Origin of the sequence: Pectobacterium aroidearum, from assembly GCF_015689195.1 — a bacterium.
In the GTDB taxonomy this organism is placed as follows: Bacteria; Pseudomonadota; Gammaproteobacteria; order Enterobacterales; family Enterobacteriaceae; genus Pectobacterium; species Pectobacterium aroidearum.
In genome coordinates, this window is sequence record NZ_CP065044.1 from 1,785,362 (window position 1) to 1,899,514 (window position 114,153).

General features: G+C 45.2%; 113 protein-coding genes, 2 tRNA genes and 4 pseudogenes (1 of these 119 running past the window's edge). 59 read left to right on the plus strand and 60 right to left on the minus strand.

Features of this window, described 5'->3' with window-relative positions; genetic code table 11:
• Both I2D83_RS07950 and I2D83_RS07955 read left to right on the plus strand, forming a co-directional pair.
• Window positions 1-73: pseudogene (locus I2D83_RS07950) on the plus strand (efflux RND transporter permease subunit) (its annotated part extends 560 nt beyond the left edge of the window); the annotation flags it as partial.
• 206 nt (window positions 74-279) lie between these two features.
• Window positions 280-741: pseudogene (locus I2D83_RS07955) on the plus strand (MFS transporter); the annotation flags it as partial.
• Between the two features lie 124 nt (window positions 742-865).
• On the opposite strand, the gene I2D83_RS07960 reads toward I2D83_RS07955, so the two are convergent.
• Window positions 866-2,038, minus strand: coding sequence for a dienelactone hydrolase family protein (locus tag I2D83_RS07960; protein ID WP_181828958.1), 1,173 nt, complete (start codon window positions 2,036-2,038; stop codon window positions 866-868).
• A 350-nt stretch (window positions 2,039-2,388) separates the two neighbouring features.
• Between I2D83_RS07960 and I2D83_RS07965 the strand changes: the two genes are divergently transcribed.
• The 3 genes from I2D83_RS07965 to I2D83_RS07975 all read left to right on the plus strand — a co-directional run bounded on the left by I2D83_RS07965 (window position 2,389) and on the right by I2D83_RS07975 (window position 4,668).
• Window positions 2,389-3,500, plus strand: a protein-coding gene (locus I2D83_RS07965; protein ID WP_205946711.1) for an IS3 family transposase whose coding sequence is annotated in 2 segments (ribosomal slippage) — window positions 2,389-2,650 and window positions 2,650-3,500 — 1,113 coding nt in all. Because the reading frame shifts where the segments join, the coding sequence is not laid out codon by codon here.
• Between the two features lie 632 nt (window positions 3,501-4,132).
• Complete coding sequence (locus I2D83_RS07970) at window positions 4,133-4,387, plus strand: hypothetical protein (protein WP_205947849.1); 255 nt, start codon at window positions 4,133-4,135, stop codon at window positions 4,385-4,387.
• Window positions 4,384-4,668 carry a conjugal transfer protein TraD gene (locus tag I2D83_RS07975; protein ID WP_205947850.1) on the plus strand — a complete coding sequence of 95 codons (285 nt, stop codon included), beginning with the start codon at window positions 4,384-4,386 and terminating at the stop codon, window positions 4,666-4,668. The genes I2D83_RS07970 and I2D83_RS07975 overlap by 4 nt, the downstream gene beginning before the upstream one ends.
• Before the next feature lie 88 nt (window positions 4,669-4,756).
• Here the strand turns inward: I2D83_RS07975 and I2D83_RS07980 are convergent, their stop codons facing one another.
• Together I2D83_RS07980 and I2D83_RS07985 are read right to left on the minus strand one after the other, a co-directional pair.
• Window positions 4,757-5,197 carry an acetyltransferase gene (locus I2D83_RS07980; RefSeq protein WP_180789680.1) on the minus strand — a complete coding sequence of 147 codons (441 nt, stop codon included), beginning with the start codon at window positions 5,195-5,197 and terminating at the stop codon, window positions 4,757-4,759.
• Between the two features lie 70 nt (window positions 5,198-5,267).
• Window positions 5,268-5,669 (minus strand): H-NS family histone-like protein, encoded by a 402-nt coding sequence (locus tag I2D83_RS07985; protein ID WP_107169393.1) that lies wholly within the window; start codon window positions 5,667-5,669, stop codon window positions 5,268-5,270.
• Window positions 5,670-5,770: 101 nt separating this feature from the next.
• Here I2D83_RS07985 and I2D83_RS07990 point away from each other — a divergent pair, with 101 nt between their 5' ends.
• The 5 genes and pseudogenes from I2D83_RS07990 to I2D83_RS08010 all read left to right on the plus strand — a co-directional run bounded on the left by I2D83_RS07990 (window position 5,771) and on the right by I2D83_RS08010 (window position 10,821).
• Entirely contained in the window at window positions 5,771-6,007 is a 237-nt protein-coding gene (locus I2D83_RS07990) for a hypothetical protein (protein WP_104209892.1), read from the plus strand.
• 81 nt (window positions 6,008-6,088) lie between these two features.
• Entirely contained in the window at window positions 6,089-6,640 is a 552-nt protein-coding gene (locus I2D83_RS07995) for a type 4 pilus major pilin (RefSeq protein ID WP_205947851.1), read from the plus strand.
• Window positions 6,641-6,761: 121 nt separating this feature from the next.
• Entirely contained in the window at window positions 6,762-8,354 is a 1,593-nt protein-coding gene (pilV, locus tag I2D83_RS08000) for a shufflon system plasmid conjugative transfer pilus tip adhesin PilV (RefSeq protein WP_205947852.1), read from the plus strand.
• A 188-nt stretch (window positions 8,355-8,542) separates the two neighbouring features.
• Window positions 8,543-9,952 (plus strand): annotated as a pseudogene (locus I2D83_RS08005) (S-type pyocin domain-containing protein); the annotation flags it as partial.
• Window positions 9,953-10,353: 401 nt separating this feature from the next.
• Complete coding sequence (locus I2D83_RS08010; RefSeq protein WP_182099952.1) at window positions 10,354-10,821, plus strand: DUF6392 family protein; 468 nt, start codon at window positions 10,354-10,356, stop codon at window positions 10,819-10,821.
• Window positions 10,822-10,891: 70 nt separating this feature from the next.
• Here the strand turns inward: I2D83_RS08010 and I2D83_RS08015 are convergent, their stop codons facing one another.
• A complete protein-coding gene (locus tag I2D83_RS08015; protein ID WP_205947854.1) occupies window positions 10,892-11,077 on the minus strand; it encodes a hypothetical protein in 186 nt (61 codons plus the stop codon).
• Between the two features lie 481 nt (window positions 11,078-11,558).
• On the opposite strand from I2D83_RS08015, the gene I2D83_RS08020 reads away from it, so the two are divergent.
• Both I2D83_RS08020 and I2D83_RS08025 read left to right on the plus strand, forming a co-directional pair.
• A complete protein-coding gene (locus I2D83_RS08020) occupies window positions 11,559-12,302 on the plus strand; it encodes an FRG domain-containing protein (RefSeq protein WP_182099954.1) in 744 nt (247 codons plus the stop codon).
• A gap of 31 nt (window positions 12,303-12,333) precedes the next feature.
• Window positions 12,334-13,254 (plus strand): DUF2971 domain-containing protein, encoded by a 921-nt coding sequence (locus I2D83_RS08025; protein WP_182099955.1) that lies wholly within the window; start codon window positions 12,334-12,336, stop codon window positions 13,252-13,254.
• Window positions 13,255-13,527: 273 nt separating this feature from the next.
• Here I2D83_RS08025 and I2D83_RS08030 read toward each other — a convergent pair whose 3' ends face one another.
• Window positions 13,528-14,799, minus strand: a complete 1,272-nt coding sequence (locus tag I2D83_RS08030) for a tyrosine-type recombinase/integrase (protein WP_205948159.1) — start codon at window positions 14,797-14,799, stop codon at window positions 13,528-13,530.
• Window positions 14,800-15,384: 585 nt separating this feature from the next.
• Between I2D83_RS08030 and I2D83_RS22565 the strand changes: the two are divergent.
• Together I2D83_RS22565 and I2D83_RS08035 are read left to right on the plus strand one after the other, a co-directional pair.
• Window positions 15,385-15,578: pseudogene (locus I2D83_RS22565) on the plus strand (IS630 family transposase); the annotation flags it as partial.
• 171 nt (window positions 15,579-15,749) lie between these two features.
• Window positions 15,750-16,769 (plus strand): DUF4917 family protein, encoded by a 1,020-nt coding sequence (locus I2D83_RS08035; RefSeq protein ID WP_205947855.1) that lies wholly within the window; start codon window positions 15,750-15,752, stop codon window positions 16,767-16,769.
• A gap of 346 nt (window positions 16,770-17,115) precedes the next feature.
• Here the strand turns inward: I2D83_RS08035 and I2D83_RS08040 are convergent, their stop codons facing one another.
• The 5 genes from I2D83_RS08040 to I2D83_RS08060 form a co-directional block, all read right to left on the minus strand.
• On the minus strand, window positions 17,116-19,020 hold the full coding sequence (locus I2D83_RS08040) for an ATP-binding protein (RefSeq protein WP_205947856.1): 1,905 nt from the start codon (window positions 19,018-19,020) through the stop codon (window positions 17,116-17,118).
• Window positions 19,017-19,511 carry an ABC-three component system middle component 2 gene (locus I2D83_RS08045; protein ID WP_205947857.1) on the minus strand — a complete coding sequence of 165 codons (495 nt, stop codon included), beginning with the start codon at window positions 19,509-19,511 and terminating at the stop codon, window positions 19,017-19,019. Before I2D83_RS08045 ends, I2D83_RS08040 begins: the two co-directional genes overlap by 4 nt.
• Window positions 19,508-20,596 (minus strand): ABC-three component system protein, encoded by a 1,089-nt coding sequence (locus tag I2D83_RS08050; RefSeq protein WP_205947858.1) that lies wholly within the window; start codon window positions 20,594-20,596, stop codon window positions 19,508-19,510. The genes I2D83_RS08045 and I2D83_RS08050 overlap by 4 nt, the downstream gene beginning before the upstream one ends.
• Window positions 20,593-21,588 (minus strand): restriction endonuclease, encoded by a 996-nt coding sequence (locus I2D83_RS08055; RefSeq protein ID WP_205947859.1) that lies wholly within the window; start codon window positions 21,586-21,588, stop codon window positions 20,593-20,595. The genes I2D83_RS08050 and I2D83_RS08055 overlap by 4 nt, the downstream gene beginning before the upstream one ends.
• A gap of 477 nt (window positions 21,589-22,065) precedes the next feature.
• Window positions 22,066-22,383: a JAB domain-containing protein gene (locus I2D83_RS08060; RefSeq protein ID WP_338091671.1), complete on the minus strand. Its 318-nt coding sequence runs from the start codon at window positions 22,381-22,383 to the stop codon at window positions 22,066-22,068.
• A 220-nt stretch (window positions 22,384-22,603) separates the two neighbouring features.
• Here I2D83_RS08060 and I2D83_RS08065 point away from each other — a divergent pair, with 220 nt between their 5' ends.
• The 5 genes from I2D83_RS08065 to I2D83_RS08085 all read left to right on the plus strand — a co-directional run bounded on the left by I2D83_RS08065 (window position 22,604) and on the right by I2D83_RS08085 (window position 29,260).
• Window positions 22,604-23,551, plus strand: coding sequence for an ArdC family protein (locus I2D83_RS08065; RefSeq protein WP_205947860.1), 948 nt, complete (start codon window positions 22,604-22,606; stop codon window positions 23,549-23,551).
• 318 nt (window positions 23,552-23,869) lie between these two features.
• Window positions 23,870-24,106, plus strand: coding sequence for a type II toxin-antitoxin system CcdA family antitoxin (locus tag I2D83_RS08070; protein ID WP_205947861.1), 237 nt, complete (start codon window positions 23,870-23,872; stop codon window positions 24,104-24,106).
• 2 nt (window positions 24,107-24,108) lie between these two features.
• Entirely contained in the window at window positions 24,109-24,423 is a 315-nt protein-coding gene (locus I2D83_RS08075; RefSeq protein WP_205947862.1) for a CcdB family protein, read from the plus strand.
• Between the two features lie 692 nt (window positions 24,424-25,115).
• Window positions 25,116-28,817 (plus strand): RNA-directed DNA polymerase, encoded by a 3,702-nt coding sequence (locus tag I2D83_RS08080; RefSeq protein WP_205947863.1) that lies wholly within the window; start codon window positions 25,116-25,118, stop codon window positions 28,815-28,817.
• 8 nt (window positions 28,818-28,825) lie between these two features.
• Window positions 28,826-29,260, plus strand: coding sequence for a restriction endonuclease (locus I2D83_RS08085; RefSeq protein WP_205947864.1), 435 nt, complete (start codon window positions 28,826-28,828; stop codon window positions 29,258-29,260).
• 225 nt (window positions 29,261-29,485) lie between these two features.
• On the opposite strand, the gene I2D83_RS08090 is transcribed toward I2D83_RS08085, so the two are convergent.
• Both I2D83_RS08090 and I2D83_RS08095 read right to left on the minus strand, forming a co-directional pair.
• Window positions 29,486-30,016, minus strand: a complete 531-nt coding sequence (locus I2D83_RS08090) for a hypothetical protein (protein ID WP_205947865.1) — start codon at window positions 30,014-30,016, stop codon at window positions 29,486-29,488.
• Between the two features lie 74 nt (window positions 30,017-30,090).
• Window positions 30,091-30,828, minus strand: a complete 738-nt coding sequence (locus I2D83_RS08095) for a Rab family GTPase (RefSeq protein WP_205947866.1) — start codon at window positions 30,826-30,828, stop codon at window positions 30,091-30,093.
• Window positions 30,829-31,074: 246 nt separating this feature from the next.
• On the opposite strand from I2D83_RS08095, the gene I2D83_RS08100 reads away from it, so the two are divergent.
• Window positions 31,075-32,235, plus strand: coding sequence for an IS30 family transposase (locus I2D83_RS08100; protein ID WP_205947867.1), 1,161 nt, complete (start codon window positions 31,075-31,077; stop codon window positions 32,233-32,235).
• Window positions 32,236-32,577: 342 nt separating this feature from the next.
• Here I2D83_RS08100 and I2D83_RS08105 read toward each other — a convergent pair whose 3' ends face one another.
• From I2D83_RS08105 to I2D83_RS08180, 16 genes are all read right to left on the minus strand, one after another.
• Window positions 32,578-33,498: an AbiTii domain-containing protein gene (locus I2D83_RS08105; RefSeq protein ID WP_205947868.1), complete on the minus strand. Its 921-nt coding sequence runs from the start codon at window positions 33,496-33,498 to the stop codon at window positions 32,578-32,580.
• A 261-nt stretch (window positions 33,499-33,759) separates the two neighbouring features.
• Window positions 33,760-34,506: a MobC family replication-relaxation protein gene (mobC, locus tag I2D83_RS08110; protein ID WP_205947869.1), complete on the minus strand. Its 747-nt coding sequence runs from the start codon at window positions 34,504-34,506 to the stop codon at window positions 33,760-33,762.
• An 8-nt stretch (window positions 34,507-34,514) separates the two neighbouring features.
• A complete protein-coding gene (locus tag I2D83_RS08115; protein ID WP_205947870.1) occupies window positions 34,515-36,377 on the minus strand; it encodes a type IV secretory system conjugative DNA transfer family protein in 1,863 nt (620 codons plus the stop codon).
• Window positions 36,378-37,101: 724 nt separating this feature from the next.
• The gene (locus tag I2D83_RS08120; protein WP_205947871.1) at window positions 37,102-37,404 is read right to left on the minus strand and encodes a TrbM/KikA/MpfK family conjugal transfer protein; all 303 of its coding nucleotides are present in this window, start codon (window positions 37,402-37,404) and stop codon (window positions 37,102-37,104) included.
• Between the two features lie 37 nt (window positions 37,405-37,441).
• Window positions 37,442-38,458: a P-type DNA transfer ATPase VirB11 gene (gene virB11 / locus I2D83_RS08125; protein WP_205947872.1), complete on the minus strand. Its 1,017-nt coding sequence runs from the start codon at window positions 38,456-38,458 to the stop codon at window positions 37,442-37,444.
• Window positions 38,448-39,671, minus strand: a complete 1,224-nt coding sequence (locus I2D83_RS08130) for a TrbI/VirB10 family protein (RefSeq protein WP_205947873.1) — start codon at window positions 39,669-39,671, stop codon at window positions 38,448-38,450. The genes virB11 and I2D83_RS08130 overlap by 11 nt, the downstream gene beginning before the upstream one ends.
• A complete protein-coding gene (gene virB9, locus I2D83_RS08135) occupies window positions 39,668-40,561 on the minus strand; it encodes a P-type conjugative transfer protein VirB9 (protein WP_205947874.1) in 894 nt (297 codons plus the stop codon). Before virB9 ends, I2D83_RS08130 begins: the two co-directional genes overlap by 4 nt.
• Window positions 40,558-41,241, minus strand: coding sequence for a VirB8 family type IV secretion system protein (locus I2D83_RS08140; protein ID WP_025918850.1), 684 nt, complete (start codon window positions 41,239-41,241; stop codon window positions 40,558-40,560). The genes virB9 and I2D83_RS08140 overlap by 4 nt, the downstream gene beginning before the upstream one ends.
• The gene (locus I2D83_RS08145) at window positions 41,234-41,374 is read right to left on the minus strand and encodes a hypothetical protein (RefSeq protein WP_025918851.1); all 141 of its coding nucleotides are present in this window, start codon (window positions 41,372-41,374) and stop codon (window positions 41,234-41,236) included. Before I2D83_RS08145 ends, I2D83_RS08140 begins: the two co-directional genes overlap by 8 nt.
• Before the next feature lie 88 nt (window positions 41,375-41,462).
• Window positions 41,463-42,503, minus strand: a complete 1,041-nt coding sequence (locus I2D83_RS08150; RefSeq protein WP_205947875.1) for a TrbL/VirB6 family protein — start codon at window positions 42,501-42,503, stop codon at window positions 41,463-41,465.
• Between the two features lie 11 nt (window positions 42,504-42,514).
• Window positions 42,515-42,739, minus strand: a complete 225-nt coding sequence (locus I2D83_RS08155) for an EexN family lipoprotein (RefSeq protein WP_205947876.1) — start codon at window positions 42,737-42,739, stop codon at window positions 42,515-42,517.
• 10 nt (window positions 42,740-42,749) lie between these two features.
• On the minus strand, window positions 42,750-43,466 hold the full coding sequence (locus I2D83_RS08160; protein ID WP_205947877.1) for a TrbJ/VirB5 family protein: 717 nt from the start codon (window positions 43,464-43,466) through the stop codon (window positions 42,750-42,752).
• A gap of 23 nt (window positions 43,467-43,489) precedes the next feature.
• The gene (locus I2D83_RS08165) at window positions 43,490-46,237 is read right to left on the minus strand and encodes a VirB4 family type IV secretion/conjugal transfer ATPase (RefSeq protein ID WP_205947878.1); all 2,748 of its coding nucleotides are present in this window, start codon (window positions 46,235-46,237) and stop codon (window positions 43,490-43,492) included.
• Window positions 46,238-46,246: 9 nt separating this feature from the next.
• Window positions 46,247-46,528, minus strand: coding sequence for a TrbC/VirB2 family protein (locus I2D83_RS08170; RefSeq protein WP_100017238.1), 282 nt, complete (start codon window positions 46,526-46,528; stop codon window positions 46,247-46,249).
• Entirely contained in the window at window positions 46,525-47,190 is a 666-nt protein-coding gene (locus I2D83_RS08175; protein ID WP_205947879.1) for a lytic transglycosylase domain-containing protein, read from the minus strand. Before I2D83_RS08175 ends, I2D83_RS08170 begins: the two co-directional genes overlap by 4 nt.
• Before the next feature lie 78 nt (window positions 47,191-47,268).
• The gene (locus I2D83_RS08180) at window positions 47,269-47,490 is read right to left on the minus strand and encodes a hypothetical protein (RefSeq protein WP_205947880.1); all 222 of its coding nucleotides are present in this window, start codon (window positions 47,488-47,490) and stop codon (window positions 47,269-47,271) included.
• A gap of 521 nt (window positions 47,491-48,011) precedes the next feature.
• On the opposite strand from I2D83_RS08180, the gene I2D83_RS08185 reads away from it, so the two are divergent.
• The 3 genes from I2D83_RS08185 to I2D83_RS08195 all read left to right on the plus strand — a co-directional run bounded on the left by I2D83_RS08185 (window position 48,012) and on the right by I2D83_RS08195 (window position 51,012).
• Window positions 48,012-49,553, plus strand: coding sequence for a hypothetical protein (locus tag I2D83_RS08185; protein ID WP_205947881.1), 1,542 nt, complete (start codon window positions 48,012-48,014; stop codon window positions 49,551-49,553).
• 364 nt (window positions 49,554-49,917) lie between these two features.
• Entirely contained in the window at window positions 49,918-50,121 is a 204-nt protein-coding gene (locus tag I2D83_RS08190; RefSeq protein WP_205947882.1) for an AbiH family protein, read from the plus strand.
• A 111-nt stretch (window positions 50,122-50,232) separates the two neighbouring features.
• Window positions 50,233-51,012: a hypothetical protein gene (locus I2D83_RS08195; RefSeq protein WP_205947883.1), complete on the plus strand. Its 780-nt coding sequence runs from the start codon at window positions 50,233-50,235 to the stop codon at window positions 51,010-51,012.
• A gap of 277 nt (window positions 51,013-51,289) precedes the next feature.
• Here the strand turns inward: I2D83_RS08195 and I2D83_RS08200 are convergent, their stop codons facing one another.
• From I2D83_RS08200 to I2D83_RS08220, 5 genes are all read right to left on the minus strand, one after another.
• Complete coding sequence (locus tag I2D83_RS08200; protein WP_161528575.1) at window positions 51,290-51,499, minus strand: TraR/DksA family transcriptional regulator; 210 nt, start codon at window positions 51,497-51,499, stop codon at window positions 51,290-51,292.
• Window positions 51,489-52,073 carry a DUF2857 domain-containing protein gene (locus I2D83_RS08205; protein WP_205947884.1) on the minus strand — a complete coding sequence of 195 codons (585 nt, stop codon included), beginning with the start codon at window positions 52,071-52,073 and terminating at the stop codon, window positions 51,489-51,491. The genes I2D83_RS08200 and I2D83_RS08205 overlap by 11 nt, the downstream gene beginning before the upstream one ends.
• Window positions 52,074-52,089: 16 nt before the next feature.
• The gene (locus I2D83_RS08210; protein WP_205592586.1) at window positions 52,090-52,284 is read right to left on the minus strand and encodes an AlpA family transcriptional regulator; all 195 of its coding nucleotides are present in this window, start codon (window positions 52,282-52,284) and stop codon (window positions 52,090-52,092) included.
• A gap of 154 nt (window positions 52,285-52,438) precedes the next feature.
• Complete coding sequence (locus I2D83_RS08215) at window positions 52,439-53,353, minus strand: hypothetical protein (RefSeq protein WP_205947885.1); 915 nt, start codon at window positions 53,351-53,353, stop codon at window positions 52,439-52,441.
• Window positions 53,354-53,767: 414 nt separating this feature from the next.
• A complete protein-coding gene (locus I2D83_RS08220) occupies window positions 53,768-54,040 on the minus strand; it encodes a helix-turn-helix domain-containing protein (RefSeq protein ID WP_039468625.1) in 273 nt (90 codons plus the stop codon).
• Window positions 54,041-54,186: 146 nt separating this feature from the next.
• Here I2D83_RS08220 and I2D83_RS08225 point away from each other — a divergent pair, with 146 nt between their 5' ends.
• Complete coding sequence (locus I2D83_RS08225) at window positions 54,187-54,501, plus strand: helix-turn-helix domain-containing protein (protein ID WP_025918866.1); 315 nt, start codon at window positions 54,187-54,189, stop codon at window positions 54,499-54,501.
• 185 nt (window positions 54,502-54,686) lie between these two features.
• Complete coding sequence (locus I2D83_RS08230; RefSeq protein WP_025918867.1) at window positions 54,687-55,001, plus strand: helix-turn-helix domain-containing protein; 315 nt, start codon at window positions 54,687-54,689, stop codon at window positions 54,999-55,001.
• Window positions 55,002-55,135: 134 nt separating this feature from the next.
• Here the strand turns inward: I2D83_RS08230 and I2D83_RS08235 are convergent, their stop codons facing one another.
• The gene (locus I2D83_RS08235) at window positions 55,136-56,407 is read right to left on the minus strand and encodes a tyrosine-type recombinase/integrase (RefSeq protein ID WP_205947886.1); all 1,272 of its coding nucleotides are present in this window, start codon (window positions 56,405-56,407) and stop codon (window positions 55,136-55,138) included.
• 411 nt (window positions 56,408-56,818) lie between these two features.
• On the opposite strand from I2D83_RS08235, the gene I2D83_RS08240 reads away from it, so the two are divergent.
• The 8 genes from I2D83_RS08240 (at window position 56,819) to I2D83_RS08275 (ending at window position 64,606) form a co-directional block, all read left to right on the plus strand.
• Window positions 56,819-57,685: a DUF6387 family protein gene (locus I2D83_RS08240; RefSeq protein ID WP_205538324.1), complete on the plus strand. Its 867-nt coding sequence runs from the start codon at window positions 56,819-56,821 to the stop codon at window positions 57,683-57,685.
• A 78-nt stretch (window positions 57,686-57,763) separates the two neighbouring features.
• Window positions 57,764-57,970 (plus strand): helix-turn-helix transcriptional regulator, encoded by a 207-nt coding sequence (locus I2D83_RS08245; RefSeq protein WP_015730146.1) that lies wholly within the window; start codon window positions 57,764-57,766, stop codon window positions 57,968-57,970.
• Window positions 57,971-58,339: 369 nt separating this feature from the next.
• Window positions 58,340-59,545 carry a tyrosine-type recombinase/integrase gene (locus tag I2D83_RS08250; protein WP_205947887.1) on the plus strand — a complete coding sequence of 402 codons (1,206 nt, stop codon included), beginning with the start codon at window positions 58,340-58,342 and terminating at the stop codon, window positions 59,543-59,545.
• A 1-nt stretch (window position 59,546) separates the two neighbouring features.
• Window positions 59,547-60,857 (plus strand): site-specific integrase, encoded by a 1,311-nt coding sequence (locus tag I2D83_RS08255; protein ID WP_205947888.1) that lies wholly within the window; start codon window positions 59,547-59,549, stop codon window positions 60,855-60,857.
• A complete protein-coding gene (locus I2D83_RS08260) occupies window positions 60,857-62,476 on the plus strand; it encodes a DNA-binding protein (protein ID WP_205947889.1) in 1,620 nt (539 codons plus the stop codon). Before I2D83_RS08255 ends, I2D83_RS08260 begins: the two co-directional genes overlap by 1 nt.
• Entirely contained in the window at window positions 62,477-62,875 is a 399-nt protein-coding gene (locus I2D83_RS08265) for a hypothetical protein (protein WP_121304242.1), read from the plus strand.
• Between the two features lie 97 nt (window positions 62,876-62,972).
• Window positions 62,973-63,383 carry a hypothetical protein gene (locus tag I2D83_RS08270; protein WP_205947890.1) on the plus strand — a complete coding sequence of 137 codons (411 nt, stop codon included), beginning with the start codon at window positions 62,973-62,975 and terminating at the stop codon, window positions 63,381-63,383.
• 344 nt (window positions 63,384-63,727) lie between these two features.
• The gene (locus I2D83_RS08275; protein WP_205947891.1) at window positions 63,728-64,606 is read left to right on the plus strand and encodes a DUF4145 domain-containing protein; all 879 of its coding nucleotides are present in this window, start codon (window positions 63,728-63,730) and stop codon (window positions 64,604-64,606) included.
• A gap of 222 nt (window positions 64,607-64,828) precedes the next feature.
• Here the strand turns inward: I2D83_RS08275 and I2D83_RS08280 are convergent, their stop codons facing one another.
• From I2D83_RS08280 to I2D83_RS08300, 5 genes are all read right to left on the minus strand, one after another.
• Window positions 64,829-65,152, minus strand: coding sequence for a hypothetical protein (locus I2D83_RS08280; RefSeq protein WP_241007288.1), 324 nt, complete (start codon window positions 65,150-65,152; stop codon window positions 64,829-64,831).
• 26 nt (window positions 65,153-65,178) lie between these two features.
• Entirely contained in the window at window positions 65,179-65,556 is a 378-nt protein-coding gene (locus I2D83_RS08285; protein ID WP_165324931.1) for a hypothetical protein, read from the minus strand.
• Window positions 65,557-65,591: 35 nt separating this feature from the next.
• Entirely contained in the window at window positions 65,592-66,389 is a 798-nt protein-coding gene (locus tag I2D83_RS08290) for a hypothetical protein (RefSeq protein ID WP_205947892.1), read from the minus strand.
• Between the two features lie 318 nt (window positions 66,390-66,707).
• Window positions 66,708-68,051 (minus strand): relaxase/mobilization nuclease domain-containing protein, encoded by a 1,344-nt coding sequence (locus tag I2D83_RS08295; RefSeq protein ID WP_205947893.1) that lies wholly within the window; start codon window positions 68,049-68,051, stop codon window positions 66,708-66,710.
• Complete coding sequence (locus tag I2D83_RS08300) at window positions 68,020-68,394, minus strand: hypothetical protein (RefSeq protein WP_205947894.1); 375 nt, start codon at window positions 68,392-68,394, stop codon at window positions 68,020-68,022. Before I2D83_RS08300 ends, I2D83_RS08295 begins: the two co-directional genes overlap by 32 nt.
• 135 nt (window positions 68,395-68,529) lie before the next feature.
• Between I2D83_RS08300 and I2D83_RS08305 the strand changes: the two genes are divergently transcribed.
• Both I2D83_RS08305 and I2D83_RS08310 read left to right on the plus strand, forming a co-directional pair.
• On the plus strand, window positions 68,530-69,276 hold the full coding sequence (locus I2D83_RS08305; RefSeq protein ID WP_205947895.1) for a hypothetical protein: 747 nt from the start codon (window positions 68,530-68,532) through the stop codon (window positions 69,274-69,276).
• Window positions 69,277-69,314: 38 nt separating this feature from the next.
• Window positions 69,315-69,638, plus strand: a complete 324-nt coding sequence (locus I2D83_RS08310) for a hypothetical protein (RefSeq protein ID WP_205947896.1) — start codon at window positions 69,315-69,317, stop codon at window positions 69,636-69,638.
• 11 nt (window positions 69,639-69,649) lie between these two features.
• Here I2D83_RS08310 and I2D83_RS08315 read toward each other — a convergent pair.
• Window positions 69,650-70,761, minus strand: a protein-coding gene (locus tag I2D83_RS08315) for an IS3 family transposase (protein WP_205946711.1) whose coding sequence is annotated in 2 segments (ribosomal slippage) — window positions 69,650-70,500 and window positions 70,500-70,761 — 1,113 coding nt in all. Because the reading frame shifts where the segments join, the coding sequence is not laid out codon by codon here.
• 52 nt (window positions 70,762-70,813) lie between these two features.
• Between I2D83_RS08315 and I2D83_RS08320 the strand changes: the two genes are divergently transcribed.
• On the plus strand, window positions 70,814-71,020 hold the full coding sequence (locus I2D83_RS08320; RefSeq protein WP_205947897.1) for a hypothetical protein: 207 nt from the start codon (window positions 70,814-70,816) through the stop codon (window positions 71,018-71,020).
• Between the two features lie 155 nt (window positions 71,021-71,175).
• Window positions 71,176-71,376: a hypothetical protein gene (locus tag I2D83_RS08325; RefSeq protein WP_205947898.1), complete on the plus strand. Its 201-nt coding sequence runs from the start codon at window positions 71,176-71,178 to the stop codon at window positions 71,374-71,376.
• A gap of 5 nt (window positions 71,377-71,381) precedes the next feature.
• Here the strand turns inward: I2D83_RS08325 and I2D83_RS08330 are convergent, their stop codons facing one another.
• Window positions 71,382-71,966 (minus strand): hypothetical protein, encoded by a 585-nt coding sequence (locus I2D83_RS08330; RefSeq protein ID WP_205947899.1) that lies wholly within the window; start codon window positions 71,964-71,966, stop codon window positions 71,382-71,384.
• A 673-nt stretch (window positions 71,967-72,639) separates the two neighbouring features.
• Between I2D83_RS08330 and I2D83_RS08335 the strand changes: the two genes are divergently transcribed.
• The 5 genes from I2D83_RS08335 to hxsA all read left to right on the plus strand — a co-directional run bounded on the left by I2D83_RS08335 (window position 72,640) and on the right by hxsA (window position 77,807).
• Entirely contained in the window at window positions 72,640-73,926 is a 1,287-nt protein-coding gene (locus I2D83_RS08335) for a KAP family P-loop NTPase fold protein (RefSeq protein ID WP_205947900.1), read from the plus strand.
• Window positions 73,927-74,382: 456 nt separating this feature from the next.
• A complete protein-coding gene (gene hxsD, locus I2D83_RS08340; protein WP_205947901.1) occupies window positions 74,383-74,658 on the plus strand; it encodes a His-Xaa-Ser system protein HxsD in 276 nt (91 codons plus the stop codon).
• Window positions 74,655-76,049, plus strand: coding sequence for a His-Xaa-Ser system radical SAM maturase HxsB (gene hxsB, locus I2D83_RS08345; RefSeq protein ID WP_205947902.1), 1,395 nt, complete (start codon window positions 74,655-74,657; stop codon window positions 76,047-76,049). Before hxsD ends, hxsB begins: the two co-directional genes overlap by 4 nt.
• The gene (gene hxsC / locus I2D83_RS08350) at window positions 76,042-77,154 is read left to right on the plus strand and encodes a His-Xaa-Ser system radical SAM maturase HxsC (protein WP_205947903.1); all 1,113 of its coding nucleotides are present in this window, start codon (window positions 76,042-76,044) and stop codon (window positions 77,152-77,154) included. The genes hxsB and hxsC overlap by 8 nt, the downstream gene beginning before the upstream one ends.
• Window positions 77,151-77,807 (plus strand): His-Xaa-Ser repeat protein HxsA, encoded by a 657-nt coding sequence (gene hxsA / locus I2D83_RS08355; protein ID WP_205947904.1) that lies wholly within the window; start codon window positions 77,151-77,153, stop codon window positions 77,805-77,807. The genes hxsC and hxsA overlap by 4 nt, the downstream gene beginning before the upstream one ends.
• Before the next feature lie 117 nt (window positions 77,808-77,924).
• Here hxsA and I2D83_RS08360 read toward each other — a convergent pair whose 3' ends face one another.
• Window positions 77,925-78,101, minus strand: coding sequence for a hypothetical protein (locus I2D83_RS08360; RefSeq protein WP_181828302.1), 177 nt, complete (start codon window positions 78,099-78,101; stop codon window positions 77,925-77,927).
• Between the two features lie 242 nt (window positions 78,102-78,343).
• On the opposite strand from I2D83_RS08360, the gene I2D83_RS08365 reads away from it, so the two are divergent.
• The 4 genes from I2D83_RS08365 to I2D83_RS22570 all read left to right on the plus strand — a co-directional run bounded on the left by I2D83_RS08365 (window position 78,344) and on the right by I2D83_RS22570 (window position 80,904).
• On the plus strand, window positions 78,344-78,538 hold the full coding sequence (locus I2D83_RS08365; RefSeq protein WP_205947905.1) for a ribbon-helix-helix protein, CopG family: 195 nt from the start codon (window positions 78,344-78,346) through the stop codon (window positions 78,536-78,538).
• Between the two features lie 64 nt (window positions 78,539-78,602).
• A complete protein-coding gene (locus I2D83_RS08370) occupies window positions 78,603-79,991 on the plus strand; it encodes a coiled-coil domain-containing protein (protein ID WP_205947906.1) in 1,389 nt (462 codons plus the stop codon).
• Window positions 79,992-80,115: 124 nt separating this feature from the next.
• The gene (locus I2D83_RS08375) at window positions 80,116-80,619 is read left to right on the plus strand and encodes a hypothetical protein (RefSeq protein ID WP_205947907.1); all 504 of its coding nucleotides are present in this window, start codon (window positions 80,116-80,118) and stop codon (window positions 80,617-80,619) included.
• 78 nt (window positions 80,620-80,697) lie between these two features.
• Window positions 80,698-80,904 (plus strand): hypothetical protein, encoded by a 207-nt coding sequence (locus I2D83_RS22570; RefSeq protein ID WP_420851271.1) that lies wholly within the window; start codon window positions 80,698-80,700, stop codon window positions 80,902-80,904.
• 211 nt (window positions 80,905-81,115) lie between these two features.
• Here I2D83_RS22570 and I2D83_RS08385 read toward each other — a convergent pair whose 3' ends face one another.
• On the minus strand, window positions 81,116-82,327 hold the full coding sequence (locus I2D83_RS08385) for a DUF3800 domain-containing protein (protein WP_205947908.1): 1,212 nt from the start codon (window positions 82,325-82,327) through the stop codon (window positions 81,116-81,118).
• 436 nt (window positions 82,328-82,763) lie between these two features.
• Between I2D83_RS08385 and tssD the strand changes: the two genes are divergently transcribed.
• Window positions 82,764-82,991, plus strand: coding sequence for a type VI secretion system tube protein TssD (tssD, locus tag I2D83_RS08390; RefSeq protein ID WP_241007289.1), 228 nt, complete (start codon window positions 82,764-82,766; stop codon window positions 82,989-82,991).
• Between the two features lie 58 nt (window positions 82,992-83,049).
• On the opposite strand, the gene I2D83_RS08395 is transcribed toward tssD, so the two are convergent.
• The 3 genes from I2D83_RS08395 to mtfA form a co-directional block, all read right to left on the minus strand.
• Complete coding sequence (locus I2D83_RS08395) at window positions 83,050-84,327, minus strand: tyrosine-type recombinase/integrase (protein WP_103808513.1); 1,278 nt, start codon at window positions 84,325-84,327, stop codon at window positions 83,050-83,052.
• 179 nt (window positions 84,328-84,506) lie between these two features.
• Window positions 84,507-84,582, minus strand: a tRNA-Asn gene (locus I2D83_RS08400).
• A 110-nt stretch (window positions 84,583-84,692) separates the two neighbouring features.
• A complete protein-coding gene (gene mtfA, locus I2D83_RS08405; RefSeq protein WP_205947909.1) occupies window positions 84,693-85,490 on the minus strand; it encodes a DgsA anti-repressor MtfA in 798 nt (265 codons plus the stop codon).
• Between the two features lie 93 nt (window positions 85,491-85,583).
• Between mtfA and I2D83_RS08410 the strand changes: the two genes are divergently transcribed.
• Window positions 85,584-85,673: transfer RNA gene (locus tag I2D83_RS08410), tRNA-Ser, on the plus strand.
• Window positions 85,674-85,731: 58 nt separating this feature from the next.
• On the opposite strand, the gene I2D83_RS08415 is transcribed toward I2D83_RS08410, so the two are convergent.
• The gene (locus I2D83_RS08415) at window positions 85,732-86,118 is read right to left on the minus strand and encodes a lysozyme inhibitor LprI family protein (protein WP_015839750.1); all 387 of its coding nucleotides are present in this window, start codon (window positions 86,116-86,118) and stop codon (window positions 85,732-85,734) included.
• 175 nt (window positions 86,119-86,293) lie between these two features.
• On the opposite strand from I2D83_RS08415, the gene I2D83_RS08420 reads away from it, so the two are divergent.
• Complete coding sequence (locus tag I2D83_RS08420) at window positions 86,294-86,461, plus strand: YqaE/Pmp3 family membrane protein (protein WP_205947910.1); 168 nt, start codon at window positions 86,294-86,296, stop codon at window positions 86,459-86,461.
• A gap of 84 nt (window positions 86,462-86,545) precedes the next feature.
• Here I2D83_RS08420 and I2D83_RS08425 read toward each other — a convergent pair whose 3' ends face one another.
• Window positions 86,546-87,967, minus strand: a complete 1,422-nt coding sequence (locus I2D83_RS08425; RefSeq protein ID WP_205947911.1) for a DASS family sodium-coupled anion symporter — start codon at window positions 87,965-87,967, stop codon at window positions 86,546-86,548.
• Between the two features lie 144 nt (window positions 87,968-88,111).
• Window positions 88,112-89,464: a 3-carboxy-cis,cis-muconate cycloisomerase gene (pcaB, locus tag I2D83_RS08430; RefSeq protein ID WP_205947912.1), complete on the minus strand. Its 1,353-nt coding sequence runs from the start codon at window positions 89,462-89,464 to the stop codon at window positions 88,112-88,114.
• Between the two features lie 214 nt (window positions 89,465-89,678).
• On the opposite strand from pcaB, the gene I2D83_RS08435 reads away from it, so the two are divergent.
• Window positions 89,679-90,413, plus strand: coding sequence for a GntR family transcriptional regulator (locus I2D83_RS08435; protein ID WP_180777103.1), 735 nt, complete (start codon window positions 89,679-89,681; stop codon window positions 90,411-90,413).
• Between the two features lie 115 nt (window positions 90,414-90,528).
• Here I2D83_RS08435 and I2D83_RS08440 read toward each other — a convergent pair whose 3' ends face one another.
• Window positions 90,529-92,001: a sensor domain-containing diguanylate cyclase gene (locus I2D83_RS08440; protein WP_205947913.1), complete on the minus strand. Its 1,473-nt coding sequence runs from the start codon at window positions 91,999-92,001 to the stop codon at window positions 90,529-90,531.
• Between the two features lie 289 nt (window positions 92,002-92,290).
• Here I2D83_RS08440 and I2D83_RS08445 point away from each other — a divergent pair, with 289 nt between their 5' ends.
• Complete coding sequence (locus tag I2D83_RS08445; RefSeq protein ID WP_205947914.1) at window positions 92,291-93,205, plus strand: lipid kinase; 915 nt, start codon at window positions 92,291-92,293, stop codon at window positions 93,203-93,205.
• Window positions 93,206-93,267: 62 nt separating this feature from the next.
• Here I2D83_RS08445 and I2D83_RS08450 read toward each other — a convergent pair whose 3' ends face one another.
• The 3 genes from I2D83_RS08450 to moeA all read right to left on the minus strand — a co-directional run bounded on the left by I2D83_RS08450 (window position 93,268) and on the right by moeA (window position 95,963).
• A complete protein-coding gene (locus tag I2D83_RS08450; RefSeq protein WP_180777101.1) occupies window positions 93,268-93,867 on the minus strand; it encodes a nitroreductase family protein in 600 nt (199 codons plus the stop codon).
• A 105-nt stretch (window positions 93,868-93,972) separates the two neighbouring features.
• Window positions 93,973-94,725, minus strand: coding sequence for a molybdopterin-synthase adenylyltransferase MoeB (moeB, locus tag I2D83_RS08455; protein ID WP_205947915.1), 753 nt, complete (start codon window positions 94,723-94,725; stop codon window positions 93,973-93,975).
• A gap of 2 nt (window positions 94,726-94,727) precedes the next feature.
• Window positions 94,728-95,963, minus strand: coding sequence for a molybdopterin molybdotransferase MoeA (moeA, locus tag I2D83_RS08460; protein WP_205947916.1), 1,236 nt, complete (start codon window positions 95,961-95,963; stop codon window positions 94,728-94,730).
• 754 nt (window positions 95,964-96,717) lie between these two features.
• On the opposite strand from moeA, the gene I2D83_RS08465 reads away from it, so the two are divergent.
• From I2D83_RS08465 to gsiD, 4 genes are all read left to right on the plus strand, one after another.
• Window positions 96,718-98,619, plus strand: coding sequence for a dipeptide ABC transporter ATP-binding protein (locus I2D83_RS08465; RefSeq protein WP_181844378.1), 1,902 nt, complete (start codon window positions 96,718-96,720; stop codon window positions 98,617-98,619).
• A 25-nt stretch (window positions 98,620-98,644) separates the two neighbouring features.
• A complete protein-coding gene (gene gsiB, locus I2D83_RS08470; RefSeq protein WP_205947917.1) occupies window positions 98,645-100,189 on the plus strand; it encodes a glutathione ABC transporter substrate-binding protein GsiB in 1,545 nt (514 codons plus the stop codon).
• 107 nt (window positions 100,190-100,296) lie between these two features.
• A complete protein-coding gene (gene gsiC / locus I2D83_RS08475) occupies window positions 100,297-101,217 on the plus strand; it encodes a glutathione ABC transporter permease GsiC (protein WP_015839762.1) in 921 nt (306 codons plus the stop codon).
• A 9-nt stretch (window positions 101,218-101,226) separates the two neighbouring features.
• On the plus strand, window positions 101,227-102,132 hold the full coding sequence (gene gsiD / locus I2D83_RS08480) for a glutathione ABC transporter permease GsiD (protein ID WP_015839763.1): 906 nt from the start codon (window positions 101,227-101,229) through the stop codon (window positions 102,130-102,132).
• A 54-nt stretch (window positions 102,133-102,186) separates the two neighbouring features.
• Here the strand turns inward: gsiD and I2D83_RS08485 are convergent, their stop codons facing one another.
• From I2D83_RS08485 to bioA, 7 genes are all read right to left on the minus strand, one after another.
• Window positions 102,187-103,884 (minus strand): NAD-dependent malic enzyme, encoded by a 1,698-nt coding sequence (locus I2D83_RS08485; protein WP_015839764.1) that lies wholly within the window; start codon window positions 103,882-103,884, stop codon window positions 102,187-102,189.
• 208 nt (window positions 103,885-104,092) lie between these two features.
• Window positions 104,093-104,983, minus strand: a complete 891-nt coding sequence (cdd, locus tag I2D83_RS08490) for a cytidine deaminase (RefSeq protein WP_205947918.1) — start codon at window positions 104,981-104,983, stop codon at window positions 104,093-104,095.
• Window positions 104,984-105,231: 248 nt separating this feature from the next.
• Window positions 105,232-106,545 (minus strand): PDDEXK-like family protein, encoded by a 1,314-nt coding sequence (locus I2D83_RS08495; RefSeq protein WP_205947919.1) that lies wholly within the window; start codon window positions 106,543-106,545, stop codon window positions 105,232-105,234.
• 35 nt (window positions 106,546-106,580) lie between these two features.
• On the minus strand, window positions 106,581-107,276 hold the full coding sequence (locus I2D83_RS08500) for a CidB/LrgB family autolysis modulator (protein ID WP_015839767.1): 696 nt from the start codon (window positions 107,274-107,276) through the stop codon (window positions 106,581-106,583).
• Entirely contained in the window at window positions 107,276-107,683 is a 408-nt protein-coding gene (locus tag I2D83_RS08505; protein ID WP_015839768.1) for a CidA/LrgA family protein, read from the minus strand. The genes I2D83_RS08500 and I2D83_RS08505 overlap by 1 nt, the downstream gene beginning before the upstream one ends.
• Before the next feature lie 226 nt (window positions 107,684-107,909).
• A complete protein-coding gene (locus tag I2D83_RS08510) occupies window positions 107,910-108,704 on the minus strand; it encodes a GH12 family glycosyl hydrolase domain-containing protein (RefSeq protein ID WP_181844374.1) in 795 nt (264 codons plus the stop codon).
• 276 nt (window positions 108,705-108,980) lie between these two features.
• Window positions 108,981-110,285 (minus strand): adenosylmethionine--8-amino-7-oxononanoate transaminase, encoded by a 1,305-nt coding sequence (gene bioA, locus I2D83_RS08515; protein WP_205947920.1) that lies wholly within the window; start codon window positions 110,283-110,285, stop codon window positions 108,981-108,983.
• Window positions 110,286-110,380: 95 nt separating this feature from the next.
• Between bioA and bioB the strand changes: the two genes are divergently transcribed.
• From bioB to bioD, 4 genes are read left to right on the plus strand one after another with little or no spacing between them, the layout of a single operon-like run.
• Entirely contained in the window at window positions 110,381-111,418 is a 1,038-nt protein-coding gene (bioB, locus tag I2D83_RS08520) for a biotin synthase BioB (RefSeq protein WP_180777090.1), read from the plus strand.
• A 39-nt stretch (window positions 111,419-111,457) separates the two neighbouring features.
• Window positions 111,458-112,615 (plus strand): 8-amino-7-oxononanoate synthase, encoded by a 1,158-nt coding sequence (gene bioF, locus I2D83_RS08525; RefSeq protein ID WP_205947921.1) that lies wholly within the window; start codon window positions 111,458-111,460, stop codon window positions 112,613-112,615.
• The gene (bioC, locus tag I2D83_RS08530) at window positions 112,596-113,357 is read left to right on the plus strand and encodes a malonyl-ACP O-methyltransferase BioC (RefSeq protein WP_205947922.1); all 762 of its coding nucleotides are present in this window, start codon (window positions 112,596-112,598) and stop codon (window positions 113,355-113,357) included. Before bioF ends, bioC begins: the two co-directional genes overlap by 20 nt.
• Window positions 113,350-114,030 (plus strand): dethiobiotin synthase, encoded by a 681-nt coding sequence (gene bioD / locus I2D83_RS08535; protein WP_205947923.1) that lies wholly within the window; start codon window positions 113,350-113,352, stop codon window positions 114,028-114,030. The genes bioC and bioD overlap by 8 nt, the downstream gene beginning before the upstream one ends.
• Window positions 114,031-114,153: the final 123 nt, after the last annotated feature.

Sequence of the window (114,153 nt, forward strand, 5' to 3'; positions counted from 1 at the left end):
AGCGATGTATGCCATCTGGTTCAAAATACGCCCAGAGAATAAGAAGCACATCGATAAACCCGTATCGGTGTAAACCGTCATCCCTATAAAAACGCTCGTCACATAAGGTGGCGAGCGTTATCCCGTCTGCTGCGTTGCACATATTTCCACGCCGTCATTACCGTAAGACCACCATGAGTACTGTCATTATGGCGAAAACGTATTCCTTTGACGCCCCACGATTAACCGGAAAAATTGTTGCACTCTTGGCGGGGCTTTCGGCCATTAGCATTTTGTTTTCAGGCCGGGCTTTATTTCGCCTCCACCGTGTTCGTTGTCTTTGGTGCGGGTATGGCCGCGCCGCGACTTGCCCACCGTTATGGACCGCGAAGGATAGCGTCGGTGGGGCTCGCTATCGCGTTAGCCGGCGGGAGTTTGCTACTGTTTGGGCCGAAGGCTCCAGGCCTGAGTTGGTATACCTTTTCCATGATCGTGTTCCTCTGGGGAATGGGCTTAGCCAATCCACTGGGAACGGCAATAACCATGGGTCCTTTCGGAAAAGAAGCGGGTCTGGCGTCTGCGCTACTTGGCTTCTTGACGATGGGAATGGCGGCGATGACAACCTGGCTGGGCTCTGTGCTGCCGTTTCCCCCTGTCACCACGCTAGGTGGTATACAGGCAACAGCCTGTTTGATTGCACTGGTATTGTTTTGCTGTAGCGCATTCGTGAGAGCGAATACGCGCTCAAGGGAAATTATATAGAAAATCCCAGCCCAAAAGAGGAGGGCTGGATGATCGGAGAAGGCTTTCTCGTTAATCGATTGAAAGGGAAATTCCCACGAGAAAAACGCCAGTCCTGAAGCTTTATTAAGGACTGGCGACAGCGTTACTGTGTTACCACCACATCATTGATGGCATAGACAGTACAGTTGGCAGCCCCTTTTGGCTGGAATTTTTCACAGTTTCTGACGGCGGTATCAGCCGCTTCATGGCCGGTCCGTGCCCAATATGCCGTTCCCCATGCCCCGTCTTTTCCTGTCGCAAATGCCTTCTCATAAAGCCGTGCCGCTTCGTATTTCCTGAACGCTTTTTTGCCCGCAAGGTTATTAAGGTTTGCGGGGGAAGTAAGGTGTACTGTCGGTAAGGAGACGACTTCATCGACTGGCAAGTGTTGCTGCGCAAGGAATCCCGCAACGGTTTTCCACCAGAAATCTTCTGGTGCGGTATCCATAAAGACGTGTCCATTCGTTCCAAAAGCAGGCATTTCAATAAATGCAGCGTTACCTCCACCGCTACGATAGGCCTCAGAAAAGGCTCTACCCATTTCTGGCGTGAAAGATTGATCGTTGCTGGAATAGAGCCACAGTGAAGGGATGCGAGCAGTGAGGCCATAAGTGGTGAATGCGTTAATCAGACCGGCTCTATCACAAAGTGATTTGCCGTCGATGGAACCTCTACCACCGTCAAAATTGATGATAGCCTGAACACCGGGCGGGTTAACCGCGCTGGTTGCCAGAACAGCAAAACCGCCTGCTGACATGCCTGCCAGAACTGCTTTATCTGGAGAAGCCCAGGGCTGGAGCCTTATTACTTCAAGCGCAGCCAGTATATCTCTTGTGTCTTTTTCACCTGCCAGCTTATGCAGAGGCTGTTTACAGGAGCCGCCTGAATATTCAGCTCCGCCGCTTGAATAACCGTATCCCTCCCGCAGAACGGTAACCGCCGCATAACCGTGGCGCGCAAAGGCAAGCGCTGTGGACGATTCACGATTTGGGTTTATTTCCCAGCGATCAAACTCAGCAGTACCCACGGTGCCATTAGTAATCACCACTACCGGGAGTTTCGTTTGGCTGACTGGCCGGGTGACGAATGCATCGAGTAGTGCTGGCTCACCATTATTCAGTGTGACCTGTAATGAAAGCGGTTCTCTGATTAGTCCTTCGAATTGCTGGTGTTTGAGCGAAACATCCGGTAGAGCAGCGATGGAAGAAAAGGTAAGACAAAACAATGCAGTAATGACGGTTACTCTGATTAGGTCGGCCACCGAGTGATGTCGCATTCTTGTTAACCTTGTCTGGTATGTGGTGATGTGTTTTTGTTCAACACGCCTCGATGAATATCAGGTATTCATCGAGGCCTCAACAGCAACTGAAAGTCTATTTAACGGTGGTTTAAATAAGTCCAGGCTGAATGCATCGGAAGCGTGGAGGAGCTGTCATCGGGCTTGAGGCTGCGGATTTTCACGCCGCCAAGAGGCATTTTGGGGGAACGCAGATAGCTAACCAATTTTGCCCCAAATCTGATCACCTGCTTTTCCCGTGTGAGGGTATTGTAAGTATCCCTGCAATACGGACCATTCACTTTTAGAGATCTTCCGACATACTAACTATGTCCCCTGAGGAGATCGCTATGCGCAAGATCCGATTCACTGAACACCAGATCATCGCCGTTCTGAAGTCCGTCGAAGCCGGACGAACCGTCAAAGATGTCTGCCGCGAAGCCGCTATATCCGAAGCCAGCTATTACAACTGGAAAGCAAAATACGGCGGGATGGAAGCGGCTGATATTAAAAAGATCAAAGATCTGGAAGACGAGAACCGGCGGCTCAAACAGATGTTTGCCGACCTCAGTCTGGAATGCCGGGCGCTAAAAGATGTTATTGAAAAAAAGCTTTAAAACCAGCGATAAAACGTGAGCTCGTCAGTTATCTGACCTCGCAGTTTGCGATGAGCATACGTCAGGCATGCAGGACGTTATCGTTGAGCAGGACGGTGTTTTTATACCAGCCAGATACCCGGCGTGATGAATCGGTGATCCAGGGGCTGCTAGTGATGGCTGAACGCTATCCACGATACGGATTTAAGAAGCTTTTTCAGGTATTGCGCAGGCAGGGGAATACCTGGAATCACAAGCGTGTTCACCGAATTTACTGTCTTCTGAAACTGAATTTTCGTCGCAAAGGAAAGCAACGTCTGCCGGTGCGTAATCCGGCTCCACTGGCGACCCCAGAGGCGCTGAACCAGAGCTGGTCCATCGATTTTATGCACGACGCGCTGGTCTGCGGCAGACGCTTCAGAACCTTCAATGTGGTGGATGATTTTAACCGGGAAGCCCTGGCCATTGAAATTGACCTGAATATCCCGGCCCAGCGTGTTGTCCGGGTACTGGATAGGATCGTGGCAAACCGTGGATATCCGCTGAAGATGAGGATGGATAATGGGCCAGAACTTATATCGCTGGCGCTGGCTCAATGGGCCGAAGAGCATGGCGTGATGCTGGACTTTATCAAGCCGGGTAAACCGACGCAAAACGCATTTATCGAACGCTTTAACCGGACGTACCGGACCGAAATACTGGATTTTTATCTGTTCAGAACACTGAATGAAGCACGGGAAATTACAGAGCGCTGGCTGGCTGAATATAACGGTGAGCGGCCCCATGAATCCCTGAATAACCTGACGCCGGAAGAGTACCGTCTGATGGCTGAAAACCCGGAAATCTCAAAAAGTGCGTGGAACTAAAACGGGTGTGCTTACATTAGCTGTTCACTATAATCCCGATATTTATTCTGTAATAAAAGTTAAGTTTATTGAGATATGGAAAAATATTAAGGTCTTAAATTCAACTAATACTCAATAGACGTAGTGTGCCCAAATAGTATTATCTAGTGTGTGTACACATCTGGTCATGATCTATCCAGTATCATCAATTTCTTTCTTAGACCCTTGCAAACATGCCGTAAAAAATCTAGTTGCCATTTTGCTGGTAAACAATTCTCATTGGCTGATATTCACTTTAATTTTTTATTATATCGATATTTTGATATTAATATTGGAAGGCTATGTTATCCATTAGTGCGTCTTTGATTTTCTGCTATTTTGTATATAAAAGAAAAATGTTTGCTAAAATGGTGATGATGTGAATAACGAATAGTGGTTTAGTAATCTACTCTGTAGAGATCTTGTTGAGATCATAGCAGTTATTCATTTTTCAGGTTTAGTGCAGCATTAATTTCATTGGCAACCAATTCTGTGATGTGGAACATGATTATAGTTCTAATGATTTTTTATTTCATTAAATAAATAATCTTCCTGTATTGATAATTATCCAAAATATGTTAAAGGATAATGAACAACAAACACAAGGAGGTTTAATGTATAAAAACAATGATGAAGCCATTGATTGGGAAGCCAAGCGACTTTTAGATGATGGTATCTATACCGATACAGAACAAGCCTATTTAGAAGCAGAAAAGATAGTAATCAATATTAGGGAACAAGCAAAGCAGCGCCAGATTAAAAAACATTTCAAGATGAAAATAAAATCAATCAAGAAAAAACTGAATAATGATGACTATGCGAATATTCCTTATGATAAAAATAGAAAACATTGGGGGAATGACATATGACAACAAAAACAATCAAACAACAAATTGCTTCAGCACAAGAACGTCTATACTTCTTGGAAGCTAAAAAGAAACAGCAAACGAAAAAAGAAAATACACGTCAGAAAATTATTTTCGGTGCAGAGGTTGCCAAAATATTAGGATGTGATATTGGTTATGTAGATAAGGAATTGGTCTTTGGGATTCTGCTTGATATCCCAAATCTTCATGAAAGCGATATTGAAAGGTATAAAGCACAAGGCCAAACTTATATCGAAAGGGTTTTAAATAAATCCAAACAGTAGTTTTCCTTTTCACGTCCGAACGGTGAGCCGACCTAAAACTTGTTTTTAGGTCGGTGAACTGTTGAGCAAGCCCAAGAGGGCGCGGTAGCTAATTTTGTCGAAATCGAAGATGGATGAGTGGGTAAGGACGTCCCTGACTGTCAAATTCAGAACGTCCCACATGTTCAAAGCCAATATGCTCATAGAACTCCATAGCCTGTGCATTCTGCTCATTTACATCAGTAGTTAACCGAGAATATTGTGAGAGTGCTGTATGCACCAGTGCTTTTCCTACGCCTTGCCCATGATAATCTGGATCTATAAAAAGCGCTTCCATATGCCCGTCATGTAAATACATGAAACCAATTGGTTGTCCTGTTGATTCACATGCAAGAGTCAGTTCGACTGTAGGAAAGAATACGGCAAGTTCTTTTTCTATTGCCGAACGATCTTTTACCGCTAAGAAATGATGTGTCGCATCAACAGCCTTACACCATATTTCCAAAATACGAGGGATATCTTGTTTTGTAGATGAGCGGATTTTAAGCATGTGCGGCCTTGATTTGTTAGATAACCGTCAGCGATGAGTTCTGCCAACGGTTTTGATAAAAATAATTCTATCAGATTTCAAAATCTTCCAAAGTCTTACCATTTTCAAGCGCAGCGGCGATAGCTTTTGGTGTACGGCCCTGACCTGTCCATAACTTTTCATTGCCGTTTTCATCGACATATTTATATTTGGCTGGACGAGGAGCGCGTTTAGATTTTGCTGACTTGGTGGCAGAAACAGAACCAAGCAGTTCAGCAGGATCGATACCATCTTCTAACAGTTTGGCACGAAGAGCTTCAATTTTTGCCAGACGTTCAGCCTGTTCTTGTTGAACTTTGGTTTCTTCTTCACGGCGCTCTTCAACAATAACGGTGAGCTTTTCCAGCATTTCTTCCAGTGTCGCCAGATCGGTTTCTCGTGCCTGAGCACGCAGGGTACGAATGTTATTTAATACTTTGAGAGCTTCACTCATAGCTTATTATCCTGATGGTGATAAAGAATCATTGATAGGTATATCGAAATTTGACACATGTCAGTAATAAATTATATATCAGTATAGAGACGGAGGAAATAATGAAAAAGAAGAAATCAAAGAAAAATCCGCTTGAGGATACGGCTGTGTTAAGTCGAATTGCCAAAAACGCCTCACAGAAAGCGATCAACGAGGCATTCAGGGCTGGAATGCCTATCCACTGTATTTCAGAAGGAAAACTGGTAAAAGTGTATCCTGATGGAAGAATAGAGTGTGTGAAAGATCTGAATATAGAACCTATTTCTCTCGCATCAGCCGTTCGTCAGTTATCCCGCTAATTACACACCGCTATCTATTGTTTAATTCAATGTAATTGTTTATCTGTTTTTCATCGTTTGGATGAAAAGGAGTTAAATAGGGTGTTATTAAAAAATAGAAAATATAGAAAAGGGTTCTCTCTGCTTGAGCTAATATTGGTTTTAGGTGTTATTGCCGGGTTGATTGTCAGTGCATTTATGATTTACCCCAAGGCTCAGGCGGCACAGAGTGCAGAGATTGAAGTAAAAAACATTACCGCTATCGTGTCTGGGATAAATGCTATTTATGGCTCCAGTACTAATTATACAGGCATCAATGCAAGAACATTAATTGATGCGAAAATCATACCAAACCAAATGAGAAATGGAAATACTTATCAAGTGATTAATGTATGGAAAGGACCTGTAAACTTTAGTTATGGGGTGAGTAATTTCTCTATTACATACGGTAATGTTCCCTCTGTTGAGTGTGCCAAGTTAGTGTTAGCAACGGCATCTATGTTTTCAACTATATCTGTTGGTGATAATGAGGGTTATGATGAAGAAGGTAATGAAGTCGGAACCAGTGGTACAGTGAATCAGGGCGTTAAAAATATCGATGAGATCACTAAATATTGTTCTAATGAAAACAATGTTATTACATTTGGTTATTAATTGATTATTTTCTTTCTTCTAATAATAAGCTGACATGATAAATAAATAAGTGAACTGATATCTTGACCGATTTTCTATTTTTGCTAATTAACATGTATGTAAATAAAAAAGGACGATGAAAATGAAAATAACAAATCAAAAAGGGTTTTCCCTATTGGAAATAACATTGGTGTTAGGTATCGGCACAGCAATGGCATTCATGAAGTTTCAGGACATGAAAAGCGATCAAGAGAAAGTAGTGGCGAATACCGTTGGTGCTCAAATGAAACAGATGGGGGAGGCGGTTAATCGTTATATCAGTATTCGTTATGACAAACTTTCAACATTAACTTCAAGCAGCAGCCAGAGCAGTGATCCGGGACCAAGAACCTGTTCTGCTAATGGTTGTGAAATTACGTATCAGACGCTGGTGAATGAAGGGCTGTTGCCTGTCAGTTATACCGGAATCAATGCGCAGAAATCATCTTATAAAATCATGTTAAAGCGCGATGGGGGTTCACCTAATTACGTTATTAACGGACTGGTTATCACCACGTTGCCGTGGTCAGAAGGGAACCGTGTTCGCTATGACTTATTAGGCCGTGCTATGCAGGCGGCTGGCATTGATAGTGGTATGACGCAATCCGCAACGGTGGCATCAGGTACGGCTGGTCAATGGACTGAAAACCAAAATAGCTACAGTGGGATTAATGCGGCGGGATTATTGGCCTACCGTGTAGGATACGATAGTTCTATGTATTCGGTTTACCTGCGTCGTGATGGAACACTCCCTATGACAGGTGATTTGAATATGGGCGGTCAAAGTATCAACAACGCCAAAGACATTACCGCATCGGGTGACGTGAACGCGACCTCATTTAATGGCACCTATGGGCGTTTTGCCAAGAACGTCAATGTGTCTGAGGATTTAAATGTTATTGGGTTTTCCACATTTGGTAAGAACGTATCGATGAACAGTCAGCTTACGGTAAAAAACGGCATCAACTCTGAAAACTACATTTCAGCCAAAACCCAGAGCAGCAAACTTCAGATTGGTGGCGGTGGCAGCAGCGATCCGAATATGATCCTGTTGAATGTATCTGGCGGAGCAGGTGATGGCTACCTTTCCCTGAATGGGAATAACAATTCCTCTGTTAAGCTGGATATCTGGGGAAGCCAGAGAGTGAGAGGCGACCTTACCTTATCGGGTTCAAATGATGGAAAAACGACAGGGGCCATTTCTGCGTCAGGAAATATTACGGGTAAATATTTGCAGCCTGCTTCAATATCAATTGCGGGTGAGGTTTGTTCGCCTGATGGTCTGATAAGCAGGGATGAAACAGGCGCGATATTGTCCTGCCAGAATGGGGAATGGAAAGGAACAGGTGGCGGAAGTATCACCCGAACAGCCACTGACAGTTTACGTTTTCAGTCTACAGGGGATTTTAACTATCTTAATGTGTTTGTGGCGTCAAAATTTTATCCGGCAGATGGTACACACACCGGTTCAGCCACGTTTAATGTTCTGGTAGGGGGTAAGACGGTGGGACAAATCACGACCTCCATTACGGTCTGGAAAGCTGGGAGTCGTGGAGATTACTGGGGATATGAAAATACGGGCGCGACATTGCGTATGTTTACTACCGCAGTAAAGCAGGGCGATGTTGTTCAGGTAGTTATGGCAAGTTCTGGATTTCATAGCAGCAGTGATATCAGCGTTTCATTATCTCAGTAAGCGTATGGCGAATAGGGATTTTTTGACAGGTTTATGACTTAATAAGAAATAATATCTGAACCTAAATAAAAATCTTATTCATCATCTCTGTATCGATGCCTGATACGGGTTTCGGTATTGAATCATCCATAAAAAGCGCCCAACATTCAGCCCTCAAAGGAATGTTTTACTGTCAAAGGAGAATGACAATGCCGGGTGCTGCCCGTCTTAATGATATCGGAAGTGGTCATGACTGTTTCCCTGAAACACCGATAATCGAAGGCAGTTCTGATGTAATTATTAATGGTCAGCCTGCTGCCCGTCAGGGGGATGTTGTTCTGCTTCATGGTTGTCCCTGTCCCAATGCACCACATGGTGTGCATTCCCGAAAAATAGCAGAAGGTTCATCGACCGTCCTTATTAACGGCAAGCCCGCTGCGCGTATTGGGGATGGTATCAATTGTGGTGGTGTCATTGCTTCCGGTAGTGGCAACGTCATCATTGGTGATACACCCCATCGTTCTCCGGTTCAGGACTGTGCTAAACAGGCAGCATTAACCCGTGCGCCATTGCTGGCGTTAACACCAATGTTGGTCGTCGAGCCTGTCTTTGCTAAATCCTGCTTACGTGGTGCGGGTTGTACTGATGCGGGAAAGGAAGACGAGCCACAGGGCAACATCGGTGAAATGAGTTTTTATGTCGCTGAACCTGTTGAGCAGGCTAATCCCTCGCAAGAAAAATCAGTTGAGGTAAAGCAGTATGCGCAGGCAGCGAAAAAGAAAAATACGTCTTCTGCTGTTTCTTCTCCTCAGTCATTTGCCGGAAAAAACGAACCATTACCCAATACCCCGCCCGGTGCGATTAACAAGCCTCAGATACCCCCGATGGAGCCGTGGTATAAAACGGTATTTGATCTGTTAGTGGGTAAAGCGGATGCGGCAATGTTGCCGCCACCTCAACCAGTGGTAATGGCAGGTTCGGCAGCACAGGCGGGTGCGACCGCTGCTGCGGGTGGCGCTGTAGCGCAGGCCAATCAGGATGCAGCAAAGGCACTGACACATCAGATGAAACGATTTTCTGGTCCATCAATCTGGCAAGGCCAGTTGCAGATGGCGCAGAGTTTTTTGCTGATGGGGGCGCTGATTCAGGATCTCCTGAAGGGTGAGAAAGCAGACTTACTGACACCTGAAAAGTTATTGGAGGTAGCGAAGAAACAGGGAACGGTGCCCAGCCGTGTGCGTTATCAGTGGGTGGAAGATGAGGAAACGGGCAGGCTGAAGGCGGTTGGCTACCACACCAGTATGGAAAGTGGTCGTGAGCAGGTTCGCGTCAGATTACTGAAACATGATTTCCCCAATAACCGTTACGAGTTCTGGGAAGAGAGCGCAACCGGACCAACGATTCTATGGACACCGGATAATCCGGGTATCGAATTACCCACGGATACGGCACATGGTGAACAGCCTGTTATTCCGTCAGCAGTGCCGGGATTTGAAATTCCAGAGATGGATGATGTCAGTATTCTTGCGACACCAATGCCGGACGAGAAGGATTTTCGGGATTACATTCTGGTGTTCCCTGAGAATGCGTTTCCACCGATTTATATTTATTTGAGTAAGCCCCCGGTTGAGTTTTTAGAAGTCGAGCTTTACAGTGATTTTGAAGGCAGATCACGGCAGGGGGAATATCAAGTTGACCACATGCCTTCGGCTGCAGCTGTAAAAGCTCACTACAAACGTTTGCATCCAGAGCTTGGACCAAAGGAGCTGAAAAAACTGTCTAAAAGGGTTGCTGCCATTGCTGTCCCTACTGGCGTCCATCAAAAAAATAGTGAAACATACGGTGGTCGAAATACGCCAGAAAAAGTCGAAGCAGATAGTCATGATCTTCGCTCTGCTACTGACAGTAACTTTGATGCGGAAAAGCAGGCGCTTAAAGAACATGGCGCAACGGAAGAGCAATTAGAAGAAGCAAGAGCAAAATTGCACCAACTAAATGAAAGTGTGGGGTTGTACAAAAAATGACTGTGAATGTTGAAGCATTATTTAATCGAATAGGTAAAACTTACCAAGAGATCTTTGATGAAGGATTGATTCCTTATAAAACTAAGCCTAAAGGGGATTCAGGCGATCCTGTATTAGATTTAGATATGGTCAAAGAATCTGTTTACTTAGCTTTTCATCGCTCATCGAGAAAATTGTTTTGTGTGACACTTACACTCTTTGATGAAGACAGGCCAACACAGCAATTCCCAAATGAGCTTCCTCTTCCTTTTAAGAAGGAAATGAGCATCGACTGGATGCATGAAAAATTCGGCATTCCTGAGAAAACCATCCCTTCCAAGGTTATTGGAGGTCTTCAGTTTGGAATGAAAGAAAAGTATAAGTTAGATGGTTTTCATATACCTTTAGCAATGCAGATAGCTTATACCGAGAAAAATACTGTTGAATCAATAACAGTTATGCCAACAGAAGAAATGAAGTGGTAATTACACAAATTAAATTACGATCTCGGAATAGCAGCACAACGACCTGTGTGCTGCTCAACTTACCACACAATTAAAGCTGTTCTACTGGAATCACTTCTGGCGTATGAAAAGTACGAAATAACAGATCAATCCGTTCACACAAAACAAAGATCAAAATCTCTTTTGCCTTGGGTTCATCCAGTTCAACAACGGCGTAAATTAATGCCCGACACTGATCGATGATTTCTTCCAGTTCCAGTGGGGTGTTATCGAACATGATAAGCCCCCGCTGCTGGATGTTGATATGTGGCAAAAAAAGCAGTAGCCAGATGCAGATTTTCAGGAAGGGAATAGGTAAACTGACAGACAGCCATAGCGTTACTCCGTATAACGTTGAGGTTAGCCCTTGTCTGGTATCGCAAGTACCTTTCAGGGGCGAAACAGGTGTTCAGGTGGTCTTTTGTCAAGTCTCGTACCTGATTCGCTGCAATGTAAGGCTAGGGCTGCTGCTAGTCAATTGCTAAACGCGATACTGGAAAATTCACTGGTGGCAAGTCTCCAACTTTTTAGAACCGCATAGCTCCATAACTAAGTTAGCAGTTGGATGACGATGCTGTGAATATGGACTGCTCTAAGGAGTTGACACGGTAGGAACTGATGAAGCAAGTGATTATGCTAAAAGATTAACCCTTAAATTATGATTTTAAAATTTGTTATTCGCATGGGTTTGACTATATCTATAAAAAATAGAGGAAATAATGTCATCAAACGAATCGAATACTACATCATATAACATTAGCAGTCTTGAACATCTCCATGCGATTTTCAGAGCATATAGACCACACAATGGATTTGGTGTTGTATATCGTGGTCAGGCTGATTGTCATTGGAAGTTGCTGCCAAAAGCTGGAAGGCAGGAGTATCTACTACCTGATGATCGCGATTTAGGGGTATTTAAGGACTGGTTGGATCGGGCTATAGCCTATGAAAATGTCCCGAATTATTTCATTGAGCAACTCGCTCTTGCACAACATCATGGCTTGGCTACTCGATTACTAGATTGGACTATTAATCCGCTTATTGCATGTTATTTTGCTTGTTGTTCCTATCCCGATAAAGATGGGGTTATTTACATACTTGAATTGCCAGAAATTTTTGCCACAGTCGATTTGTCAATGGAAATTTTAAAAGAATGCAGTGGAGTTATTTCTTATAGACCAAGACAATTTTCACCTCGGGTTTTAAATCAAGGAGGAGTTTTTACTATTCACAATCCTCCAGATAAGACTATAGATATTGGGCCGGGAAGAATCGCTTTAGATATGCCTAATTTAGTACAAGTAACACTGTGTAAAAAATTAAAGAATGATATTCTTGAAATGCTTTCTGATTATGGAATTGATGAACGTTATATTTATCCTGATTTAGATGGGTTATCGAGAAGTTTAAATTACTCAATGATTAAAATGGTAAGGCAAAGAACTCAAAGAATTGATGTTTAAATGTTAAATTTTTAAATAATGGGATGATATTATGAGGGTTTATAAATATTTAAATTCTGATGGTTTTTCAAGATTTTTAAATGCACCTCTTCTAAGAATTAGCAACAATAATTGCCTTAATGATCCATTTGAATATGTGTTAACTAGTAAAGACGTCTCAAGTGTGTTTGAGGTTCTGAGGGCTGTTTCTGAAGATTCGCATATACGCTCTTTCTATTCTACATTTAAGGGACATGGCATAATTTCATTAACTGAAACGAAAGATAATTTACTCATGTGGAGCCATTATGCGGAAGAGCATAAAGGTGCAGTATTTGGATTTGATTTTAATGACCCTAATGATATTTTCTTACATAAAGGCAACAATGAAAAAATAATTCCATCTAAAGTTTATTATAGGAAACTTAGAGGGTATGAGGGAGAGATAAATAAAAACAATATTAAAGATGTTTTGTTGCATTACTTATCAGTAAAGTCTGATGAGTGGAGTTATGAAAAAGAGTTTAGATTTATAGTCCCTTATGATTGCGCTGATGTTATTATAATGAACAATAAAAAACCATTGTATGAGAGAATAATATCTGACATGGGGGTCCCTGATCAAAATATTATTCAGTGTGAAGATATTTCAATTATTGATGTGCGCAGGCAAGAGATAAATGATATAGGCCTTCTTGCTGCATGGACCTTATCATATGAAATTGATGCTATGTTTTTTAAAGTAGTAGACGCGGCAGCGATTAAAGAGTGCTATATAGGATGCAGAGTCAATACTTCAAATTTATTTGATGTTTGCAATGACATTATAATTGATCCTAGGCTTAGAGAAAATTTTCTTTCTTCTGAACTTGGCGTTCTTAGGAATTTTTATAAGTCTGAGATTAATAATGAAAGATTCGAATTAAATTTCAAATTATGTGAAGGAACATTTCTAGAGAGTGCCCTTTCCTAGAGAAATGCTATTTCTAGCAAAATGGTTTTGCTTAGGCCTCTTTCAGGGGCCTAGAGAGCTTATTACTCGACTGTAGCTGTTGAACAAAAAGTATAAAAACCTTTTCGATGTCGATGTAGTTAGGTGAAGTATTCCGGCATGGTTTTTCTTCAGGTTATAGTTTTTCAGGAACATCGATTCCTCTCAAGGGGTTCATTATGTTTTCCTACCGCCTTATTAGTTTTATCAATAGGGGGATACATATCCAACATAAGGCGGGGTTAAAACTAATTTTTATCGCCCAAACTCAAACGGCCTCACCATACCGTTGCTGTTAGCATCCAGAAAATCAGCCCACCATTGCAACATGAGGCGGCGTTGTTCAAGGTGTTTGGCCTTATGGGTGTAGGCAGCACGAACGTTGTTCTTTTCCATGTGGCTCATCTGAAGTTCAACCACATCTTCAGGCCAGATACCCGATTCAATTAAGGCACTACACGCCAGCGTTCGGAAACCATGACCGCACAGATCGGTTTTGGTGTCATAGCCCATTTTTCGCAGTGCTTTGTTGATGGTATTTTCACTCATCGGTTTCATCGCATCATAACAGCCAGTCAGGATAAAGCCGTCATCACCGTTAACGTCATAGGTGAGGTCTTTAAGCTCTTCCAAAATTGCCAACGCTTGATCGCATAGAGGAACATAGTGTTTTCTGCGCATTTTTGCACCACGGCCTGAATGCTTGATCCCGTCAATGGCTTCACGTTGTTCAGGGATAACCCACAAAGCGCTTTTGAAATCGATCTCTGACCAACGGGCAAAGCGCAGTTCACTTGAACGGACAAAAATTAGCAGATTGAGTTTTATCGCTAATTGGGTCAGCCTGCTACGGCCTTTATAGGCTTCAATACGTTCCAATAGTGTAGGTATCTCTTCCAGTTCGATAGCGGGACGGTGTTCCGTTTGCGGCTTCTGAACAGCACCTTCCAAATCATAGGCAGGATTGAAACGGATCATCTTTTGCTGGACGGCATAACGCATGATGGCGGTAGCGTACTGTTTCACTCGCATGGCGATTTCCAGATAACCCAGCTTCTCTATCTTTTTGATGGGAACCAGCAGATCGCTGGTATCCAGCTCAGCAATATCTTTTTCACCAATATCAGGGAACAGGTAAGTTTCGAGTCGTGTCCATACAGAACGCTGATAATCGTCCGACCATGTGGTTTTGGTGGCAAACCAACTTTTGGCAACAGTTTTGAAAGCGCAGGTGTTGTTACGTCGCTCTTGAACGATTTTGTTGTCAGCCTGTTTTTTGGCGCTGGGGTCTACTCCAGCCGCTAACAGCTTTTTTGCTTCATCTCGTCGTTGTCTGGCATCAGCCAGAGAAACAGCAGGGTAGACGCCGATGGAAAACACCTTCTGTTTCCCTTCAAAGCGATAGCCTAACTGCCAGTATTTGGAACCGTTGGGATGTACCAGCAAGTAGAGGCCGAACCCGTCAGTGAGCTTAACCACCTTTTCTGACGGCTTGGCATTTTTTACTTTAGTATCAGTAAGTGACATGACGGTTCCCTCCGATTGCTGGTAAAAACGAAATCGAACCAGCTTTACCAGTATTTTTACCAGCAAAAGGGTATGGCTTCGAGTGTTTTTGGGTGAACGAGGGCGAACCTGAAGAAGGGGATAACCAATTGATAAAAAGCAAAAAAGCAGACGTAAGTGAACGTCTGCTTTCTCTAAAATGGCTCCTCTGACTGGGATCGCCTTTGCCAGCAACTGGCTAATAATTAAGCTAAACCTGAATTGTATTTCTGTCAAGACCACCATAATGACCACCAATAGTTGCGGGTTGCATAAATCTGGTTTGAGCTCCACACTCTGCATATGGTGGACTGATCCTACGGCACTAGAAATTTAAATCCCCCCCCACTCGACGGGGTTTGTACGAGGCCTCCTGGCTGAAACCACTGAGATGGCTGTGGTGCCGGACTCGGTTGTAAAAGACTTGAATGTAATCGAGGATATCAGCGTATCCAGCACCAGCTCTCATGAAAGCGTCGGTTTCATTGACCAGCCCATCACGTTATGGGCATAGAGGTTGATAATCGACACTTTGACGTGTCACCGCTTCCCGCATTGCATTGATACCTGAGGCAGGTAGGTATCGCTTGGCGCAGAGCTTCGCTAACACTGAAATCCAAGACCCGCATAATGAGGAAAAGCGACTCTCCATCTAACAGGCTATCACCCAGAGGCAGACGGACCATCCAGTATTTTATTAGGATGAAGTCGATATTGACCTGAATCCGAAAATTGGCGCGGACTGGATGCGCAAAGGAAAATAGAAGCCATTACGACGCAGAAACAGAACCAAAAAGGATTATCTGCCGGGTTATGCTGCATTCGGTTATGGGACGAGTCCACCGAAAAGATTCTACTTAAGAAATAGCGGAAAATGGCTCATCACAGCTATTTCATAATAAACTGCCAAAGAAAAAGGAGAGGAATAAGATATGCCATACCCCATTTTGCCTTGGGTACAAATTGCACCTTACTATCATCGGGATACGATATTGTTGGGTAATGGTGCAAGCATTGCTGTTTCACCGGATCTTGACTATGGTTCTTTACTTGCTTACGCCCGCCGGGCAGGCTTGTTCACAGATGATGTGAATCGACTCTTTCATTTTTTCAGAACATCCGATTTCGAGTTAATCCTTCGGCTGGTTTGGCAGGCATCAAACGTCAACAGTTCACTTCAAATTCCAGACAATCGCACACACCAAGCCTACCTGAGAGTTAGAGATTGTTTAATTCAGGCCGTTCGTGATGTACATCCTGAATATGAGCAAGTTAGCGATCAATTGCCTAATATGTACCAATTCCTCAAACGGTTCGATACGGTTTTATCATTGAATTATGACTTGTTGGTTTACTGGACAATGACCTATGGCTTCGACATCAGAGATGGTCATTTATTCAAAGACTGCTTCCTTGGGAACAGAATGTTCGACGATGCCTGGTGGAGATTTCGTGATCCTTTATTCGAGCGGACCAACACTTTGGTCTTCTACCCGCATGGGAGCTTGGCTCTGTGCCGAAATGTTGTGGAGCAGGAATTCAAGATTCACAACGCGGGGGAAGGCTTGCTCGAGGCAATCCTTGAACAATGGTGCAGCGAGCAAGTCGTACCGCTATTTGTCAGCGAAGGAACGATGCAACAGAAAGTATCTTCTATCCAGAATAGCTATTATCTGTCTACCGTGTATCGGGAGGTGCTAACGTCGCAGCGATCCACCTTAACGTTACTTGGCTGGGGACTTGGGGAGCATGACCGACATATTCTGAAGCGGATGCGCGGAACCGGCATCCAACGTGTAGCTGTTTCCGTCTATCGTGGTAATCAGGTCTATTGCAACTATGCGTACCAAGTTATTCAGGACGACTTAGGGCCCATCCCTGTGGATTTTTTTGATAGTGAAAGTCCTGGATGCTGGATTCATCCGATGCCACCAGTTTTACCCAGAATTTAGTCGACTCGTGGGTTAACGTCGTTACCTGTGTGAAGGCTGCGACGGAGATTTTGTTTTGACTTTTGAAACCTGGCGCGGCGGATCACAACCGCGCATGGTTTTTTGAAAAGCCGACCCGAGGGCAATATGATCCCGGGCCGGGGTTGCTGTGCGAACCGTTACGCGGCAATTGTTTCGGCCAGTAGCTGTTCACCTGCTACGGTGGTGTCATTCTCCGATTACTTGAGTTGTGAATCTTCCATCACATCCTACTGCTAGCTTTCGGCTTGGAAGATGGCAGACATCCACCCTGTTCCTTTCGTCAGCCGTTCGGCCTCACTGGTAATATCGCCCTTCATGAGCTTCGTCAATCGGGTGACTCCATACTCATTAATTGTGCAGAGTCTGCTATAGAAGGGAACAGACCGTAACGGCCATGATGCGGGTTCTTACCAAACATAAGAGACTGCTCACGCTTCATGATTGCATCAGGCGGGTCGGTGTTCTCAACAACGATGACTTGGGTGTCCCCAGGCAGAGCTTCAAGGTACGCGTAGAACTGATCTTTAAGGTCAGTACCGGTCAAATCATATTCTGTTCCATCTGGCTCTCTGTATGCCAGCAATGGAGAATCGAGTACAACGAATCCCGTGTGTGGTGTGTGGCGCTCACGGCAGAAAGCAAGCAGCCCGAGGGTGAAAGCTGCATGCGTAATGGCGCGAAGGCCCTTACCAAAAGCACTACGTGACTTTCCAGCAATGACAAGGTCTCGAGACTTGGAATCGAAGTACACATCCCCAGCCTCTGGGAAGTGCCAACTAGTCAGTATTCCTTCAACAGTCTTAGCAAAACTATGGGCCACAGTGCTTGAGAGATCTGCGTTAGCAACCACTCCAGCCTTCTCGTCTTCATTGCCCTTTTCAAGATCAGCCCGACGGCGCTCCATGTCTTGAATAGTGGCATAGAGTGCCAGCGCTTCGCGTACCTCGGCCCGCTTGTCGGCAAAGTCTGAATAGGACTTGCGAAGGGTCGAGAGCTTGGGTGCGAGCAATTCTTCAACTGACTCCGAAATCGACTCCAGTTCTCGAACAACAGTAGGCATTCTGCGATCAAAGCTGGCACCTTCGCGCTCAAGGCTTTGGACGGTAGCTACAAGTTCCGCGCGCAAAACTTCGATCTTGGCAATCTCCACTCGTGCAGCCTGAACGACGGCATCAGTATCTCCATTACACCCCATATCGGCGGGATGAAGAACGGGGTCCGCTCCACAAAGAGGACAATGCCCGGCACTCAGTACGCTAAAGAGCGTCCCACCTTCTTCAATGGCACGTAGTCTTTCAATATCGGACAAGTAGTGTCTATCAAGCAGCCTGAATCGCTCAAGCATCACACTTACCTCTGCACGTCGCTCTCGGCTTTCTTCCAGTTTTTTGCGCAATTCTCGCCGCTTCCCAGCAGCCTCCTGAAACTCATCTTCTGTGGTATTTACCTGGGCCGCCTGTTGACGAAGTGAGGTGTCGATCTTCTCTAGCTGCTCCTCCAATTCCTTCGGACTCTTTGTCAACTCCTTGAGCCGGTCACGATAGTCGTCAAGAAGCTGATCGAGAAGACGTAATTGTGCCTCGCGCGATAACTCTTCCGGCTCACTCTTATTACTGCTGGCGACCAATGCGGAGTCGTCTGCTCCGGTTAGAAGTAACTTGAATGTTGCCAAGTTCGGCGTATTGGCGGTGGGATTGCCATCAATAAGCGGAGAGCTTTGTTGTGTGATCTCCGTTTCATCGACGAGCATCAAACGCGCAATGTTGCGAAAGCTCAAGCTGATCGTTTCGTTCCGGGAGTTTTTGCGGACACGCTTGCCACCAAGGCCACATAGATCTAGCAAAAATGATGAAAGGTTCGTGTTGTTCTTATCGCTGTGTTTTTCGTCAAGCTGCGCATACGGAATTTCGGTCGTTGGTGGCGTCTGGTGCAAGTCGTCATATAGCCGAAAACCACCGCCATCTATGCTGCGCCAGAGTGTAAATGACTTCCCATCAAGGGTTTCAAACCCCAATAGAACAAGGTCGTAGCCAACGCGCTCAGGGATATCGCGCAGGGGGGGCTTTCCACCGAGCATAAAGTCGATGGCTTCGACAATGAAAGATTTTCCAGTGTTCGATGCGCCATAAATGACATTGAGGCCAGCACCGAAGGTCACTGTTGCAGGTGGCTTTTGTGGCCCAAAAAAACCGAGAAAGCGTAAGCGTAAGCCGGGAGTTACTGCCGTCATGCATCACCCCCCAAGCTTTGCTCAATGCTCTGAAACTGTTCGACCCATTTATCGAAGAAACGGCGCATCATGCCTTTGAACTGTTCATCAGTGAGATCACCAATGGTTTCGACAAGCCATACAGCGCGAACCTTCAGGGACAGCAGATAGTTGGAAGATACTGATGACAGGAACGGTGCAGCATTTTCGCCCGCGCTGTACTTGATCCCCTCGGATGTGACTTCGCGCTCAACGAGGTCACGGGTCATCATCAGAAGCAGTGATTGCTCAACCAACTTGCGGCGCACGAGCAATTCAGTAGGGCGCATTGGCGTCGGTGGGTGCAAATTGTCTGGTCCGCCAATATCGCCTGTATGAACAAGAAGGTAGTCAAGGGCCACAAGCCGCTGGAGGTCGTAGGTTTGCGGATAGGCAGCACCCAGAATCGAGACCGCACGGATACCAGCCTCAAGTGGGCTATTGAAGGTAATTGGCTTATGTTCTTGGCTCATGATCGTGTCCACCGAAGGCGCTCTTCATTCACTAGCTGGTGGCAGATTCCATCTCTATCCTTGGGGTTTGTACAAATGATGAGGGCGTTTGCCGTAATCTGCATGTCGCGGGCAGCCTTGGTGACAGCGCAGACTTTTTCGTAGCCGTCAGCATGGTTCCCGTCGTGTGTATCAATAACGCCATCATGAATGTCATCCAGCAAAGCTTCGAACGTGCCAGGCGGGACACTATCACGTGCGAAGACGCGCAGTGACTCAGCCTCGTAGAACGCCTCGCGCTGGCGGCGGAAATGATCCTTGAGTTTGGTCACGGACAAGGCCGAAGGATCAGTCACTATTGTTCCTGTGTGCTCGCTGTATGCGCCGAACAACTGCGTCACATAGCGACTCTCGGTGGCGGCAACTTCTTGGGGCGGTTTTTCAGATGCAGGCCGCGTTGGTAGTCCACCACCAAAGCGCGCTGTGTGAACCGGCGTGGCTCTGTGATCATCAACAAGCTGAAGTGCAGTCTTGGCGTCGAAGATGGTAAAATCGAATGAGTCTACATAGGCACGGAGCTTCGCGTCGAGCAACACTTCCTGTGTGCTAGTGATTGCATCTTTCACATGCTTATCCCAGTTAGCTAACAATTCCTCACGCAACTTCGTGCTATTAGACAATAGGCGGCTAAGCGACGTACCAGCACCTCGTGGCGAAACAAAGTAGTAGCGACGAGGGACCGTGTATTCACCTTTGTACGAGTACCAGATGATCTTGCCGAACTCAACCCAAACATCACTAGGCCTGATGGCATTATCGTAGTGCTTGCATTGGAAGTTGTCCCACACACCCTGAAGGCGTTCATCGCCAACGAACCCGGCGACATCAATACCCATATCGCCAGCACCAGAGAAACGCAGGACGTGTTCATACTTCGTCGTGAGGCAGTAATAAGCCCATTCCTCGACGAATCCCTCCCACTCGTCTGGTGAGTAGGTCAGCAGCCTTTGCTGCGGCGGCATGATGGGGCCGTTCGCCACCTGAGCTGCCGTAACAGCGGTTGCTGGGCTCGGCGGCTTATTGATGTCCATCCAACTCGCCGTCATAACGCACCTTGTCCTTGGTTATCATGTGGGCAGAAGTACGGGTTTTTGTGTATCTGAGCAGCCTGGACTTTCTTTGCGAAGAACTCCGAAAGGTCGCCTTGTTGCTCAAGCAGACGGACGATCTCATGAAGCGTCGAGAGAACTAAAACTTTGTGTTGCAGAAATTCACGTACCGTATGAATGGCTGGTTCAGTGTAGTCACTGGCAGAAATGAAGATCCCTCGGACCTCGGCACGCGACATGAGGCGAACAAGATGCTCTGAAATCTCAGGCTTACCCACTGGATTGCGATACCACTTCATTTCAACGAAATACAGTACACCACCGAGTTCAATGATCCCATCAATTTGCTCGACGATGCCTTCGCCAGCATCACCAACCAAATGAAAGGATTTATGAATGAGAACACCGTAGGCTTGAAAAAGATTATTGAGAGCCGTTTCCAGCAATTTTCCCCGTTCCTGTGCAGTCCTAGTAGTGCCAAACAATGTATATAAGCCTTGCTTGGCATTCTCGATTCTGTTGATGCGATCACGTTTTTCTGCTGCGATCCGCTGTGACTCAGCGAGGCGGATTTTCCGTTCTTCTTCGCGGGCATTGTTCATACGCGTGAAAGCGTCTTTTTGGTTGACGACTTCGCGGATACTGGCAACAAGACCCTTAGCCTTAAGTTGGTCAGCGGGCCAGCACGAATCAAAGTTCGCAAAGTCCACCACGCGCCGCAGCACCTCGCGCCGCTCACGGAGAGTGTGTTCTCCCTTCGCGTTGAGGCGTTCAAGCACCGTGCGAACCATCTGGTACTTGTTGACATCCTTTGGTGTTGCCCTCAAGTGAACTGCAATGTCAGAAGTTATGTTGTCAGGAACTCCAGCGCCCCGGAAGAAAACCAGCACATCCTGCTTAGAGCGATTGAGCAACGGCACAACATCCACCAGGAGGTTGAACAGCTCCGGTGGGTAGTGGAATATGATGTCTGAGGGTGCATCAGTCATGCGCTACTTCCCCTCCAAATACACTCATCAATGTAAGCAAAGGATTTATTCCCTTCTGTCATCAAGCTTCCCTATCAAGGCTTCATATACTGGTTAATCTTACAACAGTAAAAAATTGGGCCAGTAGGGAGCGATCTGATAGCCATTCCTGATTCAGCTTCGACAAGCTCCAAATCGTACAGTGCCTCCCAAGTGCATCCAGAACCACGAGTAATCGCTGAACCAATGAGCAAGCCGTAGTGCTGAGTCGCTGGTAATACTGCGTTTGCCGTTGATGATCTGGGTGATCCATTGGCTGGGGAGCCAAGTTGGCTCTCTAGCTCAGTCGTTAACACACCACCAGCCTCATGCCATTGTGTGATAGCTTCACCTAGGGGATGAGCTGTTGCGGTCATATTACGCCACAAAATAGACAGGCTATTACCCAACGGTAAGGGTTTTGAGGATGTACGTCAATCGTACATAAATTGAGTATAATCATAAACAATAAAAGTGAGCAGCGCATACACTCGGTATTCCAAAAGGTAAGGAACATGCTGCTACGGAGAGTTCAACATAGATCACAGCAAAAAGGGGGCGAAGCTCTCTTCGATCAAAACAACCCCCATTCGGCAAAGGACACCGTGGGCTCACCGCCGAAGTAAAGTGAGCCAATGTACGCATGTCAACCATTGCCAATCCTTTTTTAATCCGCACCCTCATCACCTTGTCAACATCATTGGGCTCAGGGATACCACTCGGATGGTTATTTGCAAGTATCACCGCTGCAGTGTAAACCCCAAACCATTTCACCACTGCGAACCAAGGGGCGCTACGCCCGATTATGCAGGGGCAGTTTTTTCTCCCGTGTGACTTCCGTTCCCGTATCAGCTTCCGGTTAATCGTTTCCCAACACAACCCGTCCCGCAAGGGTAAATGGCACGCATGCTGCGCCCTTGCAGTACAGAACGATGCCGGGAAAGCGAACCGTCAGGCGATACGAAGACGAAATTCACACCACTGACGGAGAAAAAACATGACGACTTCCCTGCATACCCAGACTAGCGCCCCTAACACCGCAGCGGCGACCAGCGTATCCCCGCTGGAGCAGTCAGGCTCCTCAAAAACGAAATTTTATCAAACCACCAGAACAGATATTTATCAGACTGTCACCGATAACATCATTGCAGCGCTTGATGCCGGTGTAAAACCATGGTCTTGTCCGTGGCAACGAGTGCCGGGCATGTCTGGGTTGCCTTCCAACTTCGCAACCGGTATCGCGTATAGCGGAATGAATATCATGCTGTTGTGGTGCAGTGCGTCAAAACAGGGTTTTGGTGATTCACGCTGGATGACCTACAAACAAGCACAGGCAGTAGGCGGGCAGGTTCGCAAAGGCGAACACGGCACGACAGCCATTTTCTATACAACCTTAGAGAAGGAAAACGAAGACGGCGAAATCGACCAGATCCCGATGCTGAAAACTTTCAACGTGTTTAACGTTCAGCAAATTGACGGCTTGCCTCTGACAACTGAAACAGTCAGCCCTGAAGCAACCTTTGACTCGTTGCCGGAGGCTGAAAATCTGTTCCAGAAGAGCGGCGCAAACATCATTGAGAAAGGACAAAACGCCTTTTTCAGACTCTCAACTGATGAAGTCTGGCTACCGGAGCGCCATCTGTTTTCAGATGCAGCTAATTTCTACGCTACTGGCTTGCATGAGCTGGTTCACTGGAGCGGTGGTAAAAAACGACTTAACCGTGAAATGAAAGGGAAATTTGGCAGTGCAGATTATGCGGAGGAGGAATTAGTGGCTGAGCTGGGAAGTGCTTTTCTGATGGCGGAGCTGGGGATTGTTGGAGAGGTGCAGCATGAAAGCTATATTGCCTCATGGCTCCAGGCGCTGAAAAATGATAAGCGCTATGTTTTCAAAGCGGCCAGCGCCGCCTCAAAAGCGCATCGTTACCTGATGGATAAGATTTGAGTCGGAGATGATAAGCCGCAAAGGAGTGCGGCTTTAAGCTTATTGCGGGGCAGGGAAGGTGAGAGATGTTTAAATTTCCCTGCGAATTTTCTGGACATAATATGCCCGGAAAATTCGCAGGCTGCGGGTGCGGGCGGCAAAGAGCCCGCGCATCCCGCAAACGGCGTTTGTACATCGGTGATTGCTGTAAACGACGGCTCAGGTATGACGACTGACTGTGAAGTTTGCAGGACTGCAACGATAGCAGAGCCTGTTTTTGGTGTTATGATAAGTGTATTATGTCGTGTAACACGCACGTATTCATGTAGGAGAGAAACCATGACCGCGAAACAACGCAACACGCAGAGCGTGACCATGTCAGTAGAGCGTGCCTTACTGGTAAGAGCGCGTGAGGCGGGTATTAATCTGAGTGCTACCCTGACAACCGCCCTGGATGCAGAGCTTCGCTGCCATGAAGCGAAAAAATGGCAAGAAGAAAACAGGGAGGCTCTCGCAGCACTAAATCGTTTTCATGATGAGCAGGGTTGTTTCAGCGATGAATACAGGACGTTTTAACCATGCAATTCACTGTATACGGGAATACCGGGAAAAGCGTTGTTTACCCGCTGTTGCTCGATGTCACGAGCGATATTATTGGGCAATTGAATCGTCGGATAGTGATCCCATTGCTCCCGATTGAAAAGTATCCGGCAGGCCGCCGACCGGATCGCCTTGTCCCCGTCGTCAGGCTGACGGACGGCAAAGAATACGCCGTAATGACCCACGAGCTGGCAAGTATCCCTATCCAGGCTCTGGGTGCGGTGTTTTGTGATGCTTCTCAGTACCGTACTCAGGTAAAGGCTGCAATAGACTTCCTCATCGACGGGTTCTGACGTTTCTTTCTATGCTGTTAAACAGGCATTGCCTTTAATCGTGGCTGACGGGAGCCTATTCCAGTTCGTCGATAGTGCGGAACAGAAACATCTGGCGTTAAACTGAACCGGAATACCGTTTCTTGCCACTGTTCTGATACTGTCAAACGGCCTAACCAGACCGCTGCTGTTAGCATTCGGAAAACTAGCCTACCATTGCAGCATCAGACGGCGCTGTTCAAGGTGCTTGGTGATTTTACTCTCTGCCCGCTCCGTGCCAGATACGGAAGTTGATGTGCCATCCTCGGCTTATATGAAAAGGCATAGATCTGGCAGTCAGTAAAGCTTGATCGGTTTATCGAACTGCCCAGGCAATGTTAGATTAGGAGTAAATTCCACTTATGGAAGCATCGATTTTTCGGGGGATTACTTTCCAGCCAAACGAGCCGGAAAACCGATACTAGAAAACTCTAACCCGGTGCTCAATTTTTGTTGACCACTACAAAGCTTCCTCACGTACAACCATGCTTTATGGCCTGAAAAAAGTGCCTGATGTATCAGGAGGATAGCCCTTCGACACGACAAAACCTTTGACACTTATCGTGGATTATTCGATGAAGGAACGGTAGTATAGTTATTCTGGGAAATATAAACAGTAAATGTCAAGGCTGTATTTGAAGTGAATAATAACGCTTAAGATTAAGTTGAGAAAAATGAAACTACTTGATAAAAAATATTATAACCTCGAACCTAATTCTGAGTACCTTAAGGACTCATTTATTTTAGGATTGGCATGGAAAAAAACAGACAGTTTTGTCAGAACTCACAACTGGTATGCAGATCTATTAGCGCTTGACAAGTGTGCCTTTGATATTAGTGATGAAGTCACTAAATGGTCAAATGAAGTCAAAAATGCCACTTTTCCCAAAAGTGATATTGAATTAATACTGGCTCCCAAAGGTGCTAACTGGTTCTTTAAAAAAGGGAGGTGGATTACAAATAAAGAGGATAGAAAATTAAGACCATTGGCTAATATATCTATCAAGGAGCAGTCTTTTGCTACAGCCGTAATGATGTGTATTGCTGATTCGCTAGAAACGAGACAGAAAGATTGTTCACTAAGTAGCCTTGGCTATGCTGAGCATGTGAAAAATAAAGTTGTTAGTTACGGAAACAGGCTTATTTGTGATTGGAATAATGATAAGGCCAGATTTCGTTGGGGTGGAAGCGAATATTACAGGAAGTTCTCTACAGATTATCGAAATTTCCTACAAAGACCTATCTATGTAGGAAGAGAAACTGTAAATAAAGTCAGTGGAATTGATGATGTTTATATTGTTAGTTTGGATTTGAAAAACTTTTTTAGCTCTATAAAAATAGATCTTCTGATAAAAAAACTTAAAGAAATATCTTCTAAACATTACGATTGCAATGTTTCAGATAATAATGATTTCTGGAGTTTGGCAAGTCAAATTTTGAATTGGACATGGCCTAAAGACTCTTTGTCTTTACTTGGAAGTTTGGATTTAAAAAAAATCGTTGGGCTTCCTCAAGGCTTAGCATCGGCTGGAGCTCTGGCGAATGCATATCTCATTGATTTTGATGAGTCTATAATTTCTAAGTTTCGTGATGGTAGCCGTATTATACTGCATGATTACTGTCGATATGTAGATGATATTAGGTTAGTGATTTCTGGAGAGGCGCTAAATAATAAAGAAATTAAGGAATTTGTTCATGGGTTAGTTCAAGGTGTTCTCGATGAAACATTAAAACAAGATAAGTTAGATGGAGAGCCTTATTTAGAGGTCAATGATAAAAAAACGTCAATTTTAATACTTTCAGATATTGATAACGGAAGCGGCCTTACAAATAGAATTAATGAAATTCAGCATGAAATAGGAACTTCGAGTATTCCTGAGCGTAACGGGCTAGATAATAATATACCAGCACTTCAACAATTATTACTGACTGAGCAAGATAATTTCTTCGATGATGCTAATGATTCATTCCCAGGGTTTAACAATGATAAATCGATTAAAGTAGAATCTTTGCGTAGATTTTCGGCCCATAGACTGGAAACAAGCTTAACTAAAAAAAGCAAACTGATCTCACCTGAAGAGAGAAAGCAATTTGATAATGAATCTGAGCTGATTGCAAAGAAATTATTTAAGGCATGGCTTAAAGATCCATCGATTATGGTTATCTTTCGTAAGGCAATAGCTATAAACCCTAATCTAGATGCTTATAAAACCATTCTTGATGATATTTTCAAAAGAATAAAATCAAATCGTGACAAGTGTGATAAATATATCATGATATATCTTCTTTCTGATATATTTCGTAGCGTCGTTGATCTCTACCGAAATATACAGCCAGAGTACATATATAATTATCAAAAGTTGATGAGTGAAGTTACATCATTTGCTCAAAAACTACTTTCTTGTAAATCTGACATTCCAAGTTACGCATATCAGCAAGCACTGCTCTATCTTGCAGTAATCAACAAGCCGTTTATAGCTAGTAATAAAGCTTCTCCTGATCTTACTAGACTCCAAAACGTCTTGATTAAAAAACACTTAGAACCATTGAGTATTAGTGATGGTTACCTATTTGAATTATCTGCTCAGATCAGCAAAGATTACCAAGCAAATGCTGTTTTTCTACTTTCACATACAAAAAATAAAGAAGCAGTAGATTCAATTATAAACAATTTTGCTTTCCGTGGTGGTGAATTTTGGAACGCAATTTGGAAAGAAATAGTTAGGATGAAAGATAGTGATATAGATAAAAATAGGATTAACGAATTTAGATGGGCCATACCTAAAAATGAGTCAAGACCAAATGGTTCGGAGCATAATCTTTCATCAGTAATCAGCTTCAAGGAAAACCCGTTTAAATATGAACATGCGCTTCTTAAACTGGGTATAGCATTAGTTGATCTTCTAGATGATAAGGAGAAAAAAACATGGAAATCTAATGGTAAGCAGTATTCTCCACATGAAATAAAAGTAAATTTATCAGATGTATCAACATCATGGACAGAACTATGGCGTCCTGGTGTTAATATTTCATGTTCGATAGATAAAATAGGAAAAAAACCTACAGACCCGCGCTATGCAAGCCCTGAGTGGTTAGTAGCTTCTCACCCCCCCCAACAACATGATGCACAAAAATTATATTGGGTGTGTAGTGTGCTAAGAAGTGCTGCTTTGGGTAATGTGGATTACACCCAGCGAAATGATTTAAAGTTTAATGGCGAAAAGTATGATGGTATACGTTCTCAGTTTTACAAGCGACGTATGGGAATGTTACATACACCAGAATCAATTGTTGGTTCATATGGAACTATAACTGATTGGTTTGCAAGCTTTCTTCAGCATGGATTGCAATGGCCAGGTTTTTCTTCTTCTTACATAAATCAAGACGATATATTGTCAATTACCTGCCTTGATGAGTTTAGAAAATGTATGGTAGAAAGGCTAATTTATTTAGAAACGCAAATATGCACTTCATCCAATGTTCCAACATTACCTACTGTTGTCAGTAGACCTGAGTTAGCATCTAACCAATTTAGAATTGTTACTGTGCAGCAGTTATTTCCTAAGGATAAACATTTTCACCCTTCTGACGTAACACTGGATAATTCCGATGTGCGTTGGAAGCATAGAGAACACCTCGCGGAAATTTGTAAGCTAACGGAGCAGACTTTAAATACTAAACTTAAGACGGAATCAAGAGACCATACCAGTACTGCTGATCTTATTGTCTTTTCTGAATTGGCTGTTCATCCAGAAGACGAAGACATAGTAAAAGCTCTAGCATTTAAAACTAAAGCCATCATATTTTGCGGATTTGTCTTCTGTGAACAAGACGGCAAAATTGTTAATAAAGCTCGCTGGATCATTCCAGACTCTTCCGAGTCAGGAACTCAGTGGCGTATTCGTGACCAGGGTAAATATCATATGACAATAGATGAAGTTACTCTTGGTGTTCAGGGATATAGACCATCCCAACATATTATTTCTATTGAGGGTCACCCCGAAGGACCATTTAAAATAACTGGCGCGATCTGCTACGATGCAACAGATATAAAGCTTGCGGCAGACCTGAGAGATTTAACTGATATGTTTGTCATTGTGGCGTACAATAAAGATATTGACACATTTGATAATATGGCTTCAGCGCTTCAGTGGCATATGTATCAACATGTTGTTATTACAAATACGGGAGAGTATGGTGGTTCAAGTATGCAAGCCCCATACAAAGAGAAGCATCATAAACTGATCTCTCATGCTCATGGGACTGGCCAAATAGCAATTAGCACTGCTGATATAGATTTAGCAGCTTTTAGGCGTAAGCTAAGTTTATACAGAAAGACAAAGTCCCAGCCTGCTGGATTCAATCGAAAACATTAAGAGTTCATATGGACACATTAGTTAAGTTAGCTACGATAGCTTCTCCGTTGGTAAGTGCTGGAGTGGCTATTTGGGCGATTTTAGTTGCCAAAGCAACCATCAGTGAGAGCAAAGAAATTGCCAAAAAAACTATTGCAGACACGGCTTATCAAGCATATTTGCAATTAGCTATGGAAAACCCGCATTTCTCTAAGGGTTACACTGCAGATGGTAGACATGAGCGAGACCCTATGTATGACCAATATGTTTGGTACGTGGCCAGAATGATATTCTGCTTCGAAAAAATAGTTGAGGTTGAAGGTAATTTTAAAGATGAATCTTGGGGGGAAACGTTAAAAAAACATTTGAAGTTTCATTCTGCACATTTTAAGAAAACTAAAGTTGTTGAAGAAAAACTTTATATCCCCTCAATTTTGAACCTCATAAAATGCGCAGCTAAATAAAAAATGCCATATTATTATATTTTTCACTTAAATCCCACTTGAGAAAATAAAACATCCCAAGAGAGTTCTTGGGATTGTTCTCCTAATTGACAGTAAGTATCAGTTGGGTTGTAAAATATTTTTGGAGCGTATTTTTTCATTGAACGATAAATTTTGTATTGCAGATTTAATTTTCGCTCCTCGCTCAAAGCAGCCTCTCTGGCCTTACCTGTAGGGAGGAATATCTCAGAATATTAAGTAAAAAAGGGCAGCTATTGCAATAAAAAATATGAGTAAAAGTATATATCTTATACTAATTACGCCATCCGGATATGGCTTTTTTTTTTGAGGCATCCACTCTGGCTTGTTACTGGAGGAAATTAACGTTTCACTAGAAAACGAACGCACTTTTTTTTCTAGCATAACTGCATTAAGCATTTTTTTTATGGGGTCAATCTTCTTGAGATAATCCTCATTTTGACTTACAAAAATTTCTCTGATCATTTCTCCATCTTCATTTGAAACATTTAATGGTACCGACAAATTAAGGGTTGGTTCTTCTTTTTCACCCAAAATCTGCAAATTGGATATTGATACAATCCTACCTGATATATCTCTACCAGCTGGAGCTGAAATGCAAAAAATCCTTTCTCCTGAATTTAAAGTTGTAAATTGACCAAATAAGAAATTCAATTCTAACTTTGTCCGAAACAATTCTTCAGGTATACCAAGTATTAACTCAGGTGGTAGTGCGCTAAGATCGATATGTTCATGCAAGTTGTGTATTATCCCACCTTCAAGGGCTCTGATACAACCTGTCTGTGTTCTGTCAGGCAGCAACCATATGCATCTCATTTCACTTTCCCCTCAGAATCAAAAATCATTTGTAATGCAGAGGTAAAACAAATACTAAAAATATGAGAATCGGTCATACTCATAGGACTTAGACCAGATATCCTACTAGTATAACTACCTAAGGTTTTCTGAGTTGCTTCATCAAGATTTTCACGGTGAACAATCAATGCAGAAGTCAATTTTTCCTCAATAGTTGAAGGATCTGCGCTTCCATCAAAGATTAGATCCATTTTATTTATAATAATAAACAGAGCGCTTTCTTTTTTAAACTTTGGAATGTTTGATGCAATCCATTTAAAATCAGATTTAATTCTGCGCATAGTGTTTTCATTATCGTTAGTTAACTTATCGAAATCAACTAAATAAAAAATTACATCCGCCTCTTTGCAAGATTGCAACCAGAATCTTTCTCTTTCATCAATCTCCCCACCGACATTAATTGAATTTTTACATTTAAATTTCACTTCGCTTTTATTAGGAAGCGGCCAAGAAATGTTGAAGGTCTTTACGTTTTCAGAACCTCTTGTCTGTATGTGCTCTGCAGGAACAATGCCTCCGCTTAACTTATTGAAAAAGCTATTTTTTCCTGATGCTGTTGGTCCAATGATGGCAATACTCTTACCATTCCACCAATCAACTAATCCTTTGTACATACCCGGAACCTTATCTATCGCAACCTTAGTTAAAGCTATAACAACTGCTCCGACAGCCTTTTCTATCCATTTTTTAAACATAGGAATTCCAAATTATAGTTTTGTTCTGTATAAGCATCTTATCAAATTAACCCTATTCTTCAACAATATCTTCCATCTATCTCTAATACAGATAATTAACTAAATTAGATTCATATTAATGACATTTCCTGTGAAAAATTTGGGTTCAGTTTCCCGTGGCGCAGTAATCTGTAAGGTAAAGTCCGCTTCTCGCTGTGAGTTCAACGGGTCGTTGCAACGCTATCCTTAATCAAGGGGGACGTTGCCATGAAACGAAGAACGCGCATTAACTACACGCCAGAACAGAAAGCGATTATCTGGGACCGGTATAAGCAAGGTGATTCCCTGCATGATATCGCCAGAATGTTCGACAGATATCATTCTTCTATTATGCCCACTATCCACCAGACTGGTGGATATCGTCCCCCTGTCCGAAAGCGGCATCCGTTAGCTCTTTCACTTGATGAAAGAGAGGAAATATCCAGAGCGCTGGTAGAAAAAATCAGCATCAGAGCGATCGCAAACAAGCTATCGAGAGCACCTTCAACGATTAGCCGCGAGATCAAGAGGCACGGTGGTGCAAAACAATACCGTGCATCAAAAGCGGATACTGCTGCGTGGGAAAATGCTCTGAGACCAAAACCTTGCAAGCTAATTGAAAGCCTCGCATTGTGTAAAATCATTGCAGAGAAGATGCACCAGGACTGGTCGCCGGAACAGATCGCCGGTTGGCTGAAACGCTGTTATCCGGATAATCAGGAAATGCATGTGTCACACGAAACGATTTATAAAACGCTTTTTATACAAACCCGGGGTGCATTAAAAAAAGAACTGCAGCAATGCCTCAGAAGCGGAAGAGTCGTGCGTAGATCCAGAACATCATCGCTTAAAGGGAAAGGATTAGGGTCAATCCCAGATACGGTCTCTATCAGCGAAAGGCCACCTGAAGCCGCTGACAGAGCTATACCAGGTCACTGGGAAGGTGACCTGATTCAGGGCTCGAAAAACTCCTATATCGTCACCCTTGTAGAACGTCATTCCCGTTTTGTTATGCTGGCCAAAGTCAGGGACAACAAGACCATAACGGTTATATCTGCACTCATTAAACAAGCCCGGGAATTACCTGCTGAGCTTTATAAAACATTAACATGGGACCGGGGTGCTGAAATGACCAGCCACACCCGGTTTACTGTAGCCACAGATATTCAGGTTTACTTCTGCGATCCTCAATCCCCCTGGCAACGCGGCTCCAATGAAAATACGAACAGATTGCTCAGGCAGTATTTTCCAAAAGGAACTGACTTATCGGTTCACAGCCAGCAAAGACTAAACAGTGTTGCCAGGCAGCTCAACGAGAGGCCAAGAAAAACGCTAGACTATGAATCACCCGCAGAGCGTTTTAACCAATGTGTTGCATCCATCGGTTGAACTCACAGCTCACAACGGACCTTCAGCTCAATTAGGTCGTCCGCTTCGTGCCAGGTGCGGACTTTGCTAAAGTCGGCACCTATTGATAATTAGGGGGAAGGTCAGAAGCTCTTCTGCTTATTGAACAATTCGTATTGTGAGTTCAATCGATGGTAATACCAACATTAAATGGTCCGGTTATGCGGGATATTTACAGTCACGACTCTGCTAACAAGAGAAACCGGTCCGTGCTCACGTTAGGTTTTACGTGAAATTCATCGAAAACCCAAATAGCCCTGATCGCCTAGCCTAATTGAATATACAAAAGACATAGAGTTAGGGCCGCCAAATGCGGCCCGTGACTTACTTCAAACCGTAGTATTTAAGTGCAGCTTCAGTGAGAACTTTAGTTGCAACTGCCATCCCAATTTTCCAGGTGCCATCAGCTGCTTTTCTTATATTTGAAGCAATCCAATTTTTCGCACCGTGTCCAAAAGGCTCTTCAGAACTTGTTGGTGCTTCAGATTCTACAATCAATGCGAACTCGCTAGCATCTTCTTCAGGAATGCCGGATTCTTTCAGGTAGTCTACGACCGATTCTCTATTATACGACTGAATATTCACGGTAATATTTGATTCGCTGCCGCCTGATATAGCATTTCCAACATTGCCATAAATTATTTGTTGTGTTATTTGCTGTGCTTTTGACGCATTATCGTTATTCATGTTCTGAGTACCAAAAGTGATGTGGGCTGCTGCGGGAATTGACTTTTCAAGCTCAATGGTTAGTTCAAGAACTCTATTACGAACGGCCTGTGATATTTCTGATAATGACACGACTGAAATATCACCTGAGATATCATTGCACGCATAACCATCATAAATTTTCCCTTGCAAGAGAAGGATTAAATTTGATGCGTTGATTCCAAGTGATCCACCATCTGCGCTAGCTTTAACAAGCTCGCCAACGGCAGCAATACTTTCTCTGACGGAGAAGTTATTCCAGCTATCATCTGCAAACTGTTTTATTAATATTGGAGGTATAGGCGCATTTTTTATACCGGAACCAAAGGGACCAGAAAAAGTGCCTTTATAAGTTACGCCTACAATTCTGTAATCGGGAAGCACCGCATCCAGAGGATAGCCTTCTGATTCATGCCTTACCCATTCTTCTAGATCGTTACTTCCTAACCTTGCTGCCAGGAGTCTGAGTTTAAGAAGTATTGGCCCCAAACTGGATCCATCTTGCACCACTGACTCTTGGATCTGATGTAACAGGGACATTGTTCTTCTCCGTATTAAAGCCCATGCAGACAGTCTATATGTGCCAACATGCAATTCAATCTATAAATGGCGTTTTTCACTTCTTTTGATGGGGTTAGTAAAGATAACGACTGTGCTCTGCACTGGCTGCTCCCTCGACCGAATGTGGGTTTACGGGTAGTTTACCGAAGCGCCGCATATAAACGAAAAAGCGGGGAGGTGTAGCTTCAGTCCACTCTTCGCTCTTAGCCAACCATGAGATTTGGCAACGTCAGAGCCAGCTTATGAATATTGCCTCAGCTCCAGTTGTCGCAGCTCGTCGAGAGTATAAATACGAAAAACATTCCGATGGCGTGCCTCCAGCGGGATATGTTGATGGTTTATAATGACGTGTTTTATATTGGTGAACAGCAGTTCAAGGGCGCGTTTTTTGTGTAGGTCCGGCACGATATAAAAAACGTACATCCAGTGTTTATGGGTACGGGCCAGCAAATGGCTGGCGATAATCGCCTGGTAGCGAGCTTTGGTTTTCAGGCGGCGCTCGGTTTCTACTGCGATGACCTGTCCGTCAGGGAGTGTGATGAGTCCATCCGGACGGTGTTTGACCTGATACTGGCTGAGGAACGTTGAGCGATCGCCGTTTATCCATCCGGATGCGCCTTTTTTCTCCAGGATGAGCCTAGCAACCTGATTATCAAGGTGGTGTTCCAGCGTCCAGCCAGTGATTTTTGAGGGTTCAAAGCGCGCGGGAAAAATATCATCGTCCGGCGTTAAAACGATAGCCAGTCCGTCGCTGGTTATGCCCCACAATGACATTTTCATCGTCCGTGATTCAAATACATACTTTTGTATTAACCCCATTCGCTCAATTTTTGTCAGCAGCGTATACAGCGATTTATGATCCCTGAAGCCAAACAGCAGCATCAGTGTTTTAAAGTCGCTGTAGGTTTCTTCCTTCAGGAAATTCAGCAGCCTTTTTATCTTCTCTCTGTTGCGAGTGGTGCGCTCGCTATGCGTGGCGATAAGCATGAAACCTCCTAAAAATTGAGCAAGGACGGTGTTTCGTCATCATCAGATCTCGGTTTTGCTGATTTTCTTTCCCCTTCAAAGAAAAGGTCTGGCTGGGTTGCCGCGACATTGGGCGTTGAAGCGGGAGGTACATCTTCCTCGTCGAAGTCCAGCGCGATTCTTGCTGGTACTGTCGACGCGGCAATATCCGGAGAAACGGAATAGATCTCCAGCTCGTGTTTTTGTACCTTGATGGGGAAAATCAGTGAGGCAGAGGGAAGCGTTCTCGTCGTAAAGATAAAGCTGACAAAATCGGGTAGGTTCAGGATCATATTGCTGTCGATAAAGAAACGCTCGGCCTGTCTAATCGTACGTTCACCGTCGATGGTTTCCGTCAGTACGGCATCAGTTTTGGCTTTGCGGATTTCATCATCCACTAAGATGGTGCCGGACATTCTCGCTACCCATTCCGCTGTATCCGGGTCCATAACGCGGTATACCAGCTTGAATTTAGCGTTTTCAACGACCGCACCGACAACAGCATCGCCTTTTAAATCTGCCGGGCAGTCTTTCAAATCGGCGACGGACTGATGCGCCATAATAATATGCACGCCTTTATCCCGTGCCGCGCCTAGCCCTTCCAGAGCCGGTTTTGACAGATGGTATTTTAATTCGTCGAGAAAGATGGCTATGGGGCGGGGCGTTTCTTTTACCCGGTCACGTCGTTCTGCTAACTGGTACAGACGTACCAGCAGCATTCGCTGGGCGGTGATAATCTTGCTATTGCGCATTGAGCCGATGACATAGCAGCAGCCACCTTCATCAAAAACCGATTGGAGTGAAAATCCTGTCGGCGCGTTGATGGCATTGAGCAACGCCAGCTCTTCAATCTTGCCGAAAAAGGCTTTGATATCCTTCGCGATACCTTGAACATATTCGCCGTTATAAATATCGCGGATAGTCGAATATGTATGACTGCTGACAAATTGTGCCGCCATACGTGCCGCTTTTCGGTCGTCGATACGATAAAAATCGGATTCCTGACCTTTTTCCGCCAAGCTGAATCCCGCAACAAACAATTCCTCTAGTTCGTCAGACGTAATATTTTCAATTAGATTTAATTGGTATTGCGGTTTTCGCAGGTCAATTAAGGCAAAGGGTTTTCCTGCATCCTCGCAGGCCTTGCGATAAAGATGCGTCGCCCATTCATCATCCTTTGGGTCCATAATAAATACACCTTCACCCGCCAGGATACTTTGGTAAAGCAATATACCGGTTGCTACACCTTTACCGGCTCCGGTGGTGCCGATAATATCCGCATGTTGTCTTTGCCAGTCTTTTAACGGGAGATACATCGGTTTTTCATCACGGTCTATCCCGATAAAAATACCCTTATTTAGGTTGATATAATCCAGCGGGTTATAATGCAGCGTTTCCGGTAACAGGGATTTTACCGTACGTACATCGGTGCGTAATTCCCGTTCAAGACTGGTCTTTTTGATGAGTTGTTTTTTTATGTTATCCAGTTTAGGAGTTAATACCCGGCGCAGACTAATATGGAGAATAAGCCCTGCCACGGTAAATATAATTAATATTGACCAGTCCAGAATGGGGGGGCGGGTAAGTATCCGAACGTTATAAAGCCACCTAAAAACGCTAATAAGTAAGGGACCCACTGTGCCAAACAGGAAACACAGCAGGGAAAAAGTGATAAACAGCTTTTTCCATAATGGGGCTTTCTGCCGATCATCGCTTTTCATTGAAGCGAAAAACGGCAGGGTCAGTCCCGATAATAGCGCCAGCATCAATTGATGCTGTTGCATAACATCAATAAAGGACAGCACACCATTTACTATCGGCGACAGTGAAATGGCAAGCTTATTTAACATCATGGTGCCTCCTTTGTCCGCGACTCGCCCCAACGTATCGCCCCATCAATTCGCCCCACGGTGTCGGGCGAAAAGTCGGGGCGAGCGTATGGGGTAAAGAAGGTGGCCGCTGTGCGGCCATGTGCCGGAAAGCATGCTTCCCGGTACGAAACGGCGTGCGCCAGTTCATGCGGGCTGGACGCCCTTATTGCCTAGCGCATGGGGGTTTTGGCGTGGCTGGACGCCACGCCAAACCCCCCGAGGTCAAAGGCGGCACACCGTCGCCCGCTACGCGCGACCACCCCCTTTGAGACGCCGTTTTTCGCCTATTTTTTCTTTTGTCCGTTCCGGCCAAGCGAAAAAATGGGAAAACGCCTTCAAAGCGGGTGGTCGCGCCACGCTACCGGCTTTTGGCCGGAGACTTAGCAGCGACGGTGTGCGGGGCTATGCCCCCCAAATAAACCGCTATCGTGGGCGATAGCTTTTCGCTCGCTGGGGCGGCGAAATTTATTCGGCTCCCCCCGGTCTGCAAAATCCGCGTGGGCGCGGCTGTTTGCAGATGGGTTCGGCGACGCAAATTAGCAATTTCTTTGAAATTGAATTTACTCGCCTTACACCACTTTTAAATTTCTGCTATTCGCATAAAATTAAAAGCCTAAAATCGTCGACCGGTGCCGAGTTTGCCATCCAAATTTGACAGGGGGAGCGGTAACAATTCAGATATTGTTATTGCTGTTTTCCTTTGAGTTCAATTACGCAAACGGCCAAATTTATTAATTATCTGGTCGATGATTTTCGGCTCGGCTGATTTGCATTCGATCAATAAGTTTCTTCGGGCGTCGGCGGTACGATTAGGTTGAAATCCGTGTCTGTTCTTTTTCACAATATTAAAGAAAGATCGTTCAGCCGACTGACATTCATTTCCTCCACTATTACCGGTTGTCTTACCGTACAGACATAAGACAATCTCACAGGCATCAGCAGCCATTACGGAAGAGGGCAGTAAAAAATTCATGCAGAAAAGGCAGGCTGTGAATATGATTGTTCTCATATCAAATACCTTTATTGGGAATGAGGGGGCGGTTCATCTATCTGAATGATTTCTTCATTTGATGAAGGTGTACAGGTTTGAAATAAATATCCCCCATCCGACGAATATCACCGTGAATATCTACGCTGACGATGATATCCACGCATTTAAGCACCTTGCGTAACAGCACATCGAACGGGATATTTTTGCAGTCAGGGTTCTCATAACAGCGGTCAATGATCCCTTCAATACACTCTTCCGGGCTGCCTGCGTGCAGGGAGGTGATAAGGCCTTCATGCCCTGAACCGATAATTTTCAGCGCATCCCACGCCTCCCGCCCACGAATTTCTGCCAGCAGAATGCGATCCGGATTCATTCGATAATTCGCCCGAATAAGTTTGCCGGGCGTGATAATCGCATCATCTCCGGCATCTGCCGGGTAAAACAGATGCACATAATTGGCGTGATGGTAAAAACGGATTTCGGGATTATCTTCAATCGTGGTTAGCCTGAGATGTGGCGGAATATAGTGCAGCAAAGTCTTCATATAGGTGGTTTTACCTGAGCCGGTTTCACCAACAATAAAGATCATTTTACCGAACTCAACGGCCTTTTCGATAAAGCTTGGAATATCACCATTGTTATAGCAGCGGATCAGTTCATCATCTTTGCTTTCGTTTCTCTCCTTACCGGTTATCCGGTTATAAAAACCGGCATCAATCCAGGACTGATGTGTTTTCTGCTCAAATGACGGGTTTCGCAGCGTAATCGATACGGTATTCCGCTCACAGGCTGGGGGAATAATGGTCTGGACACGTTCACCTGATCCTAATGTGGCGGAAAGGATAGGGGAGGTATCATCGATATTGTCCTCATTCCATGAGGCCAATGCTTTGGCAAACGCATGGCACTGACGCAACGTAACCGGAGAATCATGCTTCTGCCATTGACCGTTTATTTTGGTGTGGATCTCTCCGGGGCGGTTGATGGCGATTTCCGTCAGGCCATTCAGTTGGAGATAATCGCCGAACAACTGAGTTTTCATAAAATCCAACGACAGGTTTTCAGCGCTCATACCACCTCTTTTTTAGACGTAGTTGATAAACGGAAGAGAAATCGATATCCGTACCGGTCATGATGCCGATCACATCGCCCTGATTGAGGTACATCGTGGGCGGGATATTGATGCTGTTTTCTAAGGCCGTTTTCGCCATTTCTGACGCGGCAGCGCGGGTGTTTTCGGTGTAATCGGTATTGCGGTCTTTCCCCGGTGCTGAATCTGATGCGGCGGCAGCCACATCTTGTACGGTGCTCAACATTAACGCATTGCCGAACCGTTCCCAGAAATGGGTATCAATCCAGCCGCTAATCCCGGCCTCACCCAATGGACCGGTGGCTTCGGTATCAATCAGTGGGATTTGCAGGCTACCGGGTTCCGGTGTGCGTAATTCCGTCCAGATGACAAACATCCGGCTCCGGCCATGTTGCAGCGCCCCGGTGCGGTAGAACCCTCTGGCGACGGTTCCTGCAGGGAGCAACTTCACGTAATGGTTGGCGCTGTAGACATCTTCACCGATGAGGCAGGAAATACGACCACCCACGTCAGAGACAAAACGCCGCATCATTGAGCATGGAATATAACGATCAACCGGAAGGTAAAGATAGGGATCGAGATCCAGTCGCCTGACGCTGGTCACTTTTGCGACACCGGGATTGTCGTCGTTAGCCTTTGTGCCAGACATGGTTGCTGGTGTGTCTTTGCTCTGTGTGCCGGAAGGGGCAGTTTGTGAAGCCTGAGTATTACCGCGTTGTGTGGACTCAGCGGCACTACTTGAGCCATCGACCAGTGCCGCCGCCTTATTTAAAGCAGGTGGCTCTGACGGTGATGCCGTCTGTATTGGGTGATTATCTGTTGCGGTTTCCTGTTTGTCCTGACCAAACAAGCCGAACGGATTGTTGTCCATGCCGAGATTTTTACGCTCATGTTGCCCTGTACTGGCTGACGGCGGGGCTGTTGTTTCAACTGCCTTATCATCGCGTTGCTTTAATGATGCAAGGAAGCGATCTCCACCCAATGCCAGTGCAATCAGTGCGCCCAGACTCAGCAGGCTGACCAGCAGCGTCCGGCGGCTGGAGGCTTTTCTGAAGCGGGTAACTTCGGGTTGGCCGGGAGGCGTGTTCTGCTCCGGTGCCTGACTCGCCATCGCTGAACGGGCGCGTTCACGGGCTTCAGCCTCCAGCTCTGCCACGGTTTTTTCCGTTGTTTCTGGGAGCGATTTATCAGTCATTTAGCCTCCAGTGTGACGGCAGGCGAAACGGTATCGCCGCTGCCAACGGTAGCGTTGCCGAATGACGTATTCTCAATCCCGACTACCGAACCGCCATAGCGCAACACCAACTGTGGCGACATTGCCCGCACGACGACCACGGTGTAGCTTCCGTGTTTGGTTATGCGGGGTGTTACGGTCTGTTCCTGCCCGTTAACGATCCGGAAGATCGACGGAAGGATTTTGACGGGAGAAAAACCGAGATAGATAAAACGACCATCATCATAAGTGAAATCTGGTGCAATGGATGCTGAACCGGCAGCAACTCGCTTGGTATAAAGCCAGTTACGCGGCGTGGTAGCCTGCTCAAATGCTGTCGTTATCTGCTGCTTTTCCTGTGTTTCACGCAGGAGTTTCAGACGCGCTGCGCTGGCTGCGTCTGCTTGCCTGCGCTCGTCATCCGGATAGCGAAAACGGATAATAAAGGCCTGAGACGGTGAGTCATTCTCCAGTACGTTCAGCTCCAGACTGTAATCACGCTTCGATGTCACGACAAAGAGATTGGTTCTCCACTCGCTTGCCGTTGGCAGAAACACCTTATTGATGTTGTTGCCGTTATCATCGGTTACCGGCTGGGTGATAGGGTTTGGACTGACACCGACCCGGTTATCGCTTTTTGTGACTTTCCAGCCCTTTGGAAAACCCGCTTGCGCGTCGATGACTTCTTCATCGTCATCAAACAGGAGTGTGGTGAGGTAGCCGGGGCGGGTGTTGACGATGGTCGCATTTTGGCTGTTATAGGTGACATTCTGCATTCGGCTGTCATACGTGCTGCTGCGCGGTATCGCCGCGCTCCAGGCGATGGGTGACACCAGAAGGAGGCTCAATATCACGGTTGTTTTCAGCATCATTCACCCCTCAGTTCTTTATCGCGTTGGTAGCTGGTCACGATGAACCCCAGCGGGTTCACTTCTCGCTGGCTGTCTGTCAGTTGTTTGCGGGGGAGGTATCGATAAGTCAGCCGGATGTTCCAGACCTCTGTTTTAACCGAGTTATCGACAATGCGGCGGATAGTCCGTTTAATGCGTAAGGTCGCCAGATGGTCAGGATCTGTCGCGGTCGCGTGAACGTTGGAAATAATGTCGATAGACACGACATATTCCGCTTTATTGAAAATGATATCGGGTGCCTGATTGCTGTTAAACCCGTCGAGATAATCACTGTTAACGCTGTCGCTATTGAATAGCTGCACATCGTCGTAATCGCGCTGGAGAGCAAAATAGTTATAGCCCTCGCGGAGCCTGACATAATGCGCCGCTAACGCTTGAGCCAGTGCTTTCTCTGTGGAAATACTCTGCTCTTTAATCCGGGTCATATATTCATAACGTCCGGTCTGTTTATCCACCGACCATAATTCTATTTCGGTGGTTTTCAGCGGCAGCAGAATGATCAGCGCGGTGATCGCCATAGCGGCCAAAGCAAACCCTATGGCCGCTATTCGCCACGCCAACTTTTTTTCCCGTTCATCCTTTTCCAGCAGGACAGATTCAAAGGTTCGGGATGACGCAATGATGTTTTCTGTTTCAGACATGTTTTGTCAGCTCCTGAATAATTGCGGGGGAATTAACCGGTTGAGGCTCGCCAGATACTGGCGTCAAATCGTGCTGACGCTGTGCGCAGCCCGTGAGGACGCACAGCATCAGAAAGATGAGGCTGGATTTCATATTGATTCCTGTGTTTGTTGAAGACAGAAATACTTTACCGATGGCGGTTGCCACGGTACGAGATGGAGAGATGGGGGTTAGAAGGAGATTAGCGGTTACGCTGTTGGTTGAAACGCTTCATGCTGTCGATAGAAGCCGCACGTTTTTGCCATGCGGAGAGGGTTTTGCTGGTACCTGTGGCGATAAGTGTACCTGTTGCAGTAGCGGCGCTGACGCCCGCTTTTGCCGCTATCTGGGCACCCGCCGCACCGGTTTTCATGACCGGTTTTGCTGCATCAGAAGAGGGTTTCGCCAGCCCACGTAGACCGCCCATAGCGGCACCCTGTAGTGCGACCTGAACGGCGACGCCGCCTAATGCGTTCGCGATTTTTGCTGAAAACCAAATAATGATGCCTGAAATAACACCCGCAACGCAGCACTGAACGCCCAGTGTGATGATATTGGCGCTATCTGCAAAATTAACCGCTTTATCTAATAGCCCATTAAGATAATTGATGACAATCCTGATAGATAACGCGGAAAACATAATCGTCAGGATCACCGTGAAGATAATTTTCAGCCAGTTGTTAAACATCGGAATAAGGAATCCATACAGCAGGCAGAAAATAAATAACGGTGCGGTGGTGGTCATTAATACAATGATTATTCCGGCTAACAGGTTAACCGCCGAACCAAATAGCAGGGTGACGATTGCGCCTCCCCAGACCAGAAGTTGGGCAATACCGCCGTTGAGCTTTACATAGGTGGAATCATCTTGCTGATAAAGCTTTTGTCCTATCGTTTGCGCTTTCACCCAGACGGTATCCAGTAACACCCAGACATTGTCATCACCGCTGACGCCGTCGGTTAATCCGTTAATGGCAGAAATGGCTAAATCCAGCCAGCCATCGAGATTTAAAACGAATGTCATGATTAATAGCATTCGCCCGACATCCCATATGACATCTTCTACAGGCGTTTGGAGTTTTCCAGCAAGGGTTTGATAACCCCGATAAGTGACAAATAACGTGAAGGAGCTGACGGCGATAACGCTTACCATATCGCCGTACACGGAGGTTTGTCCCCGCAGTACGGCATGTAAACCGTCAGTGATCGTGTTGTTCATTCCAACAAACATACCACCTGACATAGATGACCCCTTTAATTCAAATTGGGAACCTTGGCATTTTCCTGACGGAGTTCAAATCGCGCTTCTCGTGCATTTTTGCAATCCTGGGAGTCATCGCCGGATGATTCACACGCTTTATATCGCTGACTCAGTTCATCCGGGTGTTCTTTGTACCACTGCGTTGATTTCGGGTTGTCACACCCCGCCAGAAATAATGAGCTTAAAATAATCGGAAAAATGCAAAGTGACGTTTTCATTCTTACCCTCTCAATAATTAAAGTCAGGAATCGGAGCGGCAAGTTGTTGTTCATTGAATGCTTTTTGCCGCTGTTGAGTCAACATCACGGATCGCTGTTCAGCCTGCTTGACTGACATTTCCCATTGGCTGGTTAATGCGTTCAATTGTACGCTTTTGGCTGCCACCGCGTTAGCCAGGTCCTGTGACTCTTTCGAGTCTTTGGCGTTGGCAATACGGTCGGATAAGTCTGATATATCGTTTAATGTGCTATTAATCTTGTTTTGAACATCACTGGTATTCTCAATCGAGACCGCCTGATTGAGAACAAGTTGTTTGCAACTTTCCAGATAACGTTGCGATGAACTGGACTGATTACAAATATCGAACGATTGATATTTGTTATATAGGCGCTGAAGGTCAGAAGAATAATAACCGTTTGAGTTGGTCAACAGGTCATCCAGTGAAGTACCATTTTTACGGAGGTGTTCGATATCGTTTTTTAGGTTTTTAGCATCGTGGAGAAATCCCTGAATATCCCGTATGCCTGTTGCGGTCGCTAATTGCTGCTTATAGGCGTCAAGCTCGCTTTTATAGTGAGTGATCGTTTCCTGCCATTGCTGGAGTTTCTGTACCCATTGGTTAATCGACTCGGTATTACTGGCGGCATCAAACACTGGGATACCGGCGCTGAGTACGGGTGTGGAAACCAATAGCGATAACGCCAGACACATCTTTCTGGTTTGCATGGTGATGACCTCCGGGGTGAATATCAGATAGCCTGGTTAAGGAACGTTTCTTTCCAGTCGGTGGGTGACATGCCTTCCTGATAAATGGCATCAAATATTTTCAGATTGTCTTCACTGCCGCTCAGGATTTTGGTGATGTTCCCAAGGTCCGATAAATCCATTCTTGCCATGGCGACAAATGGGCGCGTTTCACCAACACGCAGTGGTGTTTTCAGGACAACCATATAGTGCTCACTCGGATCAAGGTTACGAACAACGTCGTAAACGCTTTCAGGGACTTTCATTTTCTCCACGTAATCCGCACGGCGGGCTTTGGGGTTAGCGAGAAAGATTTGAGTGCTGCATTGCTCAATAATCGCCGGAGCGATGGGATGCCTGACGATTTCATCGGGCGACTGGGTGGCGGGGATAAAAATGCCGTTCAGCTTGCGAATCACCTTGAGCATATTGAGGGAGAATTTAGAAAACTCAACATCAGCTAGCCATTTCCAGAACTCATCCATGAACATCACCAGTCGGCGACCATCCAGCAGGCTGGTGACGCGGTACAGCAGGTAAAAGGTGATCGGCCCGCGAATGTCGTCATCATCCAAGAATTCCGTACCATCGATACCAAAGTTATCAATATCGCTGATGTTGAAGGTGTCCTCCTCGTTATCGAACACCCAGCCGAATTCACCGTCCTGCGCCCACTGCTTCAGTCGTATACGCAGGCCGTTAGTTCGGGCCTCCTTGGTCGGTGGTTCGGGCAACACTTCCAGCAATCGGGTAATACCATAACGGCGATATTCCGGCGGATAGTCCAGCATAATGGTATCCACCGCTGTGCTGATACGCTCTTCATCGCGGGGATCAAGTGGCTTACCGTCACGACGGCACAGCATGCGGATCAGCCGCTTGATAAAGCTGATATTTCGTCGAGTAGGAGCAAGTGAAAATGGGTTAAATCCGGTAGGAATACCGGTCCGGATACGGAAATAGCGACCTCCCATCTGGCGGATCGACATTTCTGCCGCTCTGTCTTTATCAAAGTAAACGGTGGTCAGCCGTTTGATGGTGGCAGAGGCGGAAAATGTCGCCGGATTGCGGTACTTCTGCATCAACTGTTTCATCATCGTCATCAGCAGGGTCTTTCCTGAACCGGTTTTACCGATGATGGCAGTATTCCCCGGCGTTTTCTCATTGAAGTCATCGCGTCCTGCCTGACTGTCATGCAAGTTCAGATAATAACCGCCACCACCGGGAGATTTCAGGATGGCGATAGCCTCACCCCATGGATTGCCGTTGCGCTTGTGAGGATGAAAGTTATGCAGACTCCCCATATCTGCGTAGTTCTGGCTACTGACCACCACCAGACGTGGCCGCAGCGAGTAGACGCCGGGGAGTTGAGCCAGATAGGCGGCAGGTAACGACAACGTAGACAGGGATGTCATGATGCCGAGATCGTTAAAAGGCTGGGCCAGCGCATTGGTCTCCTTTACCACCTGATCGGCGCTGGCGGACGAGACCAGAAGGGAAAAGTGATACTTGCCGCAAGATACATGCCCGGACTGGAGCAGATCGCGTAAGATGATCAATTCTTCACGCTGTGAAATGGCGTCATCGTCGGTTGAATTCAGCCGTTTTTCCGCCAGTCGGATATGATTTTGCGCTTCATCCCGTGCCATACAGGTAAAAGACTGCGTCAGTACATACTCGCTTTCGGCATACAGCAGCGCATCGAGCAGGCCGGTATAGGTCTCCGGTGAATAGTCTTTAATTTCCAGACTGCGGAAGAAGTGGGAACCGCCGACCGTCTGACATTCTGCGGTATCGGTAGTGAAGAACACATCCGGCGTGCTGAGTGTGTGATAAAACGGTGTGCGTGTCACCGCCACGTTCTGCCATTTGCCGGTAATCAGGCGATGGTAGAAAGCGAGTTGCGAAGAGTAAACCCGACCTTTCTCCTCATAAAGGCCCAGTGGTGATGCCACATAACGTGACAGGGCGGTGTTGATGGCTTCATGGTGCTCCAGTATCCCTTTCAGAGCATCATCTAGCGCCTCTTTCCTTTTTCCGGCTGGCTGCGTCTTCATGACTTTTTTCTCCAGCGTGGAGAAAGGGGCATAACAGATGGTGAAAAACAGCCGATGCCGCCAGAGTGGTTTCTCGTTTATTGGCTGGTAATAGCGTTCCGTGACTTCATCCGAAAAGGGGATGCCCGAACTGGCATCAAAGCCATCCTGGTACTTTTCACTTATGCGGTGAATATAGAAGGTGATAGGTAGCCCTTCATACGAGCGGATCAGGTTGTTAAGGTGGCTTGCCAGCAATGTCAGATGATGCTCGTCCTCACATTCAAACACAGCACCGTCCAATTCCCAGGTAGCGACTAAATCACCGGCGCGATTTCTTATGATTTGAGGGTGAATGTGCGAGGAGTAAGGGATGTATTTATCCAGCGTGATGCGCTCGTTTAATTTCATCTTATCGGTAAACTCCGAAACATCGACGGCGTCATAGTGGTTTGCCAGCACTGCACTGGCACCGAAATGGCGATTCGTGGCAAACCGCCCGCGAGTTTTAAAGGCGAGCCAAAGCAGTCCGAAATAATGAATATCCGTTCGAGCTTTTGCTTTCATTTCCAGCCAGGCTGGAATCAATAACAACGTAAGGTAATAGCTGATATAGACCGACAGCAGGACGATAGCCCCGCTGACGATCACGAACGGGACGAGAGGGATACCCATAATGGTTGCAGGGCGGGTCAGTGCTTTGTTCAAGGTGGTCATCGGTTCCCCCTAGGATGCCCAATAGGCACCAAAGCCCGATGCACCGACGATCAGGATGGCTCCGATAATGACGTTGCGCATGTCATGCAAGCTTTTACCGTCAAACAACACCTTATAACCGACCCACATGGTTGCCAGCGTTATCGTAACGGCGGCCAGCCCGAGCAAGCCAGTGGAGGTATTACTCAGCGTATCGTTGGCTTTATTAAACCCGCTCCCTGCTGCTAGCGTCTGGGGCGATATCAATAGGGAAGAAAACGCAGGCCAGTATTTACGTTTTTGCATCGTCATTGCTCCTCATTAATTACAGGTAGGGATACATCGCCGCGAATGATGGCGTTGGGGTAGTGCCAGGAGGTCAAAACCGGTATGGATTTATCTGTGAGTTCACCGCGCAGGACGGTGGTCGGATAATGAATCTCTGAAGTGGATTGGCTAGTGGTACTGTGCTTGAGATCTTCCCGCGTTGACGGGACCGCATAGCCAATACGCTGGATATAACTGGTTTGGTTAAAGGCAGGTTCTGGCTGCTGACCCGTATCGAAATTACCGGAATAGTAACAACTGAGTGCTCTTTTCAGCGTACCGCCTCGCTGGTAGCAATCGGTAAGAATGCGTTCAAAAACGGATAGATTGGTGCAGGGGTCTAACAAGTCATGGGCGGTCACGCCGTAATGCCTGAAATTAGTGCTGGTGATTTGCATCAGCCCGACCGAATAGCGGCGACCTTTTGCGACTACCTGGTTGATGATGTTGATGGCAGTTTGTTTGCTGGTGGGCTGATGAGAAATGACACCTGCACTGCCAGGTGTTCTCTCTTTCTTTGGCACAATCTCAGCGACAGCGTAAGGATTAAAGCTGGATTCTACTTTCGCCACATCAGACGCGGTGGATGGGTGAATTGTGGCGGCACACTGCATGACCGCCGCCAGAAAAGCAGTGGGTGAAAGCATGGTTGCCTCGGTAACAAATCTAGCCACACGTAGCCATCAGATAGTCGATGGCAAGGGCAAAGGAGGGTGAGTTGAGCGTTAATCTTGCTGGGGTGCCTGCGGCGTATCGCTATCGTCTCTCGGCTCAAGGAGAACCAGCTTACCGGAGACAGCAATACCGGGTGTCAGTACGATGTTCAATCCAGGTTTGCCGTTATGAGCGAACGCTACGCCGACCTTTGTCCAGTAAGTGTTTTTCTCTCCGTTAGAATTGGGCTGGTTTTCCTGCGTGACAAACACGTGATAGGTAGGTTTTCTCATGCTATTTCCTTTAATAAAAAGTCATGGTGAATTAACTCAATCGATCACATCCCAATTCTGCATTCCGGTTTCAACGGGTCAGCGAGAACATTCAGCGGTATCCTGAATTGTGGTTTTGTGACAGCCCGGTTCATATTTTTAAAGAGCAATACCCGCCCCGGACGAATAAACGTCTATAAAGCTCGCCAGTAGAAGGTGGCGCGATTAGCGTGCGATATCAGCGTCAGGATGAGAATGAGAAAATCAAAAAAGGAATGAGAGAGAAAATGTGTAGTGTGATAATTATTTTGAATGGATGAGTTGGGTTGAATTTTCACCGGTGCTTTGTAGCCCATGGGAATACCTAATCTGGCAGACAGATTTGTGCCAGGAGCGGACGTTGAAGATACCAGCGAAGTACTAAAACTAATTGTGCAGGATGCTAGAAATAATTCTGATGTGAACGACCAGAATTTGTTACAATAAGCATTTAGTTTTAAAAACACATGATTATTTAAATGTAGCTTAATTCAGAGGTTATAATGGGTGCCAATGGTTTACTAGCAGTCTTCGCCATACTTATTGCCTGGTACACTCTCTTAACAAATGAGAAGCGAGTTGATTTAAAATTACGCCTATCTAAACTTAATATTGCATTTATTATTTTTTTTATATCGACAATTTTGGTAGTTATATATTCAAAAGTTTTGCTAAGCATATTTCCGATAAAACCGATCCCATGGGTGCTAGGTTTTAACGATGATACATTGACTTTTACTTGCCTTTGCATTGTAATAGCATTTTTTGGGTTTAAGACTCTAGGTAAAAGAATACCAAAAGCAAACCTTAATAATTGGATCCGCGTTTCAGAAAGGTATATGCGCGCAAAAAAAATGGAGCAACTTGGATATCTTTTTGATAAATACCATGAGCAGTTGTTCGATATAATTAGTAGTAAAAAATGGTATGTTCGTGTGCATGATTTCTTAAACCCTTCATTGTTTTCCATAATAATAGATAAAGAAAAAGTAAAAAAAATACGATTCAAAAAAAGCAGAAGACTTCTTTCAAAGCTTTTCCCTTGTGAAGACAAGAATCAAGAAGCTATTCAATTAAATATCTCTAAACTTCTGAAATCAAAACCCTTCGTCCATTATTTAATTGACACTCACCCTCACATAGCAATGAAGGCTACCTGTTTATGGTTTAGGGATAGGGATGAATATTACACAAATTTCTTTACTTATTTAATATCCAACCCAAACAGCATTATGTATAGAGAGCTGCGCGATAATCAAAATCGATCACATACCGGGGAGTATGCACTCGACGAGAGTAACACCTTGCTCAATTTTTATTTAAATGATATTCGCACGGCGATCAGTGTAGGAATATGGAAACCTGTAGGTGATTACGTAGTTAGCTATATAAAGAAGCAAAAAGGAAATTCTAACTTTTACAATCAGCCGGACAATTATTTTTCAAGTAATGATGAGCGATGGGAATGCCCAATCTTCGTTGGATTGGTGTTTTTCGATGTCATGATATCAACAGCCATATTCAAACGTTCAAAAGATCATATGTGTCTCATGTATTATCGTTATTTTCTTGAAGAAATTATTAAGAGCCATGAAATATCAGATAGTATAGATGTAAATAGAGAATTCCCCATGCGATTTGATTATCTAATATATGAATTAATCTACAATTGCAATATATGGGTAGGTGCAGCTGAATACCTTTGCTATAACGACTGGACAACGGATGAAATAAAACAATCTCCAGAGTATCATGCGTCTATTACCTTGGGGGCAATGATGCGTCTGATTATTACTTCAGACAAATTGCAGAAGAATCAAAAAACATATCTTTTGGGAATTATCATTAAAAGAATGAACTCCCTTGACCAAAATAAGAAGTCTTTTTACTCCGAGGAAATTTTCATCAACCTTACCCGGTCGTGTTCTTGGTCAGGGATTGACACAAACGCAGTAAGTGAATTGCGACAACTATATAAAAGTGTTGATCATGTTCTAAAAATTAAAAGTTCAACTTTTGAAGTTGAACTTTCAAAAATACCTTAGTCAATAAAGCACTGTTAATAATATATTAATTCATCACCTGCTACATAGGCAGGTGGTAACCTGCTTCCAGTTGATCTATCGATCAAAATTTAAGTCTTATAGAGCTCAGATGTAAGAATAATGGCAACTTCCGCTACTCGCTCATAGCGGACTTCGCTACGCATCAGGCAGTTCACTTCGTGGCAAAAACGGACACCGTGAACATCATGTTGTTTTCATCAATTAGTGAGCAGGTAATTTCTGGAAGTTGTTTAGCGTTAAAGCTAGTCAGGAATACTTAGCCGATAATGCAAAAATCCGGTAAAATGCCAAAAGTCAATAATAAGTCACGAAGCTCCTAGCTTAAAGAAAGGATTATTGGCCTATGAAACTGTACGTAATAGGAAATGGATTTGATTTACACCATGGACTTGATACCAGCTATTTTACTTTTGGTTTTTTCCTACGATCATGCCAGCACGATTTGTACGACAGCTTACCTCCCGTCATTTCACTCGCAGATAGATCTAGTGATTTATACAGGGGGGAGCGAAAAACAGTACTTCAGAGACCACTCCATCTGTACTAATTGCATTCTGAAGTCCCTTATTTATGGACGACAGATTTAATTTTCATATCATCCTTGGCAAATAAAGAGAGGCAGGAATTGATTTCAATAAATAACACTCTAAATATGAATATGGCAAAAAACATCTACCTTTCTCTGACAGGGGCTGGTGTAGTAGTATTCATGATTTACTCGATGAGAATTGGTTTCTTACCTACAGGGTTATCATTGTCAGATGTCATTTTTTTTCTGCTTGTTATCATCTCTTTTTCAATCTTTCTAACATTGTCGCTGGTACTTTGGTATTCCATGTCGGTTGTGATCTCCTATTTCTGCACGAGATTCATTTTACTACTAGCACCCAATAAAAAGATAAAACGTGAAGAGTGGCGCGGAAGACTGAAAGCAACACTCAAAGCAGGGAAGAGGATGAAAATTTATGTTGCTTTATGCGGCCATGCAATCATTGCATTTATAGGTGGCTTTATTCTTATCCTTGGTAGCTATAATGGAATGTTGGAAGCGAAGTCCGTTTTATTGTCATTAGCATGCACAGCAATTTTCATCACCCTGATCCCCTATACATATATAGATAAAAAAATAAAAAAAGAAGATAAAAGAAGTACCGCCATATTAATTTTGGGTCTAATTATTGTTCTCTTTTTTATGATTTCAGATATGGCACCTGTGCTTAGCGATGCAGGCATGAGGTACATTGGGGTCCGCAAAACCAATGTGACAATCCTTCTGCAAGGAAGCGAGTTGGAAATGGCAAGACATTTAACCGGCAATCAGGATCAGACCTTCTTTGAGGGGGACGCGTTGTTTACCGGTGTAGGGACATCTTCTCTGCTGGTTATCAACAACAAAAACATTATCGTGAAAAATGAAAATCTGACCTTGTCTTTCTGATCACAATGATGTGTTGGTTACTTTATTGAGCTACTCCCAGTTAATTCACACATAACGCTGTTAGCAACGTCTGCTCCTCGCTCATTGCTGACTGTCAGGTTTAATCGTGTTCTAACACAGAACCTTGCTAAATCAAGGCTGAGGCAATACAAATAAGTAATAATGGTAGTGATTTTCTATTCAGCCTTTCGATGCTATAAAATATTTATAGTGATTGATTCAGATAATAAAAAACGCGCAGAGAAGATAGCTACTCTGCGCGAATGTCATCCTGTTATCAGCGCTGACGGCGCTCAAGAATAGTCTGGCATTCCGTACAGGTTGTCACGCCCGGCAGGGTTTGTCTTCTCTGCTCGGGAATGGATTCACCGCACAAACGACAGTAATGTAATGAGGGCGTGGTTGCTGGCTTGAAACGGTTTTGTTCAATCATCTCTTCCAGACGTTGCTCATTAAATTCCTGATCGCGATCGATCTCATCTGGCATGCGATGTCCTCCTGTTCAGTGCTTCTTTCTCACAAAGGGTGATACGGTTCCAGACGGCGGTCAGGGAAGGTCCTTTTTCGCGAGAAGACAATAATTCAGTAACTTGCATCATTGCTTCCAGCGCGTCAGGTGTATCAAGGTTTTCAGAGCGGTTCTTTTTCCATGACAGCCAAATTTCTGCATCAATGGCTTCATCTGGGATAGGTGTTCGGCCATAAGGGGTAGTGACCCCCAGCAACCGGCGACGAGCGCAGACTTCATTCGAGGTGAGGCCAAAAAAATGATTAAGGAGTGCAATAGATCCTCCCAATCTGACGGCGCGATTTATCTGCTGCTGGCGTTGCGCTTCCTGGTGGGACAGCGTCAGGATCTGTTGTAGAACGTCGTGACGGACAGTGATCGACATAAACTGTGCCGATGCCCGGCTGACGATAAACAGTTCGTCGAGGGATAGCTGATTGAGGGTATTCAATTCGTCGAATGTGAATCCTAACGTTTCACAATAACGAAAATTACCTTCCTTGAGCGCGGCAAGAGCGTTTGTTAATACCGAGTAATTCAGTGAGGGGAACATAATGCTCTATCTCCCTTCAGCGTGTTAAGCGGTTAGATAATTTGAAGTTAATCCATTCGTCAATTTCAGATTCGAGCCAGGCGACGCTGGCAGGTCCAATCTTTATTGAAGAGGGAAAGGTGCCTTCTTTCATGTACAGGTAGATTTGCGAGCGTTTCAGACCGGTTTTTACTTCCACTTGTTTCAGGCGTAATAACTGATGAGCTGTCATAAATACCTCCAGTGCAGAAATGGGATATGCCCGGAGATGACAAAAAAACACAGTGAGGAAAGGAGTGAAAGTTGAAGAGCCCGTATTACGGACACCACAATCCTTAATACGGGTTTTTTAGATTGAAGCGTGTAATGTCATTTTAATTGGGTGCTTAAACGGACGTCGGCGAACCACGTTCAAGCGCCGTTTTTAACGTATCGCCACTGAATCGATCGGTCATGCCTTCGTCTGATGCCCATTGTTCAAAGATGGACAGAAGCTTATAAGGTTGCCTGATTAATGGGCTGATAGCTTCATTGTTTTTACAGGCAAGCCAGAACAGTCTGGATAATGGAGTGGATATACGTGTCGAGGAGGGGGGAGATGTATCGTTTTTGGCGGGCATGTTAATTAATTTCTCAAGTTCGGCATGTTTGATGACAAAACAGGCATCCTTTGGCAAATCATGAATCGGAAAATATTCTCTATGGCTATACTGCTTTGTTTTCTGGTATGGGATTTTTTCAGTAATATGTGATGCGATATTTTTAGGAAGTCTCATGATTTGCTGTTTTATCCTTTCGCGATACCTGATTTTCTCAAATATTTGAAAGTGATCGTCGCCGATATTGACAGTAAGACCATAGTTAACGTGATTTTCTCCGATTACGGGTAGTGGAATACCCAGAGATCTCGCTAATAAACGTTGAACCAGTACATATTCATAGCCGATAAGCGTTGTATCAATCACTTGTTGAGTGGGGTAAGTATATTTCCCCTCGGTGGTGACGATTAAGTTTCTGTTATTGATGAAACAGTTTTTTTCGAGAATGCATAGCTGGTTAATCAAATGATTGCCTATAGGCTTAAGTTTTGCCTTAGCATTTGATGTTTTGATTCTTCGTAAGATGACTGGAGATTGGAAGTAGATCGAAAGATTGATGTCACCATATAAGGCATAGCGATAAATATCAGCTTCTGTTAACGGTGAGTTTCTTATCTGAGTCGCTATCGCAATAGCTTCTGGTATCGTAATCCAGTTAAATGCATCACTTTTGGTATTGAACATCCTATTTTTCATTATCATGATTCATCTCCTTTATATGAAAATGATATATGCATAGGTGTCTAACATTCCCTTATGCAGCCATGACGTATAGATAGGATTCTAAAAATGAGGAATAGGATTAATGAGAGGTTGTTATTATAACGATGATGTTATTAATCGCTTTTCGCTGGCGGTCACAAAAATGTTCCAACTGGGACGTTATCAGCAGATAGGTCAACTTCCTAATGTCGATTTTTATTCTGTGTGTTGCTGGTTTTATTCAGAGCAATACGACCAAAGCTCCGCATCAAAAAGGAATGAAAATATCCTGATTCAGGGCATATCAATTGGTTCGAAGTAACTAACGAACCAATTGATGATGCGGAATGATTGAATCGAGTGGAGACCAGAATGTTATTCCCTGATTGTTGGCGATTAAGCCCAGCAAGTGATCTAATTGTTTTTATGACGAATTTCTCGCGGAATGCGTTGTCCTTGTGAATCGAAATAACGATTCGGCCAGATTTCACTCGCTGGAATGCCCAGTGCGTCGGCGATCAGTCGTTCACCTTTCGGCCAGGGTCGGTTTAGTGCATTTGCAAGCGTTGATGAACTAAGACCCGCCTCACGTGATACGGCTGCTAACGTCGTCTTTCGTTTGCGCAGGGCTGCAATGATATCGGCAGGATGCCAGTCCATTCGTTGTTTCTGTTGTTCAATGTTCATACGTCCTCCTCTTGAATTGAAATTTTACTTCTTCCAGTAAACTATATCTTTATTGTGGTGCAAGAAACAATCAAAAATAAAGATAAAATTTATTTAGGGAAGAAATGCTTTAAGAAGGGCTTGCCGAGAGAAGCGATAATCAGTCTATGTTGATCAGTACCGTGGATAACACCGTGATTGGTAAGCGATTAAGACTAGCCCGAGTGAACAAGGGATTAAAGCAGGCAGAGCTCGGTTGCCTCGCTGGTCTGGATGAGGAAACAGCAAGCTCTCGTGTGAGCCAATATGAAAGAGAAGTCAGTGCGCCAGATTTTGGGTTGGTTTCTCGGTTTGCTACAGTGCTGGATGTTCCTGAAGCATATTTCTATGCTGTCGATGACGATCTCGCCACCTTGATCCTACAGTATCACCGTTTCAAGAAAGCCAACCCAAACTCCACGCTGCTCATCACACCTCAGTAAGGTTGATTCCCTAATGCGTCATGGTGTTCAATCTCTGTGCGTTTACCCTCCTAAATTTAATTATTCCTACTCTCAATAAATTAAATCTTCATTTTTGGGTTTAAAATAACCAAAAATAAATTTTAAATTTACTAGGTGAAGAACCACTTCAAGAGAGGCATAGCGGGAATGGCGATAATCGGCTTATGTTAATCTGCGAAGCAGGTAATGCCGTGATTGGTAAACGATTAAGATTGGCCCGAGTGAATGCAGGGTTAAAACAGGTCGAGCTCGGTTGTCTCGCTGGACTGGATGAAGAGACGTCGAGTTCCCGTGTAAGCCAATATGAAAGGGAAGTCAGTTCACCGGATTTTGGTCTGGTTTGCCGATTTGCGGCGGTGCTTGATGTGCCGGAAGCGTATTTCTATGCTGTCGATGAAGATCTCGCAACGCTAATATTGCAATACCATCGTTATAAGAAAAGTAACCCTAATTCTACGTTGTTGATTACCCCGCAATAGACCTTCATTTATGTATCCGGCCTGAGTAATTTCCTGACGTTTCAAGATTTTTTGTGAAATGCTGAGGTAAAAATTTTCTCGCTGTCTGAAAAGCAGATCCTGTTATCAGGATCTGCTCTTAGGAGCGTTATCGATCAGGCAGTTCCAGCCGTCTTATGTTGTTGAGCATAAATGTACGGCGCAATATATCCTTCTCGGTTGGTATCCAAATAATCCGACCACCATTGCATCATCGCTTTACGGGCATCGAGATATTCTGCTTTATGGATGTAAGCCGCTCGAACGCTATTGCGTTCCTGGTGGCTCATCTGCCGTTCAACGGCATCCTGCGCCCACAGTCCAGATTCCATCAGCGCACTACAGGCCATTGCCCGGAATCCGTGACCGCAGATTTCATCTTTCGTGTCATAACCCATCAAGCGCAGCGCTTTGTTGACCGTGTTTTCACACATGGGTTTATACGGATTATGGTCACCGGGGAATATCAGTACCTGATGCCCGGATATTTCACCTATCTGTTTCAGAATAGCAATGGAATGACGAGAGAGGGGAACGATATGTGGAGTGCGCATTTTCGCCCCACGCCCTGAGTAGCGGACACCGGGGATAGCTTCGCGTGTGGCTGGAATGGTCCAGATTTTGTTTCTGAAATCGATCTCAGACCAACGGGCAAAACGCAATTCGCTGGAACGGATGAACAGGTGCAGGGTGAGTGAGACCGCCAAGCGGGTTAATTCACGTCCTTGCTTGTAGTCCTCAATGCTAGCCAACAACTCCGGCAGTCGCTCCAGCGGAAGAGCAGGGTAGTGACGTTTAACTGGAGGGGCGATGATACCGTCCAGATTGGTCGCCGGGTTGTGCTCTATCAATTCCTGATGTATGGCATGGCGCATGATGTTGCACATATGCTGTCGGGTTCGTGCCGCCACTTCCAGCAAACCTTTTTTCTCGATACCTTTCAGCAGGTCAATGAAGTGGCGGGTTTTCAGTTCTGTAACAGGCAGGTGTCCAATTATCGGGAAGATATGGTTATTCATGCTGGCAAGCAGGCGGGCGGCATGGTTCTCTGACCATGAGCGGTTGCTTTTATGCCACTCCAGTGCCAGATGCTTGAAGGTTTTTTCTGGTGAGGAAGTGGTTCTTTCAGCGGAGCGCTGCTGTGCGGGATTGATATTCTGCGCCAGCAATTTTCGAATACCGTCACGTTGTTGACGAGCGTCGGCCAGAGATACATCAGGGTAAGCACCTAAGCCGAGGCGTGATTCTTTTCTATTGATGCGATATTTGAGATACCAGAGACGTGAACCGCCTGGATTAACTAAAAGGTAGAGACCGTGAGAATCGGAAACTTTGAAAGGTTTTGCTGATGGTTTTAAGTTGCGGATTTTAGTGTCGTTAAGAGACATTTGGGGGTCACTCCGTCATCGAACCAACTTGACCCCAAATCTGACCACCAAACTCTCCCGATGCGGAGGGAAAACTGAAAATGCATCGGGAAGACTTCTCACGCTAACTCATTGAATCAGAATCACATAGGGATTCGCAAAGCGGCATGAAAACAAGAATTTGGCTCCTCTGACTGGACTTTAACATGCACCTATCTGGTTGTTTTTTCATGTTAAAAATGATTTGCTGGGAAGCGTCTACCAACAAATCTACCAATAACACTATCCGTTTTTAAAAAACAATGTCAACAGGAACTTAAGCTAACTTTTTGTAGCGGCTGTCAGTATTCAGATACTTGGCGCTTAGGAGTAATCGGTCAGTCTAAATCGACTATTCTTTTTCCAGGAAAGGACAATTGATAGGATATTCATATGAAAAACTGGTCGGATAACCACACTAAAGAAATCGAAAAATGGCTGAATATCGATAAGTATCGTCAGTTTGAAAACATATCTCTTGAGCGGCTTTATCATGAGTTAGTGATGAGATCGTTATTTTTTAAATCTGATAATACGAATACTGAATTCATGTTGGCAGAAATTTATGCCACCAGTCTCTTTAGCGGAAAACCCTTCCTCATTACGGACAGCCATATGACTCGCCTTGCAGCAGACGATATGCTTTCCCCATCCCCTCACTTCTCTATAACAACGACCGGAAGGCTGGCAGATCTTTGCATTTACGGGATGGAGAAGTCGCTGTTTGGCCTGCATGACGATGAATATTGGGTAGATAAAAAAATCTATAACATCCCTATTGCAGAGACTATGCCGGTATTATTTCAACACAGTGTGATGATCGAGATAGATCTCACTGCTGGCACTGACGAAGAAATTGCTGAATCACTGAAAGCTCTGCTTCCTCAGTGGCGTAAAATCCGGGGGATTGAGCCAGAACTATCAGACTCTGTTCGCTTTGGCTATGGAACGATTAAGAAAATTATCAATTACAGGCTGCTCCCGATACTTGACATACTTATCTGGGCAAAGCGCAATGATATCCGGGTGTCAGATGATCGCCTTTCCACTCTGCTCCACAGCGATACTGATAAGGAAGATAAAACAAGAACGGGTAGTCGCATAAAGGATACCGACAAACCCCTTGCGATTAAAACAGTCAGTAAGTCATTCATTCTTCAGTTTCATCATTTCCTCAACAAGAATCCCCACTTGAGAGATATGAAAGTGTCTGGTGTCATGAAACTCGGAGATAAGGAGGCAGATAAGGAGAAAGATTAGGGAAGTCTGGAGGTGCTGAAGTTCGCTTGTTTCCCTGATTTTTTCATATAGTCTCTTCTAAAACCAATAGGAGAGACTATGAATACCCAGAATCGCCTTATTCGTTTCCCCGAAGTAATGAGAAAAACCGGCTTTGGAAAAGCCTGGCTCTATCGTCTTATTAGTGAAGAGCGTTTCCCCCAACCTGTAAAAATCGGTATCCGTGCTGTCGCATTTGTTGAACATGAAATTGATGAATGGATATTGTCCGCTATCGAAAAAAGAAAATGTAAAGAATTCCAGTGAGTGGAATTTATATTCTACAGGGAGTTTTACAGGTTATAAGAAGAATTTTATTTAATGGTTTTTTAGAGGGTTATTAATTTTCAGGTGAGCTTAATGATAAAAGTGTAAAGTTTATCTATGATGATTGATGTATTTTTTACAAAATACTTTACATTTTATCAAAGAGTCCTTTATTTAAAGGCTTCTCTCAATATCGGTATGGATATCATCAACTAGCCGTACCTGTTTATCATTCGTCAAATAAATTTTTTTAAAGTATTAATAAGTAAATGAATTAGTCCCTTTTATTTGTAAAAAATTTGATTTATTTAATTCATGAATATATTAGATAAGTCGGAGCGATATTAAAACGTAAAGTTTGAGGGAACAATGGGATACAAGATAAAAAAATTCATTACGAGTGGTGGAGAGCGAGGATATCTAATCCTTGATAAAAACACTGAACTGCCAGTTTACTATCAAAATCTTTTTCTTACTACAAATGTCAGGAATAAAAGTGCAACCGCTTCAACGATAGAGATAGTTGCAACTAATCTGCTGATTTTCAGTAGGTTCTTAGATAGCAGAAAAATAAATATAGTAGAAAGAATTGAGAATAAAGAATATCTTAGTCTTGCTGAAATAGATGATCTTATAAGATATGCAAGGCAAAGGTTCGACAAACAGAAAATAATAAATATAAAATTGATGAATAACACGTTTATTGCTAAGAGAACTTTTAGTTATAGGATACATGTTTTTTCACGTTATCTTAATTGGTTATGCGGATTAGTTCATTCGGCAAAGGGGATTAATGCAAAGTATGAAGTAGATTCATTTATTGACAGTATCAAAGCACATATACCAAAACACAGTTCATTGAATATGAATGAAAGATCTGAAAAATCTTTAAATGAGGAAGAGATCAAAATACTTTTCCATCTATTGGAAATTGGCGGGATTGAAAATCCTTTTCATAAGGAAGTTCAGATAAGGAACAGACTGATATTCACCTTGCTCTTGAGTTTAGGTTTAAGGGCTGGAGAGTTACTCAATCTCAAAGTAGATGATTTTGATCTCAGAGACAACACGCTGAGCATTATTAGAAGGCATGACTCAAAGGAGGACAGAAGACCTTATCAGCCATTAGTTAAGACTGGTGAGAGAGTTATTCCATTATCTGATGAGTTAGCTAATGAAGTTCTTGATTATATAATCAATAGTAGGGAAAAGATGACTAAGAGAAAAAAACATAGTTTCTTATTAGTTACGCACTGCACCGGAAAAACTGCTGGAGAACCTTTAAGTATTTCAGCTTATGAGAAAATAATATCAACCTTGAAGAGAGCAAGTCCAAAATTATCCAGTCTATCAGGTCATAGATTAAGGCACTCTTGGAATTATGTTTATTCAAAAGAAATTGAAGGGTCTCAATTGGAATATAGCAAAAGGAAAGACTTAAGAAATTATCTTATGGGTTGGTCGAAAGAATCAAAAATGTCTGAGAATTATAATTTCAAATACATAGTGCAAAAAGAAAAAGATGCCGTCTTAAGAGTTTATGATTCAGTTAACAAAATAATTAATGAGGCATAGCATGGAAATAAAATATATTGAAAATGAGACTGTCTTTTTAGCCAGAATGTCTGGCTATAGTTTCAAACTTTCCGATAGGAAATGGCAATTAGACAAAGAAACCTGTGTATACCCTTATAAAGTGGTAGAAAAAATGCCCGAACTAATGAAGCTTAGCTACCTAAAGACACTGGCCTACTATGCTTCTGAATATAGTCCAAGTTATATTGAAAGTATTAATTACCTGTTCAATGAGTGGTTTGGGATCATGACCATCAATACGATTGATGATAAGGCAGTATATCAATTGAATGTTCACTTAGGCTCAACGAAAAACTACAGGCTAAACACCATTAAGGCTTTTATTGCCAAATGGAAAGCGTTCAATTATCCAGGGGTAGAGGCAAGTGCTCTCAGAATGATGGAGAGAATAAAAATCATTCCGAGCAAAACTGGAGAAGCAGTCAAAAGACGAGAGCCGAATGCAGGTCCATTAACTGAAACCGAATTCAATACCATTCTTAAAATCGTGGGAAAAAATTATAGAGAAAATAAAATTGATTGTTATTTATATTGCTATATTGTCTTGTTGGCAAAAACAGGAAGAAGACCAGTGCAGTTAACATCTCTTAAAGCCAAAGATCTCATCAAAAACGAGAAAGGACACTTTCTTAATATACCAAGAGTAAAGCAACAAAAATATTTCAGAACAGAATTCAGTTTGAAAATGATAGATAGTCAATTGTATGAAAATTTATTAATTCTGATTAATGAAAATCAGTCTTTTGTTGAAGCTCAATTAGGTGCTGAGGTTTCTTACCTGAGAGATGAGTTGCCAATTTTTCTGGATGTTAAAAAAACGGCTGAAATAAAAGGTGTGGACAATTTTACATCTTATTTTAAAACGGATTTTCTTCACATGAGAAATTCATTTATCTCAAGGAAGTTAAAAGAGTTTTCTGTTGAGTTTGATATTAGATCCGAAAGAACTGATAGTTATTTAAAACTCAATGCAAGAAGATTCAGGTATACATTAGGAAGTCGTTTGGCTAATGAAGGTGCATCAATTGAGGTCATTGCTAAAGCATTAGACCATAAATCAGTAAACTCATCTGGAGTATATGTAAAAAATAGTCCTGACAATGTTCATGATATCGATAACAGGCTAAGTCCTTTTTTTAATCCCTTAGCTAATATATTCATGGGGGAGAAAAGTGAAGAAAACAAGGATCTGTTTATTAAGCATGTTTTAGATTCCTTTTTACTCATTGATGATAGGAAAGAGGAAGTTAAATGTTTAACTTGTAAAAACTGCAAACTCTGGAGTGCATAATGAGCAATATTTTCATATTTGAGCCAATTAATACTAATGATCCACACAAGAATACTGCTAAATTTATCGAGTTTTGCAAGACTACTATTTTTAATAGCACTTTAGTAACTTCATGGGAGAGTAATATATGGAAAAAATTTTACAGATTTAATAAGTTTGACATGAAAAGAAATTCAAACAGCCGGGAGCCTTTAGATGACTGTTTTATTGATTTTGCCAAAGCATACATGTTGCATGTGCATTCATTCAATAAAGCTAAGTCGAAACCCACAACATTAGCAATGTTGAAGATTGTTGAATTTGTTTTATTAAAATTAACCATGAAAGCTAATGTAACTAATTGTAATAATTTGGTTTTTGATGAATGCGTAAGATTAGCCTCTGAAAAGTATTCAAAAGAACATGCATGTTTTATTGGAAAGGAGCTTGAAAATTTAAGCATATTTTTAAGTGAAAATAGAATGACTAATTCATCTTACTTATTTTGGGTAAATCCATTAAGGCGTAAGGTCACTCAAACCTGGAGTGGTTATGAGCCTTCACTGGAAGGTCATTCTAGATTGCCTGATATCAAGTCTGTTATAGCAATTGCGGAGATTTTTTCAAAGGATGATAAACAATTATCTCCCAAGGATATATTTACTACTTCTGTGCTTGCGTTACTAATGTGCGCTCCAGGCAGAATTTCAGAAATTTTAGGTCTACCAGAGGATTGTGAAATCACCGAAAATGATAGTAAGGGGATTCAACGATACGGTTTGAGATTCTTTTCAGCAAAGGGATATGAGGGAGATATAAAGTGGATACCTACTGCGATGATACCAGTAGCTAAAAAAGCTATTAGTAGATTAAGAAAGTTATCCAGTCAGGCAAGACTTTTGGCAATAAAAATTGAAAGTAATCAATCTGAATCATTGGAAAAAACACTCAGAGAAAATATACCAGAAGATTTTCCCTGGTATGATGCTGAGAAGAATATTAAATATTCAAATGCACTTTGTTTATTAAATGAAGGGCAATTATGTAAAAGAAAATCCGTAAAATTGGATCGTTTGTTCAGGCCTACAACTCATTTTTTTATTGATTCAGCGAATATCAAAGGAGATTCTAATATATTTAATAGACATCATTATTTGAATGAAGATGGTAGCCCATATTTATTGAGAACACATCAACTGAGACATCTACTTAACACATTTTCTCAAATAAATGGTATGGATGAATTTAGCATTGCTCGTTGGTCTGGAAGGAAACTTATTTCACAGAATGTGTCTTATGATCATCGGTCGCATCTTCAAATGTCTAAACTGATAAGAGATGAAAGATCGTCAGTGATTACGAATACTCACAGAGTGAAACAAATACCCGTTGTTGATCTAAATGAGTTCGATTCATTGAGTAGCGGGGCAATCCTCATTACCAAATATGGGTATTGTAAGCATTCATATGCATTTAAGCTTTGTGATGCTTACCCTTTTAAAGAGTCTGGTATGAATAATGAGAGCTTAGCTAAAATACACAATAAAGTTATAGAAAGAACACTTTATGATAAAAATGATGGAAATATCCATGCTGAGAAATGGTATGAGTTTCAAAATAAAATAATAAAAGGAGAGTAAATGGCTAAGCATATAAATGGTTATCATGAAAAGAAGATAGTAGATTTAATTAATACATGGCCCATAGATAACAAACTAACCTGGGATATTTTATGTGACAAGTTAATTGGAGTCATTGGAAAAAGACCATCGAGACAATCTTTAAGTAGTCATGTAAAGATCGCCGAAAGCTTCAATGTAAAAAAAACCATTATCAAATCTGGTGAAGTCCACACGGTAAAACCCGCTAATTTAAAAGTAGCATCGCAAAGAATTAGAAGGCTTGAAGCAGAGAATGAAGCGTTGAAGGTACTGAATTCCCGATATTTAGAACGGTTTGAAATATGGATATACAATGCTCATCTTAAAAAAATAACGCTTGAAGAACTCAATAATCCCTTACCTGCAAAATATCTTTAGTTGATAGTTTTTAGCTATTGACATGGTTAAATATTATGGTATTTCTTTATTTGTCAGGATGACAATATTAATCATTTGAATGCAAGGATGCATAGTTATGAAAAAAATAAATATGAGTTTGATGGAAAAGTATTTGCTGTTGCTGGACAGATTCGTTGATAAACTTGACGAGTCTGGTTTTTCAGAATCAGAAATCACAGAGCAGTCTTATCTTTTTTGCGCAGGCTTTTACATTAAATACCAGCAGGACATAGAAAATCTGACATTCTCAAACAGAGAAGTTGTGCTGAGCTTTTTGCTTCTTTCTTACTATAGCCATATCGAAAAAATCAGTGATGATTTGATTGATAAAGCCCGTCTGAACAAAGTCTTCCACTCCATCATCAGTTTTATCATCAACAACGGTGGAAGAACCGAGCGAATCTACGTTCATGAGAAGAAGAAATATGACGCCAACAAGCTGATAAGGGCTTCAACGAGCCCAAGGAAGAGTGGTTGTCGATTGTGATGAAATGCATTGGCTAAGATCTGATCTGGCAGTGTTGGTGCACAGAGCTAAACGTAGTATGGCAGGCAGCTCTGTGCCAGGGGCGAACATTCCTAAATTTTCTCTAAACTATGAGTGCTGTAATTATATCCAGTTTGTATTTGGATGCCTCCATTGCTTGTTAGGCGGATTAACCTGTATTTGTCGCTTAAGAAAATTTAAGCTGCACCTATAAATTATTGTAAGTTGTGAAAAAGCAATGTAATGTTTTATACATTACATTTACAAAGGTGGGAACGTCAGTGTTTAAATACAGATCTTCTCGCTGAATAAGCGGTTAGCCATTCAAAAAGAACAAGTGAGAAATGAGCAATAAAACTGTTAAAAGCTATTGTCGTGATTGTTGTAAAAAAACTAATCACAATATTTTGTCAGGTTATACTGATTCGCATCGCGGAGAATACCAATGCGATATTTTATATCAAATATTGCAATGCCTAGGGTGTGACTCCAAATCCTTCCGTAAAGTGTTTTACGATATTGAGGCAGCGTACCCCACGCATGATAATAGCTGGGAGGTTCCCGAGGATGTAACTGTTTATCCCAAGGTTGTTGAAGGTCACAAGGAAATAGACAACTTATGGGAACTGCCAGAGATCGTAAGAATTATCTATTCCGAAGTACTCATGGCGTTGCGGGAAGATTCAAAAGTTCTCGCTGGGTTAGGATTAAGAGCAGTTGTCGAGGCGGTTTGCAACGATTTAAACATTCCAGGAAAAAGCCTTGAAGTAAGAATTAACAAACTAGCAAGTTCTGGATACATTTCAAAAAATGACGCAGAGCGACTACATGGGATTAGATTTATGGGCAATGATGCAGCCCATGACATCAAAACGCCTAAAGATGTGACGCTATCAGTTGCGCTTCAAATCGTAGAACATTTGATAGCTTCTGTGTATATTCTTGAACAAAAAGCAAGTGGAAATATTGAAACAACAGTTTCTAGATATGAAGTTTTCGAGAAATTACTTAATGAAAAACTCAAAAATTTTAACGTCGGTGATGAATATCCTATAGCAAAATATCTAGGCAAAGATATGCGCAGGGTTAAGGAGTCTATATCGACATTAGAGCAAGAGTTAATCTTAAAAATCGGTAGCGACGAGTTCACGAAGTTGTCAGTAGGTAAAGTTGATACTTATCAAAGCTCACAGAATCAATTGCAACACTTTGTCGTTAAATAGTGGCTAACAAAGCGCTGCACACCGACAAAATGCCGCTGAGCTCTATTTTTCCGGTGTCAGCGTCGACTTGTTGAACTCACAGTTCAATGCAGCCTGTCAGATTTGATTGTGTTCTGCGCGCGAAAACTTCCAGTTCAAGTTTAAGATAATGCAGATGAAAAAAGCCCGTAGTTTCACCACTACGGGCTGATACTTTCCCTAATGCTGTTTATGACGTATCAATTATTTGGAGGGTGAAACCTTCCAATTTCCTTCAAATTTAAAGAATTTAAACTCCATAGTTGAGGTTTTTTCACCCAGGAAGGGGAGTTTTGCACTGTATTCGACTGTGCATTTGTAACCCCCGTCGCTGTCTTTCTCTTTACAGGCGATTTTCTTAGCTGAATTGAAAGCGACCCTCGCTGATTCAGACGGTGCGCCCTTATTCATCTCTTCAGTAAAAGACTGCATTGCTTTTGTAATGTCTGCATCTGACGGTTCGCTGTCGCAGCCGGTAAGAAAAAATGACAGCACCAGTAAACCTAAGGATAATTTTTTATTCATCATAGCTCTCGTTAGCTGATTATTGCCTGTTAAAATACACCGTGTGTAAGCTCACTTGTGTTATCAGAGAAAACGTAAGTATCAATTTTTTCTCCTTTAAATCGCACAAGCAGAGATTTACTTTGCATGTCAGAGCCGCCTGTGAATAATCCACCGACAACAGGAATGAATGAGGTCGCTTTCATTTGGCTGTTACTCATTGTGTAAGACCATTGATCTTCACCGTCCACGACCATACGGCTATCGGGCTTACCAAACGAAGCTAAGACCTCATTTTTTGTCGTCTTTCCATTGATCAGTTTCGCTTTCACGCTTTCTTGTGTTTCGTTCTTTAATGACTGGTTGCCAGTGGATGTGCAGCCGACAAGACACAGTGAGACTAATGCTGCGATGATGATTTTTTTCATTACTATATGCCTTAATATTTATTATTAATTAATTTTTAACGTGTTAATGATTTAACAAGATGTCTGAATTCAATGTTAAATTTATCGTCTCTGACATTTACCCACCAAATTTGAATGTGACAGGCTAATGTTGACAATAAATAGATATGTAAGATATATTCATTTCTGAAATCGAAAAGGAAAATACAAATTGAAATGACAGAGATAATATTAAGAATGATAAAGATCATAGAGAAAAGACTAGGAATAGGCAGAGTGGAACTATAGCTGGCAGCAGAAAATTTACATTTAGGTCCAAGAAGTATAGCAAATGTAGTTAATCCAAACACAATAAAGGCTTTTCTGGGGAGATTAATGTGTCGTTCTTTGGTGGTTTTATTAACAATCACTGCATCTTCAAATGATGTATAAGCGTTATGATCGCTATAGCAGTGAAATGCGTATTTTTTAATACGATGTGATTCTCTGAACGCTAACCCATGCGCAGAGATTTGTGTTTCGGCTCCGTCATCTTTTTTTACCCACAGGGTATCGTTGTTCGGGTCATAGCTGATGACCGTGCCTGAGAACGTTTCCTGAAATGTATACGCCCGACCGCAAAACTCAAATTTCTCGGTGGTGATTTGTTCTTTCCACTGCTGATGCACCCAGTCTCTGGCATCAGCGTCTTCTTTCCGGTTATTCCTGTAGGTAAAAAAAGTCCAGATCAACAGGGGAGCACTGACGGGCAGCCAGAGCCACCAGACTCCGATGGCATTTCCTCTGGAAAACCAGTCAATAAATAAAGGCAGCAATAATGCAATCCAAAAACGTCTCATGAGTAAAATGCTCATACAAATTCCTTAATAGCTGAAAGTGAAGGTCATATTCGATGTATGAAGAAGTCAGGAACTATGCATGAGACGAGTTGTGTCATTTCATAACCTTTCGTTAGTTGAATAAGTAAATAGAACAGTTAAATCAGTATTTTATGAGATATCGCAAAGCTACATTTTGAACAGTTGTGATTAAACAAAGCAAATCGCTTGTAACGATCGATGGTTTACTTATGATAGATAAAATCTATCATAATTTATTTATAGATCGGTTATATCGATCATTGATCTTGTCTTTTTTGTATGAAAAAGAGCTTGATGTAAGCCTTGCCAGCCCTACATCGAAGGGGAGCGGTTACCGTGGATTGAAGGGATTTCAGCCGTGTTTTTTGGTGTTAACGCCGTAATTTCTATTATTTTCCCGCTAGTGATTGTGGTGTGTCTTTCTCGACGTTTGAGTGTCGGTATTTTCAGTTTTTTTAACATGCCAATGATGATGTTGAGGTAGGGGATGGTTTCTAACCATCTGAACGTTGAAATTGCATAGCTTCGATTGGGAGCTTCTTTTACCGCTTCGGTTACATGTGCTTCTTTACCACCGGCACCAGCTTCTATTGCAGCTTCAGTTGCATACGCTTCTCTATCACTTGCATCAGCTTCTGAGAGAACTACTTTGGAAACGATAGCGTATTCGTCCTGACCAGCACGGTTATCCTGGATAAGCGCTTCGATGCTGTCGTTAACGCCTTCTGTTGTGATTTCAGTAGCGGTAGTTATGGCCACATCAGGCGCTTCACTGACAGAGGCTTTCAGTGAGAACAGAAAGTCATTATCGCGTTCCGGTATGTAGTCGAGCTTGCTCTGTAGAGGAGACCAGGAATACCCTTTACCCAATTGAGATGCTTTGAAAGCAATCCCTTGGTATTCGAATGAAAAACCATTCATCTTTCCGGTAGAAGCGATGTTCGGAACTACCCTGATGTTTCGTGCCACAAGCTGCGTCACAAACTCAGTCGTTGATGGTTTACCGGCAAGTAATGCTTCAAGAGCTTCCTGAATGACCGATTTGGGTGATGGCTCTCCTTTATATTTCTCCATCATCGCTTCGTTACGCGACAGCTTTTTAGGTTTTGGTATTGCGCCCATAGGCTTTTGTGTCGGAGACTTTCTGGGTAGCGAAGTAGAGGAGGGCGATACTGGAGATGCTTCCGGTCCTTTTGTTCTTGTCAGTGAGTAGTCGCGTTCAAGCTGCTGAATGATACGAGTGCTGATGAGATTTTCATTTTTGCCGAGATAAAGTTTCCCTGCATGTATGTCTATGCGGCTTGCGATAATGTGAATGTGCTGGCCGTCAATATCATCATGTAACACATAGCATCTCAGATGCGTTTCAGCGAAGCCCATGCGCTTCATATAGTCATCAGCAATCTCTGACCATAGAGCATTTGTCAGCGCTTCGTTTTTCGGCAGGCGAAGCGAATTGTGCCAGACAGGTTTAGCTACATCCTGGCGAAGCGTTTTTGTGGTATTAAATTCAGCGATCAAATCGCCGGCTGTATCCCCCATCATGTTTCCACCAATCACTACCGGATCATTTTTATGATGAGAAGCTGGTTTTAATGCGTATAGAACGACACCAGCGAAGTTTTTACCTCGCCTGATCTTCTGCATTCCCTTCATGGGAAGCACTCCACATATTAGTGGTAATCAGATTTGTGCGAAGCTCTGAGATCTGACGTTTCACAGCGAAGAGTTCTGTTTGTGATAGCGAACTATCATTACTCTTACTATCCAGATGAGCAGTAAGCCTGTTCAGTTTCTGCGAGATTTCGCCAAGGATTTTCCATGCTTCGAGATTAATCGGAGGAATAACTGAGGGAAGGTTATGCTGAAATGCCATACGCAGCCATTCACCTTTACGGTGATGGCCACGCCTTTCATTCAGAAGCGACAACTCTTCATCATTAAGCCTAACACTGATACAGTGGCCGCGAAGGATTTTATTAAAATTATTACTTGCCATATGAATTCCTTTTCATAAAAGACTATCGTTTAATAAATTATTTTATATATTTTGTCAATGGATATGTATTGTATTTGTTTTTAAACTATGAGGAGTGTTATTATCTATATGGATAAGTAAGCTGAGGAGAGTAGGATGTCGACGTCTTCTATTATAAGTAATATCAAATGTGGAATGAAAAATGCTGCTTATGATATGTATTCAATGAATATTGACTCAGGTGCAGTTATGAATACAGAGTATTTACTGACAGTTAATATAGCACAGGCGTTAGTTAGGAAGTTTGGTGGATTAAATAGTAACAACTCTATTTATTTAGAATATTCAACAGAAAAATTTTTATCTGCATGCCCTCCTACTATAAAACGAGAGAAACCTAAAGAGGGTTATTTATTTGGAGTCTCAAAAGTCAGGAAGATAGTCGATACTTCTCGTTCAGGAAGAATTGATATTGCTATAATGAGAAATGATAATGGTAATAATGTAGCTCTATGTGCTATCGAAGTTAAAGGTAACACGCCTTCAAAAAACCTTGTTTTATCAGATTTAAAAAGAAATTTAGAGTACTTAATTCATGAGGATGATACTGGAAAGTCGAGGTTACAGTTAGCAGTGAGTTGTTCCTGTGAGTGTTTTTTTAGGCATAAATATGTAGTTACGGATAAAGATGAGCAAAAAAAACTATCATCTATAACTAAAAAATATCAAAATTATATAAAAGAAATTGAAATTCCCGATTTCATTAAAAAAAATGTTGATGTCTTTACAATAAAAAAGGAGTTATTAGATGATAACGCCACCAATGAGGAATACCATTTAAATGGAGATAATTTACATCTTGTGATTGGAATATTAATAACTTTTGAGATAGATAATGACTAGGTTTTTTCAATGTAACTAAATTAATATCACAGGTTATTATGGACAGAAGATATCTTGTTAAAGAAATCATCGAGTATTCAGAGTGCATTATTAAAAAAGTAAGCCCAAGGCCAGGTTGTTGTTTATATATAAGTGCACTTCTTGCTGGTATGATCAATAACAATCTTCCTGTTACAGCTAGGTTGGTCGTAGGGTCTCTTAGTATTAGTGGAACTTCAATTTTTAAGCATACACCTATACTTCCGCTCCTTGCTAAAAATGAAGAGATGAAAATTGACTGGGATGGACATGCCTGGATTGCAGTATCTGGTTTAATCTGTGACTTATCTTTATTCATGACAGCAAGTACGATACCAATGTAAGCACACCCGTTTTAGTTCCACGCACTTTTTGAGATTTCCGGGTTTTCAGCCATCAGACGGTACTCTTCCGGCGTCAGGTTATTCAGGGATTCATGGGGCCGCTCACCGTTATATTCAGCCAGCCAGCGCTCTGTAATTTCCCGTGCTTCATTCAGTGTTCTGAACAGATAAAAATCCAGTATTTCGGTCCGGTACGTCCGGTTAAAGCGTTCGATAAATGCGTTTTGCGTCGGTTTACCCGGCTTGATAAAGTCCAGCATCACGCCATGCTCTTCGGCCCATTGAGCCAGCGCCAGCGATATAAGTTCTGGCCCATTATCCATCCTCATCTTCAGCGGATATCCACGGTTTGCCACGATCCTATCCAGTACCCGGACAACACGCTGGGCCGGGATATTCAGGTCAATTTCAATGGCCAGGGCTTCCCGGTTAAAATCATCCACCACATTGAAGGTTCTGAAGCGTCTGCCGCAGACCAGCGCGTCGTGCATAAAATCGATGGACCAGCTCTGGTTCAGCGCCTCTGGGGTCGCCAGTGGAGCCGGATTACGCACCGGCAGACGTTGCTTTCCTTTGCGACGAAAATTCAGTTTCAGAAGACAGTAAATTCGGTGAACACGCTTGTGATTCCAGGTATTCCCCTGCCTGCGCAATACCTGAAAAAGCTTCTTAAATCCGTATCGTGGATAGCGTTCAGCCATCACTAGCAGCCCCTGGATCACCGATTCATCACGCCGGGTATCTGGCTGGTATAAAAACACCGTCCTGCTCAACGATAACGTCCTGCATGCCTGACGTATGCTCATCGCAAACTGCGAGGTCAGATAACTGACGAGCTCACGTTTTATCGCTGGTTTTAAAGCTTTTTTTCAATAACATCTTTTAGCGCCCGGCATTCCAGACTGAGGTCGGCAAACATCTGTTTGAGCCGCCGGTTCTCGTCTTCCAGATCTTTGATCTTTTTAATATCAGCCGCTTCCATCCCGCCGTATTTTGCTTTCCAGTTGTAATAGCTGGCTTCGGATATAGCGGCTTCGCGGCAGACATCTTTGACGGTTCGTCCGGCTTCGACGGACTTCAGAACGGCGATGATCTGGTGTTCAGTGAATCGGATCTTGCGCATAGCGATCTCCTCAGGGGACATAGTTAGTATGTCGGAAGATCTCTAAAAGTGAATGGTCCGTATTGCAGGGATACTTACACCAACACCAAGTATTATTAAATCGGTTATAGATAATACTTTTAAAAATGCTCCACTTTACTTGATTGGACAGGAAAATAGACTGATTGAGCTTGGAGTCGATTATTTGGAAATGGAAGAGTTAGATAAGTATTACATCAATGTTTTTATTTGTAATGCTGAGAGATTAGGGATAATATAATATTTTTTTATCTTTTTCAACTGAAAGGAAGAAAAAGCAAGGGGAACTCGAAGAAGCAGCGTAGCGCTTCGTAGAGTTAGCCCTTGCTTAATGGAGGTTGACAACAGAAATAGATATGTTAATTAAATGTATAATATATAAAATTTGGAGGCCTTATGAAGGGTATTTTATTTTCGTATGCAATGTCTATTATTTTATCTATGGTATTTCTAAATGTTTCTGATGCATTTTTTATTCAAGATATTAATGCATCAGGTAAGGTTGAATATGCTATTTATGGTTATGTTGCTATGTCATTGTTTTTTTCACCACTAACGTTTTTTATAATTCCGGCATTTTTCAATGAAAAAAAATAGCGTTTTTATTTTTCCGATTTATATTTCTTTCTATTTTCCAAGAATTCTAATGATGCAATGATTGCTTTAATTATAAGTAATAATGTATAACAAAATATCATAAGGCAACCGATTGAGTTTGTCATTAAAACAGCAAATGGGTCAATGTTGTAGTTAGGGATTGTTTTTAAAGTAAGTAAAGCAGTTGTCGCAGCAGTAACAAGAAATAAAAAGGTATCATTAGCTGCTTTGATTACATCTCTTTCTATCTTCTCTTTTGTTCTAATGAGTTGGTAAAAAAAAGGAGTTACTATTATAATTTGTACCAATAATAGCCATGGGGTGATTTGAATAGAGTCCCATGTAAATAATATTAAAGCAATTAATAAGGCAACGGTTATTGCAAAATTTATTAACAGAGCTGATTTTTTGTCATTTTTATCTACGTTGCTAATTTTTTCTTTTGTTCTAAAATCTGTATCCATTTCATATTCACTTTTTACATGTATATTAGATTTTTTCTTGAGTTTTATATTGATGCTTCCTGCATCGTCATTATAATTTATTCTTATTTTTAACCCTTTAACTTCTGCATCTTTTTCAATATCCATATTATATCCTATTCATCTGTTTATAAAATTTCTGTATAGCCTTGCTATACAAACCATATTGCTATTTTTAGCATTAAAAGTAAATAATGCTATTTTAAAATTTGATTCTAAAATTTATTTAGGTTTTTATTCACATTCAAAAAAATGTCAGGATATACTCCTTGGTGTAATCTGCATCCTGGACGCCAGGACTGAACGATATAACGACCGTCTCCCATGTATCTCATACCAAAGTCCTGATAGTGATAAAAAACATGTGAACCATTTTTACATGAACAGGAAGGACAACTTTTATAGTATTCATTACCAAACTCTGCAATTACAGATTCATGCAGAGAGTTCTGATAAGCAGGACACATATCCATAGAGATAACCTCTTATCAAAATGGTTAGTTTGAAAATGATTATTCTTCTATCTAAATTTTTTCTTCAACAACTTGTGTGATAGAAACATGCTCCAAAAAAATTTGGAAAACAAGAGGTGTTGATCATGTTCACTGATTGTAACTATAATCATGCTTCTTTTGCGTTTTATTAACGCATCTTATATGTTTTTTATAATAGTAAGCTAGTATTACTCATGATTTAATAAGACTAAAAATGAAGATTTTCTTTATTCATTAGAATTAAATTAGGATGATTTTAAAAAATTAGTCAATTTTAAAGGTGTGAAATGAGATTAACTATTAATGAATTAGACTATACTAAAGGATTTAGTTCTGAAAATGATATTTTTAAAAGGAAAGGATTTTCTCAGAAATTAGAAGAAATAATCTTAGCATCAGAAGATGATGGCTTGGTTTTCGCTCTTGATGATAAATGGGGGACAGGAAAGACCACTTTTATAAAAATGTGGCAAGGAGAGAATGACAAAAATGAAAGCAGTAAGATTAAAATGGTATACTTTAATGCATTTGAAAATGATTATCAAAATGAGCCTTTTATATCTTTAGCGGCAAAGTTTTATGAAATAATTGATGATAAATCTGAGTTAAAACCGAAGTTACTTGAAATATCTAAAAAAATAGGTAAAACTTTATTGTCTGTTGGAACTAAAGCTGGGATTGCTATTGCAACCGCAGGTATCTTAAAAGGTTCTGATGTTGAAGACGCTACGGATAAAATTTCCGAATCTATATCAGATCCAATAGAAAAATTAATAGAGGATAAATTTAAATCTATTAATAATGAAAGTGCAGTCATAAAATCATTTACTGAAACACTAAGAAAAATCTCTGAAGAAGAAGGCAAGAAAATTGTCTTATTTATAGATGAACTTGATCGTGCAAGGCCAGATTTCTCATTGGAACTAATTGAGAAAGTAAAGCATTTCTTTTCCGTGAAAAATGTTGTTTTTATATTATCAATGAATCGTAGGCAATTTGAGAAAGGAATACAAAAAAGATATGGTGATATTGATACTGGTTTATATTTGAGTAAATTTGTTCACTATTGGTTTTCTTTACCTAAAAATAATGATGGTTATAATTCGTTAATCAGAAATTACATTGATAACGTGTCACCAGTAATATTTAATAATGTATCTAATAAAAATTCTATTATTTGGTGGATCTCTGATTTATTAACAGCACAAAATGCGTCTTTCCGAGATGCGGAGCGTTGCCTTTCTATTATATCCATATTACTATGGAAATACGATGATATGCAATACGAAGACTATTTTCATTTCTCTGTTTCTACGGCAGCAGTTCTTAAAGTCATGACACCAGAAGTAGTTGATAAGATAAATGATATTACTTATAAAGAAATATATAATGCACTAAAAATAGATAAGATCGATGATCAAAATAGGCCATCTTATGAAAAATATCTAAAGTTGGAGTTTTTATCTGACAATGAACTTCATGGTTATTCTCAGAATACTCATGATCCTCTCATTCGTAGATCTGCCCTTATAAAAAGAGCTATTGGGTATATAGATAACCTTTCGCCGCATTGAATTGTTTTTTAATAAATTAAGAACCATCTCTAGTTCCGCTGGAGCTGGTTCATTTCATTAGATGACTTATTTCTTGTGAGTAGAATATTCCGAATGAAAATCCTGATGCAGTCAGTCCAAACTTCCCCATAGGATGAATGTCAGAGTTTCTTTCACCTGTGACTGTTTGGTTTCAATAACTGCGTAAATCAACACTCCGCATTGATCCATGGTCCATCTATCTGTATGTAACATATCCACTAATTTAATTTGAGTTAAGTCAAATGAAGCAAGGTGATATTATTATCTTGCTATCTTTTTGTGATTCAAGACTATTGGGTTAATTATTTTTAGCTCTCAGGTGGATCTTTTTCAAAAGTAGAGCTATATCGTATAAGCAGTATTTTAAAAATCATTAGCATAAAAATATTTTACGTCTGTAATTTTTTTAATTGTTATTAATTAGACAGGACAGCAATGTTTATAAAAACTATAGAAAAAACAAACCATTCTGAATGGGTGGTGAGAAACAGTTTGTATTGGATGTCTGCTTACACGAGATGGCAACTGGGAGCAGATGACAACGACTGGATCGTCTCTTTTGAATCCTTTGACGATACCATCAAGTTTGAATTTGAACGACTCCTGAATGATTACAAGCTTCGTGAAACCCACCAAAGCCATACCGGACATATCAGGGCTTCAATCATTTCCACGGTGCTGAGAAGCATTGATGCGAGGCTGACTGAATGAAGCCAATGCCATTTAACTTTGACAGGTTGAATGATGGCAGGGTCTTCATCAGCAATCTGGCTGGTTTTCATCATTTCATCTCTAACGATGAATTAGAAAGCCTTTCCTGCAACAAATGGTCGCCGGAGATCCGGTCTAGTGACATTCTGGAAAGTAAGCTTTTCATTGCCGACGATGCTTCCGAAGACCTCGCTTCTGCTTCGCTCAGTTCAGGTTTTGCTAAACGGCTGATGAGTGAGCTGGCTGTCAGACCGATTTTCATGATTGTGCCAACATTGCGGTGCGATCATACCTGCAAGTATTGTCAGGTCAGCCGGGCGGCAATCGGTGCCGAAGGTTACGATCTTGATCCGCTTCTCATCCCTGACATTGTTCAGACCATTAAAAAACTGTCTTCGCCTCCCTATAAGATAGAAGTGCAGGGTGGAGAGCCTTTACTCCGGTTTGATCTGATCCAGGCAATATATGCTGAGTGTGAGAGAACGCTGGGTCAGCAATGCTTTGAAATGGTAATTGCCACGACGCTCTCACTGCTTGAACCGTCCATGATGGACTGGGTTAAAGATCGCAATATCACATTCTCCGTTTCTTTGGACGGTGGTGAGGGTATCCACAATAAAAACCGTCTCCTTGCCGAAGGTAAATCCTATTCAAAAGCCGTTGCGGGGATGCTGGCGGTTCGGGAGCAGCTTGGTGCAGGTCGCGTGGCGACGGTCACGACCGTTACCAAGGCACTGATCCAACATCCGGGTTCAATCATTGATGCCCATCTGGGGTTAGGCTTGACTGATATCTTTGTCAGACCTGTTAGCCCCTATGGATTTGCCCATAAAGAAAGTTTCACTTTCTCTATGCAGGAATATTTCGATTTCTACGCCACGTTGATTGAAGAGATCCTGTGGCATAACCAGAAAGGCACTGCCGTTGTTGAACACTCAGCCGCGATACATGTAAAACGGATTTTCAACCCTGGTTTTAGTGGCTATGCCGATCTGAAATCTCCCAGCGGCGTCGTATTGAACTGTATTCTCTTTAACTATGATGGCCGTGTTTATGGCAGCGACGAAAGCAGAATGCTTCAGAAAGTGAATGCCGATGCTGATTTTAGTGCCGGGGCTGTTTCAGGGTTATCTTTTTCTCAAAGCCCTTACTATCAGTCAGTCCTGAGTTCATCGTTCAATTTTGCTTTGCCGGGTTGTGATACCTGCGCCTACCAGCCATTTTGCGGCGCAGATCCTTGCCAGAATATCAGTGTTCAGGGAGAGCCGGTAGGCGACAGAAGCCGCTCCATATTCTGCCAATATCATAAGGGAATGTTCCGGTTCCTGATGAATGCCATTGCTCAGGATGGGCCTACTGCAACGATGCTGAAAAGGTGGGCTTATGTCTGAGGTGCTGAGAAACGATATTTTCCGTTTTACAGCGGAGAACACGGTTGAAATGGGGTTCTATCGGTTGTGCAAAAAGAAGCCCGTTGATCCGCAATTTTTCCTGCCAAATTTACTGATCCAACCTTCTTTTGATAATGGTGCGGCTGCACCTTATTATGCAGGCGCTATCGTCAGTAATCAGCTATACGAGTCCGTAGAAGATGGCGATATTGGCGTTGTGAATAATGGCAATATGCTCAGAGTGATTTTGTCTCGCCGAGCGAATCATAATACTGTCCTTGTGACGGAAAGATGTAATAACCGATGCCTGTTCTGTTCTCAGCCGCCAAAAACGCCCAATGATGACTGGCTTCTTACACAGTCTGCTCTTGCGATTGCGGCATTTAACTTTAATGGGCTTGTCGGGGTCAGTGGTGGTGAGCCTCTGCTATATGGCGAAGAATTTCTCTCGTTTCTAGACTTTGTTATTGATAATGCTCCTGATACCTCGCTGCATGTATTAACCAATGGCCGACAGTTTGCTGATGCTCGCTTTGCCGAAAAGGTGAGGGAACGAAGTAAAAGAATGAATATCACCTTTGGTATCCCACTTTACTCTTCACGACAGCAAATCCATGATCATCTTGTGGGGAGTGATGGGGCTTTCAGGGATACCGTTAAGGGCTTAATTAACGCGGGAAATTCAGGCATCAACATTGAATTAAGGATCATCCCAACAAAAGCGAATTATCACGATCTTGCTGATGTAGTGGAATATATCGGCAGGGTTTTTTCTAACATCAGCCAGATCTCCATTATGGGATTGGAATCTATTGGCTGGGCAAGAAAGAACTGGGATGAGATTTTTGTCAGCCATGACTCTTATGCGACCTCTCTGTCTTTAGCTACCGACACGGCTAACAGAGCGGGTATCCCGTTGGTGATATTCAATTACCCGCTGTGTCACTTGCCTGAGTCTTTGTGGGATTATTCAACACAATCTATTTCTGACTGGAAAAACTACTATCCAGAAGCGTGTGATTCATGCAGTAAAAAATCATCCTGTGCAGGTTATTTTTCCTCATCAAAAGGCCGTTTTCATCAAATGCCGAGACCAATTCTATGAAAAGATTAAAGTTAGCCGCTTTATTACCTGGGTTTTTAGCACTCAATAACTCTGTATGGGCCAGTGATGCAGCGATGAATATTGAAGAGTTTGGCACCTCTCCGTTAAATGATCACGATCTTGTGCTGGCACCACTCAATACCGAAGTGCCTTTTTATATTGCCGGTCACCGAAGCCACAGCTCTCATCGTAGCCACAGTTCTCACAGCTCTCACCGTTCTTCATCAGGTGGTGGATATTACGGCGGTAGCGCTACACCATACTACCCCCGCAGCAGTGATTCATCTTCCGGGAGTAGTAACTCAGGCGTGGCGTCATCACCGTCTTCGCCAGCGGCATCTTCACCTTCGACGAGAGCACTACGTTCAGATAGTGGGAACTCGGTAAGCTCTTCGAGATCTGGAACGAGCCAAAATACTAACACTTCCATGAATGGTGTCTCTTCCGATCAGGAAAAGAGACGCAGGCTTATCATGCGTGTGCAATTTGCCTTGTTTGATAAAGGCTATTATGAGGGCATCATTGATGGCGTTATGGGACCAGGAACCCGATCTGCTATAAGAACATATCGGATTAATAAAGGTCTTCCTTTACCAGCCACTGAAACTTTAGATACCCAGTTGCTGAATTCATTGAATGTGCTTGCACGGTAATTTTTTTTAGAGAAGGTCATTTATGGCTAACAACTGATGACCGTATTGATGCAAAAGGATCTGGCTAAATATAAACCAGATCCATTTAACAGCAGGAATTGAGACAAATTTATATCATTAGATTGGTGTAGTTTCTGTCGAATGAAAATCCTGATATAACCAGTCAAGCCTTTCCCAGAGGATGAACGTCAAAATTTCTTTCACCTGTGGTTGCTTGGTCTCGATCACTGCGTAGATCAGTGCTCTGCACTGGTCGATGATCTCTTCCTGCTCTAGAGGTGTGTTATCGAACATAACGCATCTCCATAGCTTGCCAGAACAGATTAAAATAACGTTTACTGGATTGCTTAAAGTGCTGATCTTCCAATAGGGAATTGCTAGACTTGCTATTAGCCATATCGTTAACCTCTTAACGGTGTGGTCAGCCCCTGTCTGGTAGTCGCATACCTTTCAGGGGCGAAACTGGTGATGAGTGTAATGTGCTTCTGTGATAGTGTACGTACCTATAAAACAAGCATAGTTAAAAAGGTACGTACATGTCAACGATAAAACGCGATACGAAAAAATCTTCATCAGTGGGAAAATCGCCGACCTTCCAGATTCGGATCTCGTCTGAGCTACGCGAACAGCTTGATGAAATTGTGGCGAAAGAAGGTGTTAGCCTCGGTAACTGGTTCAAAGAGCTTGCCCGTCAGGAGTTGAGAAAGCAGGGGATTGAGCCGAAGGGGTAAGCTATAGTTTTTATATAAAAACTAAATAATCATTTTATGTTTACTATGAATGGAGAAGATAATCGTGCATGAAAAGTTGATACAGCTTCAAGAAAAGCTTGAAGGACTGCATACAGCATTGAAAGAGTTGAAATTTCCCCTAGATAACTTAATTGACAATGGTGATTATAATTTTCCTTTCCTCAACTCTAGTGATATCGTTTTCTTTCCAAAAGAGTTATCAGATAAGGTTTCTCGATTTAAAAAATATATTCCAACCGAAGATGATATTACGTACATAGAATATTTCATACTAGCGATTGATAACTCTAAAAAAAATATTCCTTATCTCATAAATGGTAATGCAAACGTTTCTGCCCCTGCTATTTACTCTTTTTTACTGTCGATGCTATTTATTAGTAATGGCATCAATGATCTTTTTTCTTTTGAAGTATTAGCTAATAAAGATTTACTGCCAAAAAAAATAATAAATAGATTAGATCTTTATAATTCTAAGCTAGATGAAATCCAAGGTAAGTCAGGAAATATTGACGAAAAAATAGATACTATTAACGAAGCGTATGATGCAGCGGAGGGACTTCCTACAACCTTAAAGAATTTAAGGGATATAAAAGAAGAAATTGATAATATAAAGATATTTTCAGAAGAAAATTTCTCTCTTACTCAACAAGCCTACGATAATTCAGATAAACTTCATAAAGAAATAGAACGTTTTCATTCTGAAATAAAGGAGTTGAAATCAAATATTGAGAACGAAGCTAAAGAGTATATGGATGGTCTTAAGAATGAGGCTGAAGTATATATAGATAAATGTGAAGAAGCATTCAGGACTACGACCTCTAAAGGACTTGCAGGGGCTTTTGAAGATAAAGCAATTAAATTGAATGTAAGTATTCGATATTGGGTCGGTGGGTTAATTTGTGCTTTGATTTTAGGGGCTGTCGTTGGATATTTTAGATTACAGGCATTAGAAAGTTATTTTTCATCATCAGATACATCTATATTTAAGATGATAATACAAATATTTCTCTCTGCATTTAGTGTTGGTGCGCCGCTATGGTTTGCTTGGTTGGCAACAAAGCAAATAGGGCAGAGATTTAAGCTTGCCGAAGACTATGAGTTTAAAGCATCAGTTTCTAAAGCTTATGAAGGGTATAGAAGAGAAGCCATTCAGTTAGATGATGGCTTTGCCCAAAGGTTATTTGGTAATGCGTTGACCAGGTTAGAAGAGCCACCTTTACGATTTGTTGAAGAAGCCTCCCACTCATCTCCTATGATGGAAATTATTTCTTCTGAAAACTTTAAGGACTTTATTAATTCTGGTGGGGAGAGAGTCGATGGTGTTTTACAAAGATTAGGTTTGCAGCGAAAAAAACAAGATGACGCAAAGGACAAAAAATCTAAGATCGACACTGATGATGAAATAGTTACAGTTGATGGAGAGGAAAAATAAAGATAAGGGAGGATAAAACCATTCTCCCTAAATTTTTCATTATAACTAGGTGTTTTCATCTGAAGTTTTAATTCTACATCTCGTATATATTTTTAACAACCGAAACTAACTATTAAGGTTAATCATGGAGTTTAAGTTTATTCTGAGTGGTGCTGTAATTGCGGCTTTTATTTCTGCACTTGTTGTTATTTTTGTTGCTGCAATTAACAACCACGTCAGCAGAGTTAAATCCCAAAATGAATGGCGTAGAGATAAAGTTTTATCTCTTATTTTAGAATTTCAGGATGAAGTGAGGAATAGTGATGAGATGTTTTTTAAATTAGCTGGTGAGTTATATAGTAGTGGCGTTGAGAAAATAGATAACGCATATTTTGCTATAAATATGGAAGCATATAATTCGAGATGCTATGAGAGAATGAAAATTGTTGTTGAAAAATTAGAATTATTGATTTTACCTCAATATAGGGATGTGTTAAAAAAACAGTTTAATGATTTTATTGAACAGGATAGGATTTTTTATGGAAAAATGAGTTTGGGAGCATTTCATCATCCCGATGATAATCAGCCTTTGCCGAAGCGACATGATTTTCAGCCTTTATTCTTGAAAATAATTGATAATCTACGCTAAAGAATATGGCTCTATATATGGATTAAATTTCTCACTATTATTCATTCAGCAAAAGGACTACAAGGTGAAGTTTTTTTCATTTTTGATGTTTGCAAAGCTCTTACCTGCCATGCGCTTAGAAATGAGATCTACAGACACGTAGAATGCTTTCATCAATCATATGATCAAGCTATGGTCGATGAGTCTTATCGTCTTGCATATGTTGCCATCACCCGTGGTGTCAAAAGAGTCTTTTGGATAGCACCAAAAGGAAGTGATGGAGCGTTTTCTCGCTTTAGAAAGTGATTATGCTATCTGATAATAGCCAGAGATAACTCTGGCTATAGGTTATATCTATATTGTGTGATTGGGATAGATGACGGAAATACCTGATTTCGAATAGCAGTTCCTCAGTCTAAGAGTCAGCTAAGAGCGAGAAGCGGATATCCGAAATATCAAATTAAAGGTTATTAGATAAATGTGTAGGTAAAGAAAGAAGGGGGTTCACCCCTTTTTATCAAGCAAATGTAAATTGATAATGTTTTTCATGCTCACGCATAGACATTACATAAAACAAAAGCTGTTTATTTTCACTGTCTGACTTGTTAATAAGTTTTCTAAAAAGCTCAAGATTGGCTTTTTGTATTGGGTTGAGGTTGTCACGAACATTTTTTATGTCTTCTATGCGATTGGCATTCAAATAGGCAAAGTATTTCTGGAAAACTCCGGCAACAACATCACTCACTTGAATAAATAAATTATCGTGCGAAACATCAAACTGATAGTCAAGCTTTACCAATTCTTCATCATGCGGGAGCGAAGATTCAAAGCTCTCTTTTACAACCTCTTCAACATCAAAAATGTGCTTACTATTAGGAAAATCCATGCCACGATATCGATAGAAGACAGCAAAAGCATCCACTAAATAGTTATCACTACTATCATCCTGACCTTCATCTTCACTGGCTTTAGATTTATCTTCTTTAGCTTCATATCTAAAGTCTGTGGTAAGAGTGAAATCCTCCATTTCGTTTTCAATACACATTTCAAGTAGCTCTCTGAGGCTATCCATGTGTAGTTTTTCATCTTGTGTAACAAGAGGCTTATAACGAAGGGTGTTGTAGTGCTCAAGAACTATATCATGTAGCTCTTGAAGAAAGTTTTTTTCTTTCCCTGTAAAATATGGGTAATCATAGCATTTTAGGAATCTTATGAACTTTTCTCTATTAGAGGAGACTACTTTATATAATTCATCTTTGTGGACATCTTGGTAATGCCGACAATGTTCTAAAGAATTAAAACTAAGAAGTTTCTTTTCAAGGCAGAATAGAACGCAGTCTTCAATAATATCAAGGTAAGCCCAGTACTCCATATTGAGATTAAAATATTGAACATAGAGATCGCTTTGTAGCAGCCATTCAAACAGCCCTTTAAGTTTTCGAGAGTTAAGCATAAAGATGAAGTCGCCAGTGGCTACATGGTCTCTCTTGATCTCTTTCGCTGTAGGTTGAAGCATAATGGATTTTTTAAGCGCATCGAAATCAGCCGTAGATGAGTCATTTAAATGTACCACTCCACCTAAAACAAAGTTTAAACTTGAATACTTATCTTCGTCATGTTCAATATTGTATCCGTCAATCTTATCTGACAAAGCCAATTTTCTTACGTTGTTAGATTCATCATAGTAGAAGGTATATTTTTTATTTTGAAGTTTATTGGGTAATAACATACAACATCCTTTTAGTTGGTAATGGTAGTTTCTATAAATTTGTATCATAAAAGACTGCACTGCTGCTCACTTATTGACTAAAGCGAGTGTTAGCAATGACTGCTTTTGGCTGTGAGTTCAACCGATGGATGCAACACATTGGTTAAAACGCTCTGCGGGTGATTCATAGTCTAATGTTTATAGTGCTTTAAATACATTTCAACAAAAATATCACGAGGCTCAACTTCACTACCAAGAAGCTGCTTCTTAAGCTCGTATATTAGGGTTATTTCGTTCTCAGTCAACAGGGAACGTCCATCATAGTTTACGAATGAGAAAATCGATTCGCTGAGCTCTTTGATATCCATACCATCCTAATCATTATAATTGCATCAATGGTCTTGAGTGTTCATTAGCGATAATATGCAAAGCGCAAACCATTGAAAAGGAAACTTATATGGCTAATTATGCATACATGACTATCGAAGGTAAATCACAGGGATTGATTTCTGAGGGTTGCTCCGCATTAGAATCTATCGGTAACCGATATCAGGCAGGGCATACCGATGAAATCATGATCTTGGCTTTTAACCATATGATGAGCAATGACGGTCATGCTGTTCATAACCCTATTACCCTGGTAAAACCTATCGATAAGTCAACGCCGTTACTGTTTAGAAACTGAGAATGCAAAGCAATGAACCAAGGTGATAAGACAATCTAGCCATCCTTGGCCGTAAAATCTATCCTTTCTGTGCAAACTCAAACGGGCTAACTACTCCATTGCGGTTCGCATCCAGAAAATCCGCCCACCATTGCAGCATCAGTTTGCGCTGGTCAAGATGGCTGACTTTATGGGTATAAGCAGATCTAACCGTGTTTTTCTCTTTATGGCTCATTTGAAGCTCGACCGTGTCTTCCGACCATAATCCAGATTCCGTTAATGCACTACAGGCTAACGTGCGAAAGCCATGCCCACACAGATCGGTTTTGGTGTCATATCCCATGCGCTGAAGGGCTTTATTGATAGTGCCTGAACTCATCGCAGAATCACTGTCGTAAAACCCGGTGAAAATAAAGCCGTCGCCAGCTTTTTCACCATAAGTGATCTGCTTAACCTCTTTTAAGATCTCCACGGCTTGCCTGGAGAGTGGAACAAAATGCTTTCGCTTCATTTTTGCCCCACGGCCAGAGTATTTTACCCCCTTAACTTCCTTTCGTTGTTCAGGGATAACCCACAGAGATTTTTTGAAGTCGATTTCATGCCATCGGGCAAAACGCAACTCACTCGACCTGACAAAAACCAATAATGTGAGTCTGATAGCCAATTCGGTTAAAAGACCCCGCCCATGGTAGTCGTCGATCTTTTGTAAGAGGTCTGGAATTTCATAAATCTCGATAGAAGGGCGGTGCGCTGTCTCACCTTTTTCGACGGTGCCTGCCAAATCATAAGCGGGGTTGTAACTGATGATCTTCTGCTGGACGGCGTATCGCATGATCGACGTTGTATATTGTTTAAGCCGCATGGCGATGTCGAGATAGCCTAATTTCTCAACTTTTCTGAGTGGGGTTAGCAGATCACTGGTATCAAGTTCTGATACATCACGTTTTCCCAGATCAGGCAGAAGATAATTTTCAATGCGTCTCCAGACCTTAACTTTGTAGTCTTCTGACCACTTGGTTTTGGTCTCTGCCCATGCACGAGCCATCACAGCAAAAGAACGTGATTCATCCTGTGCTCCTGGTTGATCCCTGATACTTGCCTTTTTCTTAGCGCCGGGATCAATCCCATTAGCAATCAGCTTACGCGCTTCATCACGACGCTCCCTTGCGTCAGTCAAAGAAATGGCAGGGTAAACGCCCAACGCTAACAGTTTTTGCTTTTGCGCAAAGCGGTAGGAAAGTCGCCAGTATTTAGAGCCGTTCGGGTGGACAAGCAGGTGCATACCAAAACCGTCAGTAAGCTTGTATTCTTTCTCAAGAGGTTTAGCTTTTTTTACTTTGGTGTCAGTAAGTGACATAGATTCTCTTTCCTTTTTGTTGGTATAAGGAAAATCAAACCAGGACTACCAAGAAATCTACCAACAAAACTGTTGGATTCAGGTATTTTTCAGTGGATGTTAGTAGACAAGAGAAGAGGGGCAAGTAATTGATTAAATGCAAAAATGTAGACGCCCGTAGGCATCTACATTCTTTAAATTGGCTCCTCTGACTGGACTCGAACCAGTGACATACGGATTAACAGTCCGCCGTTCTACCGACTGAACTACAGAGGAATCGTGTGAACGGGGCGCATGATATCCGCCACCCGCAGTACTGTCAACGGCAAAATCAGCTTTATCGTCTGACTGTTTAGGCTGTGTACAATTCGCTGTTTTTTTATGAGTTAGTAAATGGATGGGGCACGGTAGTTGACGCTGCTTTGCCAGCTTTTCAGGCGAGCGAGTGGATCTTGTCGATAGAATTTTTGGAAGCAGCGGTACAGGTCGGGGAAACGCTCGTCGAGCAGTTCGGGCGCGCTGAAAAAGTATTCTGACAATACCGCAAAGCACTCTGCCGGATCGTGGACGGCGTAGGGATCCATGCTGGCGGCTTCTTCGCCAACCAGATCGATCTCTTCCTGCAAAGCATCCATCGCACCGTGCAGATGCTGTTCCCAGACAGCAATATCGCGCAAGGGGATCAAGGGAACGCCCGTTGCTTCGCCGCTGCTGCGAATATCCAGCTTGTGTGCGACTTCATGAATGATGAGGTTGAAACCGGAGAGATCGAAGGAGTCCTGTACTTCCTGCCAGTTGAGGACAATCGGCCCCTGATCCCAGCTTTGCCCGGACTGTACCATTTTCCCCGTATGCACGAGCCCAATGTCGTCTTGCCACTCTTCCTCGACAATAAACGGGCCGGGGTAAACCAAAACTTCGTGGAAGCCATCCAGCGCATCCATTCCCAACGACAGCACCGGCAGGGAAAACAACAGGGCGATGCGCTGCTGCATGATTTCCGTTAACACCAGTTCCTGCAACGGAATCAGGCGCTTTTGCTTCAGAAACTGATCGGCAAGGGTGACCAGTTGCTGGCGTTCTTCATCGCTTAAGGGTGCGAGAAGCGGGATGGAAATCGCAGCTTGCCAGTGTTCAAGCGTCTGCACCTGAGGTTGAGAGTTTTTCCACGGCCATTTAATCATTGTTATTGCTCGTTAAGTCGTCACTTGAATTTAAAGGCGAGGGCGCGTGCTGTTAAAATGCCGTAAAAGCGGGCATCATGGCAACTGCTAAACGGAGAGATGCCGGAGCGGCTGAACGGACCAGTCTCGAAAACTGGAGTAGGGGCAACTCTACCGGGGGTTCAAATCCCCCTCTCTCCGCCAGCTATTCAAACACTTACCACGCGTTTAGTCTGTGACGCTTTCCACACTTGGCAGTGGGTTAAAGCGGGCAGCTCAAATCCCCTTCTTTACAACGTAGCATGCTTTTGAATTCTTCTACGCGCTCGGCAGTTTTCTGCGTCAGGCACTGGGAATACAGCATGCCATGGATCGATCCCCCTGTTGTTGGGAAGGTCTGAAACTCACAGTCAGCATCGCGATAGGCAATCCATTTTCTTTGGGCTGATTTGAGTAATGGTTTGTGCTCTTCAATCACCAGACGCTTGGCAACATCCTGATAAAGTCGATTAAGCTCGTCATCCACTTTTTTATACTCATCAGCAGCACACTGGCTCATTTCTAGCTGTGTGCTGGCGTTGCCGCAGTCCGCTGCTTCGGCTTGCGTTAAGGGCAGTAGAGCAAAGAGGGCAATGGCGAATTTTTTCATTCTTTATCCTTTATAAACAGGCATTACGCATGAGAATTGATTATACCGCCATTGTACATATACCGCGCACCTTTCCGCCTTTGGCAAAGATTAATCCCAATTGTTTCGGTGAATACTGACAAATCCCGAACGCTGAACTATTTTCAAAAGTAATTATCACGTTACGGAGGTTGATATGGGATTTTGGCGCATCGTTTTAACTATTCTTCTGCCACCGTTGGGCGTGTTATTGGGAAAAGGGGTTGGTGGGGAATTTATTCTGAATATTATTTTAACGCTGTTAGGCTATTTTCCCGGGCTGGTACATGCGTTTTGGGTACAGACGAAAGATGATGGCATTTAATAGCTGAGAGTCTGACGATGATGATGAAATAACGGGGAGGTAGATGACCTCCCCGTTATTTTTACGCGTGGGTAACGCTGGTGATTAATAATAGCCAATCAATTTCCACCACACTAAGCCGACGATAAAAATCAGGGCGACGTTAAACGTGACGATGCAGAAATTGATTTTATAGAAACGGTGCCGTTCAAAATATCCCTGAGCAAAATAGATAGGGCCAGGGCCACCGCCGTACTCGGTATTTCCCCACATCAGGTTGCTAAAAATACCAAAACAGATGGCAACCATCATGGGCGGCGCGCCTGCGGCTATTGCGGTGGCGGCGAAGGGCGCATAGAGTGCGGCGACGTGGCCAGAGGCGGTAGCAAACAGATAGTGCACATAAATATACAGGATGCCGAGAATCACAAAGGTTTCCATCGCGCCAAAACCCTGTATGGAATTACCCAGCTTAATGGTCATCCACTTAATGAAACCCAGGTCAGATAGCCCTGCGGCGAGGCTGATAATGACGCTAAACCAGATGACCGTATCCCATGCGGCGCGATCGTTGAGTACTTCTTTCCACTGTACGGCTTGCGTAACGAACAGGTAGGCGACCAAGGCCAACCCGACGGAAGTAGCGGAGAAACCGGTGATCAGGCTGGTGCCCCAACCAAGCAGCGCAAGAACAAAGCCGAAGGCCACTTTTTTCTCTGCCGGTTTCATGCTTCCCAATTCCGCCAGCGACTGACGTCCCATCTCTTTGGCTTCTGGCGTTTTTTTCAGTTCCGGATTCAGTATTTTGTAAACCAGCAACGGCATCAGGCAGAAACAGCACATGGCGGGGACGACGGCGGCAATAAACCAGCCGCCCCAGGTAATGTCCACGCCTAATGAGGTTTTCGCCAGACTGCCAACGAGTGGGTTGGCGGCCATGCCGGTAAGAAAAATGGCACCGGTGATCGGGGTAAACTGAAAACAGACCATGATCAGAAAGTCCCCGATCTTTTTACCGCTGACGCCGGATGTTGAACCTAATACTTCATTAATTGAACGGGCGATAGGAAAGATAATGCCTCCCGACCGCGCGGTGACGGAGGGCATGGCGGGTGCCATGATGAGATCGGAAACGCCCAGTGAATAGGCGATTCCCAGACTGCTTCCGCCGAATAGCGACAGCATTTTATAGGCAATACGTTTTCCCAGCCCAGACGTCACAAACCCCAGAGAGAGGATGTAGGCACAGAAGATGAGCCAGACAGTGCCACTGGAAAAACCCGCTAGCGCTTTGGCTTCGGTTAAGGTACCGGTGAAGATGGTCACGCAAAGAACGAGCAGCATGATTGCGCCCGACGGCAGCGGCTGCGTCAATATCGCGGCGATGGTGGCGGCAAAAATCGCGAACATATGCCAGGCCTGCGGCGTGAGGCCATCAGGAACCGGGGAAAACCAGATAATCAGGCCTAGCAGGAGAGGAATAATAACCGCGACTATTTTTTTCTTGGTGGATGATTCGGATGACATAGCGTCTCCTTAATCGTGCAAGTAATGGTTATCCGCCATCATTCCCGGCAACAGAAGGCCCGCCCAGACGCGTTATTATCTTGCGTCTGGGAATGTCTCGATCTCAGTCTGTTAGTTAGGGTGATACCGGATAATCACCGGTGATTAATGGTGTCTTTCTGTTTTATTTAATACCTGATCCACCATTTCAGGGGCGCTCCCCAAATAATTGACGGGGTTGGTCAGATCGTTGATTAATTTAGGATCGAGTCGGCTGGAGACACTGGGCATAGCATTGAGCACATCGGCCAGCGTACCGCCTTTCTCATTCACGATGCGGCAGGCATCGTAGACGATGTCGTGTGCTTCCTGACGGCCAATATACGGTGCCAGCCCCATCATAACGGCTTCAGCCACAATCAGGCCGTTGGTCATGTTGAGGTTTTTCAGCATCATTTTCTCATCCACAATCAAGCCGTTCAGCATGAATTTGGCCTGATGAAGCGCGCCAGCGGAGAGAATGAAACTTTCCGGAATGGCAATCCATTCTGCATGCCAGGGGCCCGTGGCGCGTTCCAGATCTTGGACCATCGCATCCAGCATCAACCCCGCCTGTTGGCGAACGCCTTTGGCGCAGGCCAGCATCAGTTCGCTGGAGATGGGATTACGCTTTTGCGGCATGGTGCTGCTGGCTCCACGGCCTTTGACAAACGGTTCATACAGTTCGCCAAATTCGTTGGAGGCCATCAGCATGACGTCGTAACCAATTTTGCCCAACGAACCCGTGATGACCGCCAGCAGGTTGACGGCTTCGGCAAATCCATCACGGGCAACATGCCAGGTTGAGGTAGGAACGCCCAGGCCGAGTTCGGCCATCAGGGCTTTTTGTACCGCGAGTCCTTTATCACCCAACGAGGCCAGTGTGCCGGCTGCACCTGCGAATTCGCCTACCAGCACACGCGGGCGCAGCTGTGCCAAACGCTCTGCATGGCGGTCAAACATATCCAGCCAGATGGCGGCTTTATAGCCGAACGTAATCGGGAGCGCCTGCTGTAAATGGGTGCGCCCAGCCATGGGCGTATTACGGTAGCGTGCGGCCAGTCCAGCCAGAATAGAACGCAGTGCATCAATATCTGCTTCAATTAACGCGAATGCATCACGGATTTGCAGCACCACGGCGGTATCCATAATGTCCTGTGTCGTTGCGCCCCAGTGCACATAACCGCCAGAGTGACCTGCCTGTTTGGAGATTTGATGCACCAGCGGCAGGATTGGGTAGCCTACAATTTCTGTTTCGTGGCGCAGCAGCTCAAAATCGAGCGTGTCGGCGTTACAGCTGGCTGTGATTTCTGCGGCAGCTTCTTCGGGGATGACGCCACAGCGTGCCTGCGCATTGGCCAGCGCGATTTCTACTTCAACATACTTACGGATGAGTTCCCGGTCATCGAAGATCGCCCGCATTTCCGGGGTACCAAATGAATCACGGAATAGAACTGAATCAAGCACATTCGAAGCCATAATGCCTCCTGAAGCGAATGTATTAGTGATAAGATGCAGGCCGTATCCGCGATAGGATTCCCTGGTAGCGACATGGCCTGAAAAACCAAATGTTCAGACATGTTTAAATGTCCGTACATGTTGAACTAATAACAACATGTACGGACAAGTTAGGGAAGTGGTTGAACGTCATTTTGTGATGCAGGGCATCAATATTGATTAAGAGCGTGAGCCGATGAAAGAACCCTTGTATAAGCGCATTGCCCGTGAACTCAGCCAGAATATTACGCTAGGCCGCTATCCTGCGGGTTCGTTGCTCCCCTCCGAGCTGGAGCTCTGTGAGCAATATCAGGTGAGTCGTCATACCGTAAGGGAGGCACTGCGCGATCTGACAGAAGCGGGTTTGGTCTCCCGTCGCAAGGGCGTGGGTTCCGTCGTTGTCGATAACGATGAAAAGCGCGAACGCAATCACCCTCTGGCCAGCCTTGAAGATCTGTTCGTGCTGGCAAAGAACAACCTGCGCGTAGTGAAGAAGATTGATGAAGTCGTTGCGGATGTTGAACTGGCGAAGATTATCGGTGGCAAGCCGGGCGATCGCTGGCTGCATATTGCCAGCATTCGTGAAGACAGCGAGAAAAAAGATGCCCCGATATGCTGGACCGATAGCTACGTTAGCCCGGATTATGCCAAGGTCAAAAGTCTGGTACGCAGCGATCCGTTTGCGTTGATTAGCGATTTGATTGAAAAGCATTATGGCGTACAGGGGGAAGAGGTGCGCCAGACGATTTCTGCCGTTAGCATACCGGCTAAAATAGCGAAAACGCTGGGCGTTGACGCAGGCTATCCGGCATTAAAGATAGTTCGCCATTATCTGGACCGCTCAGGAAACGTCTTTGAAACCACGGTATCGATTCATCCGGCGGACCGATATACCTGTTCGATTACGCTGAAACGCCAAACGGGAAACTGAACATAATCCGGTTGATGCCTTATTGATGACGGCGGCTTCCTGTTGAAATGTGCCTGTGTAATAAATACAGGCACATTATCTATTTAGCCACAATCCCTGTTCACATACGCCGTTGCTATATGGCGCTGACCACTTGATTACGTCCTTGCTGTTTTGCCTGATAAAGTGCGATATCGGCACGGTTGATCAGCATACTGAGCGTCTCACCTGCCCGATATTCAGCAACGCCGCAGCTGGCTGTCACCTGAATGATCCCTTCACGGTAGGGAAGAGGCGTTATCTCAATATTGTGTCGCAGGGCTTCGGCACGTTGCTGCGCGGCGTTGATGTCGCAATCGTCGAGCAAAATGACGAACTCTTCTCCTCCCCAACGGCAGGACTGATCGCTGGAGCGCGTATTCGCCGATAGGATGGAGGAAACTTCTTTTAAAACCATATCTCCCACGTTGTGGCCGTACTTGTCATTGATTTTTTTAAAGTGGTCGATATCGATAAGAATGATAGAGAGCGATTTGTGCTGTAGGGCGTTTTTCGTACCGAGACGGCGGAATAGATAATCAAATGCCTGACGGTTCATGAGGCCCGTTAGTTTATCGGTCGTCGCCATCTGTTCCAGACGACGCTGGTAGCCGCCAATGGTCAACCACAGCAGGAACAGGAAGAGAACGCTGACGAACGTGCTGATACCCAGATTTTTTAGCAGCGTGGCGAATAGCCGTTTTTCGCTGGGATGGCTGGTTTGCTCCACCATCAAATACCAGCCGAATTCAGGGATTAGCCGGGTGTTGAGGAAAATATGTTCCCCGTTTGACTGATATTCATAGGCTCCACCGGGGGAGGTTAAAACCGTGGTCGCGATCCGGTTCAGCCCCTGCTGTTGCTGAATTTGCAAGGGGCGGGTGTAGTTTTCCCCATGTAGCGTAATGTTGCCTTCTTTATCAATGAAATAGATTGTGCGGTTATAACGCTGTTCGTATTTTTCAATGAGATGCTTAACGCGCTCAACCGGAATACCCACGCCGGTAATGCCAATAAAATTGTCCTCATAATCCATGACTTTATGGCTGATGAAAATGTCCAGCCGCGTACGGTTTTCAGGATCGACGCGGAGATCGACGACATAAGGCATGTCATCCGATAGCGTTCTGTGCTGGAAATACCATTGATCGTCGGGGGAGGATTCCGAGACGGTTTTCAGGATGCGCTGCTGATCGTAGTAGAGCTTGGTTTTATCTGAAATGAAAAAAGAGAATACGGTGTTGAAGCGGCGATCGATCTCTTTCAGATAGCGGAATAGAGCCTGCGGATCGCTTTCATTTTTTAGCACCCAGTCGCGTAAAAACGTATCGTGCGCCATCAGCGATGAAATAAAGATAGGTTTTAACAAATCCTGCTGGATTTCAGAGTAGACGTTGTCACTGGTCAGCGGCAGGGTATTTTCTTCGATTTCTTCTTCCAGTGACTCCTTAGCCACTTCATAACTGGTCCAACTGATCACCAGAAATGCGGCGAGCAGCATGGAGCCGAATATGACGATTGCGCGTGTTTTATCCAGCCAGCGTGAGTTATTGATGAATCCGGTCTGCAAAATAATCTCCCCAGAGAAGCATTAATGGGATAGGTGAATAAGCCGCTGTTTTCACCTAAAAATGGTGGTGCCATGTGTCACTGGAATAACGGTGTAGCAACGTGGGTAAAGGGATCGCTGACTTGTAGGGTTCATTATAGTGGTTTCAGTGTGGAAGTATTAGCGGCAGAGTGCCGGAACGTAATGTTTTGTATTTTATTGTGGGCTTGTTAAAGCTCCCTTGTCGGTTTGATTACCCCTATGGTTAGATTTCATCAAACAAATTTCATCAAAAAATAACGTTGGGTGGATGACCATGAGCCATTATTCAGCAGTGAAGGAATCAGGCCCAACAGCGCTTTTATTTATTAATAAGCATGCGCGGAATGGCGATTCCTCTGCGCGCTATGTGAAGCAGCTATTACTGGAAAGCCGGATTCACATCATCGAACCGGATGAAAATGCGTCGGGCTCATGCAGCGATATCATCCGCGCGTACGCGGATCGGGTGGATTTTGTCATTATCGGCGGTGGCGATGGCACGCTAAATTCTGCCGCGCCTGGCCTGGTGGATACCGGATTACCGCTGGGCGTGTTGCCCTTAGGGACAGCGAATGACTTTGCCCGTACGGTGGGCATTCCCAGAGAGATCCGGCAGGCGGTTCAAGTTATCGTCGACGGGCAGCGGCGTACCGTTGATTTGGGCGAGGTCAACGGGCATCTGTTTTTTAACGTTTCCAGTATTGGGTTTTCTGCGGCATTGGCGCGCGGGCTGTCGGCGAAATCCAAGAAACGGTGGGGAACATTAGGCTATGCGTTGGCGGCTTTTAAGCTCTTGAAGCAAAGTCGTCCTTTCCGCGTTGAGATCGATCATGACGGCATGAAAGAGCGGGTGAGAACCGTGCAGGTGTCGGTGGGAAACGGACGTTTCTATGGCGGCGGCATGGCGGTAGCAGACAGCGCAGCGCCCGATGATGGGCGGCTGGACGTGTACAGTCTGGAAGTGTCCCACTGGTGGGAAATGGTGGCACTGATTCCCTTTATCCGCAGAGGAACGCACGGTCGCTGGCGCAAGGTTCGCGCCTTTTCCGCCAGACAGCTGACGTTGAGCACTCCGAAGCCGCACGATATCAATGCGGATGGTGAGCTGATTGGTAAAACACCCGCGGTGTTTGGGATCAGAGAGAAGGCGATTGAGGTTTTCGCACCACCGGTGCCTGAATAGAACCTAAAACAAACGGGGCACCATAGGGCGCCCCGTTTGCTGATAAAGCATGATTCAGCGGATTACTTAAATACGCGGAAACGTTCTTCAAAGGAAATATAGGTTTTCTCACCGGCGGGTTGCTCGATGGAGCCAAATGGCATTTGAGCACGCAGTTTCCAACTGGCTGGCAGGTTCCACTGTGCTTTAACATCATCATCAATCAGCGGATTGTAATGCTGGAGCGAAGCGCCAATTTTTTCCTGCGCTAGCGTAGACCACACGGCAAACTGGGCGATACCGGTTGAATGTTCAGACCAGACCGGGAAGTTATCGGCATAAAGCGCGAATTTTTCCTGTAGCGCTTCAATCACCGCAGTGTCTTCAAAGAACAGAACGGTACCCGCACCAGCGGCAAAGGAGGCCAGTTTATTTTCTGTCGGAGCGAAGGCGTCCGCAGGCACAATTTTCTTCAACTGCTGCTTAACAATATCCCACAGTTTGTGATGCTGCTCGCCGAACAGAATCACAACGCGTGAGCTTTGTGAATTAAAAGAGGAGGGGCTTTCATTAACGGCTTCGGTAATGAGGGCGGTAACCTGATCTTCTGATATCGGTAATTTATTGCCGATGGCATAGATTGAACGACGGGCCTTGATTGACTGCAAAAAAGCATTACTCATGGTGTGTTCCTCAGTTTACGTGATGACTTACCTTGATACTGTGTCACTGATTTTCGCCGTATTCAATGGCTTATCGTGCCGGATGCCAATCTTTCCTCGGCTCCTTTATCCGCCACAGACGTCGCAGTGCGGGTTTTTCGGCAGCATCATTTCGCGAAATTGCAGCGTCATCGCATCGAACATCAGCAATCGCCCCGTGACCAGTTTACCGTAGCCCGTCAGCAGCTTAATGGCTTCCATCGCCTGCAAACTGCCGATGGTGCCCACCAGCGGCGACATCACACCTGCTTCGACGCAGGTCAGCGCATTGGTGCCGAACAGACGGCTGAGACACTGGTAGCAAGGTTCATCGGGTTGGTAGGTAAAGACGCTGATTTGGCCTTCCATTCGAATCGCTGCGCCGGAGATCAGCGGTTTCCTGAGCTGAAAGCCAATGCGGTTTAGGCGGTTGCGAATGGCGACATTGTCGGTGCAGTCCAACACCGCATCGTGTTTGCTGACGAGTTGGCTCAATGCCTCATCATCAAGATCGCCATCAACTGTATCGAGCGAAAGATGGGGGTTCATATCGGATAATGTCAGACGTGCGGATTCGACCTTCGCCATGCCGATACGGTCGTCGCGGTGCAGAACCTGACGTTGCAGGTTAGACAGCGAGACGGTATCAAAATCCAGCAGCGTCAAATGGCCGACGCCCGCCGCAGCCAGATACTGCGCGGCGGCACAGCCCAATCCACCCAGTCCGACAATCAACAGGCGTGAAGCCTTGAGCTTTTCCTGTCCGTCGAAATCAAAGCCGCGCAGCACAATCTGTCGATTGTAGCGCAGCATTTCTTCATCGCTCAGTTCCGGCAGCATACTCAGTGTCCCAGCAGGGCGTTGAAAGGCTCGATCTCGACCCATTCGCCAGCAGCGACGTGGCCACGATCCTGCTCAAGCACGATGAAGCAGTTACCGAGGCTGAACGAGCTGAAAACGTGCGACCCCTGATGCCCGGTGGTTCTCACTTCCAGCTCACCCTGTGCATTACGGCTGAAAATGCCGCGCTGGAAATCGGTGCGCCCCGGCGTCTTTTTCAGTGCGCTTGTGGTTTTGACACGTACACGCGGCGGCTGGTGCCATTGCGTATAGCCGGACAGGCGAGCCAGCAGCGGCTGCACCAGTTGATAGAACGTCAGCGCCGCAGAAACGGGGTTCCCCGGCAGACCGCAGAACCAGGCGTGTTGTAATTTACCGAAGGCGAAGGGTTTGCCGGGTTTGATCGCCAGCTTCCAGAAATGGATATCGCCCAGCTCATCCAGCATTTGCTTCGTGTAATCGGCTTCGCCAACGGAAACGCCGCCGCTACTAATCACCAGATCGGCAAGCTGGTCAGCTTCATGGAACGCGGCGCGCAGGGCTGCCGGATCGTCACGGATAATCCCCAAGTCGTGTACTTCGCAGCCCAACTGTTCCAGCATCAAACGGACAGCGAAACGGTTGGTGTCATAAATCTGGCCGTCTTCCAGCGGCTTGCCAACGGGTTGCAGTTCATCACCGGTTGAAAACACCGCGACTTTCAGACGACGTACCACGTCAATCTGTGCAATCCCCAGCGAAGCCAGCAGCGGCAGCTCTGCCACACCCAGTTTGCAGCCCGCAGGCAGCACGCTGGCGCCGGCCTGAATATCTTCGCCCGCCAGACGAATATTCTGACCGGGTTTTACCTCATGGGGGAAACGGATGCCGTCCTCACTGGCGTCGGCCTGTTCCTGCATGATCACGGCGTCAGCCCCTTCAGGAATCGGCGCGCCGGTCATGATGCGAATGCAGGTGCCGGCAGGCCATTTGCCGGTGAAAGGGGCACCAGCGAAGGCTTTGCCAGCCAGCGGCAGCGGTGCGGAACCGGACACATCGGCGCAGCGTACGGCATAGCCATCCATCGCGGAATTGGCGAATGGCGGGACATTAATCGGGGAGGCGATGGCATGGGCGGTGATCCGTCCTGCGGCGTCGAACAGGGATACGCACTCTGTCTCGGTGAGGGAAGGAACCTGAGAAAACATGTTTTCCAGAGCTTGTTCAAGAGTCAGTAAACCTGAGGTAACGCTTTCCATCTTTACTCCACCGTTTTTCATCAATACCGCTTGTTTTATCAATAAGGCTGGTTTCATTAACGAGACGAGTTTCATTAATGAAAAATGTTCCGCCAATGCGTTGTTCATGGGCGAAAACGTGTTTCCTATGCCAGTATTAATTATGTCAGAGTTCGTAACGTGGGTGAATGTATGCAGGTCAAGGAATAGGGCCTTTATACCCGTCATACTTCAAGTTGCATGTGCGTTGGCTGCGTTCAAATACTCGGCCCGTCGTGGGCCTCGCCCTGAAGGGCCGCTGCAAGCAGCGTTCAAATCTGCTCCCGGCAGATTTGTCACCCGAATCACTTACCGGAGTAAGCTCATCAGGATGCCTTCTCTTGCCGCGTTATTCAGCCTTATGGCTTCCCCCCTTCGGGGCCAGCGCAAGCGCTGTTCAAAACGCTAACGTTTTGTCCTGAAACTCGAATTATTTAGGGTATAGCGCATGACTCGTCAGGCATCAAACGACAAGGGTGGGGTGCGAAAGCGTCACTTTTTTCCTACAACTCGAGCTACTTCGGGTAAAAGTGAGTGGATTTGCATGAAATATTGCATCTGATGATGCGTCTTTATTGCAATTAACCTAATGTTATAAAAGAAATTTTTCACCGTGCTGATTTCAGTTTCCGCTTTACATCATTCCTTGCGCTAAATATAGTCGAAAATCGCTGATAATTTGTCCCTGACCGCGTTGCGCTGATTCCAGCCGCATTTATATGGAGATTCGCCGTTCATGTCGCCCACACAGGATCATTATGCCTCGCTGTCTTCCCCTATTCCGGGGCTTGTTTTGCCTGAAACTCGGGTGGTGGAAGTCCGCAACCTGAGTGTGTACTTCGAACTGCAGGGGCAGCGGACGGACGCGGTGCGTAATTTAACGTTCTCTGTCGATCGGGGTGAAACGCTGGCCATCGTCGGGGAGTCGGGGTCGGGTAAGTCAGTGACGTCGCTGGCTCTGATGCGATTGGTTGAACATGCGGGCGGCGTGATTCATCAGGGCGATATGCTATTCCGTCGTCGCGATGGGCAAGTGCTGGATCTGCGCGGAGCGCGTCAGCGGATGATGCGCACATTGCGTGGTGCTGATTTGGCGATGATTTTTCAGGAGCCAATGACGTCGCTGAATCCTGTTTTTCCCGTCGGCGAACAAATAGCGGAGTCGATTCGTTTGCATCAGGGAATGGACAGACGCGCCGCGCGTGCAGAAACGTTACGTATGCTGGATCTGGTCAGAATACCGGAAGCGCGCAACGTGTTGGATCGCTATCCGCACCAGCTGTCCGGCGGTATGCGCCAGCGGGTGATGATTGCGATGGCGCTCTCCTGCAAGCCGTCGCTGCTGATTGCCGATGAGCCGACAACTGCGCTGGATGTCACTATTCAGGCGCAAATTCTGCAACTGATTCGTGTGCTACAGCGTGAAATGGCAATGGCTGTGATTTTCATCACCCATGACATGGGCGTGGTGGCGGAAGTGGCTGAACGCGTATTGGTTATGCACCGTGGAGAAAGCGTTGAAGCGGGGAGCGTTGGGCAGATCTTCACTGCGCCGCAGCATCCGTATACGCAGGGGCTGTTGGCCGCGGTACCCGCGTTGGGGTCAATGCGCGGTCAGCCGTTCCCGGAAAAATTTCCGCTGCTGGATCACAACGCTGTACGCATCGCGGACAACGTTCCGCAGGATACCGTTCCCGTACAGACGGAGCCGATCTTACAGGTTCGCAATCTGGTGACGCGTTTTCCTATTCGCAGCGGTTTATTGAACCGCGTAACCCGGCAGGTGCATGCGGTGGAAAACGTCAGCTTCGATCTCTGGCCGGGCGAAACGCTTTCGCTGGTTGGCGAATCGGGATGCGGCAAATCCACGACCGGCCGCGCGTTGCTCCAACTGGTTGAAAGCCAGAAGGGCGACATTATCTTTAATGGTCAGCGCATCCATCAGTTAAAAGGAGCGGCGTTACAGCATCTGCGGCGTGATATTCAGCTGATTTTTCAGGATCCGTATGCGTCACTGGATCCCCGCTTGACGGTCGGGTTCTCGATTATGGAACCGCTGCTGGTACACAACATCTGCCGTCGGCAGGAGGCGGAGAAGCGCGTGGAGTGGCTGCTGTCACGCGTGGGATTGGAGCCGGAACACGCCCGGCGTTACCCGCATGAGTTTTCAGGCGGCCAGCGCCAGCGCATTTGTATCGCCAGAGCGCTGGCGCTGAACCCGAAAGTGGTGATTGCGGATGAAGCGGTATCCGCGCTGGACGTGTCGATTCAGGCACAAATCATCAATCTGATGCTGGAACTGCAACGTGAGTTCGGCATCGCGTTTTTGTTTATTTCACATGATATGGCGGTGGTCGAGCGCATCAGCCATCGTGTGGCGGTGATGTACATGGGGCAGATTGTCGAGATTGGCTCACGGCAAGACGTATTCGAACGACCGCGGCATCCTTATACCCGCAAGTTGATGTCGGCAGTACCGATTGCCGATCCCTCATGCCGACAGCGCGAACAAGTGCTGCTGGTTGATGAAATACCCAGCCCGATTCGGGCGCTTGGCGACGAACCAAGCACGGCACCTCTGGTGCAGGTGGGTGAGCGACACTTTGTTGCGCGCCATCCGATAGCCGGTGCTTATTGACAGGGATTCACAAGGAGAACGTAGCATGAGCGTAATGACGATAAAACGGCGCTGGTTAGTCGCCGCAGGGGTCACCGTTGCCATGACGGCTTCACCCGTCTGGGCTGCCAAAGATGCGGTTATCGCCGTGGGTTCCACTTTTACCAGTCTGGATCCGTACGATGCCAACGATTCACTATCGCAGACGGTAGCGAAGTCCTTCTATCAGGGGCTCTTTGGCTTTGATAAAGAGATGAAGCTGGTGAACGTGCTGGCGGACAGCTATGACGTGAGCCCAGATGGACTGACGTATACCGTTAAGCTGCATCCGGGCGTCAAATTTCACGATGGCTCGGCGTTTAATGCCGCTGCAGTGAAAGTGAATCTGGATCGCGCCAGTAATCCAGATAATCGTCTGAAGCGATATAACCTGTTCAAGATGATCGACAAAACCGAGGTGGTGGACGATCTGACGGTGAAAATCACACTGAAGACGCCATTCTCGGCGTTCGTTAACAATCTGGCTCACCCGGCGGCGGTGATGATCTCTCCGGCGGCATTAAAGCAGTACGGCAAGGACATTGGTTTCCATCCGGTAGGCACCGGACCGTACCGTTTTGTGACCTGGAATCAGACTGATTTTGTCAAAGTTGAGAAATTCAGCGGCTACTGGAAAGCCGGTTTACCGAAACTGGACAGCATTACCTGGCGTCCGGTTGTGGATAACAACACGCGCGCGGCGCTGCTGCAAACCGGCGAAGCACAGTTTGCTTACCCGATACCGTTCGAACAGGCCAAAGTACTGGAGAAAAACGACAAGCTGGCGCTGGTGGCGTCGCCGTCGATTTTGCACCGTTACATCAGCATGAACGTGACGCAGAAACCGTTTGATAACCCGAAAGTCCGGCAGGCGTTGAACTACGCGATCAACAAAGAGGCGCTGATTAAAGTCGCGTTCTCCGGCTATGCGACGCTCGCCGAAGGGCCACTGCCGGGCAGCATTGATTATGCAGTAAAGTATCAGCCGTGGCCTTACGATCCGGCGAAGGCACGCGAGCTGCTGAAAGAAGCGGGCTACCCTGATGGCTTCACCACCACGCTTTGGTCGTCGCATAACCACAGTACGGCGCAGAAAGTCTTGCAGTTCACACAGCAACAGCTGGCACAGGTCGGCGTGAAAGTACAGGTGACTGCTATGGATGCGGGGCAGCGCGCGGCGGAAGTGGAAGGTAAAGGCGTCAAAGAAACGGGCGTTCGCCTGTTCTACACCGGTTGGTCAGCCTCGACGGGTGAGGCTGATTGGGCACTGTCGCCGCTGTTTGCGACGGCTTCCTGGCCACCGGCGCAGTTCAACACGGCGTTTTACAGCAATCCGCAGGTGGATGCGGATCTGGCCAATGCTCTGAAAACCACGGATCGGACGGAAAAACAGAAACTGTATCAGGATGCACAGGACAAAATCTGGGCGGATGCGCCGTGGATTTTCCTGGCGACAGAGCGTTTAGTCTCGGCTAACAGCAAAAAGCTCACTGGTTTTTACGTGATGCCGGATACCTTGTTCAGTTTTGAAGAGGCTGACCTGAAGGAATAATTCATCGTCAAAGCATGACCAGGGAGTCGGGGGCCGTCAGGCCGCCCGCTGTGGTCAACACACGTCTACTTATAGGGAGTCTGGCGCATGTCTGTGGAAAACTGTTCATGCTGAATTATTTTATTAAACGACTACTGGGACTGATTCCCACGCTCCTGATTGTGATGGTGCTGGTGTTCCTGTTCGTTCATCTGTTACCCGGCGACCCGGCGCGTTTAGCTGCCGGGCGGGAAGCGGATGCCGCCGTCATCGAGATGGTGCGGCAGGATTTGGGATTGGATAAATCGCTGCCGCATCAGTTCTGGCACTTCTTTACCAATATCCTACAAGGCGATTTGGGGACGTCGATGGTGTCGAAACGCCCGGTCACGGAAGAGATCGCCATGCGTTTTATGCCAACCTTCTGGCTGACGGTGTGCAGCATGGTGTGGGCGGTAATTTTTGGTATGGCGATCGGCATCGTATCGGCGGTATGGCGCAACGGCTGGCCTGACAGGATCGGAATGACGCTGGCGGTATCCGGCCTCTCTTTCCCTGCTTTTGCGCTCGGAATGCTGCTAATGCAGATTTTTTCTGTCGAATTGGGATGGTTGCCAACGGTGGGAGCGGACACCTGGCTACACTATATTTTGCCTTCGCTAACGCTGGGTGCGGCGGTGGCGGCGGTGATGGCGCGTTTTACCCGCGCGTCGTTTGTTGATGTGTTGCAGGAAGACTACATGCGTACGGCACGAGCAAAAGGCGTGCGTGAATCGCTGGTTGTGGTGAAGCATGGGCTGCGCAATGCGCTGATTCCCGTGGTGACGATGATGGGGCTGCAATTTGGTTTCTTGCTCGGCGGTTCAATCGTTGTGGAGAAGGTTTTCAACTGGCCAGGGTTGGGACGGTTGCTGGTGGATGCGGTGGAGATGCGTGATTATCCGGTGATTCAGGCCGAGGTGCTGCTGTTTTCGCTGGAGTTTATTCTGATCAATCTGCTGGTGGATATGCTGTATGCCGCGATTAATCCAGCCATTCGTTACAAATAAGGAAAGGGAATGAGACACTGGCGACGTAAAGCGATGTTGGCGACGCTTCCTGTCATTAGGGATAAACCGGTTCGTACGCCGTGGCGTGAATTCTGGCGGCGGTTTCTTCGGCAGCACGTTGCGGTCACCGCTGGCGTGTTTGTACTGCTGCTGATTGCGATCGCGTTTCTGGCACCGTATCTGACGCCGTATGATGCCGAGAACTATTTCGATTATGAGCGCCTAAATGAAGGCCCGTCATCGACACACTGGCTTGGGGTGGATTCATTAGGGCGTGATATTTTCAGCCGAATCCTAATGGGGACGCGTATTTCGCTGGCGGCGGGTATTCTCTCGGTGCTGGTGGGGATGATTATCGGCACGACACTGGGCCTGCTGGCGGGTTACTACGAAGGATGGACAGACCGGATCATCATGCGCATATGCGATGTGTTGTTTGCCTTCCCGGGAATCTTGCTGGCGATTGCCGTTGTGGCGATTATGGGCAGTGGGATGGCGAATGTGATTGTCGCCGTGGCGATTTTCAGCATTCCTGCCTTTGCCCGTCTGGTGCGAGGCAACACGCTGGTGCTGAAACAGCTTACCTATATCGAATCTGCCCGCAGCATTGGTGCCAGCGATGGGACGATCCTCTTTCGACATATTCTGCCTGGCTCGGTGTCTTCCATCGTGGTGTTCTTCTCGATGCGCATTGGGATGTCGATCATCACGGCAGCCAGCCTGTCATTTTTAGGGCTTGGCGCACAGCCGCCGATGCCGGAGTGGGGAGCGATGCTCAATGAAGCGCGATCGGATATGGTGATTGCGCCACACGTCGCGATCTTTCCTAGTCTGGCGATCTTTCTGACGGTACTGTCGTTTAATTTATTGGGTGACGGCCTGCGCGATGCGCTCGACCCGAAGCTGAAAAGCTGAATAAAAAAAGCGCGACAACCAGTGCCGCGCTTTTTAGCAGTAAGTCGTTAATGCTTAGAACGACGTGCGTTTGTAGCTACGGTACTGCGGCTGCCAGAAGTTGTGCTCAATTGCCTTTTGCAGCGCATCCGACGAGGTCACCACGGCGGCACCCTGCAGCTGTGCGGCTTTACCCACTTCCAATGCAATACGCTTAGACACCTGCTGGATATCAGCCAGATCCGGCAGCAGAGCGCCTTCACCGTTATTCGCCAGCGGTGAGCAGTCAGCCAGTGCGCGGCTGGCGGCCATCAACATACCGTCAGTGATACGCTTGGCACCTGATGCCAATACCCCTAACCCGATACCTGGGAAAATGTAGGAGTTGTTGCACTGTGCGATAGGGAAGACCTTATCCTGATAGTTCACTGGGGAGAACGGGCTACCGGTCGCAACCAGCGCCGCGCCTTCCGTCCAGCGAATGATGTCTTCCGGACGGGCTTCCACGCGGGATGTCGGGTTAGACAGCGGCATCACGATAGGACGAGCACAGTGTTTGTGCATTTCACGGATAATTTCTTCCGTGAACAGACCTGGCTGGCCGGATACACCGATCAGAATGGTCGGCTTGGCGTTGCGTACGACTTCCAGTAGTGAAATGGCATCGCTGTTGCAATCCCAGTTAGCCAGCAGTTCGCTTTTCTGCACCAGCTTGCTCTGGAAATCGAGCAGGTTCGGCAGTTTGTCCGTCAGCAGACCGAAACGGTCAACCATGAAGACGCGTGCGCGCGCTTCTTCGTCGCTTAGCCCTTCGGATTTCATCTGTGCGATGATTTGTTCAGCGATACCGCAACCTGCAGAACCAGCGCCCAGGAAGGCCACGGTTTGATCGCGTAACTGCGTACCTGCCGCACGGCTGGCAGCAATCAGACTACCCAGTGCAACCGCAGCGGTGCCCTGAATGTCATCGTTAAAGCTACAGATTTCATCACGATAGCGGTTCAGCAGCGGCGTCGCGTTTTTCTGTGCGAAGTCTTCAAATTGCAACAGCACATTCGGCCAGCGGCGCTTCACAGCCTGAATGAATTCGTCAACAAATTCATAGTATTCGTCATCCGTGATACGCGGATGACGCCAGCCCATATACAGCGGATCGTTCAGACGCTGTGGGTTGTTGGTGCCGACATCCAGAACGACTGGCAGGGTGTAGGCTGGGCTGATACCGCCGCACGCGGTGTACAGCGACAGCTTACCGATTGGAATCCCCATGCCGCCGATACCTTGGTCACCCAGACCCAGAATACGCTCACCGTCGGTCACAACGATGACTTTCACGTTCTGTTTGGTGGCGTTTTGCAGCATATCGTCGATATGTGCGCGGTTAGGGTAGGAGATAAACAGGCCACGGGCGCGGCGATAGATATCGGAGAAGTGCTCACAGGCTTCGCCAACGGTCGGGGTGTAGATGATGGGCATCATCTCACTGAGGTGACCGTCCAACAGGCGGTAGAACAGGGTTTCGTTGGTATCCTGAATGTTGCGCAGGTAAACGTGTTTTTCAATATCGTGTTTGAATTCCTGATACTGACGCCAGGCGCGTTCTGCCTGTTCTTCGATGGTTTCGACGGCTTCAGGCAGCAGACCATGCAGGTTAAAGTTAGCGCGTTCTTCTTCGGTAAACGCGCTGCCTTTATTCAGCAGAGGAAATTCGAGCAAGATTGGGCCAGCGTAGGGAATATGGAGAGGACGTTTGCTTTCGTATTCTAATTCCATGACTTTTTACTCTTCGGATAACAGAAAAAAACTCAGGTGTTGTCGATAAAAACTGTTGCGGATCTTAAATTACCCAGAGAATATGTACAGAAATTGTTAATTAAAATAGTTACAGATGGCTTGCATCTTAGCCAAAATGCAGGCTTTATCGATTCACCTCTCGTTTTTCACGCTTCCCTTGGCTGAAATCCTGCGCTTACCTCCGCCACTATTCCTCAATAAAGTGATGTTCAACGTCAGTGCAGCCCAATTCGGCCAGCATAATTTGCGAAATGGCCCAGTGGCTGACAACCGCATTGCGACGTTCAACAACAACGGCATGTTTCACCGTGGACAGATCTTCGCCAGCAAGATTCATCAGATTTAACGCAGTTTGCAAAGGTGGCAGGCTAGGGTTGAACGCCGCATTTTCTGCGTAGCGTCCGGTATAGGTGTTGCCACTTGAGGTTTCCAGCACAATGCCGCTAATGGCTTTGCTATAGGGGGCATGGCTGCGGTTGGCGGCATCCAGCGCCTGACGCGCAAGCGCATTCATATTCTGCAAAGTGGCGCCGTGGTTGATGTCATCCATCAGCAAAGTATCGATTTGCAGATCGACGGGGCCAAAGGAATCTGGCAGATAGTGGCTGAGCGTGGCAGGCTGACGACCCGGTAGTTGAATCTGCAGCGACGCCGCATTACGTAATTCGTTCATGAACTGGCGACAATGGCCGCATGGTGTGTAGTTTACGGTTACGGCTCGCAGTCCCCGTTCATTGCACATCCAGGCATGGCTGACGGCGCTTTGTTCGGCATGTACCGTTTGCTGAAGCTGAACGGCACTAAACTCCATGTTGGCACCAAAGTAGAAATTGCCGCTGAGCCCTTGTGCAATCGCGCCAACCTGAAAATTAGAAATAGGCGCTTGTGCGCAGGCGGCTGCCAGCGGCAATAGCGCAAAGGCCAATGCATCGGCGTCTAACTGACTGGCTTCACAGACGGCATTCACATCGTCCGCGGTGAGCATCGCGGCGAAATCCGGCTTATCGACTAATGGACGGAGCGCGGCTTGCAGACTGGCAGGTAATTGCCGAAAGGCGTTTTCAAATCGTGGATGCATAGTGGCTTACTCTTTTTACCCGTCAATGACGTCATGTTAGGTAGCAGAGTAGCAATAAATTGTGATCAAAATCTCTTTACTGAATGAAATGGATGCAAATTAACTGCTAAATGCGAGATATATCTCAATTTTTACTGCTTACGTTTTCTTTCCCTCATTAGGGGCGGCAATAAAAAAGGCGTACAACGGGTATTCATTATGCGCCTTCATGCTTAGCTGAGCTTTTCACCTACATGATGTGAGCTGAATTAGAAGATAATTTTTTCCTCTTTGGCTTTTTCCAGTCGTTTTTCCACATCACGAATAAAGGCTTGTACCTCTTTGGCTACGGAACGAGTGGCTACACTCTCTTTTCTGGCAGCAACTTTCCATTGCCGTGGCTGTTTTTTAACAAGCTCGGGATAATCTCGTAAGAAGAGATCGTACAGTTCTGGAATGCGACATGATTCCTTCGACAGATTTTCTTCCTGAAAAATTAGTGAGAGGGTAAAAGAGGAATTGGGGCCATTTTCACGTGCAATGTTTATATAAAGTGGCCAATAATCATAATCTTGTTTTAGCGCAAGCATCGCTGGCGTAGTGATATTAAACCAGGTTCTGCCTATTTCTAAATGATCTTCTGTTAACTGTGGGAACGATTTGCGCAGGGTAACCAGAATGCCGGAAATCCCTTTAGCCTGAATGAGCTGGTCGCAAAGTTGATTATTTTGCTGCATAAAGAGCAGGGCTTCACCCTCAACGCCTTCCAGATGAGTAGGTTTCCAATCTACCGGGTTTAATTTTTTGAGTTGAGAAATGCAATCAAGAACTGATTCATGCTGTGCGGCTAGTTGAGCTGACAGCTCAGAAATATGTTTTTCATTCGGATCTTGCCATTGTGCCTGCCTCTGACAATAGGCCATGAGTAACTGTGCGGCGGAATTGTTATTTTGTAATTGCAGACGAGCGCGTCGAGCTGCTTGCTCCAGCCATTGGTAGCTTAATAATGCCCATTTATTGCCTAGTTCTGCTAATTTCTCATCACTGTAGGTTTCCAGCTTTTTATCCATGACGATGTAGGCAAAATCGTAGCCCTTAAATAAGGGCTTACGTGAGAATGATTTATTGACAGCATCGTAATAATCATCAAGTTGATAACAGGACAGTGACGCCCTTACTTTGTTCTCAATGGTAACGATGATCTTATTTGTCGTATCGATTAAAAAAAGATCGAGCCGAAGCTTATCACCAAAGAAGTCGTTAACACCAAATTCGCGTGTGATAAAAGCCGATCCAAAGCTTGTGGTCTGTATGCGACCCGGTGTCCATTTTGCAAAGAATTTCTTATTGGCGGATTTACTGTTCTCATGGCCGGCAAAGTAGGCTGCGGTCAGAAAATCCTTAATAACTGCATCGCCCTGACAGTGTCCTTCATTGGGATTCAGGCACCAAGCGAGCATGCTGGAGTTTTGATTTTCGGTGAGGTTGATAACATCAAGAATGTTATCTGAAGTGCGTAGCTTTTCTCGTAACTCTAGCAACTGCTCGTCCGTGAGAAATTCGTAAAATTCCTCTATCTCCATATTTCATTTCTCCATTTTTATTTATTAAACGTTCACTAACCAACAAAATGCAGCAACAGGGGGAAGATAAACGGAGCAATCAGCGACGTGATGATCCCACATATGACCAGCGCCAGTGAGCTAAATGCCCCTTCCTGATAATCAACCTCCGCACAGCGTGCCGTGCCAAGGGCATGCGAAGCGGTACCCATTGACAGCCCGCGCGCGGCTTTGGTTTTGATACCTACGCGATTGAACAGACTGTGGCCTAATACGGCACCGAGAATGCCGACAAAAATCACGCAGACGGCGCTGATAGCCGGAATACCGCCAATAGAACTGGCGACGGCCATCGCAATCGGCGTGGTAACGGATTTAGGTAGCACCGAGGCCGCGATTTCCGGCGAAGCGCCCATCCACAGCGCCACCAGCGTGCCGGAGATAATGGCGGTCAGGCTACCGATGAAACATACGCTGATGATGGATTTCCAGCGGGCGCGAATTTGGTGCAGCTGTTCATAAAGCGGGAACGCCAGCGCGACCACCGCCGGTTGCAGCAGGTCGTTAAGGACTTTACTGCCTTGAAAATAGTGCTCGTAGGGAATCTTCAGCACCAGCAGCAGCGGAATAATAATCGCCATTGATACCAGCAGCGGGTTCAACAGAGAAAGCCGGGTCAGCACGGCCAGTTTACGCGCGGCGAAAAAGACAATCAGGGTGAGGGGCAGAGACCACCACAAATAGCTGAACATTATTCGTTATCCTTCGGCGGCGTGCGATCGCCAGCCATGGCACGTTCACGCTGCATTATCTGGGTACTGAAACCCACAACTAACATCACAATAAAGGTACTGATCAGGCAGGAAACCACGATGGGGCCAAACTGTTGGCTGACCAGATCGTAATAATTCATGACACCGACGCCGATAGGAACGAACAGCAGCGCCATATGACGAATAAGAAGGTGGCAACCCGGTTTTACCCACTGCGCGGGCAGGATTTGCGAGGCAAGAAGGGTGAATAAGACCAGCATACCAATGATACTGCCGGGGATAGTGAACGGAAGTAACGCGGATACCGCATTGCCTGCCAGCAGGCAGAGATAAATCAATGCGAAAGCGCGTAAATACTGCCAGCAAACGATGAACGTATTACGCATGGGAAATTCCTGATTAGCTGAGGGGATTATCATAACGCTAATGGAATTGACGTGCCACAGCTCACGAATCTTGTTGGGGAAGGGAAGACTCGCCTGCTTAAAGGGTGAACAAGGCCGTCCAGACTGAGCATGAAAAGGCGTGTGGGGTGGAATAAATTCGGTCCAGCCCTAACGATCGCATTGATACGGGGCTGAACCGGAAGAAATGAAGGCGACGACAGCGCCGTTATTTTACGTCTACGCTCCACTTGGTGATATCAATCTGCCCATCACCGCCAAAGATCTCGGTACCAAACTCAACGCTGCTGATATATTTTGTATTACTCATCCATTTCTTGGTGCCAACCAGATAGTTGGTGAAATGGCGAATATTGAGCGATGCACTGTTGGTATTGGAGGTACGGACAAAGGAAAAGACATTCCAGCCTTTGCCATTACCAGCATTGATCCAACCTTTGAATACGTTCCAGCTGCTACCACCGAGGAATACCGTTTCAATATAATCCCCCGCTGGACCTGCATTGGTATTATTTAGCCAGATCATTAATTCGTCGGTCGGCGTCGAATCCCAACTGGCTTTATCGGTAGTGTGGAACCATACATCATAAGCGGCGTTATAAGTGCCGGTAGATTTGATAGAATAAGTGACATTACTGGTAATACTTTTATTACTGGATAATTTTATCGGCAACCCACTATTTTCCGTATAACCCGCAGTCCAGTGCCAGCCGCTTACCAGCGATGGATAAGCTTTAACGCTGGAGCTGCTGCTTGGCCAGTGCCAGTTCCACCCCATGCTGGTAGGGCTATTATAGAAAACCGTTTGCTGCCATCCTTTTACTTCATCCTTCCCCCAGACGTTATTGAATACGTAATATTTATTATTCTCAAAATAGAGTTTGTCTGCGTCTTTGGATGAACTGACCGCAGAAACGGTTAGGGGTGAGAGTAACAAAGCAGAAAATAACACGGGGAATAACGTACGAAAAATACGCTGTAGCTTCTTATTCACTGTAAGCATAATAAATCTCCTTTTAAATATATGCTTGGGGTATTTCACGTTAAAATCTAACACGTATTCATCAGTTGTCTACGATTGGTTGAATGTAAAGTGTGGGGTGCGTAACATTTTATGGTTATTTCATCCAGTGTCAGAATAATTCAATGCATTAATCATGAGTAGAATGAAAATCTTATTCATGTGAATAATAATAAGAGCGGTAATGAATAGTCATAATATGGATGGTGTCAGAGATATTTTTTAAGGCGCACGAAAGTGTGCGCCTTGGGCAACGAGTTATTCAAATAGCTGTGCGTTATGAATAGCCGCATAGATAGCATCAGTTAGCTTATGCAGTTCATCGGGCTGAATGATAAACGGCGGCATCAGATAAATGAGCCGACCAAACGGTCGAATCCAGACGCCGCGCTCGACAAAGAAACGCTGTAACCGTGCCATATTGACCGGACGATGTGTTTCCACCACGCCGATAGCACCTAGCACGCGAACGTTCGCCACCAGCGGGGAATCCGCGCAGGGTTGCAGCGTTTCTCGCAACTGTCGTTCAATCTGTTGTACCTGCTGCTGCCAGCGGTTCTCCGCCAGCAGCGACAGGCTGGCGTTGGCTGCCGCGCACGCGAGCGGATTGCCCATAAATGTGGGGCCGTGCATAAAACAGCCAGCCGCGCCGTTGCTGATCGTTTCCGCTACCGTGCGAGTGGTCAGCGTGGCGGAGAGCGTCATATAGCCGCCGGTAAGCGCTTTTCCTAAACACATAATATCGGGTGAAATTCCCGCATGTTCGCAGGCAAACAGTTTGCCAGTACGGCCAAACCCAGTCGCGATCTCATCGGCAATCAGCAAAATGCCCCATTGGTCGCACAATTCCCGTACCCGACGCAGATAGGTCGGATGGTAAAAACGCATTCCGCCTGCGCCCTGCACGATGGGTTCCAGAATCACGGCCGCGAGCTCATGCGCGTGCGCTGACAGCATCGCCTGTAGTGGCGCGATATCGGTTTCCAGCCACTCGTCGGCAAAGCCCCCTTTACTGAGAGAATCGCAGGGCGGTGCATCGACAAACAGATGGGTGGGCAGGTAGCCCTGATACAGACTGTGCATCGAATTTTGCGGATCGCACACGGACATCGCACCGAAGGTGTCGCCGTGATAGCCATGACGCAGGGTGAGAAAGCGCTGACGGGTTTCACCGCGCGCCTGCCAATATTGCAGCGCCATTTTCATCGCCACTTCGACGGCGACCGAGCCGGAATCCGCCAGAAAAACGCATTCCAGTGCATCCGGCGTGATGTCTACCAGTTGACGACACAGCGCTACCGCCGCCGGATGGGTGATGCCGCCGAACATTACGTGTGACATCTGGCTAAGCTGGGTCTGCACCGCCTGATTGATTGCCGGATGATTGTAACCGTGAATCGCTGCCCACCACGATGACATGCCGTCGATCAGGCGACGCCCGTCATCCAGATGAAGCTCGACGCCGCTGGCCGATATCACCGGATAGCAGGGCAGTGGCTCGGTCATCGAGGTATAGGGATGCCAAATGTGGCGCTGGTCAAACGTGATGTCTTCCGGGCTCATGATGATCTTTCGTAAACTAAAATGGTTTCTATTTGGTTGACAGTATATCGGGTTAATTTACACTGGCGAAACGTTTTTAGTTTGGAGATGCCGAGATGGCTGACCGCATTTACTGGACGCTTGAGCAAGCGCAAGACTTATTTAATAAACCTTTTCTGGAACTGATGTTTGAAGCGCAGCAGATCCACCGTCAGCATTTTGATCCCCGTCAGGTGCAGGTAAGCACGTTACTTTCTATCAAAACCGGTGCCTGCCCTGAAGACTGTAAATATTGCCCGCAGAGCTCCCGCTACCGCACCGGGATTGATACCGAACGCCTGATGCAGGTTGAACAGGTGCTGGAATCGGCTCGTCAGGCAAAAGCCGCCGGGTCGACGCGATTTTGTATGGGCGCGGCGTGGAAAAACCCGCATGAGCGTGACATGCCGTATCTGGAACAGATGGTACAAGGCGTCAAAGCGATGGGCATGGAAACCTGCATGACGCTGGGAACGCTGCACAACGATCAGGCCGAGCGTCTGGCCTCCGCCGGGCTGGATTTCTATAACCATAACCTTGATACCTCGCCGGAGTTTTACGGCAGCATCATCACCACTCGTACCTATCAGGAACGTCTGGATACGTTGGATAAAGTGCGCGGTGCGGGGATTAAAGTTTGTTCCGGTGGCATCGTTGGGCTGGGGGAAACCGTGCGCGATCGCGCCGGGCTGCTGGTGCAGTTGGCTAACCTGCCGACGCCGCCGGAAAGCGTGCCGATCAACATGTTGGTTAAGGTGAAGGGGACGCCATTGGCGGAGAATGAGGACGTTGATCCGTTTGATTTCATTCGTACGATTGCCGTGGCGCGCATCATGATGCCTGCTTCCTATGTGCGTCTGTCCGCCGGACGCGAGCAGATGAGTGAACAAACGCAGGCGATGTGCTTTATGGCCGGCGCGAACTCTATTTTCTACGGCTGCAAGCTGTTAACGACGCCAAACCCGAAAGAAGACAAGGATCTGGCGCTGTTCCTCAAATTAGGTTTGAACCCGCAGCAGACGGCGACCGAATACGGGGATAACCAACAGCAGCAACGACTGGCAGAACAGCTGATTAATGCCGATAGCGAGCAGTTTTATAATGCTGCGGTATAACGCCCTGCGCATGTGCCGTCAGGTTAGGTGTGTTGCATCATGAGTTGGCAGCAACGCATTGAAGCCGCGCTGGCACAGCGCCAGCGTGATGATGCTTACCGTGTGAGGTTGGCGAATCAAGGCGGCAGCGGGCGCTGGCTGATGCAGGGCGATCGCTGTTATCTGAACTTTTCCAGCAACGACTATCTGGGACTAAGCCACCACCCGGAGATTGTGCATGCCTGGCAGCAGGGGGCAGAGCAATACGGCATTGGCAGCGGCGGTTCCGGGCATGTGACGGGGTATACCGATGCCCATGCCATGTTGGAAAGTCAGCTTGCCGACTGGCTGGGCTATCCGCGTGCGCTGCTGTTTATTTCCGGCTATGCCGCAAATCAGGCCGTGGTAGCCGCGCTGGCACAGGCGGAAGACCGTATTTTGGCCGATAAGCTTAGTCACGCTTCGCTGCTGGAAGCAGCCGCACAGTCACCGGCAACCCTGAGGCGCTTTAAACACAATCAGGCCGATAGTCTGCAAGCGCTGCTGGAAAAGCCAGCCGACGGCCAGACGCTGGTGGTGACCGAAGGCGTTTTCAGTATGGATGGCGATACCGCGCCGTTATCTGCGCTACAGGCTCAGTGCCAGGCGCACGATGCCTGGCTGATGGTTGACGATGCACACGGAATTGGCGTACTGGGTGATGAAGGTCGTGGGAGCTGCTGGCAGCAAAATGTTAAACCTGAGCTGCTGATTGTTACGTTCGGCAAAGCGTTTGGCGTGAGTGGTGCGGCGGTGCTGTGCGCTGAACCACTGGCCGAATACTTCCTGCAATTTGCCCGTCATTTGATTTACAGCACCTCGATGCCTGCAGCGCAGGCCTGTGCGCTGAGTGCGGCGCTCAACTGTGTTCGTCAGGGCGACGCTCGACGTGAGGCGCTACGGCGCAATGTTGAGCAGTTCCGAGCAGGCTTCTCTAACTCGTCCTATCAACTGATGGATTCACAGAGCGCAATTCAGCCGCTGATTGTCGGTGAGAACGCGCGCGCGTTGGCGTTAACAAGCCATCTGCGTGAACAGGGCGTGTGGGTCAGTGCCATGCGACCGCCGACGGTGCCGCCCGGCAGTGCACGCCTGAGGATTACGCTGACGGCGGAACATCAGCCGGAAGATATCAGCCGCTTGCTTACGGTATTACATCATGCTGACAGAAAACTATAACAAGCAGGCGATCGCGCAGGCGTTTGGACGTGCGGCAGGGTGCTATGACCGCTTTGCCGAACTGCAACGCACCAGCGGAGAACGCCTGCTGACGCTGATGCCGTCGCACGCTGGTTTACAGGTATTGGATGCAGGCTGCGGAACCGGGCACTTTAGCCGCCGCTGGCGTCAGCGGGGAAAAACGGTGATCGCGCTGGATTTGTCGGCGGCCATGCTCGCACAGGCGCGTGAGCAGCAGGCTGCCGATCGCTATCAGGAAGGGGATATCGAAAACCTGCCGCTGGCGGATTGCAGTGTGGATATCAGCTATAGCAATCTGGCCGTGCAGTGGTGTGACTCGTTACCGCGCGCGTTGGCAGAGCTGTATCGGGTTACGCGTCCAGGGGGCGTGATTGCGTTTGCAACACTGGCAGACGGCTCCTTAAGCGAACTGTCGCAGGCGTGGAAGCGGCTGGACGGCACGCAACGGACGAATCGCTTTCTGCCGCTCTCCGCCATCGACGCAGCCTGTCAGCCTTATCGGCATCATCTGGTGCAAGAACGTGAGGTCTGCCTGTTCCCTGATGTATTGGCGTTAATGAAATCGCTGAAAGGAATTGGGGCGACCTGGCTGCACGAAGGGCGTACGCCGGGGCTATTGAGCCGGGCACGACTGGCGGCGCTGTCTGCCCACTATCCGCAAGAACAGGGTGGCTACCCGCTCAGTTATCAACTGGTTTATGGAGTGATTTATCGTGATTAAGCGCTGGTTTGTGACGGGAACGGATACCGAAGTGGGGAAAACGGTCGCGAGTACGGCGCTGCTACAGGCGGCGAGTCAAGCGGGGTACCGGACCGCAGGCTATAAACCTGTGGCGTCAGGCTGTGAAATGACGGCCGATGGCATTCGCAACAGTGATGCGCTGGCGCTTCAGGCGAATAGCAGCGTCCGGCTGGATTATGAGGCCGTGAACCCGCTGGCGTTTATGGAACCGACGTCACCGCATATTATCAGCGCGGTAGAGCAGCGGCCTATCTCTCTTTCGACGTTATCCGCAGGGCTGCGGGCGTTAGAAACACAGGCAGACTGGTTGCTGGTTGAGGGCGCAGGCGGGTGGTTTACGCCGCTGTCGGCGCAGGATACGTTTGCCGACTGGGTGATACAGGAACAGCTTCCCGTGATTTTGGTGGTCGGCATCAAGCTGGGGTGTATCAACCACGCGATGTTAACCGCCCATGCGATTCAGCATGCGGGTCTGCACCTTGGCGGCTGGATTGCTAACGACATTACACCGCCTGGAAAATGGCACCAGCCGTATCTGCAAACGCTGCAACAGCGCCTGCCTGCGCCGATGCTGGGCGAAATTCCTTACTTATCGGATCTTCAGCAGCATAATCTGGGGCAATATATTGATATTGAGTTATTAGCGGAGTAATCATTTTTGTTAACCCTCGGCTGACTTTAATCATCACAGTAGGTTTTATTGTTTTTTTACCGGCATCTGTTTTCATAAGTATAAAACCTACATTTTTATAGCGATCAATAGATAAAACCTTCT

Excerpts from the sequence above, each read along its gene's own strand:
- I2D83_RS07960 (WP_181828958.1), bottom strand. The coding sequence starts at position 2,038 with ATGCGACATCACTCGGTGGCCGACCTAATCAGAGTAACCGTCATTACT.
- I2D83_RS07970 (WP_205947849.1), top strand. The coding sequence starts at position 4,133 with ATGTATAAAAACAATGATGAAGCCATTGATTGGGAAGCCAAGCGACTT.
- I2D83_RS07975 (WP_205947850.1), top strand. The coding sequence starts at position 4,384 with ATGACAACAAAAACAATCAAACAACAAATTGCTTCAGCACAAGAACGT.
- I2D83_RS07980 (WP_180789680.1), bottom strand. The coding sequence starts at position 5,197 with ATGCTTAAAATCCGCTCATCTACAAAACAAGATATCCCTCGTATTTTG.
- I2D83_RS07985 (WP_107169393.1), bottom strand. The coding sequence starts at position 5,669 with ATGAGTGAAGCTCTCAAAGTATTAAATAACATTCGTACCCTGCGTGCT.
- I2D83_RS07990 (WP_104209892.1), top strand. The coding sequence starts at position 5,771 with ATGAAAAAGAAGAAATCAAAGAAAAATCCGCTTGAGGATACGGCTGTG.
- pilV (WP_205947852.1), top strand. The coding sequence starts at position 6,762 with ATGAAAATAACAAATCAAAAAGGGTTTTCCCTATTGGAAATAACATTG.
- I2D83_RS08010 (WP_182099952.1), top strand. The coding sequence starts at position 10,354 with ATGACTGTGAATGTTGAAGCATTATTTAATCGAATAGGTAAAACTTAC.
- I2D83_RS08015 (WP_205947854.1), bottom strand. The coding sequence starts at position 11,077 with ATGTTCGATAACACCCCACTGGAACTGGAAGAAATCATCGATCAGTGT.
- I2D83_RS08020 (WP_182099954.1), top strand. The coding sequence starts at position 11,559 with ATGTCATCAAACGAATCGAATACTACATCATATAACATTAGCAGTCTT.
- I2D83_RS08025 (WP_182099955.1), top strand. The coding sequence starts at position 12,334 with ATGAGGGTTTATAAATATTTAAATTCTGATGGTTTTTCAAGATTTTTA.
- I2D83_RS08030 (WP_205948159.1), bottom strand. The coding sequence starts at position 14,799 with ATGTCACTTACTGATACTAAAGTAAAAAATGCCAAGCCGTCAGAAAAG.
- I2D83_RS08035 (WP_205947855.1), top strand. The coding sequence starts at position 15,750 with ATGCCATACCCCATTTTGCCTTGGGTACAAATTGCACCTTACTATCAT.
- I2D83_RS08040 (WP_205947856.1), bottom strand. The coding sequence starts at position 19,020 with ATGACGGCAGTAACTCCCGGCTTACGCTTACGCTTTCTCGGTTTTTTT.
- I2D83_RS08045 (WP_205947857.1), bottom strand. The coding sequence starts at position 19,511 with ATGAGCCAAGAACATAAGCCAATTACCTTCAATAGCCCACTTGAGGCT.
- I2D83_RS08050 (WP_205947858.1), bottom strand. The coding sequence starts at position 20,596 with ATGACGGCGAGTTGGATGGACATCAATAAGCCGCCGAGCCCAGCAACC.
- I2D83_RS08055 (WP_205947859.1), bottom strand. The coding sequence starts at position 21,588 with ATGACTGATGCACCCTCAGACATCATATTCCACTACCCACCGGAGCTG.
- I2D83_RS08065 (WP_205947860.1), top strand. The coding sequence starts at position 22,604 with ATGACGACTTCCCTGCATACCCAGACTAGCGCCCCTAACACCGCAGCG.
- I2D83_RS08070 (WP_205947861.1), top strand. The coding sequence starts at position 23,870 with ATGACCGCGAAACAACGCAACACGCAGAGCGTGACCATGTCAGTAGAG.
- I2D83_RS08075 (WP_205947862.1), top strand. The coding sequence starts at position 24,109 with ATGCAATTCACTGTATACGGGAATACCGGGAAAAGCGTTGTTTACCCG.
- I2D83_RS08080 (WP_205947863.1), top strand. The coding sequence starts at position 25,116 with ATGAAACTACTTGATAAAAAATATTATAACCTCGAACCTAATTCTGAG.
- I2D83_RS08085 (WP_205947864.1), top strand. The coding sequence starts at position 28,826 with ATGGACACATTAGTTAAGTTAGCTACGATAGCTTCTCCGTTGGTAAGT.
- I2D83_RS08095 (WP_205947866.1), bottom strand. The coding sequence starts at position 30,828 with ATGTTTAAAAAATGGATAGAAAAGGCTGTCGGAGCAGTTGTTATAGCT.
- I2D83_RS08100 (WP_205947867.1), top strand. The coding sequence starts at position 31,075 with ATGAAACGAAGAACGCGCATTAACTACACGCCAGAACAGAAAGCGATT.
- I2D83_RS08105 (WP_205947868.1), bottom strand. The coding sequence starts at position 33,498 with ATGTCCCTGTTACATCAGATCCAAGAGTCAGTGGTGCAAGATGGATCC.
- mobC (WP_205947869.1), bottom strand. The coding sequence starts at position 34,506 with ATGCTTATCGCCACGCATAGCGAGCGCACCACTCGCAACAGAGAGAAG.
- I2D83_RS08115 (WP_205947870.1), bottom strand. The coding sequence starts at position 36,377 with ATGATGTTAAATAAGCTTGCCATTTCACTGTCGCCGATAGTAAATGGT.
- I2D83_RS08120 (WP_205947871.1), bottom strand. The coding sequence starts at position 37,404 with ATGAGAACAATCATATTCACAGCCTGCCTTTTCTGCATGAATTTTTTA.
- virB11 (WP_205947872.1), bottom strand. The coding sequence starts at position 38,458 with ATGAGCGCTGAAAACCTGTCGTTGGATTTTATGAAAACTCAGTTGTTC.
- I2D83_RS08130 (WP_205947873.1), bottom strand. The coding sequence starts at position 39,671 with ATGACTGATAAATCGCTCCCAGAAACAACGGAAAAAACCGTGGCAGAG.
- virB9 (WP_205947874.1), bottom strand. The coding sequence starts at position 40,561 with ATGATGCTGAAAACAACCGTGATATTGAGCCTCCTTCTGGTGTCACCC.
- I2D83_RS08140 (WP_025918850.1), bottom strand. The coding sequence starts at position 41,241 with ATGTCTGAAACAGAAAACATCATTGCGTCATCCCGAACCTTTGAATCT.
- I2D83_RS08145 (WP_025918851.1), bottom strand. The coding sequence starts at position 41,374 with ATGAAATCCAGCCTCATCTTTCTGATGCTGTGCGTCCTCACGGGCTGC.
- I2D83_RS08150 (WP_205947875.1), bottom strand. The coding sequence starts at position 42,503 with ATGTCAGGTGGTATGTTTGTTGGAATGAACAACACGATCACTGACGGT.
- I2D83_RS08155 (WP_205947876.1), bottom strand. The coding sequence starts at position 42,739 with ATGAAAACGTCACTTTGCATTTTTCCGATTATTTTAAGCTCATTATTT.
- I2D83_RS08160 (WP_205947877.1), bottom strand. The coding sequence starts at position 43,466 with ATGCAAACCAGAAAGATGTGTCTGGCGTTATCGCTATTGGTTTCCACA.
- I2D83_RS08165 (WP_205947878.1), bottom strand. The coding sequence starts at position 46,237 with ATGACCACCTTGAACAAAGCACTGACCCGCCCTGCAACCATTATGGGT.
- I2D83_RS08170 (WP_100017238.1), bottom strand. The coding sequence starts at position 46,528 with ATGACGATGCAAAAACGTAAATACTGGCCTGCGTTTTCTTCCCTATTG.
- I2D83_RS08175 (WP_205947879.1), bottom strand. The coding sequence starts at position 47,190 with ATGCTTTCACCCACTGCTTTTCTGGCGGCGGTCATGCAGTGTGCCGCC.
- I2D83_RS08180 (WP_205947880.1), bottom strand. The coding sequence starts at position 47,490 with ATGAGAAAACCTACCTATCACGTGTTTGTCACGCAGGAAAACCAGCCC.
- I2D83_RS08185 (WP_205947881.1), top strand. The coding sequence starts at position 48,012 with ATGGGTGCCAATGGTTTACTAGCAGTCTTCGCCATACTTATTGCCTGG.
- I2D83_RS08190 (WP_205947882.1), top strand. The coding sequence starts at position 49,918 with ATGAAACTGTACGTAATAGGAAATGGATTTGATTTACACCATGGACTT.
- I2D83_RS08195 (WP_205947883.1), top strand. The coding sequence starts at position 50,233 with ATGGCAAAAAACATCTACCTTTCTCTGACAGGGGCTGGTGTAGTAGTA.
- I2D83_RS08200 (WP_161528575.1), bottom strand. The coding sequence starts at position 51,499 with ATGCCAGATGAGATCGATCGCGATCAGGAATTTAATGAGCAACGTCTG.
- I2D83_RS08205 (WP_205947884.1), bottom strand. The coding sequence starts at position 52,073 with ATGTTCCCCTCACTGAATTACTCGGTATTAACAAACGCTCTTGCCGCG.
- I2D83_RS08210 (WP_205592586.1), bottom strand. The coding sequence starts at position 52,284 with ATGACAGCTCATCAGTTATTACGCCTGAAACAAGTGGAAGTAAAAACC.
- I2D83_RS08215 (WP_205947885.1), bottom strand. The coding sequence starts at position 53,353 with ATGATAATGAAAAATAGGATGTTCAATACCAAAAGTGATGCATTTAAC.
- I2D83_RS08220 (WP_039468625.1), bottom strand. The coding sequence starts at position 54,040 with ATGAACATTGAACAACAGAAACAACGAATGGACTGGCATCCTGCCGAT.
- I2D83_RS08225 (WP_025918866.1), top strand. The coding sequence starts at position 54,187 with ATGTTGATCAGTACCGTGGATAACACCGTGATTGGTAAGCGATTAAGA.
- I2D83_RS08230 (WP_025918867.1), top strand. The coding sequence starts at position 54,687 with ATGTTAATCTGCGAAGCAGGTAATGCCGTGATTGGTAAACGATTAAGA.
- I2D83_RS08235 (WP_205947886.1), bottom strand. The coding sequence starts at position 56,407 with ATGTCTCTTAACGACACTAAAATCCGCAACTTAAAACCATCAGCAAAA.
- I2D83_RS08240 (WP_205538324.1), top strand. The coding sequence starts at position 56,819 with ATGAAAAACTGGTCGGATAACCACACTAAAGAAATCGAAAAATGGCTG.
- I2D83_RS08245 (WP_015730146.1), top strand. The coding sequence starts at position 57,764 with ATGAATACCCAGAATCGCCTTATTCGTTTCCCCGAAGTAATGAGAAAA.
- I2D83_RS08250 (WP_205947887.1), top strand. The coding sequence starts at position 58,340 with ATGGGATACAAGATAAAAAAATTCATTACGAGTGGTGGAGAGCGAGGA.
- I2D83_RS08255 (WP_205947888.1), top strand. The coding sequence starts at position 59,547 with ATGGAAATAAAATATATTGAAAATGAGACTGTCTTTTTAGCCAGAATG.
- I2D83_RS08260 (WP_205947889.1), top strand. The coding sequence starts at position 60,857 with ATGAGCAATATTTTCATATTTGAGCCAATTAATACTAATGATCCACAC.
- I2D83_RS08265 (WP_121304242.1), top strand. The coding sequence starts at position 62,477 with ATGGCTAAGCATATAAATGGTTATCATGAAAAGAAGATAGTAGATTTA.
- I2D83_RS08270 (WP_205947890.1), top strand. The coding sequence starts at position 62,973 with ATGAAAAAAATAAATATGAGTTTGATGGAAAAGTATTTGCTGTTGCTG.
- I2D83_RS08275 (WP_205947891.1), top strand. The coding sequence starts at position 63,728 with ATGAGCAATAAAACTGTTAAAAGCTATTGTCGTGATTGTTGTAAAAAA.
- I2D83_RS08280 (WP_241007288.1), bottom strand. The coding sequence starts at position 65,152 with ATGATGAATAAAAAATTATCCTTAGGTTTACTGGTGCTGTCATTTTTT.
- I2D83_RS08285 (WP_165324931.1), bottom strand. The coding sequence starts at position 65,556 with ATGAAAAAAATCATCATCGCAGCATTAGTCTCACTGTGTCTTGTCGGC.
- I2D83_RS08290 (WP_205947892.1), bottom strand. The coding sequence starts at position 66,389 with ATGAGCATTTTACTCATGAGACGTTTTTGGATTGCATTATTGCTGCCT.
- I2D83_RS08295 (WP_205947893.1), bottom strand. The coding sequence starts at position 68,051 with ATGAAGGGAATGCAGAAGATCAGGCGAGGTAAAAACTTCGCTGGTGTC.
- I2D83_RS08300 (WP_205947894.1), bottom strand. The coding sequence starts at position 68,394 with ATGGCAAGTAATAATTTTAATAAAATCCTTCGCGGCCACTGTATCAGT.
- I2D83_RS08305 (WP_205947895.1), top strand. The coding sequence starts at position 68,530 with ATGTCGACGTCTTCTATTATAAGTAATATCAAATGTGGAATGAAAAAT.
- I2D83_RS08310 (WP_205947896.1), top strand. The coding sequence starts at position 69,315 with ATGGACAGAAGATATCTTGTTAAAGAAATCATCGAGTATTCAGAGTGC.
- I2D83_RS08320 (WP_205947897.1), top strand. The coding sequence starts at position 70,814 with ATGGTCCGTATTGCAGGGATACTTACACCAACACCAAGTATTATTAAA.
- I2D83_RS08325 (WP_205947898.1), top strand. The coding sequence starts at position 71,176 with ATGAAGGGTATTTTATTTTCGTATGCAATGTCTATTATTTTATCTATG.
- I2D83_RS08330 (WP_205947899.1), bottom strand. The coding sequence starts at position 71,966 with ATGGATATTGAAAAAGATGCAGAAGTTAAAGGGTTAAAAATAAGAATA.
- I2D83_RS08335 (WP_205947900.1), top strand. The coding sequence starts at position 72,640 with ATGAGATTAACTATTAATGAATTAGACTATACTAAAGGATTTAGTTCT.
- hxsD (WP_205947901.1), top strand. The coding sequence starts at position 74,383 with ATGTTTATAAAAACTATAGAAAAAACAAACCATTCTGAATGGGTGGTG.
- hxsB (WP_205947902.1), top strand. The coding sequence starts at position 74,655 with ATGAAGCCAATGCCATTTAACTTTGACAGGTTGAATGATGGCAGGGTC.
- hxsC (WP_205947903.1), top strand. The coding sequence starts at position 76,042 with ATGTCTGAGGTGCTGAGAAACGATATTTTCCGTTTTACAGCGGAGAAC.
- hxsA (WP_205947904.1), top strand. The coding sequence starts at position 77,151 with ATGAAAAGATTAAAGTTAGCCGCTTTATTACCTGGGTTTTTAGCACTC.
- I2D83_RS08360 (WP_181828302.1), bottom strand. The coding sequence starts at position 78,101 with ATGTTCGATAACACACCTCTAGAGCAGGAAGAGATCATCGACCAGTGC.
- I2D83_RS08365 (WP_205947905.1), top strand. The coding sequence starts at position 78,344 with ATGTCAACGATAAAACGCGATACGAAAAAATCTTCATCAGTGGGAAAA.
- I2D83_RS08375 (WP_205947907.1), top strand. The coding sequence starts at position 80,116 with ATGGAGTTTAAGTTTATTCTGAGTGGTGCTGTAATTGCGGCTTTTATT.
- I2D83_RS08385 (WP_205947908.1), bottom strand. The coding sequence starts at position 82,327 with ATGTTATTACCCAATAAACTTCAAAATAAAAAATATACCTTCTACTAT.
- tssD (WP_241007289.1), top strand. The coding sequence starts at position 82,764 with ATGGCTAATTATGCATACATGACTATCGAAGGTAAATCACAGGGATTG.
- I2D83_RS08395 (WP_103808513.1), bottom strand. The coding sequence starts at position 84,327 with ATGTCACTTACTGACACCAAAGTAAAAAAAGCTAAACCTCTTGAGAAA.
- mtfA (WP_205947909.1), bottom strand. The coding sequence starts at position 85,490 with ATGATTAAATGGCCGTGGAAAAACTCTCAACCTCAGGTGCAGACGCTT.
- I2D83_RS08415 (WP_015839750.1), bottom strand. The coding sequence starts at position 86,118 with ATGAAAAAATTCGCCATTGCCCTCTTTGCTCTACTGCCCTTAACGCAA.
- I2D83_RS08420 (WP_205947910.1), top strand. The coding sequence starts at position 86,294 with ATGGGATTTTGGCGCATCGTTTTAACTATTCTTCTGCCACCGTTGGGC.
- I2D83_RS08425 (WP_205947911.1), bottom strand. The coding sequence starts at position 87,967 with ATGTCATCCGAATCATCCACCAAGAAAAAAATAGTCGCGGTTATTATT.
- pcaB (WP_205947912.1), bottom strand. The coding sequence starts at position 89,464 with ATGGCTTCGAATGTGCTTGATTCAGTTCTATTCCGTGATTCATTTGGT.
- I2D83_RS08435 (WP_180777103.1), top strand. The coding sequence starts at position 89,679 with ATGAAAGAACCCTTGTATAAGCGCATTGCCCGTGAACTCAGCCAGAAT.
- I2D83_RS08445 (WP_205947914.1), top strand. The coding sequence starts at position 92,291 with ATGACCATGAGCCATTATTCAGCAGTGAAGGAATCAGGCCCAACAGCG.
- I2D83_RS08450 (WP_180777101.1), bottom strand. The coding sequence starts at position 93,867 with ATGAGTAATGCTTTTTTGCAGTCAATCAAGGCCCGTCGTTCAATCTAT.
- moeB (WP_205947915.1), bottom strand. The coding sequence starts at position 94,725 with ATGCTGCCGGAACTGAGCGATGAAGAAATGCTGCGCTACAATCGACAG.
- moeA (WP_205947916.1), bottom strand. The coding sequence starts at position 95,963 with ATGGAAAGCGTTACCTCAGGTTTACTGACTCTTGAACAAGCTCTGGAA.
- I2D83_RS08465 (WP_181844378.1), top strand. The coding sequence starts at position 96,718 with ATGTCGCCCACACAGGATCATTATGCCTCGCTGTCTTCCCCTATTCCG.
- gsiB (WP_205947917.1), top strand. The coding sequence starts at position 98,645 with ATGAGCGTAATGACGATAAAACGGCGCTGGTTAGTCGCCGCAGGGGTC.
- gsiC (WP_015839762.1), top strand. The coding sequence starts at position 100,297 with ATGCTGAATTATTTTATTAAACGACTACTGGGACTGATTCCCACGCTC.
- gsiD (WP_015839763.1), top strand. The coding sequence starts at position 101,227 with ATGAGACACTGGCGACGTAAAGCGATGTTGGCGACGCTTCCTGTCATT.
- I2D83_RS08485 (WP_015839764.1), bottom strand. The coding sequence starts at position 103,884 with ATGGAATTAGAATACGAAAGCAAACGTCCTCTCCATATTCCCTACGCT.
- cdd (WP_205947918.1), bottom strand. The coding sequence starts at position 104,983 with ATGCATCCACGATTTGAAAACGCCTTTCGGCAATTACCTGCCAGTCTG.
- I2D83_RS08495 (WP_205947919.1), bottom strand. The coding sequence starts at position 106,545 with ATGGAGATAGAGGAATTTTACGAATTTCTCACGGACGAGCAGTTGCTA.
- I2D83_RS08500 (WP_015839767.1), bottom strand. The coding sequence starts at position 107,276 with ATGTTCAGCTATTTGTGGTGGTCTCTGCCCCTCACCCTGATTGTCTTT.
- I2D83_RS08505 (WP_015839768.1), bottom strand. The coding sequence starts at position 107,683 with ATGCGTAATACGTTCATCGTTTGCTGGCAGTATTTACGCGCTTTCGCA.
- I2D83_RS08510 (WP_181844374.1), bottom strand. The coding sequence starts at position 108,704 with ATGCTTACAGTGAATAAGAAGCTACAGCGTATTTTTCGTACGTTATTC.
- bioA (WP_205947920.1), bottom strand. The coding sequence starts at position 110,285 with ATGAGCCCGGAAGACATCACGTTTGACCAGCGCCACATTTGGCATCCC.
- bioB (WP_180777090.1), top strand. The coding sequence starts at position 110,381 with ATGGCTGACCGCATTTACTGGACGCTTGAGCAAGCGCAAGACTTATTT.
- bioF (WP_205947921.1), top strand. The coding sequence starts at position 111,458 with ATGAGTTGGCAGCAACGCATTGAAGCCGCGCTGGCACAGCGCCAGCGT.
- bioC (WP_205947922.1), top strand. The coding sequence starts at position 112,596 with ATGCTGACAGAAAACTATAACAAGCAGGCGATCGCGCAGGCGTTTGGA.